The organism is Pantoea sp. Cy-639, assembly GCF_011752525.1.
In the GTDB taxonomy this organism is placed as follows: domain Bacteria; phylum Pseudomonadota; class Gammaproteobacteria; order Pseudomonadales; family Pseudomonadaceae; genus Aquipseudomonas.
Window position 1 is genome coordinate 112,733 of the sequence record NZ_VWXI01000010.1, and the last position, 98,806, is coordinate 211,538.

Here is a 98,806-nt window from a genome sequence, read left to right on the forward strand (position 1 = left end):
TCCCGCGGGTCGAGGGGGCGGCCCTCGTGCTCGACGCTGCGACCGCGCGCCAGCTGGCCCCACAGCGGGCCGGCCGGTACCCCGGCGGCCTGCAGCCGGGCGCTGTCCAGGCGCGGTTCGGCATCGTGCTCGGCGAACACGTAGCCATAGGACGGCACGCGGTGCGACAGCTCGACCGTGGCCACCGAGATATTGCCGCTGGCAAAGCCCTGGAAGGTCTCCAGCGCCTCGAACTGCAGCTCGAACGGCAGGTAGGTCTCGCTCAGCGCCAGGCTCTGGCGTACCCAGTCCTGCAAGGCGGCGGGCATCACCAGCGGCAGCGGCGCCTTGCGCCCGGACATGCCAGCGCTGGCCAGCAGCCCTGGCAGGCCGAAGGTGTGGTCGCCGTGGACATGGGTGATGAAGATCGCGCGCAGCTCGCGCATCGACAGCGCGCTGTGCAGCAACTGATGCTGGGTGCCTTCGCCGCAATCGACCAGGTACCAGCCGTTGCCGGTAGCCTCGATGACCGCCGTCGCACTGACGTTGCGGGCCTTGGTGGGCACACCGGAAGAAGTGCCCAGAAACTGCAGGTCCATTGCCTGACTCCTTGAGGTGAACAGCCCCGCACGCGCAGGGCGCGCGGAGGCTAGCACGCCGTCGGCCACGGGAACAGCCGTCATCGGCCTGTCACTTGCCCGGCGCTATGATCGGCCGCACCACGGCCATGAGGACCCGGCGTTGCACGACCCTGCCAGAGCGGGCTTGCCCGCGGTCAAGGGCGCCGCCCTTGGCGCCCACGCGCGGAGGGCCGCCGATGCCCGTCGCTAACCCCGCCAGCCCCCATGAGGCCGACTTGCACGGCCTGCTCTATGCCTATGTCTTCCGTCCCGGCGAGCCTGGCCGCGAGCTCGACGTCGCCCAGGCGGTGACGCAGTTGCAGGACGGGCAGGGCGAGCAGTTCCTCTGGCTGCACCTGAACCTCGCCCATGCAGCCTGCGAACGCTGGATGAAGACCCACCTCGACCTGCCGGAGACGTTCTTCGAGACCCTGCGCGAAGGCTCGCGCTCGACCCGCATCGAGCACATCGACTCAGCCTTGCTGGCGGTGGTCAACGACGTGCTGTTCAGTTTCGGCATGGTGTCATCGGACGTGTCCACGCTGTGGGCCTGTGCCCGCAGTCGCCTGCTGGTCAGTGCGCGCTTGCAGCCACTGCATTCGGTGGACGAGCTGCGCTCCTCGGTCAAGCGCGGCGAACGCTTCGGCTCCACCGTCGAGCTGCTGGTGCACCTGGTGCGCGACCAGGGCGACCTGCTGACCCAGGTGGTCCGCGAGACCACGCTCAAGGTCGACCGGATCGAGGACCAGTTGCTGTCCCTGCGCCTGAGCGACAACCGCGCCGAACTGAGCAGCCTGCGCCGTGTGCTGGTGCGCCTGCAGCGCCTGCTGGCGCTGGAACCGGGCTCGTTGCTGCGCCTGCTCAACCGGCCGCCGGAATGGCTGCGCGAGCAGGATATCCGCCAGTTGCGCGCGTCCACCGAGGAATTTTCGGTGATCATCAACGACCTCACCAGCCTGGTCGAACGCATCAAGCTGCTGCAGGAAGAGATCGCCGCCAAGCTCACCGAAGAGAACAACCGCACCCTGTTCACCCTGACCGTGGTCACGGTACTGGCGTTGCCGATCAACATCATCGCCGGCTTCTTCGGGATGAACGTCGGCGGCGTGCCGCTGGCGGACGATCCGCATGGTTTCTGGGTGCTGGTGGCGCTGGTGGTGACTTTTACCGTGATTGCCGGGCGCTGGGCATTTCGCAAGCGCGGCGATTACTGACCCCGGGCGCGGCCTTGCAGATCGGCCGCACCCCTCAGGTCTTTTTGCCCGTGTCGAGCTTGCGCCATTGCCCGGCGTTCATCTGGCCGAGGACTTTGGCCTTGCCATTGCCGCCAAGGCTCACCAGCAGCGCGCTGGCGTATCCGGGGGTGCGTTGATCGCCGGCGACCCCGAGGCTGCGTTCAAGCTGGTCGATGCAACCGCTGTGGGTGACCAGCACCAGGTTGTGGCCGGGGCGCTTGCGGGCCAGCGCCGCGTCGGCAAAGTCCGCATTGCAGCGGGCCAGCCAGTCTTCGGTGGCGATTTCCTTGCCGAACAGGTAGTGCGCGGTCTGTCGGGTGCGCACCTCGGGGCTGGCCAGCAGGTCGACATCGGCCAGGCCCAGCCGGCGCAGGCCGTTGCCGACGCTGCCAGCGACCTGGCTGCCGGCGACAGTGATGCCGGCGGGGTCGTTCAGACAGGCGCCCTGGGAACGGTCGCAGCGCTCGGCATGGCGCACCAGCACGATGACCGAACCCTGGTCCCAGTCGGCATAGACACCATGGCTGCGCATCTGCTGCACGCTGCCCAGGTCGGCGATCTGCGTGCTGTTCATCCAGCCGCATACCGCCACCAGCGCCAGCAGGGCGGACACCCCGGTGAGGAGCACGGCCAGCATTGACCAACGCTGGGAGCGCGCGGTGGCGAGAGGGGCAGGGTTATCGATGATGCCTTGCAGCATGCGCGCACTCCGGGGTGATGGAACGAGCGGACCAGGTGCTTGGCGGCGCCACGGTCCGAGAGTGCGTGCACTGTAGGAAGGTGGATGTTGCAGAACGGTGAGCCGGATGTGAAAAAAGTGCGAGGCGGCTCAGGCACTTGCCTGCGGGGGTGCGGACGGGGTGCATGACGGCGCCGGCGTGCACGTTTTTTTCACAAGCGTCGATATAACATAACGAAATATGTCCGTGGATTGCCTGCGCCTTGCGCCGTAGTGCCGTTTCCGTGGCGACTGTTCCCAGCCTGGAGTCTTCATGAGCGTCAACCTGGATACCGCGGACCTGGAGGGCACGCCCCGCTTCCAGCAATCACCTGGCCAGGCCCGCCGCCTGGTCGTGTTCAGCCATGGCGCGCTGCTGCTCGCGGGCCTGCTCTGGCTGCTGGCGATGCTGGTCGGCCTGTTCGCGCCGGCGGCGCATTGGAGCGTGCTGCTGAGCGTCAACGCCGCCACGCTGTTGCTGCTGGGGGCGGTCGGCCAGTCGGCCTGGGTTCCGGCCAGCTGGCGCGCCGAGGCTCTGGGTGTGCGGCCGGCGCAACTGGCGTTCTGGCGCGTGGCCAGCGCAGCCGACGAGCAAGCGCCGCTGAGTGCGCTGGAGCGCGGGGTGGCACGCATCGGCGAGGCATTGCGCCGGCAACTGCAACGGGTCGGCTACCCGGCGTTGCGCCTGTTCGCCCTGGCGGCGCTGGCCTTGGCGCTGTTGTCGGGGGGCTGGCAGCTCGACCTGCCGGCGCCGGTCGCGGTAGGGCAGGCCGGCTGGCTGAGCATGACCTTGCTGGCGGCGTTGGCCTTCGGCCTGCTGGTGGTCGAGCGCCACCTGGCCGCTGTCGGCGCCGTGCACTGGCCGGAGGCTGACGCCCTGGCGGCGGTGCTGCGCCTGGTGCTGGTCGTCCAGGTGCTGACCCTGGTGTGCCTGGTGAGCGCCGATGGCCAGCGTCTGTGGCCGGCACGCCTGGCTGTGCTGATGGCGCTTCTGCCTGGGCTGCTGGCCCTGGAACTGATGCTGCGCGCGGTGCTGGCGACATTCCAGCCACGGCGCCCGCAGGAAGAGCCTGCACTGGTGGCGCGCAGCCTGGTGGCAGGGCTGATGCAATGGCCACCGCGGCCACTGGCGTTCCTGCAGGGCGAGGTGCAGCAGCGCTTCGGCATCGACCTGCGCCAGGTCTGGGCGTTCGGCTTCATGCGCCGGGCGCTGCTGCCCGTCGCCGGGCTGGTGGCCGTGGGCGGCTGGTTGCTCAGCGGCGTGGTCCAGGTACCGCTCGATGGCCGTGGCGTGTACGAACGATTCGGCGCCCCGGTGCAGGTCTATCCCCCCGGGCTGCATGTCGGCCTGCCCTGGCCGCTGGGCCGTGTGGTCGCCGTGGACAACGGCACCTTGCGCACGCTCGCCACCGCCGGCGACGCCAGCCAGGTCGAGCCGCCGGGCGATGCCGAGGGCGCGGCGCCGGCCAGTGCCAACCGCTTGTGGGACGCCACCCATGTGGCCGAGAACGCCCAGGTGATCGCCGGCAGCGAGGGCAACGGGCAGAGCGTGCAGATCGTCAACATGGACGTGCGCTTCATCTATCGCATCGGCCTGGACGACGCTTCGGCGCTGGCGGCCACCTACCACAGCAGCGACATCGCCCAACTGGTGCGCAGTACCGCCAACCGGGTGCTGGTCCACGATTTCGCCAAGCGCTCGCTGGATGAGCTGCTGGGCGCCCAGCGCGAGGCCCTGGGGCGGGATATCGGGCGCGCGGTACAGGCCGACCTCGACCGCCTGGACAGCGGGGTGCAGATCCTCGCCACTGCCGTCGAGGCGATTCATCCACCGGCCGGTGCGGCGAATGCCTACCACGGCGTGCAGGCGGCGCAGATCAGCGCCCAGGCGCTGGTCGCCCGGGACCGTGGCCAGGCGGCGCAGCAAGCCAGCCTGACCCGACAGAATGCCGCCGCACTGAGCGACAAGGCCAGCGCCGCGGCCCATGAGAACACGGCCAGGGCCCAGGCCGCGAAGCTGACGTTCGACGCCGAGCGCAGCGCCTGGCAGCAGGCCGGGCAGGCGTTCATCCTCGAGCAGTACCTGGCCCGCCTGAACCAGGGCCTGGCTGGCGGCAATCTGCTGATCATCGACCACCGCCTGGGCGCGGCCCAGGCGCCGACCCTGGACCTGCGCAGCTTCGCCGCACCGGCCGATCCGGTCTCCACCCGACCCCAACAGGAGCGCAGCCATTGAGCCCTCACGCCCCCCACGCCCACTCCGCGCAGGGTTGCGCAGCCACCTGCGATCACCACCACGGGCATCATCACGACGCGCCGGCCAGCCCACCCGCCAAGGCCTGGCGACGGGTACTGGTGGCGCTGCTGCTGATCATGCTGCTGGCCACCGCGGCCTGTTTCGTGCAGGTCAGGGTCGGCGAGGCCACGGTCATCACCCGTTTCGGCAACCCGATACGGGTGCTGACCGAGCCCGGCCTGGCCTGGCGCTGGCCGCTGCCGTTGGAGAACGCGGTACCGGTCGACCTGCGCCTGCGCACCACCTCGAGCGGCCTGCAGGATGTCGGCACCCGCGATGGCCTGCGGATCATCGTGCAGGCCTACATCGTCTGGCAGGTCGCCCCAGACCCACAGAGCATCCAGCGCTTCATGCGCGCGGTGCAGAACCAGCCCGACGAGGCGGCGCGACAGATCCGCGCCCTGATGGGCTCGGCGCTGGAGACCGGGGCCAGCGGCTTCGAACTGGCCGACCTGGTCAACGTCGACGCTGACCGGGTGCGGATCGACGCCTTCGAGCGGCGCTTGCAGGCACAGATCGAGCAGCCGTTGGCGCAGACCTATGGCATCAAGGTGCTGCAGGTCGGCATCGAGCGCCTGAGCCTGCCCAGGGTGACCCTCGACGCCACGGTCGATCGCATGCGCGCCGAGCGCGAGACCATCGCCACCGAGCGCACCGCCGAGGGCAAGCGCAAGGCCGCCGAGATCCGTTCGGCCGCCGAGCGCGATGCCCGCATCCTCGAAGCGGATGCCAACGTCGAAGCCGCGCGGGTCCAGGCCCAGTCGCAGGTCGAGGCGGCGCAGGTGTACGCCAAGGCCTATGCCAGCGCACCGGAGCTGTACAAGCTGCTGCGTTCGCTGGATACCCTGGGCAGCGTGGTGACACCGGGCACGCGCCTGGTGCTGCGCACCGACGCCGCGCCGTTCCGCGCCCTGGTGGACGGGCCGCAGGCGCCGGCAGGCAACGGGGCAGGGCATGCTCATGACTGAACCGCGACAAGGCGTGGCGGGCCCCTGGCTGCAATCGGCGCGCATCGGCTTCATTGCGCTGTATGGCGTGACCCTGCTGGCGGCCCTGGGCTGGTTGTTCGGCAATGTGCGCGAGATCGGCCCGGAAAACCGTGCCGTGGTGTTGCGCCTGGGCGCCGAGCAGCGCATTCATGACGCCGGGTTGTTGTTGGCCTGGCCACGGCCGTTCGAAGAAGTGCTGACGCTGCCCTCGGCCGACCGGGTCAGCGAGCGCCGGGTCGAACTGTTGCTGCGCTCGGAGCTGGCCCGGCGTTCGGATCGCGATGGCAGCCTGGCCAGCGATGCCACGGCGGGCTCCGGTTATCTGCTGACCGGCGACGCCGGTATCGTCCAGCTGGAGGTCCGGGTGTTCTACAAGGTCGTCGAACCTTACGCCTTCACCCGACAGGGCGAGCACCTGGCCGCGGCGCTGGATCGCCTGGTCGAGCGCAATGCCGTGCAGGTCTGCGCGGCCCGGGACATGGATGCGATCCTGGTCGCCCGCCCCGAGCTGGTCGGCGCCGACGTCCAGCTGGCCGAGCGCCGCGAACGCCTGCGCGGCGACCTGCAACGCGGCATCAACCACAGCCTGGCGGCACTGGAGGCTGCCGGTGGCGGCCTGGGCATCGAAGTGGTGCGGGTCGATGTGCAGTCGTCGCTGCCGCAGGCGGCGGTGAGCGCGTTCAATGCCGTGCTCACCGCCAGCCAGTTGGCCGAGCAGGCGATGGCCGATGCCCGCAATGACGCCGCCCGGCAGTTGCAGCAGGCCACCCAGGACGCCGACCGCACGCTACAGGTGGCTCAGGCCCAGGCGCGCGAGCGGTTGGCCCGGGCCAATGCCGATACCGCGACCATCGCCGGCCTGGCGCGCCAGGACGACCCGGGGTTGATGCTGCGCCTGTACCGCGAACGCATGCCGGCGATCCTGTCCCGCGCTGGCAGCGTCACCACGGTCAATCCCGAAGACAGCGGACACCTGATCCTCGAAGGCCCCCGCCCATGAACCCTGAACCTTGCCTGGCGCACCCTGCGACCAGTTTCCATCGGAGCCGACCGCGATGAGCGCGCACCCTCACTCTCATGGGCACCATCACGCCCATGGGCATCACCATGCCCATATCCCGCTGGGTCCTGGGCTGCTGTCCGCCGACGAGCGTCGGCAGGCCGCGCGGCAGCTGACCCTGGCCATGCTCGCCCTCGGCTTGCTGGGGCTGGGGCTGGCCTGGCGCTGGCTGGCGCCGGCCCAGGACGGCGTGGCGCAGCTCGTGCTGGGCCTGGCTGCATTGCTGGTGGCCGTGCCGGTGCTGCGTTCGGCCTGGCACAGCCTGCTGCGGCCCAGCCTGCATGGCGTCACCGACCAGTTGATCGCCCTGGCCATGCTGGGCGCTTGGGCCACTGGCGATCTGGCCACGGCAGCCTTGCTGCCGATCATCATGATCCTGGGGCATGTGCTCGAAGAGCGCAGCATGATCGGCTCGCAGGAGGCCATCGAGGCGCTTGGCCGGCTGACGCGCAGCCAGGCGCGACGGGTCGACACCGACGGCGAGGTGCGCGAGGTCGACAATGCCAGCCTGCGTGCGGGTGACGTGGTCGAGGTCCGGGCCGGCGACCGGGTGCCGGCCGATGGCCGGATCCTCCACGGCCAGGCCAGCCTCGACACGGCGCCGATCACCGGCGAGGCCTTGCCGCAGGAGGTGACGGTCGGGGCGCAGGTCTACGGTGGGGCGATCAACCTGGACGGGTTGTTGCGGATCGAGGTCAACGCGGTCGGCGACGACTCGACCCTGGGCAAGGTGATCGCCCTGATGCAGCGCGCGGAGCAGGCCAAGCCACCGATCACCCGCCTGCTCGAACGTCATGCCGGCGGCTACCTGGTGCTGGTGCTGCTGATCGCCGCCGCCACCTGGTTCATCACCGGCGATGCCCAGGCCATGCTCGCCGTGCTGGTGGCCGCCTGTCCCTGTGCGTTGGTGCTGTCGGCGCCGGCCACGGCCATCGCCGGAATCGCCGTGGCCGCTCGGCATGGCATCCTGATCCGCGGCTCGGCGTTTCTCGAGGAGCTGGCCGACCTGTCGTCGCTGGTGATCGACAAGACCGGCACCCTGACCCATGGCGCCTTGCAACTGCAACGTATCCTGCCGGCCCAGGCAGGGGCGGACGAGGCGCCGATCGTGCGACTGGCCGCCAGCCTTGGCACGGCCAGCAGCCACCCGGTGAGCCGGGCGTTGGCCAATCGCCTGAGCCACGACCAGCACCTGGTGCTGGACGAAGTGCACGAGCGCCAGGGTTTTGGCGTGGTTGCCGCCACTGCGCAGGGAGAGGCGGCGCTGGGCCGCCCGGAGCTGTTCCTGCGCCTGGGCATCGACCTGCCGCCGGTGCCGGAGCATGACGGCCCGATCGCCGGCCTGGCGCTCAATGGCCGCTTCCTGGCCTGGCTGCTGCTGGCCGACAGCGTGCGCGGCGAGGCGCCGCAGGCCTTGGCGCAACTGCGCGAACTGGGGCTTGGCCGCCAGTTGCTGCTCACCGGCGATCGGCGCAGCGTCGCCGAAGCCGTGGCCCGGCAGACGGGGATCGGCAACGTGGTGGCCCAGGCCCTGCCCGAGGACAAGCTGCGCCAGGTCAACGAGGAGATCCGCGCCGGGTTCCGGCCGATGGTGGTCGGCGATGGCATCAACGATTCGCTGGCGCTCAAGGCCGGGGTGGTCGGCGTGGCCATGGGCACGGGGGGCACCGATATCGCCATGGCTGCCGCGGATATCGTGCTGATCAACAGCGACCTGCGACGCCTGGCCACCTGCGTGCGGCTCAGCCGTCTGTGCCGGCGTACCTTGCAATGGAACGTGCTGATCGGCCTGGGCTGGACGCTCGCGATCATGCTGGCGGCGGCGTTCGGCCTGTTGGGCGCGGCGGGGGCGATGATCGCGGCGTTGCTGCACAACCTCAGCACCTTGCTGGTGCTCGGCAATGCCGGGCGTCTGCTGCGCTATGACGAGCGTGATGCCGCGTAGGGAGAAGGGCGAGGGTGGCGCCACGGGGACTTGCCCCGTGGCGCCGAAGGAAGGCGCTGGCCTGTGGTGTGTTACTTGAAGTCCGCTTGCATCTGGGTGGCGATGCTGACACCGCTGGACGACTTCACGCAGACATCCAGGTAGTCGGTGAAGCGCGGCGGCACAGCGATGCCCTCTTCGAGCAGGCGGCTGTTGTCGAACAGGTAGTTGAGGTCGGCGAAGCCGCTGTACAGGCGCAGTGCACGCAGTACCAGGCGCGGGTTGGCCGGGCCGATGCGGGTCTCGAAGCTGCTGGCCAGCGACTTGAGGTCGTCGACATCGACCTTGCGGTAGCGCTCGCCGACCGGCTCGGCGCCATTGGCCAGGGCATAGGCTTCGTCGATCTCGCCGAAGGTGCAGGCCGAGCTGTGGCCGGCGGAGATATGGTAGAGGTCGTGGCTCAGCTGCGGCTTGAGGGTCAGGCCGATCAGCGCCTCGGCGCAGTAGTCCACCGGGATCACGTCGATCTGCTCGTCGAGGCCGCAGGTGAAGCTTTCCAGGGCGAAGCCCATGCGGAATACCCAGAAGATGCTGCCCGACGCCTGGCAGCCGAGGCTGCGGTGGCCGACCACGATCGATGGCCGCGCCACCACCAGCGGCAGGCTGGGCAGGTCTTCGCGCATGCGCCGTTCGATCTCGGCCTTGGAGGCGGTGTAGTCGACCAGTTGCTGCTCGGCCTCGGGGAACTCCCACGACTCGCTGATCGGCGATTCCTGCTGCGGGCCGCAGCACATCGCGGTGCCGACGTGGAGGAAGCGTTTGAGGCGCTTGGAACGGCTCATCACTTCGGCGAAGGCGAACGTGCCTTCCACGTTCACCGGCCAGATGGTCGGGTTCTTCGAGAACGAGGCCACCGCGGCGCAGTTGATCACCCGGTCGACCTGCATCAGGCGCGGAGTTTCACGGCCCAGCCACGAGGTGTCGAGGAAGTCGCCACAGATGATCTGCGAGCTTTCCAGGGCCTGGCTGTCGGCCTGGCTCACGCCGTGCTGCAGCAGGTTGTCACGCAGGCGCTCGAGGCCTTGCTGGCGGTCCTCGGCACGCACCAGGAAGCACAGGTCGGCGGCATGGCCATCGGCGATGAGCTGGGCGGTTACCGAGCCGCCGAGGAAACCAGTGGCGCCGGTCAGCAGGATGCGTTCGGAGGTGGGATGCTGGGAAAACAGCGCATCGGTGACGTGGGAATTCATATATATCCTCGGCAATGTAAGTTGCCCGCATGACTATGCAAAGTTAATGTAAAAACTTTGTGAAAAGTTGGGCGGTCTGTCGGTTTCAAGGAGCTGAACAAACCTGCTTATTCGCCTTGTCTACCTGACAGCGGGGCGGGGCCCTTGTATTACTGGGTACTGGCGAACGGACAGGCACCGGTTGAACATGATGGCTTCCCGCCGACCGGATGGGCAGCAGGACGTCCGCTCTTTAAGTAGGCGGCGGCGCCATTCTGTCTGGCTTGGCGCGGCTTTTCAATCGCCTGGCCAGACATTGGCCGACGTTTTTCGTGAAACAAATTTAATGACTGTGAATGATCGTGTGATTTTGTATGAAAGATGTAAATTTGTTTAATCACTAAACGTGCCGTTTAATTGGTAGGGAGCTTACGATATTGCTCGGGTGTCGGTGAGCTTGGGGAATTAATCGCTGCATATCAGGTTGTTTGAAGGCTTTGGGAAAAAAGACCCCGCCGATTGAATGTCGGCGGGGTCTTTTCTTGTCCGTGACGGCTGGGCTCAGACCAGTGCAGGATCGGCCTTGTCAGGGTCGATACCCAGACGCTCGAGCGCTTGGGCCAGTTGCGCGGCATCCAGCTGGCCATCGTCGGCCAGCGCCCTGAGCGCCGCCAGCACGATGAACTGGCGGTCCACCTCGAAGTGCCGGCGCAGCGCTTCGCGGGTGTCCGACTGGCCAAAGCCGTCGGTGCCCAGTGCGACGAAGCGGCGCTGGCCAACCCAGGGGCGTATCTGCTCGGCGTGGATCTTCAGGTAGTCGGTCGCCACCACCAGCGGGCCCTCATGCCCTTCGAGCACCTGGGCCAGGTAGGGCACGCGGGCCGGCTCCAGCGGATGCAGCAGGTTCCAGCGTTCGACCTGGCGCGCCTCGCGGCTCGCCTCGGTGAGACTGGTGGCGCTCCACACCTCGCTGCTGACCTGGTAGTCCTGCTCGAGGATCCGTGCGGCAGCGAGCACCTCCGGCAGGATCGCGCCGCTGCCGGCCAGCTGCACATGCCGCCCTGGCCGCCGCGCAGACTCGCCCGGCAGGCGATAGAAGCCCATGAGGATGCCGTGCTCGCTACCTTCGGGCAGGTCGGGGTGCGGGTAGTTCTCATTGAGCAGGGTGATGTAGTAGTAGATGTCTTCCTGCGCCTGGTACATGCGGCGCAGGCCATCCTGCACGATCACCGCCAGTTCGTAGGCGTAAGTCGGGTCGTAGGCGACGCAGCAGGGCACGGTGGCTGCCAGTACGTGGCTGTGACCGTCGTCATGCTGCAACCCCTCGCCCATGAGCGTGGTGCGCCCGGAGGTGGCGCCGAGCAGGAAGCCTCGGGCGCGGGCGTCGCCAGCAGCCCACAGCAGGTCGCCGACCCGCTGGAAACCGAACATCGAGTAGAAGATGTAGAACGCCAGGGTGGTCACGCCATGGTTGGCGTAGGCCGTGCTGGCGGCGATCCACGACGAGGTGGCGCCGGACTCGTTGAGGCCTTCCTGGAGGATCTGACCGTCGACGCTTTCCTTGTAGTAGGACAGTGTGCCGGCGTCCTGTGGCGTGTACAGCTGGCCTACGGCGGAGTAGATGCCGATCTGGCGGAACAGGCCTTCCATGCCGAAGGTGCGCGACTCGTCGGGCACGATCGGTACGACCAGACGTCCCAGTTGCGGGTCCTTGAGCAGGGTGCTGAGCAGGCGCACGAAGGCCATGGTGGTGGAGATGGCGCGTTCGCCGGTAGCGCTGGTCAGGGCGTGGAACGCCGACAGTGGCGGGATCTCCAGCGGTGGCACCTGAGCCTGGCGTGCCGGCACCTGGCCGCCCAGGGCCGCGCGCCGTGTCCGCAGGTAGCGAGCCTCGGCACTGTCCTCGGGCGGACGCAGGTACGCCAGCTCGCCAAGCTGGCGGTCGTCGAGCGCCAGGCCAAAGCGGTCACGGAACGCCCGTACCGCGTCGGCGCCAATCTTTTTCAACTGGTGGTTGATGTTCTGCCCCTCGCCAGCCTCGCCCAGGCCGAAGCCTTTCACGGTCTTGGCCAGGATCACCGTCGGCCGGCCCTCGCAGGCCATTGCCGCGGCATAGGCGTTGTACACCTTGAGTGGGTCGTGGCCACCGCGGCCGAGCTTCCAGATCTGCTCGTCGCTCAGGTCGCTGACCAGTTCGAGCAGCTCCGGGTACTTGCCGAAGAAGTGCTCGCGCACATAGGCACCGTCCTGCGACTTGTAGGTCTGGTACTCGCCATCGACGCACTCCATCATGCGCTGGCGCAGCAGGCCGCTGGCATCCTTGGCCAGCAGGGCGTCCCAGCCACTGCCCCAGACGACCTTGATCACATTCCAGCCCGCCGCGCGGTACAACCCCTCGAACTCCTGGATCACCTTGCCGTTGCCGCGCACCGGACCGTCGAGGCGCTGCAGGTTGCAGTTGACCACGAAGATCAGGTTGTCCAGGCGCTCGCGGCCGGCCAGGGAAATCGCCGCCAGCGATTCGGGCTGGTCCATCTCGCCGTCGCCGAGGAAGGCCCAGACCTTGCGTCCCTGCTGGGGCTTGAGGCCACGCTTGTCGAGGTAGCGCATGAACCGCGCCTGGTAGGCCGCGGTGATCGGCCCCAGCCCCATGGACACGGTGGGGAACTGCCAGAACTCGGGCATCAGCCGTGGGTGCGGGTAGGACGAGATGCCGTCGCGTTCGGTTTCGCGGCGGAAATTGTCGAGCTGTGCCTCGCTCAACCGGCCTTCGACGAAGGCGCGGCCATAGATGCCTGGCGCGGAGTGTCCCTGGATGTACACCAGGTCGCCGCCGAACTGCTCGGTACGGCCCCGGAAGAAATGTTCGAAACCGACGTCATAGAGCACCGCGGCCGAGGCATAGGTGGCGATGTGGCCGCCCACGCCGGAATGTTTGCCGGCACGCAGCACCATGGCCAGGGCGTTCCAGCGGATATAGCCGTTCAGGCGCTGCTCGAGCTCGCGGTCGCCCGGGTAGGGCAGCTCGCGCTCCGGGACGATGGTGTTGAGGTAGGGGGTGGTGACGCGGCCGTGGAAGTCGCCGTGGCGCGAGCCGTCGAACTCGAGCAGTTGGTCGATCAGGAAGTGCGCGCGAGGGCGGCCTTCGATATCCACCACCGAAGCGATCGAGTCGATCCATTCACGGGTTTCCTGTGGGTCTTCATCACGTAGCGAGTGGCGCGAATTCATGCTGGCTCTCCTGGGTGTGATCGGCGCCGGCCGATGGGCCGGAACAGGGAACTGGTTGCAGTTGCAATTGAATCTAGCGCTGGCGACGCTATGATTGCAACTGCAATCAAACCCCGGAGTCTCCATGACCAGCCCCACGCCAGATCTCTGGTACAGCTTCATCCGCGCCCACCGCTGCCTGATCCGTGAAATCGAACGACGCCTGGCCGAGCAGAAACTGCCGCCCTATGCCTGGTACGACGCGTTGTGGGGGATCGAAAGCGGTGAGCAGGGGGCCCGGCGCATGCACGAACTGGCCGATGCGATGGCCATCGAGCGCTATAACCTCACCCGCCTGGTTGACCGGCTGGAGAAGGACGGCCTGGTGACGCGCGAGAAGGCCAGCGAGGACGGTCGCGGGGCGATCGCCAGGATCACCCCGGCCGGACGCGCGCTGCGCAAGACCATGTGGCGGGTCTACGAGCAGTCGGTGGAAGAGCTGTTTCTCTGCGAGTTCGACCCGTCGCAACGGCAAGTCTTCGCCGCCGCGCTGGAAGCGGCGGCGCGCAACGCCCGCCTAACGGGCAAGGGCTGAAGCGTCGCCGCCGTTGCGAGCCTGACAGGCGGACAGGTTGCGAGTGTCCAGCAACTCGCCCCGGGCGCCCTTGAGGAACAGCGTCGCAGTGCCGTTCCAGTCGCCTTCGAACACGCCGTAGACCTGGTTGGCCTCGAAGCGTGCATGGCTCAGCTCCACTTGGCAGCCTGTGCCGCCCGGGGCCTGTGGATCCAGGCGCAGCGATAGGCGATGGGCACCTGGTGAAACGAAGGCTTGTTGCCCGTCCGCCAGCGCCTGGCCATCGACGGCGGTCAGGGTGACGATACGCGCGGCAGGGACCGGGTAGACCCGGATCGTCGCCTGTTCCGGCACGGGCCGGGCAAACAGGGAGCAGGCGCCCAGCAGCAGGCAGCCGGCCAGACCAAGGACATTGCGGATGGCTTTCATCACAGGGCTCCCTCAGCCTCAGAACGTGTGGCGATAGAACAGCGAGTACGACTCGATACCGTTGTTCGGTTGCTGGATACCGGCGTTGGAGTAGTGGATCACGCGCAGGCCGACTCGGTCCTGGTTGGCGAACTTCAGGCCCACGCCCAGGCGATCCTCGAAGTTGAACGACGAGCCCAGGGTTCGGTCGCCGACCCGGCTGCCGGAGAACAGCGACACGCCGATGCCGGCCTCGATGAACGGCACCACGCTGCCGGCGCTGTCGAATTCGTAGACGAACACCGGGGCGAATGACAGCGAGGTGCGCGCGGCGGCGCGCTTGCCTGCCTCCCAGTGGGTCAGGCCGGCGTCCCAGTAGCCGGTCAGGTGGCCGCTGTCGCTCTGCAGCCAGCGCTTGTCCCAGTCGAAGCCCAGGCCGAGGCGGCCGACGAAACCGTTCTGCCCTGTGCCGCCGATGGCAGCGCCGATGTCCATGGCCTGGGCATTGCCGCACAGGGCACCGAAGGCAAGCAGGGTGAGGGTTGGAGCGAGAAGTCTGGGCATGGCGATCACTGCGCGGAAAATGGACGAAGCCGCAGGCGGCGCCACGCGGCGTCAGCCTTCTTGGCTGACCGGCAGGCATGCTAGGGGAACAAGCTGAAGGGGCTGTGCAGGGTTTATCAAGATCCGGTCAAGAAGCATGGCTTTTTGCCTGCGCTGATCGTCCGCCTGGCTGCGCGCCGGCGGCGCCTATCACGCGCAGGCTTTTAACGGCAATGTCACGCGCAGTGCCAGCCCGCCCTCGTCGCGTCGTCGCGCGCCGATACTGCCGCCATGGGCTTCGCAGATCGCCTGGGCGATCGACAGCCCCAGGCCGCCACCGCCGGTGACCCGTGCCCGCGACTGCTCGGCGCGCCAGAAGCGCACGAACATGTTGCCCAGGTCCTTCTGCGCGATGGCCTGGCCACGGTCGCGGAACTCCAGTTGCAACCAGTCGCCTTCGCGCCACGCCGTGACATCCAGGGTCCGGCCCTCGGAGGCGTACTTGATGGCGTTCTCGATCAGGATGTTGATCAACTGGCCCAGCCGGCTGCGGTCGGCCTCGAGTACCAGGGTGTCGGGGAGTAGAGGGGTGACGCGCATCCCGGCGGCTTCGAACTGCGGGGCGAACCAGTCCAGGCGCTCCTCGACCAGGCGCGCCAGGGAAAAACCGGTGACATGCAGCGGCAGTTGCCCGGCATGGGCCAGCGACAGCAGGTGCAGGTCGCCGACCAGGGTGTTGAGGTTGTTCAGTTGTCCCTGTACCAGGCGCAACTGCTCGGGGCTCAGCGGGAACACGTCGTCGAGCATGCCCTGCACCCGGCCAAGCGCGGCATTGAGCGGCGTGCGCAGCTCATGGGCGAGGTTGGAACTGGACTGGGCGACCTCACGCTCGTACAGCGACAGGCGCTCGACCATCTGGTTGAAGTCGCCGCACAGGCGCTGCATTTCCGCCGGCTGCCCGGGGTACTGGAGCACCCGGACCTCGAGGTCGCCATCGGCGACCCGGCGCGCCGCCTGGGCGATCTTGCGAAACTGCCGCGACAATGGCCGCGACAGCAGCAGCCCGACGATGATCACCACCGGGATCACCAGGATGACGAAGCTGTACAGAGCCAGCCAGTCGGTGTTGTCGCCGAAGCCGGGGAGGAAGTCCTCGATGTCGTAGTAGCGTTCGAGCAGTTGCCAGAGCGCGGCCTGGTTGTGCTCGACATCGGCCAGGGCACTGAGGTACTGCGCGCGGTCCTCGGGCGTCATCGACGCCTGCACGCGGTAGTCGGAGATCCAGTAGTACAGGTACATGCAGGCGACGATGCTGAGCACCGCGCCCACCGCCAGCAGGGTCATGCGCAGGCCGACCCAGATCCACAGCGAGCTTCTGCGCATGCTCAGCGAAACCGATAGCCGACCGAGCGTACCGTTACCAGCACGCCGTGGATGCCCACGGCCTCGAGCTTGCGCCGCAGGTTGTGGACGTGGGTATCGATGATCCGCGCCAGTGCGTCGCTGTCAGGCATGCACAGGGTCAGCAGTTCGTCGCGGCTGAACGCCTTCGAGGGCGTGCGCAGCAGGGCGGCGAGTAGGAGGAACTCCGAACGGGTCAGGTCCAGCGGCTGCTCCTGGCCTGCGGCATCGAACACCCCGGCGACGATGCGCTCGTTGTCGACCCACACCCCGGCGCACTCCAGGCGCTGCCGCGGCTGGGCCGGCGCGTCGTAGCGGCGCAGTACCGCATGCACCCGGGCCACTACCTCCCGCGGGTTGCAGGGCTTGACCACATAGTCGTCGGCGCCGTAGCGCAGGGCGCCGATCTTGTCCGGCTCGTCGCCGATGGCGGTGACCATGATCACCGGGATGTTGCCCAGACGGCGGATCTCGGTGAGCAGTTCGGGGCCCGAGAGCTTGGGCAGCATCATGTCCAGCAGCACGATCTGCGGCGACCACTGGCGAAACAGCGCCAGGCCTCGGGCGCCGTCCTCGGCGACGCTGACGTCGAAACCGTCCTTGCGCAGGTAGGCCTCGAGGATGCTGGCGCCGTCGGCGTCGTCTTCGACAATCAGTACGCGTTTGGCGGACATCGGGAACCTCGGTGATGAAGGGGCAGGAGCGATGGCGGCGCAGCTTAGCACGAAGCCTGCGACCGTCCGTGGCGGCACTTGCATGCTCGTCCAGGTGTCCTGCGCCAGCACCTGGTCAAGCGAGGAAGCGGGGTTCGCTCGGGGTGTCGTCGTGGCTGTCCTGGCGCATGTTCAGGTAGACGGCGGCGGCGCACAGGCCGAGCAGGCCGACGCTGGCGATGACGATGTCGCCCAGGAGCATGCCGGCGAGCAGGGTCAGCAGACTGATGCGGTTGAGGGTGGTCATGGCGGTACCCGTTGCATCCATGGAGGCAGGTAACGGGCACCTTAACGTTCGGCACGGCTTTGTGCAGCCCTGCGCCTTGCGGCTGGCAGGAACTGCACGTGCTTTGGCCGATCAGGCCTGTTCGCGGCCGCTCAGAAGTCCACGGTGGCGGAAAGCTGCACGGTGCGCGGGGCGCCAAGGCCGAGGCTGGACAGCAGCGGCATGCCCCAGTAGGCCTTGTTGGTGACGTTGTTGACCGTGCCGCGCAGGGTCACCGGGTGGTCGGCCACCTGCAGCGCGTAGCGCGCGCCGACATCATAGATCGTGTAGCCGGGAATCGACTGGCTGTTGTCGGCGCTGATGTACTGCTTCGACACGGCGGTGGCGTTGGCGGTCAGGGTCAGGCCTTCGAGCATCGGCGTGTCCCACTCCACGCCCAGCTTGCCTTGCAGCTTCGGCTGGCCGGTGGCGATCTTGCCTTCGTTGCTGCTCAGCGCAGCCTTGGTCACCTTGGGGTCGACCCGGGCCACGCCCCCCATCAGGCGCACATCGGTGACCGGGGTGCCGAAGAAGCTCCATTCGACCCCGCGGTTGCGTTGCTCGCCACCGAAGGAATAGATGTTGGTGGCCGGGTCGGTGTAGCTGCCCGGGCGCTCGATCTGGTACAGGCTCACGGTATGGGCGAAGTCGCCCAGGTCGAGCTTGACCCCGACTTCCTTCTGCTTGGACTTGTACGGGGCGAATACTTCCCCGGCGTTGGCCGCGCTGATCGGCGCGCTGCCGCCCTTGCTCAGGCCCTCGATGTAGTTGGCGTACAGCGACACTTGGTCGGTGACCTTGACCAGCACCGCGGCAGCGGGGGTGGTGGCGCTTTCGTCATAGCGCGAGGTGCGCGCGCCGGTGCTGACGCTGAAGCTGTCGGTCAGCACCTGCTGGCGGCGCACGCCCAGGGTCACCTGCAGGCGATCGTCGAGGAACGACAAGGTATCGGCCAGGCCATAGCTGCTCAGGCGGGTCTCGGTGTGGAGGATCGCCGGCCAGCTTTCTGCTGCCTTCGGCCCCCAGACCGGGTGATAGATGTTGGTGATCCAGTCGGCGCCGGGGACGAAGCGGCGGCCGTAGTCCTTTTCCTTGTCGGAGTAGTGGGTGGCGTTGAGCGACCATTGGTGGCCAATGCCGAAGGTGTCCAGCTTGCCGCGCAGGCCGGCCTCGCCCGAGGTTTTCTCCAGGTCGATCTTCAACTGGCCCATGGTGGTCTTGAAGTCGCCTGCACTGTTGAGCACCTGGGACGAGATGGCACCGTTGTAGGCGTAGTCGGTACGGCTGGTGCCGGCAGCGGCATAGGCGGTGATGGCGTCGTTGAGGTCGTACTCGCCGCGCACGATCACGCCCTTGTCGCGAGTCTGCACATAGCCCCAGTCCGGGTTGAGCAGGGTGTCGGACTTCGGTGGCTTGGGTACGGACACGCCGGTGGCGATACCGATGCCGCGGTTCTGCGCCTTGACCCGGTCCTCGCTCTGGTAGAGGTCGGCGGACAGCCGCGTACGCTCGCCGCGCCAGTCCAGGGCCAGGGAGTTGAGCTGTGCCTTCATCCGCTGGTGGTCGGTGGCGGTGTCGCCATCGCGGTAGACACTGTTGAAGCGCACACCGAACTGCTGCTCGTCGCCGAAGCGCCGGCCGACGTCCAGGTGTCCGCCGAGCTGCGCGTTGGACATGTAGGTGGTGGTGAAGCGCGTCAGTGGCTCGGCGCCTGCGCGCTTGGGCACCAGGTTGATGCTGCCTGCCACCGAACCGCCAGGGGGCATACCGTTGAGCAGCGCCGAAGGCCCCTTGAGTACTTCGACACGCTCGTACATCTCTGGCGAGATCCGGTAGTAGGGCGCCATGCCGTACAGGCCGCCGACGCTGACGTCATTGATGTTGGAGGCGAAGCCACGAATCGAGTAGTTCTCGCTGTAGGTCCCGGACAGCCCGTTGCTGAACACCGTGGGGTCGGTGGCGGCGATGATGTCGGTGATGTTCTGGGCCTGGATGTCTTCGATGTACTTGTCGGTGTAGCTGATGGTGCTGAACGGCGTTTCCATGAAGTCCTTGTTGCCCAGCAGGCCGACGCGTCCGCCGCTGGCCACCTGGCCACCGGCATAGACCGGCGGCAGCTCGGCGCGGTCGAGCTTGCCCTCGACCATGGTCTCGTCCAGCTCCAGCTTGCCGGCGACGGCCTCCTGGCGCCCTGGCCCGGCCGTCTCCTGCGCCTGGTCGGCAGGTTCGGCGGCCACGGCCGTACCGCCCAGCCCAAGCAGCAGGGCCATGTGCACGGCGGTGAAGATGCGGTTGAACTCGAAGTGCGACGCCGCCCGTTGTGATGCGGGGCGGACGTGCCGTGGCGTACAGCGTTCCGACATGCTGGATTCCTTTCGATGCGCAGGAAGAGTGAAGGGGTTCACAAAGGTTTCCGTGCCAGCGAAAAAAATCCTCAATAGAAATCATTAGCATTTAAGAGGGGCCGCCGCAGGCCATGCCCGACGACCCCGGCGCTTGCGCCAGGTCAGCCCTGGTAGCCGCGAATCACCTCGTCGGCCATGCGCTCGAGGCAGGTGACGCTGGCGGTGCACAGGTACCAGGTCTGGGCGTCGACGAAGACCACCCGGCCGTTGTTCCAGGCCTTGGTCTTGCGCAGCAGCGGGTTGTCCAGGCTGTCCAGGTTGAGCTGGGCACGCCGCTCCATCACCGCGGTGCGGTCGATGACGAACAGGATGTCCGGGTCGGCCTGCTGGATGAACTCGTTGGAGACCGGCTGGCCGTGCAGGCCGGTGGCCATGTCGGCGCTGGCCGGTTTGACCCCGAGGGTGTCGAAGATGAAACCGTAGCGCGACTGCACGCCATAGGAGGTGAACGAGCCATTGTTGTGCAGCACGATCAGGGCTTTTTCCGGGCGGCCTTCGGTGATCTTGCGGGTCTGGTCGATCTTGGCCTGCATCTGCGCCACCTTCTGTCGCGCCAGGTCCTCCTTGCCGAGGATCTGGCCGAGCTGCAGCAGGTGCCGCTTGGCGGTGTCCAGGTAGTTGCCGTGCTGGTTGTTCAGGTCCAGGTCGTCGTAGAGGGTCGGCGCGATCTGGGTCAGCTCGGGGTAGCTCTGCGCCTGCAGCGGCGAGATCAGGATCAGGTCGGGCTTGAGCGCGTGCAGGCGCTCGAGGTTGGGCTGGATGGTGGTGCCGACGTCGGCGATGTCCGGGTTGTCGCGGTAGCGCGCGAGAAAATCGACCACATAATCCTTGGCCATGCCCACCACCGGGGCGCCAAGCTGGTCGAGGCTGTCCAGCTCGCTCATGTCGAAGGCCACCACGCGCTGCGGCAGCTTGTCGATCTCGGTGGTGCCCAGCGGGTGCTTGAGGGTGATCGGCTGGTAGCTGGCCGTCGCCGCCGCTTGCGGCGCGGCGCTGGTGGCCTTGGGTTGGTCGCAGCCTTGCAGCGCGGCGGCGAGGGCCAGCAAAGCGACGGCCAGGGTGTTGCGGTTGCCCGGGTTCATATCAGTTCCCTTGACGTGGTTGGGTTGAAGTAGTTGCAGACGAAACCCTGCTCGCTGCGCAGGATCTCGAATTCGAGGTCGAACAGCTCGCGCAGGCGCGCGGCGTTGACCACCTCGTCCACCGGCCCGCTGCAGTGCACGGCGCCGCGTTTCATCGCGACGATGTGGTCGGAATAGTTGGCGGCGAAGTTGATGTCGTGGACCACCATGATCACCGTGCGCCCCTGTTCGTCGCACAGCCGGCGCAGGGCGCGCATGATCAGCACGGCGTGCTTCATGTCGAGGTTGTTCAACGGTTCGTCGAGCAGCAGGTAGTCGGTCTGCTGGGCGATGGTCATGGCCAGGAACGCCATCTGCCGCTGGCCACCGCTGAGCTCGTCGATATAGGCCTGGCGCAGCGGTTGCAGCGAGAGGAAGTCGATGGCGTGGTCGATCGCCTGCCGGTCCTCGTGGGTCAGGTTGCCGCGGCTGTAGGGGAAGCGGCCGAACGCCACCAGCTCTTCCAGGGTCAGGCGCAAGTTGAACTCCGGCGCCTGGCGCATGGTCGCCACCCGCTTGGCGTAGTCGCGCACGGCGATGCTGTCCAGGGCTTCGCCGTCGAGGCTCAGCTCGCCGCGACTGGGGTTCTGCAGGCGTGCCATGAGCATCAGCAGGGTGGTCTTGCCGGCGCCGTTGGGGCCGATCAGCGAAGTGATCCGGCCACGAGGGAAGCGCACGCTGACATCGGTCAGTACCGGCTTGTTGCCGTAGGCCTTGTGGACATGGCTGAGGGAGATCATGCGGTGCCTCGTGTGCGAACCATCAGCGTGAGGAAGTACACGCCACAGACCAGGTTGATCAGGATGCTGACGGAGGTGTTGTAGTTGAACAGTTGCTCGACCAGGTACTGGGCGAGGATGAACAGGATGATCGCGACGGCGCAGGCCAGCGGCAGCGTTACCCGGTGCCGCGCGGTGCGTGCCAGGGCGTAGCTGATGTTGGCGACGAACACGCCCATGAACGCGGTGGGGCCGACCAGGCTGGTGGACAGCGCCACCAGCACGGCGATCAGCGCCAGTTGCAGGCGCACGCTGGCCAGGTAGTCGACCCCCAGGGACTGCGCCTGGTCGCGGCCCAGCGCCAGTACGTCGAGGGTCGGCAACAGGCGCTGGACCAGCAGGCACACCGCACCCGCCAGCAGGCCCGAATACAGCACCTGGGTGGGCTGGGCCTTGTTGAACGAGGCGTAGTTGAACCCTTGCAGGATCGAGAACTCGCCGGGGCTGATCTTCAGCTGGATGAACTGGGTGAGGGTGGTCATCACCATGCTCAGCACCAGCCCCAGCAACAGCAGCAGGTAGACGTTGCTGCGCCCGTCGCGCAGCAGCCAGCGGTGCAGCCACCAGGAATAGCCGAGCATCAGCGCGATCGACAGCGCAACATTGGCATGACGCCCCAGCAGCACCAGGCTCTGGGTGCCCAGCAACAGGATCAGCAGCGCCTGGAACAGCAGGTAGACCGCCTCGTAGCCCATGATCGCCGGGGTCAGGATGCGGTTGCCGGCGATGGTCTGGAAAATCACCGAGGCGTAGGCCACGCAGACCCCGGCGATGACCATCGCCGCCAGGCGGTTGAGGCGCTTGGGAATGACATAGCCGAAATCCAGGCCCGAGCCCAGCAGCACGAAGCCCAGGGCCAGCAGCGCGGCCAGCAGCCAGATGGCGTAACGGATAGGGAAGCTGTTCATCGGAATTGCCTGATCAGCAGGATTAGGAACAGCACGCCGCCGACGCTGCCGGCGGTGAGGCCGATGGGCACTTCGAAGGGGTAGATCAGCAGGCGTCCGAGGATGTCGCAGGCCAGCAGCAGCGAGGCGCCGCCCAAGGCCACGATGGGCAGGGTGCGGGCCAGGTTCTCGCCGTAGCGCAGCGCCACTAGGTTGGGGATCACCAGCCCGACGAAGGGAATCGCGCCGACGGTGATCACCGTGGCCGACACGGTCACCGCCACCAGCATCAGGCCCAGCGCGGCGTGGGCGGTGTAGTTGAGCCCCAGGCTGCTGGCCATGCCTTCGCCCATGCCGAGCACGGTGAAGCGCTGGGCAAACAGGTAGGTGAGGGCGACGATCGGCAGGATCAGGTAGATGATCTCGTAGTTGCCCTGGACGATCCGCGAGAAGTCTCCCAGCAGCCAGCCCTGCATGCTTTGCAGGAAGTTGTGGCGGTAGGCGTAGAACTCGGCGAAGGCGCTGAGCACGCTGCCGTACATCAGGCCGATCACCGGCACCAGCACGGTGTTCTTGAAGCGGATGCGGCGGATGATCGCCACGTACAGCAGGCTGGCGACGAAGCAGAAGGCCAGGGCGAACAGCATCTTGCTGGTAGTGCTCGCCGCCGGCAGGGTGGTGAGGGCGATGAGGATCCCCAGCTTGGCCGCGTCGAGCCCGCCGCTGGTGGCCGGCTCGACGAAACGGTTACGCACGATCTGTTGCAGGATCACCCCGCACACCGCCAGGCCGACCCCGGTGAGCACCAGCGCGGCCAGGCGCGGCAGGCGGCTGGCGGTGAGGGTCAGCCAGGCATCGTCGGACAGGGCCAGCAGCGCCGACCAGGAGACCTGGCTGACCCCGACCGTCAGCGACAGGCCGCACAGCAGGACGAACAGCAGGGGCAGGGCGGCGCGCTTCAAACACTGTCCTCGCTGACCGATTGCGCGGCGATCCGCCAGCCTTTGGCGCTGCGCCGCTGGGCCAGGAAGTGGGCGTACAGGCCCGGCTCCGTGCGCAGTTGCGCCGGCGTGCCTTGCTGGCTGACGCGGCCGTTGTCGAGCACCACGACCTGGTCGGCCATGGCCACCGTCGACAACTGGTGGGCGATCACGATCACCGTGCGCTTGCCACGCAGGCGTGCCAGCGCTTCGCTGATCGCGGCCTGGTTCTCGGCGTCGAGCGCGGCGGTGGCCTCGTCGACCAGCAGGATCGGCGCGTCCTTGATCAGCGCCCGGGCGATGGAGATGCGCTGGCGTTCGCCACCGGAGAGACGCGCGCCACCTTCGCCCACGGCGGTGTCGAGGCCATCGGGCAGGCGTTCGAGCATCTCCAGCACGCCGGCCTCGCGGGCCGCCGCCAGTACCTCGGCCTCGCTGGCGTCGGCCTTGCCGATGCGAATGTTGTCGGCGATGCTGCCCTGGAACAGATAGGCATCCTGGAAGATCTGGCTGATCTGCGCGGCCAGTTGGCCGCTGCTGATCCTGCGTACATCCACACCGCCCACCTTCACGCTGCCTGCGTCGACATCGAAGAAGCGCGCGATCAGGCGCATCAGGGTGCTCTTGCCCGAGCCGGAGGCACCGACCAGGGCAGTCATGCTGCCGGGGGCAATGCTCAGGCTGAGCTGGCGCAGCACTTCGGGCTGGTCCTCGGCGTAGCGGAAGCTGACCTCATGCAGCTCCACCGAACCGTCGCCCGGCACTTGCGTGTCCCGCGCCTGTGGCAACGGCTCGACCGCGAACAGCTCACGGACCACCGTCAGCTGGCTGCGCGCGCTACGCAGCACCTCGCTGTAGCTGGCCACCTCCAGCAGCGGGTCGACGAAGCGGCTGAGCAGCAGCAGCGCCAGCACCGCCGGGATCAGCGTGGCCGGAGGCAGAGGTTCGCCGGCCAGGGGGCCGAGCCAGCAGGCGGCAGCCAGCAGCAGCGCGGCAAACACCACCTGCACAGCCCAGGTGTTGACCACCACCGACATCGCCGACACCTGGATCAGGCGCTTGGCGGCCTGTTGTTGTTCGGCGATCGCCTGTTCGAGGAAATGGCTGCCGCCGTCGGCACCGTTGAAGGCGCGCAACACCGATTGCGCCTGGGCGAACTCGACCATGCGCTGGCTGGCCTGGGCGGTGTTGGCGTGGTAGCGCTCATCGGCGCGCTGGCCCAGGCGCGCGGTCAGCGCGAACACTGCCAGCAGCAGCGGCAATGCCAGCAGGGCCAGCAGCCCCAGGCGCAGGTCGAGCAGGAACAGGGTGACCACCACCACCACGGGAGTGACCAGGCCGGTGATCAGCGGGGTGAACACATGGGCCGGCAGTTGCGCCAGGGCCATCATGCCTTGTGCGGTGACATGGCTCAGACGCGCCGTGTTGGGCGCGCTGAACCAGCCCACCGGCAGTTGCGCGACATGGTCGCCGAGGTGATGCCGGCCTTGCTGCAGCACGGCGACGCCGACCCGGATGCCGGCGCGCTCGACCCTGCGGCGCAGTGCCCAGCACAGCAGCACGCCGACCAGCAGCAGGGCCAGCCAGCGGCTGGCGGCGCTGATGTCGTTGCCCAGCAGGCTGGCCAGCACCGGCACTACCGAGACGATGCTCAGCCCGCACAGCAGGCCGTAGACCAGGGTCATGCCGAGGTAGCGATGGAGGATGCCGGCGTCGTCGCCGAGCAGTCGATTGAAGGTGTTCAGCATGGCTCTTGCGCCTCTTGCATGGCCTGTGGGTAGCCACCCAGTGCCCACAGACGGGCGTAGTGGTCGTTGCGGGCGAGCAGTTGGCGATGGCTGCCTTGCTCGCGGATGCGGCCGTTGTCGAGCACGATGATCCGGTCGGCGTGCATCACCGTGTCCAGGCGGTGGGCGATCACCAGCACGGTGCGGCCCTGGGCGAAGCGCGACAGGGCCTGCTGGATCTGCACCTCGTTCTCGGCATCGGCGGCGGCGGTGGCTTCGTCGAGCACCAGCACCGGCGGGTCGAGCAGCACGGCGCGGGCGATGCTCACCCGTTGCAGTTCGCCGCCGGACAGCTGCGCATCTTCGCCGACCACCGAGTCGTAGCCCCGTGGCAGCGCCAGGATGCGCGTGTGGATGTTGGCCAGGCGCGCCGCGTGCTCGATCTCCTGCTGGCTGGCCGAGGGGCGGCCCAGGGCGATGTTGTCGCGCAGGCTGGCCTGGATCAGGCGCACGTCCTGCAGCACGAAGCCGATATGCCGGTACAGGCGGGTGCTGTCGAGCTGGCGCAGGTCGGCGTCGCCGATGCGGATGCGGCCGGCCGTGGGGTCGAAGAAGCGCAGCAGCAGGCGGGCCACGGTCGACTTGCCGGCACCGGAGGCGCCGACGATGGCGGTGACGGTGCCCGGCTCGAGGGTGAAGCTGACATCGTCGAGCACCGGCGCCAGGCCATCGTAGCTGTAGCTCAGGTGTTCGACATGGATCGGCGCATCCGCCGCCAGCCGTGCCGGGGCGCCGGGCTGGGTCTCCAGCACCGGGGTCTGCAGCAGGGCGTGCACCCGCTGCGCCGCGCCGGTGGCGTTCTGCAGGTCATGCATCACATAGCTGAGCAGCAGCAGCGGGGCGCACAGGCCGGGGGCGACCAGGGCGAAGGGCAGCAGTTCGACCGGGGTGATCCAGCCAAGGCTGCAGAACAGCGTGCCGAACCCCAGCACCACGCCCAGCACCGCCACCGGGGTGAGCATGGCATGGGCGTTGGCGATGGCACCGACCAGGGGCCGGGTGAAATCGGTGAAGGCCGCGGCGAAGGCGTCCACCGCGTCGCGGTAGCTGCCATGGGCCTTGCCCTCGATGCCGAAGGCCTTGACCACCGGGATGCCGTTGACGAACTCGACCACCGCGTTGTTGATCCGCGCCATGCCCGCGCCGAACGCCTGCATGTTCGCGCCGCTGGCCTTGGTGGCCCGGACGAAGAACAGCAGGAACAACGGGAACGGCAGCAGCGAGACCAGCGCCATGCGCCAGTCCATGGCGAGCATGTACAGCGTCGAGAGGGTCACCGCGCCGAGGGTGCGTCCCAGGGTGGTGTAGAAGTGCGCCGTGAGGCTGTGCAGGGTGCCGATGTCGTCCTGCATCGCCTGCTTGACCTCGCCCGAGGCACGGCTGGTGAACCAGCCCAGCGGGACCCGGGCCAGGCGCTGGGTGATGGCCTGGCGCAGGTGTCGGGTGATGTGGTTGTCGGCCAGGTGCGCGAGCATCTCGCCGAGCGAGACCAGGGCCATGCCCAGTAGCAGGCACAGCAGGCTGATCCCCGCGACCTGCCAGGCCGTGGCCTCGAGCTGGGCGCTGTCGAGGGCGGCATCCGGCGCCAGCCAGCGCTGCGCGACGTGGGCAATGCCGGCCAGCGGCACCAGGGTCAGCATGCTGCCCAGGGCGGCCAGCGTGCCGGCGACGATCAGCCGCTTGCGGATCGGTTGCAGCACCTGCGATACCGTGCCGCTGGGGAGTGGGGTTGCCTCGCTTGCATCGTTGGCGCTCATCGAATCTCCTGAAATGACCACGGCAGGCCGCCGTGGGCGGGCCTGATGTCCTTGTCGCCTGGCGTTTCGCACAGTGCATACCGTGCATTCCGTACAGCGACGTGAATTCCTCAATCGGCGGCCGCCCTCAGGCGCCGGCCTCGGCCACGATCGGCACGCAGGCGCGGACCCCCGAGGCGATGTATTTCTCGACGGATGACACCGACACCTGCAGTTCGCTGGCGATGTCGCGGTGGGCCATGCCGCCGAGCTTGTACAACAGCAGGGCCTGGCGGGCCTTGGCTGGCTGCTCGAGCAGCACGGCCTCGATCTGGGTCAGGGTTTCCAGGAGCAGGGCGCGGGTTTCTTCCGAAGGGGCCAGCGGCTCGCTCTGCTGCTTGAGGCCCTCGAGGTGGCCGGCTTCGACCCGCCGCCGGCGATAGAGATCGATCACCAGCCCCTTGGCGATCTGCGTGAGGTAGCAGCGGCAGACCGGGGCAGGGGGGATGCTGCCGCGGCGCAGCAGCTTGAGGTAGACATCGTGGGTGAGGTCGGCGGCATCGAAGGTGTTCCCCAGCATGCGTCGCAGCAGGCTGTACAGCCAGCTGTGGTGCTCGGCATACAACTGGGCAAGTTGCTGCTCGAGCGTGAACGGTCCGTTGTCCACGGTACATCTCCCTGACGCTTCCCTTAGTGCAGATTTTTGACTAATGAGAATAGTTATGATTAATATTCAAAGCATACGAGGTTCCTGTAACCCGTGCAACGTGCCCTTCGCGCACACCACCCTGGCACCCAGTTCAGCTGGGGCCACCCCCGGACCGAGGATGGGTCTGTCGGCAAGACGCCGTCCCAACTACCTGTTGTCAATGTTCGCTAAAGGCGGGATTTTCCATGATGGAACGAAATCCAGAGGCTGCCGCGCAGCTCTCTGTCAGTGGTTTTGAAGAGCATGCATGGCTCACGCAGCAGCAATATCCGGAGCAGTCCTTGCGCCACTTCAGCGCCTGGCGCTTCGCCGAAGGCCTGGACCTGGCCAGGCTGGAGCAGGCGCTGCAGGCGGTGATCGAGCAGGTCCCGGACCTCAATGCCCGCTACTGCTTCAACGATGACGGCGAGCTGAACAAGCTGCACGCCACGGACTGGCGAACCTGCGTCGCTGTATCGAGTGTCGACGCCGAGGCCCAGGCCGAAGCGTGCGTGCAGGCGCTGCGCAGCGAGCCTTGGGATGCCGAGCGGCAACCGCCGTTCAATGCGCTGGTGCAGCAGCATGGCCAGGCGACGATCCTGGCCTTCGTGCTGCACCCGGTGCTCGACCAGACCTGCCGCGAGGATGACCTGTACCGCATGGTCATGAATGCCTATGCCGGCCGGCCAGTCGGCGCGCCGCACCTGCCCTGGCGGCAGTGGCAGGCGACGGCGCAGACCGCGTCCGCGCTCTCGCAGGTCCAGGTCGCGGGCGCAGGCGACGATGCCGCGCAGATCATCCTGGGCGAGTTCCGCAGCGCCCTGGCCGAGCCGGGCATGGGCCTGGACGACGATTTCTTCGATTTCGGCGGTCATTCGCTGCTGGCGACCCGCATCATCGGCAAGCTGCTGGGCAGCCATGGCCTCGAAGTGCAGTTCAACGATTTCTTCAGCGCGCCCACGGCCAAGGCCCTGGCCGCGCGCGCCCAGGTGCTGGGCCAGGGCGTCCGGCCGGTGCTGCCCGGGCAGGCGGCGGAGGTGCGCAAGGCGCCGTTCGCCCTGGCCCAGGCCTCGCTGGGCCGCGCCTATGCAGCCTTCGACTTCGGCACCATCTTCAATCTGCCGTTCGCCATGGACTTCCTCGATGAAGTCGACGAGGCGCTGTTCGAGCAGGCGTTCGCCGACCTCGTCGAGCGCCACGCCAGCCTGCGCAGCACCTTCCACTTCAGCGAGGGCGAGGCGTACCAGCAGATCGTGCCGCTGGCCGAGCTGCCGCGCTACCGTTGGTTCTGGTCGAGCCACGACAGCGCGGGCGCTTCGCTGGCCAGCGAGGCCGGCTACCGCTTCGACCTGTCGCGCGAGCTGCCGATGCGCGTGCGCTTCTTCCGCGACCCGCAGCATCAGCGCCAGAGCCTGTCATTGCTGGTGCACCACATGGCCATCGATGAATGGTCGCTGAACGTGATGATGCAAGAGCTGGCCCAGGCCTACCAGGCCCGCGCCAATGGCCGTGCGCCGATCTGGGACGCGCCGGCGCCCTCGTTCCATGAGTACGCGCAGCGCGAGCAGGCCAAAGGTATCGACGCACAACACCTGGCCTACTGGACCGACATGCTGCGCCCGGCGACCCCCGGGCTGGCCCTGCCGGCCGTGGATGGCCAGGCCGGCGTGACCAGCGGCGCGGCCACGACCCGGGCCGAGTGGTTCGAGATCCGTCCGCAGCAGGCGCTGATCGATGGCCTGCATGGCTTCGCCCGGCAGAACAACGCGTCGCTGTTCGGCGTGCTGTACACCGCCATCGCCGTGGCCCTGCACAAGGTGGGCGGCCTGCGCGACCTGGTCATCGGCACGTCGGCGTCGGGGCGCACTGATCCTGCGTACTACGACACGGTGGGCTACTTCACCACCATGGTGGCGCACCGCGTGCAGTTCGATGCGCAGCAGAGCGTTGGTGCGCTGATCGAGCACACCAGTCGCATGATCAACGACTCCATGGCCTTCGCCGATGTACCGATGGAGCAGATCCAGCAGGCGCTGGGCATGACCGCCGCGGACGGCCTGCTGTTCGACGTGTATGTGCAGATCCACGCCAACAACGCGCTCAACGGCGAGTTGCCGGCCCCCGAGGCCGGGTCGATCCGCTACCGCCAGATCGACCCGGAGAAGAACCAGTCGATGTTCGGCATCCAGTTCGAGATCATGGACAACGTGATCGACGGCCAGCGCGCCCTGCGCCTGGTGGTGACCTACCGTTCGGACCGCTACAGCGCCGCGCAGATGGCCCGTGTGCGCACGGCGATCGAGCAGGTGCTGGCGCAGTTCGTCAGCGCCGCTGGCGCTGACGCGCGGCTGGAGCAGGTTGCAATCCTGGCAGGCTGAATGGCCGGCAGAAAAAACCGGGGCCTGGTGCCCCGGTTTTTTTTGTGCCGTGCGCCGGTCAGGCGTCGTGCATGCCGTACTGCTGGAAGGCCGAGCGCTTGGGCAGGCGATAGTGGTCGCGGCCCAGCAACTGGTTGAGGATCGTCGCGTTGCGGATGGCGGCGATACCCAGGTCGGGCGAGCCGACGCCGTGCTGGAAGATCTCGGCGTTCTGCACGAACACGCGTCCGGCGCCGGCATCGCGACGGCGTGCGGTGAAGTCCTCATCGACGATGCAGTCGCCGTGTTCGTCGGTGGCCAGCAGGCTGTCCTTCAGGCGCTCGAACCACTGCGGCCAGGCATGCCCGTAGCCGGTTGCGGCGACGATGGCGTCGGCTTCGAAGGCGCCGACCTGCTCCAGTTCACGGTGGCGGTAGACGACCTTGAGGCGGCCGGCATGGTCCTCGATGCGTTCCACCTCGCAGTTGGACAGCAGGGTCAGCCCGGTCTCGGCGCCGCCGATCGAACGCTCGTAGATCAAGTCGTAGATGTCGCCGATGGTCGAGAAACTGATGCCCTTGTACAGCAGGCCCTGGCCGGCGACGATCTCGCGGCGGCGCTCACGGGGAATGCTGTGGAAGTACGCCATGTAGGACGGGGTGAAGCACTCCTGGCCCAGCTTGGAATACTCCATCGGGTGGAAGCCCGGCGTGCGGGTGATCCAGCGGATCGACGCGCCTGCCGCTACCCGCTCGGGGGTCAGCTCGCTGAACAAGGCCAGCACGCACTCCGCCGCGCTCTGGCCGGAGCCGATGACGGTTACCTGGCGGCAGTCGCGCAATTGCGCCTGGCGTTTGCCGAACTCGGCCGAATGCATGATCGGCGCGCTGCTCTTGACCTGGGCCCAGCGCGGCAGGATCGGCGAGGTGCCGATGCCCACGGCCAGGTGCCGGCTGTGGTACTGGCGCTTGAAGCCGGACAGCGACTGGCTCTCGATCAGGAAGCGATCGGCCTGGGCGTCATAGGCGACATCGCAGACCTCCTCGGCGAAGCGACAGCTCGCCAGTTGCTGCGAGGCCCAGCGGCAGTAGTGGTCGTACTCCCGGCGCGGCACCTGGAAGTTGTCGTAGTAGTAGAACTGGTACAGCCGGTCGTGCTGGTGCAGGTAGTTCAGGTAGCTCAACGGGTGGGTCGGGTCGGCCATGGTCACCAGGTCGGCCAGGAACGGCACCTGCAGCGTGGTGCCCGGCAGCAGCAGGCCTTCATGCCAGCGGAACTCGGGCTTGCGTTCGAGGAAGACACCGCTGCTGCCCGGGTGGCTGGCCAGCAGCGCGGCCAGGCCCAGGTTGAACGGGCCGATGCCGATGCCGGCGATGTCTACGGTGGGTGTGTCCTTCATCCAGTGTGTCTCCATGCATCTTGCTGTCAGGGGGCGCTGTGCCCCCTGGGGTTGTGGCGAAACTCAGGCGTCGAGCAGTCGTTCGACGTCTTCGGGGTTGCGACAGCGCAGCAGTTGTCCGGGGGACAGGGCCACGGCGAAGCGTGCCTGCAGGTGCGCCGCCAGGGTCTTCAGGTGCTGGGGGCGCAGACCCAGGCTGAGGAAGTCGACGGCGTTGCCGGCCGGGCGCGTGGCACCGAGCACCGTCAGGTAGATCTCCAGCACCTTGTCGCGAACAGTGGCCGCGGTGTCCGCCGGAGCCTGGCTGTCGAGCAGCGCCCTGGCCCGCGGGCGGTCGGGCTTGCCGTTCTGTGACAGCGGCAACTCGGCCACGCAGACAAAGCGCGTCGGCACATGGGACTGGGCCAGGTGCTGGCGGGCGTGGTTGCGCAGTTCGGCCACGCCCGGGTCGCCCTGTTCGGGATCGGCGACATACAGCGCTCCCAGGTTGACCTCGCCCAGGCGCGGGTCGCCGAAATCGACCACCAGCACGTGGTGCAGGGCAGGGTGGCTGGCCAGGGCCATTTCGATGTCCGGCAGCGAGACGCGTACCCCGCGCACCTTCACATAGCCGTTGACCCGGCTGTCGAACAGCAGGACGCCATCGGCACGGTAACGCCCGCAGTCGCCGGTGCGGAACGCGCGCACGGCCTGGCCGTGGGCGTCGTCGAGGGTGACGAAGTCGCTCTGCAGCAACTCGCCACCCTGCAGGTAGCCCAGCGCCAGGTTGGCGCCGCTGGTGTGGATGCGCCCGACCACGCCTGCCGGGCAATGCCGGCCCTGGGCATCGAGCACGTGATAGGCCGTACCCGGCAGGGGCCGGCCATAGGGGATCTGCGTGCGGTCATCGGCGCCGATCTCGTGCCAGATGCTCCAGATGGTGGTCTCGGTCGGCCCGCCGAGGGAGATCAGCCGCGCCGCCGGCAACAACTCGCGCAGCTCGGCGATCACCGCCGGCTTGATGTAGTCGCCACCCTGGGCAAGCAGGCGCAGGCTCGCGAGGCTATCGCCCGCGCGGCAGGCCAGGAGCATCTCGAGGATGGCCGGCACCGAGCACCACAGGGTCACCCCGTGGCGGGCAACCAGCTGGTTCCAGGCGCGCGCGTCCTTGTCCTCGCCGGGGCTCGGCAGGACCAGGGTGGCACCGGCGGCCAGGCTGCCAAACACGTCGAATACCGACATGTCGTGGTGCAGCGGGGTCACCGAGAGGAACACGTCCTGCGCGTCCACCGCCCAGTGCGCCAGGGTGCTGCCGATCACGTTGGCGGTGGCGCGGTTGTTGAGCACCACGCACTTGGGCTGGCCGGTGGTGCCGGAGGTATACAGGTAGTAGGCCGGCGCCTCGTTCAGCGACAGGTCCGCCAGCGCCTGGGGGGCCGCCGCGGGTTCGGCCAGCAGTTCGGCGCAGCGCGCGGCCGGGTGGCCGAAGGCCTCGCCATCGGCCAGCACCACCAGGTCGGGGCGGCAGTTGTCCAGCAGGTAGCGGCGTCGCTCCTCGGGCGCGGCAGCGTCGATCGGCACCCAGATCACTCCGGTCAGCGCGCAGGCGAGGGTCATTTGGGTGTGCTCCGGGCTGCGCGGCAGGCACAGGGCGAGCACCTTGCCCTGGTCCAGCCCGCGGGCGCGCAGCGCGGCGATGATGCGGGCGACGCCATCGCCCAGTTCGGCGTAGCTGAGCTGTCGTTCGCCCTGGATCAGCGCCACCTTGTCTGCCTCGGGGCTGAACAGGCGCTGGGCGATGCGCGCCAGGAAGGGCTCCTGGCTTGCGTGTGCGGGCGGGCTGTTGAGGCAGTAGTGGTGGCTATCGACCAGCGCGCGGGTGTCGAGGTCGAACTCGCCGCGCTCGGCAATCTGTTCGATGGCCTGGCCCAAGGCACGCAGGATGTCGCTGACCTGCGCTGCGGCGAGCATGTCCCGGGCGTAGTCGATATCCAGCCGCAGGGCACCGTCGGCGTCGGCCCAGAAACGCACGTCCATGGCCACCTGGGGCGTCTGGGTCAGGCCGTCGTGCAGATGCATGCCGCTACTGGCCGGCACCGATGGCCAGGACAGGCCGTTGGTGATGACCACCGGCAGCACCGGGCCGGGGCCGCAGCGCTCGAACAGCAGGCGGGCCAGGTCGACTCCGGAGAACGCCAGGTGCTGCAAGCCTTCGAGGACATCCACCTGCAAGCGGGCGGCGCGTTCGCCGAAGCTGGCATCGTGCGCCTTCCAGTTGATGGCGATGAAGCTGGAGCGGTTGGCGAACGCGGCATCGGTCTGCGGCGCCACCGGCACTGCGACGCACAGGTCGCCCTCGCTGAGCCAGCGGGACAACACCTCGAGCACCACGGCCATCAGCGCGGAGTTCTTGAACAGGCGCTGGCGGGCGCCGGCCTTGCTCAGGGCGGCGAAGCGCTGCTTGTCGATGCTCAGGCTCTGGCGCGCATAGCGGGCAGCGCCGGCCTGCTCCAGGGGCACCTGCCAGGGCAGGCGTGGCGCGTTGTCCACCGCAGCCAGCTTGGCGCTCCAGTAGGCACTGGCCGCCTGGCGTGCATCGCTGGCCGCGACGGGCGGGGCGCTGGCTTCATGGGCAGGCGTCGCGGGTACATGACCGTCGAACAGCTCCAGCATCAATGTGGCGATCGAGCGACCATCGAGAATCAGCGCATCCATGCGCACAAAGGCCACCTGCTGCTGGCCGGGCAACTGGAACAGGGTGACATTCCACGGCGCGCGATCCAGGGGGAACTGGGCGTGGGCGTAGTCGTCGCGGCGCAGGTCGATGGCGTGCAGCGCCTGGTCGAGTGGCAGGTGGGCGAGGTCGATCTCCTCCAGGTTGACCTGCGGCTCGTCGCTGACGTATTGCACCAGCCGTTGCGTATCGATGCGGGTGCGCAGGCTCGGGTGGCGCTCGACCATCGCCTGCAAGCGCTCGCGCACCTGGGCAGGGTCGATCTGCCCGCGGTATTCGCGAAACTCCTGCATGGCCACGCCGCCCAGCGGTACCTGGGTGCCACGGCCGAGCAGGTAGGCCTGTTGCAAGGCGTTCAGGGGCTGTGCGCAGGCCTTGCGCGGCAGCGTCCGCTCGAGCGTCCGCGGGTCGGCCGCCACGGTGCTGACGAGCGCCACGAAGCGCTCGAACAGGGTGTTGATCCAGGCCTGGGGCAGGGCGTCGAGGCGCACGTCCCAGTTGATCAGGATGCCGCCATCGGCACAGGCGACCTGCGCGTCCAGGGCAACCTGGGGGCCTTGTGAAATCACCCAGTTCAGATCGCCAAAGCTGCGGCGTACCTGTTCGGACAGCAGCTCGCCTTCCGGCAGGTCGAGCGCGCTGGTGAACACCACCGGCGCCAGTTGCGGGGTGCCGTGGTGGCGCGACAGGTCGCGCATCACGTTGACCCCTGAATAGCTGCTGTGTTCCAGCAGATCGATCATTTTCCCCGACAGTTGCCCGCAGAGTGCGGCCGGGGTGGCCGCCGCGTCGAGGTCGACATCGAGGATCAGCACGTTGGCGAACTCGCCGACCACGCGCTCGACGCCGTCCACCAGCGGCGGGCGCCAGAACGCCGGCACGTTGAGACGAAAACGCGTGTCGCCGGTATGGGCGCCGAGCGTTGCGGCGAACAGCCCGAGCATCAGGTTCGACAGCGTCAGCCGGCGCGTGCGCGCCAGTTGCGTCAGGGCCTGGCGCTGGCGTGCGTCGAGGCGGGTGCTCAGGCGCTGGCTGTGGGCGTGCTCGGGCGCAGTCGCCGGCAAGGGCAGGGTCGGGGCCGGGGCGATGTCGCCGAGGCGTTCGCGCCACCAGCGCCGATCGCGCTCGTGCGCCGCCTTGAGCGTGCTGTCGCTGCGCGCCAGGTCCCACCAGTCGAAGAATGCCGGGGTGGCGGGCAGGGGCTGGGCAGGGGAGGCGTAGCAGCATGCCAGGTCCTCCAGCAGCGGGCGGAAGCTCGAAGGATCGATGGCGATCATGTCGGTATCGACGTGCAATCGAACCTGGTCGCCCGCCAGCAGGCTCACGGCGAAGCGTGCCGGGTTGGCGTGGCGCAGGTCCAGTTGCTGGTGGCTCCATTGCTCGCGCTTGCGCAGCAGGTGTTGCTCGGCCTGTGGCGCGCTCAGCGCGCGCAGGTCCTCGACCTCCAGCTGCGGTGCCTGGTCGAGGGGGGCGAGGTATTGCTGGCCTTGTTCGCTGATGCGCAGGCGCAGCATGGGATGCCTCTGGCTGACCTGGGCCAGCGCGGTGCGCAATCTGTCCAGGTCGATCCCGTGGCCGTCGAACTCCGCGTACAGATGAGCTGAAACTTTCCCTAGTGCCGCATGAGCAGTGCGCCCGATCCAACAGGCGGCTTGCATCGAAGTTAACTCTCTCATGACTGACTCATATCACGTGATTGACAAGCCCTTGAAAATGGCGTCCTCTATTATTAGAAACGATAATGATTAAGATTCAAGTAGAATTTTAATCGATCAAGCACGGAGGCTGTACCAAGATGAGAACAAGCGTCCTCATGGCGAGTGACATGGACCAGGCAGTACTGGAGAGTGGGGCGTTCTCGTTCACCTCCGGTGACCGGGAACTGATTGTCAGCGGAGCCATGCAACGCATCGAAACCCCTGCCGCCGGTGGCGAAGACCCCGGCAGTGCCTTGCAGAAGGCTCTGGCGCAAGCGTTCGAGCGTGCCCGCCAGGCCGGGCAGGAAAACCCGGTGATCGTCGGCGCCGTGCCGTTCGACCCGCGCGAGGCATCTTGCCTGTACTTGCCCGAACAGAGCCAGTGGCGCACTCGCGACATGACCCGGGAAGTCGCAGGCGGCAACTTGCCGGAACTTCTCGAACAGCAGGATATTCCCGGCGAACTGGCCTTCAAGCGCTCGGTGGAACAGGCCATCGTCAACTTCCGCCACAGCGATGTTCGCAAGGCGGTGCTATCGACCCAGCGTGAACTGGTATTTGCCGACACGGTCGATGTCGACACTATCGCCCGCAACTTGCGGGCACAGAATCCCAATGGCTACCACTTCCGCGTGCCGATGGCCGATGGCGGTACGCTGCTGGGTGTCAGCCCGGAACTGCTGGTGCGCAAGGAAGGCGCCAGCTTCGTCTCCAACCCCCTGGCCGGCTCGGTCAAGCGCATGGCCGACCCCGAGGCCGACCAGCGCAACGCCGAGTGGCTGGCGGCGTCGGAAAAGGACCACTACGAGCACGCGTTCGTCACCAGCGACATCGCCGCGCGGGTCGGTGAGCAGTGCCTGCAACTGAACGTGCCGGCGCGGCCGTCGCTGATCAGCACCCCGGCGCTGTGGCACCTGTCGACGCGCATCGAGGGCACCCTGATCGACCCGGGCGTCAGCGCCCTGCAACTGGCTTGCCGAATGCACCCGACTCCGGCGGTGTGCGGTTACCCGACCGAACTGGCGCGGCGCCTGATCCGCTTCGTCGAGCACCACGAGCGTGGCCTGTTCACCGGCATGGTGGGCTGGTGCGATGCCGCCGGCAACGGCGAGTGGGTGGTGACCATCCGCTGCGGCACGATCAAGGGCAAGCGCGTGCGGCTGTTCGCCGGCGCCGGCATCGTCGAAGCCTCGCAACCCGAAATCGAGTGGGCGGAAGTCCAGACCAAGCTGCGCACCATGCTGCGTGCCTGCGGTGTTTCCCAATAATCCGATTCCCCGACGTGTGACCCCTATGACTCTCGAATTCACCCGCTGGCCCGAGGACCGGGCGCAAACCTACCGTGACCGTGGCTACTGGATCGACCAGCCGCTGTCGCAGATCCTGCAGGCACGTTGCCAGGCTCAGCCCAACGCCGTGGCGGTCATCTGCGCCGAGCGCCGCTTCAGCTACGCCGACCTCGACCGCTTGTCCTCCAACCTGGCCTCGCGCCTGGCCGAGCGTGGTCTCGGCCAGGGCGATACGGCGCTGGTGCAACTGCCCAACGTCGCCGAGTTCTATATCGTCCTGTTCGCCTTGCTCAAGGCCGGCATCGCGCCGCTCAATGCGCTGTACAGCCACCGCAAGCTGGAACTGACCGCCTATGCCAGCCAGATCGCGCCGAAGCTGCTGGTGGCCTCGCGCGAACATGAAGTGTTCCGCGACGACAGCTTCGTCGAACTGTTCGAGCAAGTCGGCTCGCGTGCGCAGGTCACCCTGCTGCTGGGCGAGGACGCTGCCGAGCACAGCCTGGCACAGTGGCTCGACACGCCCGCGGCGCAGGCGCTGCCCTACGCGCCGACGGCTGCCGACCAGGTCGCGCTGTTCCAGCTCTCTGGCGGCAGTACCGGGACGCCCAAGTTGATCCCGCGCACCCACAACGACTACCACTACAACGCCCGCGTCTGCGCCGAGGTGTGCGAACTGAATGCGCATACCCGCTTCCTGTGCGCGGTGCCGGCGGCGCACAACTTCCTGCTCAGTTCCCCCGGGGCGTTGGGTGTGATGCATGCCGGCGGCTGTGTGGTGATGGCCGCCAACCCGGAGCCGCTGGGCTGCTTCGAGCTGGTCCAGCGCCACGAAGTCAACACCGTCGCCCTGGTGCCCAGCGCGGTGGTGCTGTGGCTGCAGGCCGCGCCGGCGCACCGCGACAAGTTGCAGTCGCTGCAGTACCTGCAGGTCGGCGGCGCGGTGTTCGCCGATTCATTGGCGCGGCAGGTGCCGAGCGTGCTCGGTTGCCGTCTGCAGCAGGTGTTCGGCATGGCCGAGGGACTGATCAACTACACCCGCCTGGACGACAGCGACGAGCAGGTGTTCACCACCCAGGGCCGCCCGGTCAGCCCCGATGACGAGATCAAGATCGTCGACGAGGATGGCGTGCCGGTGCCCGCCGGCACCCCCGGCATGCTCGCCACCCGCGGGCCGTATACCTTCTGTGGCTACTACAAGAGCCCGGAGCAGAATGCCAAGGCCTTCGACCAGGACGGTTTCTACTACTCCGGCGACCTGGTGCAACTGATGCCGAGCGGCGACCTGCGGGTGGTCGGGCGGATCAAGGACCAGATCAATCGCGGCGGCGAGAAGGTCGCCTCCGAAGAGATCGAGAACCTGCTGGTGCTGCACCCGGACGTCACCCATGCCGGCCTGGTGGCAATGCCCGACGAGCAACTGGGCGAGAAGAGCTGCGCCTTCGTGGTCTCGCGCAACTCCGCGCTCAAGGCCCCGGCGCTGCGCCGCCACCTGCTGGAGCTGGGCATCGCCGAGTTCAAGCTGCCGGATCGCATCCGCATGATCGAGCGCATGCCGCTGACCGCGGTGGGCAAGATCGACAAGAAGCAGCTGCGCCACCTGCTGGCGGTGGACAGTACCCGACAATGGCTGCACACCCGCCTGGTGCAACTGCTCGAGGACGGCGAGGAGCTCGACCCGCAGGAGAACCTGATCTTCTACGGACTGGACTCGCTGCAGGTGATGAAGCTGGCCACGGAGCTGAAGGCGCGTGGCATCGAGGTGAGCTTCGAGGAGCTGGCCAGTTCGCCGACCCTGGCGCAATGGTGGGCGCTGGTCGAAGCACGCCAACCGGCCGCCTGATACCCGGCAACGGGCCGCACCGGCACAGGGTGCGGCCTGCAGGTCAGTTTAAAAGGAGTTAGAGATGACTATGTCGACGGCCGACAAGGCCCGGCTGGATGAGTTCTGGCAGCATTGCCTGAAGCATCAGTTCTTCAACATCGGCTATCCCGAGAATGCCGATTTCGATTACGCCCCACTGCACCGTTTCCTGCGTTTTTCCATCAACAACTGTGGCGACTGGGCGGCGCCCAGCAACTACGTGCTCAACTCGTTCGACTTCGAGCGCGAGGTCATGACGTACTTCTCGGACCTGTTCGGCATCCGCCACGAGGACAGCTGGGGCTACGTCACCAACGGCGGCACCGAAGGCAACATGTTCGGCTGCTACCTGGCCCGCGAGCTGTTCCCCGGCGGCACCCTGTACTACTCGAAGGACACCCACTATTCGGTGGCGAAGATCGTCAAGCTGCTGCGCATCCGCTGCCGCGCCGTCGACTCGCTGGCCAACGGCGAGATCGACTATGACGACCTGATGGCGAAGATCGCCGCCGATCAGGAGCGTCACCCGATCATCTTCGCCAACATCGGCACCACCCTGCGCGGCGCGGTCGACGATATCGCCCTGATCCAGCAGCGCCTGGCGCAGGCCGGCATCGCCCGCGAGGACTACTACCTGCATGCCGACGCCGCCTTGAGCGGGATGATCCTGCCTTTCGTCGACCGCCCGCAGCCGTTCAGCTTTGCCGATGGCATCGACTCGATCTGCGTCTCCGGGCACAAGATGATCGGCTCGCCGATCCCCTGCGGCATCGTCGTGGCCAAGCGCGAGGCGGTCGAGCGGATTTCGGTGGAGGTCGACTACATCAGTGCCAGCGACAAGACCATCAGCGGCTCGCGCAATGGCCACACGCCGCTGATGATGTGGGCGGCGCTGCGCAGTCATTCGCCGGCGCAATGGCGGCGGCGGGTGCAGCACTGCCTGGGCATCGCCCAGCATGCCGTCGAGCGGATGCGCGCCGCCGGCATCGACGCCTGGCGCCATGACAACTCGATCACCGTGGTGTTTCCCTGTCCTTCGGCGCGCATCGCCAAGAAGTACTGCCTGGCAACCTCGGGCGACACCGCGCACCTGATCACCACCCCGCATCACCAGGACACCCGCCAGGTCGATGCGCTGATCGACGAGATCATCGCCGAGGCCCAGCCCGCCGCCTGGCGCGCCCTGCGCCAGGACAACCCGGCGCACGACCTGCAGGTGCCGACGCAGGTCCGGGAATTCGCCTCGCGCTTCGACGTCATCTGACCCCTTCATCGCAGAATCGAGACCCTTCACATGTCGCAACCGAAACAACCCGCCGCCTGCACCAGCCTGGAAGACATCCGCGCGGGCATCGACTTCCACGACCGGCAGATCTTCGAGGCGCTGCAAAAGCGCCTGGGCTACGTCAAGGCTGCCGTGCAGTTCAAGGCCAACGAGCAGGCCATCCCGGCGCCGGAGCGCGTTGCCGCGATGCTCGAGCAACGCCTTGCGTGGGCTGCCGGCAGTGAGTTCGACGCGGATTTCATAAAAGCGTTGTACGAACAGATCATCTACTGGAATATCCAGCAGCAGATTCTGCACTGGCGTTCGCTGCACCCTGAAAGCGCCTGAACGGACGGGCAGGGCGCAGCGGCGGCAGACGCAACCCGGAACGGATTCATCCCCTCGCACGCCAGGGAGGCGTCAGTGAAAGCATTCGACTGCAACAGCAGCAATGAACATATCCATGACTTGCTGCGCCACTACGGCCTGCGCAGCAGCCTGCTCAGGCTGAAGGTCATCGCGGTGCTGCAGCAGGCCGCGGCCGAGGGCCAGGCGCTGCGCGCGCGTGATGTGCATAGCCGTCTGCAGACCCTCGAACTGACCGCCATCAGCATTCGCGAAGTGCTCAAGCGCTTGTCGCTGGTCGGCCTGCTCGTCAGCCACGACGACCGCCGCTACAGCCTCGCGGCGGACGCGCTGGACACACTCGCGGCCCGGCCTAGCGCCTGGGCTCCAGTTTGTGCGGCATGAACTGATGGGCTGCGCTGAAGAGGCGGTTGAAGGTCAGCAGTACCGCGCACACGGTGCCCAGCGCCGATGACGCGGCGATCAGGAACATGATCACGATCTGGTAGCGGACCGCTTCGGTGGGGCTCTGCCCGGCGAGGATCTGGCCGGTCATCATCCCCGGCAGGCTGACGATGCCGACCACGGTCATCTGGTTCAGGGTCGGCATCATGCCGGCCCTGACGGCCTGCACCGCCGCGGCCTGGGCCGCCTCCCAGCGGCTGCCGCCCAGCGACAGGATCATCTCCACCACGGCGCGGCCGGCGGCCAGCTCGCGGGTCATGCGTTCGATGCCCAGGGACACGGCGGTCAGGGTGTTGCCCAGGATCATGCCGAGGATCGGGATCGCGTACTGCGGCTCGTACCAGGGCCGGACCTTGAGCACCAGTAGCAGGCCCACGGCGGTGACCAGCCATGAACTCAGCCAGATCGACACCACGCTGTCGCTGAGCAGGCCGCGATAGCGCAGCTTGCCGTGGCTGGCCGCAGCGTTGCCGGCCACCAGGGTCATGGTCAGCATCAACGGCAGCACGATGTACCACTCGGCGACGCGAAACACCCAGCCAAGGATGTAGCCGATGGCCAGCAGCTGCACGATGGTGCGCGAGGCGGCCCAGAACAGTTGGCGCTCAAGGCGCAGCTTGAGCAGCACCGACAGCAGGCCGTTGACCAGGATCAGGCTCGAGGCGATCGCCAGGTCGAGGTAGGACAGGCTCAGGTAGTTCATGGACGCGGCTCGCCGTCCAGGCAGCCCTGGTGCATGCGCAAATGTCGCGCGCCCATGCGCCGGGCCTGGGCCGGATCATGGGAAACCCAGGCGAACGCGCGGCCGTGACCGGGCTCGGCGAACCAGTCCAGCACCAGCTGTTCCACCCGCGCCGCGGAGTTGGGGTCGAGTGCCGAGGTCGGCTCGTCGAGCAGGATGACGTCGGGGGCGAGTTGCAAGGTGCGCAGCAATGCGACGATCTGTGCCTCGCCACCGGAAAGTTCGTCGGCGCTCTTGTCGAGAAAGCCTGGCGGCTTGCCGGCGCGTTCCAGCCAGCGCTGGGCCGTGTCGAGGTCGAAGTGGCGCCCGTGGCGGACCTTCAGGCGAAACGGCAGTTGCAGGTTGTCGCGGACACTGCCCTCGACCAGCGCGGCACGCTGCGCCAGGTAGCAGACACTGGCCCGGTACTGACGTACCGACTGCGTCGTCACCGGCTGCCCGTGCCAGCGCACCTCGCCGCTGCTCGGTGCATCGAGCAGCGCCAGCAGGCGCAGCAGCACGCTCTTGCCTGAACCGGACGGACCGGTGATGGCCACCCGGTCGCCTGGGTACAGGGCGAAGTCGGTGGGCACGAGCAAGGGGGCTTGGCTGGTCGGATCGATACGGCCCAGGTGGCGGGCATCGAGCAGTGCGGTTGGCGGGGCCGACGGGCAGGGGGAGAGAGGCACGGGACATCCTTGGCGAAGGGCGGGCACCGACAGTGTGGCACAGGCCGCTGCTCGGCAGGGTCTGTACGATATCCATCGCTGCGGGAGCGGCGCACCGCCGCTACCACGAAACTTTTGCACATTGGCATGAAATGAGAGGTTCCAAACATTGGTGCTAACTGTTTAGCCCCTTCCCGTCGGGCACTCCCATAGGTTGATTGTCCACTCATCCTATTGGGCAACACCATGCAGGCAGATCAAGCATCCACCGTTCCCGACGCACTCGCGTTGGCGCAAGCCTACCAAGACAGCATCATCGCCAAGCGCCTCCCGGGCTGGTTGACGGCAGCTTCAGCGCAAGAACTGCAACAGCTTCGGATTGCGCTGCGACGCAGCCTGGATACTCGTCGCAAGCTTTCCAGGGTGATGGCGCAGCTTGAGGGTATCGATACGTTCGCAACGCCGATTCTTGCGTCGCAAATGCAGACGAAGTTCGGTCACGAGTACAACGTTCGCCGTTGGGAAATGTTGGTTGGCAAACGGGAGATCGTGATCAACTCGATACCCGTCGGAGCGCACCTGAGCGAAGTGAAGTACGAGCCGATGCCTCTTGTGGAGGTTGCCTTGCGTAATTTCACCGAGGCGCAATGCGCATCGGATAGAACCCAGGAGGGGGCGCAGCCCAGGGGAAACCGCCTGCTGAACCCTCGACAGGGAGACGTAACACCACCTGGCGCAGACCAGTTTGCGCGTTTTTGTCGAGAACTGGATCTGGGCGCACAGTATCAACGTCATCTGGACACGGTGTTGCAGCCTGCAGTCGGGTTCGATCAGCCCTCGGCAGCACCGCGCTTATTGGCCGACACTCAGCGTGATGCGCTGTTGGTTGATGCCTATGAGGCCAAGCTCAAAGGCGTGCTGACGGGGGCTGAGCTGCAGCTGATCGTCGAGCTTTGCAATGACGACGTACTGGGTCGGCTCAACGGTGATCTTGTCGTCGCCAATCGCCTGCAGTTGCTGGGTTATGCAATGCAGCAGATCGTCGTGCTCGCGGTCATGGACGAAGGCTTTATCCGTAACACGGTAAAGCGCGTCCTCGTGCACATTCCGGATGATGAGCAGGGGGCGTGGTGTGCGTTCGATAGCCTGCGGGATTTCGCCAACGCACTGGGCCGACGGCTACGCGAGCCTGCCTACCAGGCATTCTTCAGTCGGTTTGTATGTCGGCGCGATAGCCAGGCTTTCTATGGCGAAATCATTCCGGCCTATGCCGACCTGGCAACGCTTGCCAATTACGATCTCGATGAAACGCTCGAACCGTATGGCATGCCGCTGTTCAATACGTTGGCGACAGCGCGTATTGCCCAGATCAAAGATGATGCATCCCTGATTGCCGTACCGGTGGCGAAGCTGGATCGAGAAGTCGAAGCCGCACATGACCGGCGCCTGGCTGCCGAGGGCTGGACACTCCTGAACCTGGCAGGCCTGTTCGTGCCTGCCATTGGCGCAGGGTTGCTTGCCATCACGGCCTGGAAGCTGCTGGGCGAGGTCTACCATGGCATGGCGGCATGGCGGGAAGGGGACGACAACGAAGCGCTGGGCCACCTGCTCAACGTAGCGGGGGATGTCGCGACGATGACGCTGACATCGGCGGGTCTGCTATTGACCCGGCGTATATGGCAGGGCGCCACGCTAGTGGATGAACTGGTACCCGCTCAACTTGAAGATGGCACGGTCAGACTGTGGAACCAGGACCTGACCCCGTTTCGCGTTGCCGCTCCGGCACCTGGCGCTGTTCGGGACGCCCAGGGTATCCATCGCCTGGGAGAGCGTGCATGGGTGGAAATCGACGGCGGCTATTACGCAGTGGAGCAACGAACGACGACGGGCGACTGGCGGCTCTCGGCTCGAGAGTCTCACGCGCCGTTGCTATGCCACAACGGCGCAGGTGCCTGGCGTCTGTGGAGTGAACAGCCTGCCCAGTGGGATGACCGCCACGTCATGTTTCGCCGTCTTGGCGAGCAAGTTCGGGGACTGGATGATGAGCAGGTAGACCAGGCTTTGGCGGCACATGCGTTGGATGCAGACCATCTGCGAGCACTGCATGTCCATGGTCAGCCACCTGATTCCGCACTATTGGACACGGTGTTACGCATCAAACTGGATCAGCGCATTCGCAATGTCATTGGTGAGCTTCAGTCAGGTGAAACGGTAACGGATCAAGTCGTGCTGGGACATGCCCGCAGTATGCTGGAAAGCATCACGAACAGCGATGCAGGCTTGGCGGAGCACATGTCGAGTCGGCGACGTGAGCTGTTCCAACGGCTGTACGACAGTGCGCAAGAAGCAGACTCACCGAGTGTGGCGCTCTTGCGCAGGGCATTCAGCAGTTTGCACGGACCGGCGGCGAGAGAATTGCTGAACGCTGCCAGTGTCGCCGATCGTCGTTTGCTGGAAGTCGATGGGCGCATTTCATTGCGGCTGTCGGAAGCTGCCCACGACTGTGTTCAGCGGATACGCACAGCAAGAGCCTTCGAGGCCTTTGTGATCGACTCTGCGCAAGATGCGGATACCGCAAGAGCGGCGGTAGCAATGAGCAAGTACCTGCCCAATGCCTCCACCGGCATTCGCTGGCGGCTATTTGAGCCTGGGCGCGAGGCGAACCTCGAGTTGCTGGCGAGTGAACACGGTGCTCGACACTACGGACTGTTGCATCGTGCCGGGCGCTTTCAACTGCTTGATGATCAAGGGAGAGCCACGGGGGCTCCGGGGGAATTGTTCGAAGTCATGGCCTCAGCCTATGACCAGGAACAGCGGCAGGCCCTGGGAGTGGGCGATCCGGTTGCCCATAACCTGCGGGTTCTGCTGGGCCGGCACGTCAAAGCCCGGCGCGCAGAAGTCCAGGCATTGTTTGGGCAGCGCCTGGACAACGAAGTATGGTTCAGGCCGCCCCAGCGTTTACAGGACGGGCGCATCGGTTATCCACTGACTGGGCGGGGAGAAGCAGGTGCATCGAATAGCCGGCGACCGCAAGCGCTGTTTGCCACGGTTCGAGCGTTATATCCCTCGTTCACTGATGAGCAAACCACGACTTGGATCAACGACGTGCAGGCCGCGGGGTTGAATCTGGAGCCGGAATTGTCGAGGTTGGGGCAGGAGCTGGAGGCGCTTGGGACCCGTCTTCATCAGTGGCAAATGCGTTCTCCTGCAGGGGCGCAGCGCATTGCTCGGCGAGAGTTGCGCGATTCGCTGCTCAGTTGCTGGCAGCGCCGTCTCACTTTCCCAGGTTCATCCATCGAGCAAACCCAGAGTTATCGTTGGGCTGTCTTCAACTTGTCACTGCCGGTGCTGCCTGACCTGCCCGAGCAGGTCCGTTTCGCTCATGTCACCGAGCTGGCACTGTTTGAAGTGGGCCTTACAGCATTGCCCGAACAGTTCATACGGGCGTTTCCAAACCTCAGCACATTAGAGCTCCCAGGCAATCAGCTCACCCAACTGCCGTTGCAGCTCATGCAGATAAGAACACTGCGTAACCTGGACCTGTTCGCTAACCAGATCGTGCTGAGTCCGGCTCAAGCAACCATCCTGGCATGTTGTGAGGCTCTGGAGTACGTCAACTTGTCGTTCAATCCACTTGGGCGCGCGTTCTCGTTGAGCGGACTTGGCCGGCTGCGCCGATTGCATATGCGCAGTACGGGGATCCGCGATCTACCTAATGCACTGACGGATAGACCGGACTTGCTTCTGGCCGATTTGCGTGACAATCAGATTGTTGAGTTGCCTGAGCACTTCTACCGAGCGCCCGGGTGGATACGCCGCAGCATTCTACTGAGGGGTAATCCGTTGACCGAGGCGCAGAGCTTGCGCTTGCGTGTCTCCATGGAAACCGTGGGAACACTCCGTGAAGAGGTGGTCGTCGATACCCAGCATTCTCGTCAACGTTGGCTGGATGCCTGTCAGAGCACCCGCAGAGGGGTATTTTCATTGTGCTGGGACAATGTCCAGTCTGCACCTCGGGCAGGTGAGTTTTTCTCCATGCTCACGCTGTTGCTGCGTTCGGCCGATTTTCATCAACGCCCGCAAGCATTGGCGGAGCGCGTCTACGCGATGATCATGGCCATGTCGGAACACACCAGCTTGCGCGAGGAGCTGTTCAATGAAGTGGGCGAAACCAATTGTCAGGACGGTGCGGCGCTTTGTTTCAGCAACCTGGAGCTGCGCATGCTGGTGTGGCAGACGCAACGCAGTGTCGATAACAGAGAGGAAGGCTTGCTGCATCTGGGGCGACAGTTGTGGCGCCTGGACCAGGTAAACCTCATCGCAATCGAGGATGTACAAGCCCGGCGTGCAGGCGGGGCGGATCCTGATGAAATCGAGGTCGGGTTGGCCTATCGAATCTCCTTGCGCGATACGCTCGACTTACCTGTGCAACCAGGTGACATGCTGTTCAGGAGGGCGGCACGGGTGGACGAGGCGCGTGTCGCAGCTGCACTGGCGCGTGTCCAGGAAGCAGAAACGTCAGCTGCAATTGCTGCCTCTCTTGTAGAGCGTTCATTCTGGCAGGACCATTTGCAGCAGACCTATAGAGCACGGTTCGAGACTGTCGATGCGCCTTTTCATGAGCAACTGGCTGCACTGATGGATGAGCACACCGTCATGGACGGTGAGCGGGTGACTGAAATGAATCGCGTGCGAGATGCTCGGCGGGCCGCACAGCATCAATTGATGGAGGAACTGACCATCGCCGCACTGGGGGCCGAGGGTGAACCGCAGGCCAGCAGTGGAGCCGATGAGCCCCTGTCCCCGGGGGCCTCTGCAGCTCAAGATTGATTGCGGTGGCCCAGACTGTGCCGTTCTTGCACAAGCATCTGGGCAAAGCCCGGGCCCGCTGCTCGGGATGTTCAAGGCGCGCGGGCACGCCGTGAACATCCCGGGTCGGTCACCTGCCTTTCCCCCGGTCAGAGCTGCACCCGCCGCAACCAGCCACGCAAGGGCACCTCAGCGCCATGCGGCCCCGGCAGCGTGCGGCCCACCAGGCCCATGCCCTCGCTGACCAGCACAGTGTCCTGTACCCGACACAGGTTGGACGGCGTATCCAGGCCACGGGCAAGCACCGTCACCTGGTCGTTGCCCAGGTCGCACTGCAGCAGTCTCCCGCTGAAACGGGTGAACCCGCCATGCAGGGTCTCACCGCTCCAGCTGGCGGGCAGGGGCTGCTGCAGGCTGTCGCAGAGTTCCAGCACCAGCAGGTTGCCTTCGACGGTCAGCGCCAGGCCGGTGGGCAGTTGCAGGCCGCGTACCAGCACCTCGATATGCCCGCTGGCCGGCCAGACCCGGATCACCTGGCCGGCCCGCGCGGCAAAGTCGATGCCCTTGCGGCCCGGATCGCCGTGCAGTTCACCGGAGAACAGACTGATCAGCACGGCGTCCGTGGCCGGTTCATGGACCAGGGTGACGGGCACCGCTTCCTGGCCTTGCGCCAGTTCCGGCAACTGCACCAGCACGCATTCCGGCTGGCCGGCGCTGAACTCCACCAACTGGTTGGTGTCCGGCTTGACCGCCAGCCAACTGCGCCGGGGCGGGTAGTAGCACAGTGCGTTGAGGTTGCCGTGGCTATGGAAGATCGGCTCGGGCGGGCTGAACTGCAGGTCGAGCAGACACGAGCCGCCGACATAGTCGGTCTGGCTGGCCAGGCAGTGGCCGTCACCGCAGGCGATGTCCGACAACCCCATGACTTCATCGCGCAGCATGCGCGCCTGCATGTTCATGGCGCGGAAACCTTGCGCCACGGTTTCGCGGGGCAGGTAGCCGCCGGGGGTGTCCGGGTCCGGGCGCAGCCGGCTGAGCCGGCCGCTGAACGGTTGCTCGGCCTGGCCCGAGCCTGCTTCGGCCAGCAGCAGGCTGCCGTCGGTTTGCAGGCACAGGCCGCGGGGGTTGAGCAGGTCCTCGGCGATGATCGCGCTGGGGCGCAGGGTCTCGCGGGGCGATGGCGGTATCTCGATCGATGGCATGGGCACTCTCCCAGGGCTGGTCAGGGGCGTGGCTACTGCGGCGGCTGCCAGGGCTCGCCGGTCAGGTAGGCGCGCAGCAGCGCACGCTGGCTGGGCGACATCGAGCGGACCACGGGCATGTACAGCGTGGTGCCCTTGTAGGCGTCCGCGGTGCGGGCAAGGATCGGCGCCTTGGCGGCCATGATCGCGTCGGGCTGGTTCAGTGGAATGAAGCGCGACATGGCGGGGAATGCCAGGTAGTGGAAGCGCAGCACGTTCGGGTACACCTGCTGCCAGGTGATGCGGCTGCCCCTGGGGATGCCGAAGTCGGTCTGGGCATACTTGCGCAGGTTGGTGAAGTAGCCGCCATTGGCCTGGCCGTTGACGGTGTAGGTCAGCGCGACAAAGCCGGCCTGGGCGGTGGTGCCGGATTTCACCCCCACCTTCAGGCTGACGGCGAGCTGGCCGGTGTTCACCGTGATCGAGCTCGGGTAGTCGAGGAAACGCCAGTATTGCGGCGCCAGGTAGGACGGTCCCGAAGGCGCGCCCTTGATGTCGATCTCAGCGGGGTGCTGGACTGCGCCCCCGAGGTAGCGGACCTGGAGCGTGATCGGCAGGCCGTTGGGGTAGTCCTCGAGGTAGACGTTGCGCTGGTCGGCGTACACCCGATAGACCGACTCGGTGACGGCCAGGCCGGTGCCGGCGACTGTGCCGGGGGCGTTGAGACTCAGCGGATTGGTCCGCAGCGCATTGAGCTGGTTGCTGGTCATGGGCAGGTCGACGAGGCCACCGTACACGTAGTAGTTGAGCAGTGGGTTGGCCTTCGGGTCGAGGGTGCCCAGCGGGGTCGAGCCTGCGGCGATACTGACCAGGCCGTAGTTCGCATTGGGCCCGATGGGACTGGTGATGTCGTCGCGGATGGCCCTGAAGGTCTCTTTCGGGATGAGGTTGACCATGTCGATGCTGAAGAAACCATTGCCGGCCAGGTCGGCATAGCCGGTGCTGCCGGTGTCCCGATTGACCAACTGGCGGCCCGCCTGGCAACTGGCCGGCTCGCCGGCGAAGGCCGGGGCCAGGGTGCCGACGACCCGACCAATGCTCGGGTTCGGGGTATAGCGGCCGGCGGCATAGTCGGCGTCCAGTTGCGCGGTGGTCATCGCAGGGCACATCTCGAACATCACGAAGCGCAGCACGATCCCGGTCGCCCCCGGGGCGTTGATGATCGCGCGCAGGCCTGCGCTGTTCTTGTTCCAGCTGACGATGCTGCTCAACGGGAAGGTCAGTTGGAACGTGCCACTCAGGCGAAACGAGCCTGGCGCGTCCATCGAGCTGGGCAGCAGCACGCGCTTCTTCACATCCAGGCTGCTGCACACGGTGTTGCACTTGACCAGCAGTTGTACGTCATCGTTGCCGCCGATCTGCAGGCCGCCGACGAAGATCTGCGTGGTGGTCGTGGAGGTCGGGTCCAGATCCACCATCATCGGTCCGGACACCGGCCCCTGGCCGGTGAGTGGATCGGTCGAGCCGAGCAGGTAGACCGGCCTGCCCACCAGGTCGCCGGTGGTGGCGACGCTGCCTGGGCTGCCTTGGGAACTGATCTTGGCATCCTGCAGGTCGACCACATGCTGGCCATAGTGATTCCAGCCGCCGGCGGTGTAGTAGTCGCCGGTGGGCGCGTTGATCATGCTGTTGAGCTGGTCGTCGCCATAGGGTTGGGCGCCAGGCGCCAGGGTCGAGGTGGTCAGGTCGAACAACGGCCAGTTCGGATTGCCGTTGTAAGGAATGCTCGGTGAGTTGTTGGGCAGGCTGACGTCGGTGCGGATGCCACCCCAGAAGTTCACGCGCGGGCCATTCAGGATGCTCATGGTTCAGTCCTCGTCCAGGTTGGGGTCGCGAGCGGCGACTTGGCGAATTTGAACAGGTAGGAATAGTCGGACTTGTACGGGCTCTTGACCGGCGTGGCCATGGAATGGCAGTTCATGCAGCTGCTGTTGGGCTGGATGTAGCTCTCCAGGGTCACGTTGGCCGAGAGCGCCGGAGTCGGCTGGCCCAGCGGGTTGCCGGGGTTGTCGGGGAAGCGCGGACGCTGGGTGGTGACCAGTTGGTAGTACTTCAGCACGCTGTTCTGCAGGCCCGGATCGCTGCGGTAACGGGCATTGACCTGCTGGGTGTCGGCGGCGATCGGGTAGAGCCGGTCCAGCGGGTTCGGCGTCTGGAACGTGGTGCCGGGCTTGGGCACGCAGACCAGGTGCACGCCTTGGGTCTGCCAGTTGCAGGGCGACTGGTTGAGACTGGCGGCGGGCGCGCTGGGGTTGAAGTACGAGTAGTTCACCCCGGCGACTGGCTGGTCTACCCATTGGCCGTTGCGTTGCGCCTTGGGTGGCACGTTGTCGACCTGCTCGAAGGTCGACCAGATCCACTGCGGGTAGCCACTGGCCTTGGTGATGATGTGCAGGCCGACCAGGCCCAGGTAGGCGTTGCCGACCCCGATGGGCCGGCCCTGGCTGTCGAACCGGGTCACCTGCGCGTTGAGGGTCAGGTAGCGGCTGGCGTTGTCGCGGGGGGTGAGGATGCGCCAGCTCGACTTGATCTCGATGGCACCATAGGGAAAGCGGATGTCACGGGCCTTGCCGACCACATCGGCATTGTAGAACTGGTTGGCGAGGATGTAGTTGTAGGACGTCTGGTTGGCCGAGATGTCGTAGTAGGTCGGGTTGCCGGCCTGATCGATCAGCCAGCCGCCGACAGCCTGGTCGACGGCATTGACCTGGGAGCTGTTCTTCAGCGCGGCGATGTTGATGATGCTCAGGTTGCGGGCGGCCAGCGGGGTGTTCCACGGCCCTGGGTTGGCCGCGCCGGGCAGGAAGATCTCGGCCACCGTCTTGTAGGTCTGCCAGACGGTATAGCCGGCGGCACCGGGCTGCCGGGTACAGTCCGGGTTGCCGCGACGTCCGGCCATGGCGGGCCAGTTCAGGGCCACGAACATCTGCCAGCTGTACTGGTCGAATTGCGCCTGGCTGGCATCGGCGGCTGGTGCGCGGCTGGGCGTCTGGCAGTCGAGGGTGCTGGCCAGGGTGGCCGGCATGGCCTGTTCCCTGGCCAGCAACGGCAGGCTCACCAGGCCCAGCAGCAACATGGACACGCGAAATGGGGTTTTCATGGCGATCCCTCGTCGTGGCTCAGGGTTTAGGCAGGGTCAATTGGTCCCACTGCGCCTTGCGGCCATTGCTCTGCGGGGTGGGCGGGTTGAACAGCTGGCAGGGCGGCGGGTTGGACGGGCACATGGCCGCGACCTGGGCCCAGGTCTGGCGCGGGTCCGGCTGGACCCGGCGAAAGCCCCGGTAGTTCTGGCTGACGATCGGCGCGTTGGCGATGCTGGCATCGCCGGAGAAATAGAACGACTGCGGCGGTCGGAAGGGGGGTTGTCCCGAGGCGGTCTTGTAGAACGCAAAGCCGAACAGGATCGGCCCCTGGGGCGAGGCGAGGTCCAGGGCGTAGGCCTGCACGCTGCCGCCCAGGTGCTGGCTGCGCGCGGGGCTATAGGGCAGGTGCTTGACGAAGTCCTGGCGCGGCGGATGGTTCATGGGCGAGAACATGCAGCACGCCGGCATGTCCTTGGGGCGGTCCTGCGGGTAGGTCAGGAAGTACGCCTTGTTGCCCAGCGACACGAAGGAGCAGGTGTAGTTGTTGTCTTTGATCGGGAAGATCGGCAGGCAGTACTTCTCGTAGTGCTCCATCATCGCGCCGAAGCCGTCGCCGTCCGCCGGGATGTAGGTGCTGTCGTAGTAGCTGGTGCCGCGGGACACCGTGTAGTCCGACGGTGACAGGGTACTGGGTGGATCGCTGTAGGGCGGCGGGTTGCGCTGGTAGTTGCGCATCACCCGGTACATGGTCCACTCGCTGGTCCAGTAGGCGGGGAAGAACGGGTCGGAAGGATCACTGTCGGCGCGCTTGGCGATGCAATTGCCATTGCTCGCGTTGCAGCCCGCGTTGTTGTGCACGCCGCTGGTGAAGTACACCGCTCTGCTGAGAGGTACAGCGCCGCTGTCTGCCTGGGCCAGGGCCCAGGGGCAGAACAGCAGGCCCAGCAGCAACAGGCGGTTCAGAAGACTGAGGTTCATGGGACACTCCTGTGAAATGCCGGGTGACAGGCCCTGTCACCCGGTGTGCTGGGGCAAGTGGCGTGCGCCTCAAGCCTGGTTGTAGTCATCCATGCTCAATTCGCAGGGTGGGTAGTTGCGTTTCACCAGCGCGTTGGCCCAGAGCTCCAGCACCGCGCGACGGCTTTGCGGCATGTCCCGGGTGATCGGCATCGCCAGCGTGCTTTCTTCCTGGTAATCCTTGCTGATCAGCACGATCAACTGGTCGATCGCCCCTTCTACCCGCGAGAGGGAGTTGAGCGGCATGTACTTGTTCATGATCGGGTACAGGTAGAAGTACGGCTGCAGGATGCGCGGGTAGATGAACGACTCCCAGATCTGGGTGCTGGCATCCTGGTCCTGATAGACGCGGTTCCAGGTGTCGACGAAGTCCTTCTGCAACTGCGGCTCCAGCGGCAGGACGCGCAGCGGGGCGAGGAAGTCGACATAGGCCTCGCCCAGCTGGAAGCTGAACGGCACGCTCTCGTCTGGCAGGAAGAAGCGCAAGGTCGGGAAGCCCGGCGCCACACCGCGCACGGTCAGGCGGGCGATGCCGTTGGCGTCGGTGGTGATCCGCGTGGTGCTGTAATGCACCGTGCTGGTCGGTTTCTCCAACGTGCCTTCGCACTGGATCGGCTGTTCGAACGCCAGGCAAGGCCGCAAGGCAACGGCACCCGGGCTCGGCAGGTACTCCTGGTAGCTGACCTCCACGCCGTCGCCGATGGTCTCGACATCGCGTATGGCCGTGAGCTGGCGACCGGTGCCCTCGGTCACCTGGCGGGTGAGTGCGGCGGTACCGACGAACTGCGGCAGGTTGGCGGTATTGTTCTTGCGATTCTCCGGGTAGTCGATGAACAGCGTGAACTCAGGCTGGTTGCTGAACGCCAGGTAGTAATCGGTCGTGCACATCATGTAGGCGTTGCCGTATTCCGCCACGGTCACCACGGTACCGGCCGGCGCGGGCTTGCCGTCGCACTGCACCATGATCTGCAGGGTCTTGCTGGCGCCCACGTCGACGAAACTGCCGCTTTCGACCACTTCGGCGGTCCACATCTGCTGGGTCGAGGCCAGCAGCGGGCTGTCCGCCACCCGTTGCAACTCCAGGGGACCACTGGCCAGCGTCTTCTGTGCCTCGGCGCTCAGGGGCAGGTCGAGAATGCCGGAGCGCAGGCGGAACGCCGACTGCTGATAGTCGCTGTAGCCAAAGCTGACCACCGGGGTGAACTGGTTGCCGTTGCGCACCCCGAGCTGGTAGGTGCCTGCGTCGTACTTCTCTGGCGCCGGGATGGCCGCGGCCTTGTCCACCGGGTAGCTGGGGAAGGTGTTGCCGAGGTCCAGCGACAAGGTGTTGCCGTGGACCTCGGCCGAAAGCACCCCGAGGGTCGCCGAGCTCGGCTGCGCGCCAGGGCGCTGCAGCGGCATTTTGTTCTCGGTCGGGACCAGCCGCCGCCCAGCCGGCGCGGTGGGGTACTCGTCGTCGAACCACAGGCCCAGGGTGCCGGCGGTGCGGCTGTAGGCGGGGTTGAAGACGATCTGGGTGGTGTCCTCCAGGCCCCGCTGGTAGATATCCTGTATCGCGGCCATGGCCAAGGGCGTGGTGGAGCGGGTGTTCATCGGCGGGTAGTCGTTGAAGACACCGTTCTTGTCGTAGCAGGTCATGAAGGTGGAGAAGCGGAACATCAGGCCCTTGGCGTTCTGCTGCAGCATCTGCTGCTGAAGGTTGCGCAAAAGTACCGAGTCGCCCACCGTCCAGGTCAGGTTCTCTCTGGGGAAGCAGGTCTGCCAGGTGGTGGTCACGTAGATCAGGCCGCCCAGGCTGCCGGCCCAGTTGAAGTTGAGGAAGCGGTCGAGCATGCGGAACTCGCGCTGGAGGACCAGCCCGCACTCGTCGTTGCCCAGCACCATCCGGTCGAAGTACAGCGCGGTGAAGGTGTTCTGCCAGGGGCTGACGTCGACGAACCGGGCAGGCGTGGGGTTGGGGCTGGCGAACGGATTGCCGAACAGGTTGAAGGGCTGGCCGATCAGCGCGTCGCTGTCGACATAGCCGCCGCCGGGCAGTTCGCCACCCAGGACCAGGGAGCGGGTCTGCTTGTAGTCGACGGTGCCACAGGCATTGTCGCCGAACAGGTCCCACTCGCCGGGGATCATGATCGGTGGGTTCTGCCCGACGTTGCCCGGTACCTGGGTGACGTAGTCGGGCGCCTCGTGCAGCACCCGCGGGGCGATGGTCCAGGGCATCAGGGTGCTGGCGGCGTTTTCCGGGGTGATGTTGTAGTACTTGAGGAAGCGCCAGTTCATCTCGGCCCTGACCGCGTCGTACAACGGGTACATGTCGTTGTTGTTGCCCGTCGGCGGGTTCCAGTACATATGGCCGTTGAGGTAGATGCGCGGGAAGTTCAATACGCTCATGTCGTGCTCCTTAGCGTTGCCACTGGGCGCGCTTCAGCGACCAGACAAAGTCCAGTTTGTTGTAGCCGGCGAAGGCGGAGTCCGGCACCGGTTCGGTGGGATAGACGATGCCGCCCTGTTCCTTGTGCGCGAAGTTGTAATAACCCTTCTGCTTCGAATAGGCGGCCGTGCCGTGGCAGGCGAAGCAGGACGACTGGTACTGGAAGGCGGATTCGAGCTGGGAATTGGCGAGCAGCTTGGGGTTGGTCTCGAACTGGGTGCCGATCAGCTCGTATTGCGCAAGGTCCGGGTACTGGCCCTGGAAGTCGCGGTTGACCGGTTGCGCCGCGGTGGTCGGCCCGGTGCTGTTGGTCATCGGCTTGGGCGGGATGGCGTTGGTCACCGTGTACTTGGCGTTGTTGCGGTTCTCGAAGGTGGTCCAGACCCAGCCGGGGTTGAGCTTGTTGATCACGTGCAGGCCGCTGAGCGCGGCATAGCCGACCGCGTACGAACCATCCTGTTGCAGGTAGTAGGCCTGGGCGATGTAGTAGCCATCGTCCTGCAGCGTCTTCTGGTAGCCGGCGTCGGCGCCGATCCACAGCCAGGCAGCCTTCAGCTCCCAGGCAGTGGAAGGGAAGTCCAGGTTGCTGGTCAGGGCAGCCTGGCCGTTCATGTTGTACACCTGCTCCTTGACGATGTAGTCGAAGGTGTCCTGGCCCATCAGCAGTTGGAAACGCACCGGCTTGCCACTCTCGGTCGATGGCACCGCGCCACCCATCTCCAGCGCCAGGCCGTCGACCTGCTGGACGGCGTTGAGGTTGTGGAAGGCACGTTCGGGGTTCATGCCCATGGCCGTGCCGGCCTTGAGCACCTCGGCTGGAGTCGGCACGCTCTGGCCGTAGGGCTGCGGCGCGGCGCCATTGCTCAGGTAGACCTGGTCGGAGGGCTTGAAGGTTTCCCAGACCCGATCGAGGTTGTTGGCCGCCGGCTGGTTCAGGCACACGAACCAGTTCCAGCTCAGCGCTTCAGGCCCCTGGGCGAACTGCGCCCGGGTCTGTTCGAGGTTGTCGGCAAACCGCAGGAAATTACTGCAGTCGAAGGTGTTGGTGTCCCCGGCATGGGCCAATCCGGCCAATGTGCTGAGAACGGTCAGGGAGATGGCGCGCCGCATGGAAGCTCCTTGGCATTGGCCAGTTCGGTGTATGAGTGCCCCAGGAAATGCTGCAGGAGCAGTTGTTTCACCGCCGTTGCCGCCAGGCTGCGCGGCAACGGCAGGTCACAATCGGTGATCAGCAGCGGCGCGACCTGCTCGTTGGCAGGTAGGCGGCCATGGCTGCCGCGGACCATTCGGGTATCCAGCGGGATCAGGTCCATGTAGTAGCGAAAACCGAGTTTCTTCTGCAGCAGGCGCCGCGCCACTCTCAGCCGCGGGAAGCGGATGGCGGGGTCGATGAACAGCTCCAGCGGGTCGTAGCCGGGCTTGCGGTGGATGTCCACGGTACGGGCGAAGTCGGGCGCCTTGTCCGCGTCGAGCCAGTAGTGGTAGTCGAACCAGTACCCCGCTGCGGCCACCGCCACCAGTTCGCCGCTGCGCGGGTGGTCCAGCTGCCAGGCCCGTTGCGCGGCCTTGTCCAGTACCTGCTCGATGCCTGGTTGGCGCTGCAGCAGCGCCTTGACCCGGGGAATATCTTCGGCCCGCCTGATATAAACGTGCGCCACCTGGTGATCGACCACGGCGAAGGCCGCGCTGGCCCCACAGTCGAGCAACTCCCAGGTCAGCGACTGGCGCACCTGCAGCCAGCCTTCCGTGCGCAGCAGGCGATTGATCGACAGCGACTGCTCGACGGCCTCGATGCCGTACTCGGACAGCAGCATCACCGCCGCGCCCTGGGCCTGGGCGAAATCCAGCAGGCGGCCGACCTCGGCATCGATGGCCCGCACTTCATCGGCGATCGATGGGTGATCCGGCCCCAGGCGTTGCAGGCTGTAGTCCAGGTGGGGCAGGTAGACCAGTTGCAGGTCGGGCTGGTTGAGCTGGAACTCGCAGATGGCGCAGTCGACGATCCAGCGGCTCGAGGCGATGCCGGACGCCGGCCCCCAGAAGCTCGGGAACGGAAACGTGCCGATTTGCCGCTCGATCTGCTCGTGCAGGCCGGCTGGCGAGGAATACAGGCCGAACAGCTTGCGGCCGTCGGCGGGATAGTGGGGGCGCGGGGTGATGGCGGCATCGACGTCGGCGTACATGTTGTACCACCAGAACAGCTGGCTGCAGCGAAACCCGGGCAGCTCGCGTTTGAGGGTCTGCCAGACCTTCTCCCCCTGGATCAGCCCGTTGGGCTGCAGCCAGAAACGCACCTCGGCGGTGTCACGGAAATACCAGCCATTGCCGACGATCCCGTGCGCCGACGGTGCCTGACCGGTGAGGATCGAGGCTTGTACCGTGGAGGTGACGGCAGGAAACACCGGTTGCAGGCTGGCCATCCGCGCGCTCTGCAGCAGGCGGTTGATGTGCGGTGTCGCGGCGCCCAGCAGCGCGGGGGTCAACCCGACCACGTTGATCAGCAGCAGCGGCCGGCGTGCAGGCTCAGAACGCATGGGGCGCTACCTCCCGGACTGGCGCCTGCAGCAGTCGCCGCGAGCGCAGTTGCTGTTCCACCCACAGCAGCTCGGCGGCGATCCCTTCGAGCTGGGCCTGCTCGTCGGCCGGGCGCACGGCGTCGGGCAGCACGCCCCAGCTGTAGGTTTCCACTTCCAGCACCGGGCGCAGGTCATCGTGTTCGGCGAGATAGTCGAAGGTCCGCGACAACGCGTCCTGGGTGGCGCCGAGTTCGGGCAGCAGCAGGTGCTCGCTGAACAGCGGAACATGGAAGTGAATCCGCAACTCGGCGTAGCGTCCGGACTCCCGGCTGCAGGCCGCGAGCGCGGCGGGCAGGTCCGGCCAGGCCAGCAGGCCCCCCTGGCTGTCGCGGGCCTTCACCTGGTGCAGGTAGGTGGTTTCGCAAAAATCGCCGACCACGGCGAGCACCTGCTGGCGGTGCGCGTCGTCCGTGGCGGGCAAGCGGCAGACCAGGGCGTTGGACAGCTGGATCTTGCCGATGGGGACCCGGGCTTGGCGCAGTTGTTCGAGCGATTGGTAGCAGTCCTCGAACATCACCGCCTGGTGGCAGACATCGAAACACAGCGCCAGGTATTCATGGTGAGGGTCGCTGGACTGCCAGTGACGGAAGAAATCGATGGCCTGGCGGGTGGTTTCCAGCACGCAATCCGGCTCCATCTCCAGGCAGAACACGATTTTCCGGCCGCTCTCCAGGTGCAGCCGGGCCAGCGCGGCGGTGAGCTGACGCAGGTGGTGCTCGGCACGCTGTTGCAGGGCCGGGGTCCAGGTGGCGGCGTAGCCCAGCGGCACGGTGGAGATCACCCCCTGCGGGCAGTCGGGCGGCATGGCCTGGGCCAGGATCCGCGCCAGGTCCAGGCTGTACGCCAGACGCTGCGGCTGGGCCCAGCTGGGCAGGTAGACCTCGGCTTTCACCGCGCCGTCATGGAACTGCCCATACGGGAAGCCGTTGAGCGAGGTCAGGCGCAGGCCACTGCGCCGCAGCAGGTCGACAAACGCGTGGCGCGCGGGCGCCTGGCGCAGCTCGGCGGCGGCGTGGGCGCAGATCCACAGGCCGCTGTCCTGCTCGCTCAGCCCGCGCCGCCCGCGCACGCCCTGGAAGTGGCGCAGGATGGAGGCCTGCAGCCCGGCCAGGTCGCGGGTCGGGTGGACATTGGCGCAATAGCCGAGCTGCGTGGCGGTCCAGCCCATGGCGCAGGTCATTTGATCACCGGGTCCTGGCCACGCAGGGCCGAGTTCTCCTGCCATTGGCGGCGCTGGTCGATCGGCAGCGGGGTGCCGACCAGGGCCTTGTCCAACTGGCCGCTCTGGGCGAAGAAGTCCACCGGGTTATGGAACAGCACCTGTTCCACCTGGGCCTCGCTGAAGCCTGCGCCGAGCATGGCCTGGCCGGTCTTGGGCACCTTGAGCGGGTCGCTGATGCCCCAGTCGGCGGCGCTATTGACCACCATCTTTTCCGTGCCGTACTGCTGGAGCAGGGCGACCATGCGCTGTTCGGACATCTTGGTGTTGGGGTAGATCGAGTGGCCGCGCCAGCAGTCGCTGTCGAGTACCAGCGGCAGGGTCAGCTCGTTGAGGTGGTCGATGATCACCAGGTGCTCGGCGATGCCCACCTCGCGGATCACCGCCAGGGTGCGCTTGGTACCGCCGATCTTGTCGCGGTGTGGGGTGTGCACCAGCACCGGCAGGTTGAACTGCCTGGCCAGGTCCAGCTGGGCGGCGAGGAAGCGATCCTCCTCGGGCGTGATGTCGTCGTAGCCGATTTCGCCGACCGCGACCACGCCGTCCTTCACCAGGTAGCGCGGCAGCACCTGCAGGACCTCGTCGGCCACCGACAGGTCGTTGGCTTCCTTGGGGTTGAGGCCGATGGTGCAGAAGTGATGGATGCCGAACATGCTGGCGCGAAAGCGCTCCCAGCCGAGCAGGGTGTCGAAGTAGTCGATGAAACTGCCGACGCTGGTCCTGGCCTGGCCCTGCCAGAACGCCGGCTCGATGACCCCGGTGATGCCGGCGGCGGCCATGTTCTGGTAGTCGTCGGTGGTGCGGCTGACCATATGGATATGCGGGTCGAAATACTTGGGCATGGTGAATCCTCGTCAGGGAAGAACGTCGTCGCGGTTCAGGTTGCGCAGGGGGCTAGGCAGTCATGCCAGGCGGGAGGCAAACGTTGCTGCTCGGCCAGGCCGAGCAGGCGCTGGCGTTGCGCCGGGCTGAGCAGCTCGAAGGCGATCACCTGGGGCAGGCCGGGGGACACCGGGCGCTGCGCTGCGAGCTGCTCGTCGAGCAGGTCGAGGGCCAGCTGGTTGAGGGTGACGCCGTGACGCTGGGCCAGGCCGTGCAGGCGGCGTACGTCCAGCCCCATGCCCAGGGCCTTGAGCACCAGTTGGTGGAACGCCCGCTCCGGGTAGTGGCGCGACGGGTAGGCGGTGTCCAGGGCCAGCGCGGCGAACACCTGGCTGTTGCTGGTGCGTCCGGCCTGCAGGGCCAAGGCCAGGCACTGCCCGTGGCAGTCAAGCCAGTCGAGGGCCTTGAGCAGGGCGACTTTTTCCTGGTCGTCGCCCCACAGGAACAACTGGCGCAGCAGTGGCAACTGGTCTTGCGCGGCCTGCTGCCCGAGGGCCCGGGCCAGCAGCAGGGCACGGGCCAGTTGCAGTGTGCTCCAGTCACCGTCGTCAGGTATCGCCTGTTCGCGCAACTGGCGCTTGCACTGGCTGCTCAGGCGCGCGCAGGTCAGGGCGTCGGGGGATTGGCCGAGTTGCTCCTGTGCCTGGTGCCACCAACGCAGCTCGTGTTGCCCGAGCTGTTGGGCCAGGGCCTGGTGCCGGGCTTCCAGGCAGTCGCGACGCTGCTCGAGCGCCACCGTGGGCGATGCGGTGTTGTCGATGTTCATGTCGGTTTGATCCAGCGCTGGAAATAGGGAAGCAGGAGGAACACCAGGACACACAGCAGGCTGCCCAGGGGTTGGTTGGCCACGGCCATCACCAGCGCGTCGAACAGCGGCAGGGCCGCGAGTCCGGCACCGATGAAGGCGCGTACCTGGCGTCGATGCGGGTCGGCCAGGTGTCGCCAGTAGTGCCAGCCGAGCCAACCCAGCCACAGCGCCAGTACTGCCCAGAACCACAGGTTGTCGGCGTAGCCCGCCAGGGCCAGGGGGCTGAGCATCAGCAACAGCGGGACGCGGCTCAGCAACTGGTTGAGGTGTTCCTGGCGCGCCAGGTAGGTCAGCCCGCTGATATAGATGCCCAGCAGCAACGCGCACAGCCAGCTCGGCTCGGCGGGCATCGCCAGGCTCGCGGCGGCGGTGAGGTAGAGCGCGGAGCGGCAGGCCCCCATCAGCCAGACGCTATGGACGTACTTCTTGTGCAGCAGGTTGTAGCCAAGGATGCAGGCCACCAGCAGGGTGACGCTGCCCAGCAGCCAGTGCGGCTGCTCGACCAGCCGGGTCAGGCCCAGGGTCGCGGCCGCGGCCAGCAGCCACAGCAGGCCGACGGCCAGGCGCAACTGCTGCCGGCTGACCAGTCCCAGGGTGAGCGGCCGCGGGTTGTCGTGCTGCTGGTCCCAGTCGGCGTCCAGCAGGTCGTTGAGCAACATGCCGGCCAGGTACAACAGCGACAGCAGGGCCAGCAGCAGGACCCACACCAGCGACGAGGGCGGCGCCAGGGCACCGGCGCTGCTGGCGAGCAGGGCGGCGGCCAGGGTGTTGGTCCACACGGTCGGCAGGTTGGACACCCGGCCGACGGTCATCCAGGTCTTCAACTGCGGGGTCGGATTCATTGTGCGCAGCCCTCGCCGAGGGCGACCGCCAGAGCGCCGCGGCTGGACAGCCGCTGCAGCGCCTGCTCCATCACGGCGGCGTCGATTTCATGCAGGTCGACCGACGCGCCGATCCGACAGAGCATGGGGATCGACAGCTGACCGCCGAGGTGCTGGCGGAACTCCTCGAGCCCGAGCAGCACCCGCGAGCGGCCTTGCCCATCCTTGAGGGCCAGTTCCGGCGGGCACAGGTTGAAGCCGAGCCTGAGCAACAGGCCGATGACCCGCTCGCTCTCGGCATCGCCGAGCAGGCCCTGGGCATTGGCATAGAGCGCGTCCAGGGCCATGCCCACCGCCACCGCCTCGCCATGGCGCAGCCGGTGCTGGCTGAGCTTTTCCAGCTTGTGCGCGGCCCAGTGGCCATAGTCCAGCGGGCGGCCGTTGCCACGTTCGAACGGATCGCCGGCGCCGGTGATGTGCCCCAGGTGCAGTTCGGCGCAGCGGTGGATGGCATGGCGGCTGGCCGGATGGTCGAAGCGGGCGAGGGCGTCGGCCTGCTGTTCCATCCACTGGAAGAACGCCTGGTCCTTGATCAGCGCTACCTTGACCGCCTCGGCAAGCCCGGCGATCTGGTCGCGGTGGCCCAGGCTGGTGAGCAGCTGGAAATCGTTGATCACGGCGCTGGCGGGGTAGAACGCCCCCAGCAGGTTCTTCTGCTCGAAGGCGTTGATGCCGTTCTTCACCCCGATGCCGGCGTCGTTCTGGGCCAGCACCGTGGTCGGCACACGGACCAGGCGCATGCCGCGGTGGAAGGTGGCGCAGGCATAGCCCACCGCGTCCAGCACCGCACCGCCGCCCAGGGCCAGCACGTAGCAATGCCGGTCGAGCCCATGGGCCAGCATGTCGGCGTACAGTTGCTGCAGCACTTGCCCATCCTTGCTCAGTTCCCCGGCCGGCACGGCGATCGGTGCGGCTTGCAGGTGCAGCGCGGGAGCATGGGCGGCGAAGTAGTCGACGATTTCCCCAGCCAGTCGTGGCGCACACTGCAGCAGTTGCTCATCGGCGAACACCAGCACGGTCGCCGGGCCTTTGTGGCTGGCGGTGAGTTGTTGGCGCAGGCAGGGGTTGCGCGGGTCGAACAGGTGGTCGGTGAACACCACTGGGTAGTCGTAGCTGACCTCGAAGCGCCCGTGCAGAGTGTCGCGCCGCTCGCGCTTGCGCCAACTGTTGAAGAGGCTGCAGGCGGCAATGAACACCACCGGCAGGACCATGCTGGCAAGGATGGCCACCAGCAGCGCGTTCTGCTCGACGAGGAGACTGCCGATGGCGCTGTAGGCCAATGCCAGGCCCGCGTTGGCCAGGGTGGTGACCAGCAGGAACGGGCGCAATGGATAGCGCTGCATGCCCGCGGCCACCACCGAGGTTTCCGCCAGTACCGGCACCCCGCGCAGGCAGATCAGCGACAGCGTGCCTAACCGATAGGCCAGTTGCCCCGGTTGGCGCTGGTGCAGGCCGAGGCGGCTGGACAGCACGCGCAAATAGCCGGCGCCCAAGGCATAGCCGAACCCGGCACCCAGGCACAGGCCAATGAAGATCACCAGGTAGCCGCCGACGCTGCCAAGGGTGGCGACCGCCAGCAGCGCGACCAGGCTCGACGGCACAGGCAGCACGACATCCAGGGCCAGCAACATGACCAGCAGCAGCGCCAGGTTGAGTTTTTGCGCAGGCGTCGAAGGCAGGTACAGCGCGAACTGGGCGAGGAACGCCTGGATCGGCTGTTCGAACAGCACGAAGCTGGTGATTACCAAGGCCGAGAAGACAACTAATGACAACCAGAAATAGCGGGTTGGCGCACTTTTCGAGCGCGCACGATATCCATGGCTGCGCTTCATCAAGCATCCCTCTTTATTGTTTTATTCCGAGTTCCGTTTCAGCAATAAAAGGCAGCTAACTAACTATTCCCAGTCGATACTTTCCCAAGCACTGCACCTGGCAGGGGGCACGGCTGATGACAAAATCAAAACTAGACCGGCGTATTGTTTTTGCAAGTCCATTTGAACTTGTGATTTATCGGGCTGTCGGCGTGCTGCACATTCAAGTTATACGCTCCCGGCGCTGTTGTTTTTTATTATTTATTTTTAATTATCCCGTTTGTTTTTCGGTTTTTTCACAGCTTGGCACATGGCTGCAAGTCAACAGATAAGCGGGATTTATGTGCATTTGCAGGGTGTTCGAAAGGGCCTGTCTCTACTGCCCGGCAATGAGGATGAACATCGTTCGCGTATATGCGGGCACTTGTTTTTGCGCGCACTGCCAGAAGTGGACGCCTGCGGCAAGTCAAACCGACTTGGTCGATGTGATTTCTTGAAATAAGGCATTTCGCGCCTATAGCGAATTAGCCGAACGAACATGCTCCCGAATATTCGTTGAGTGTCACGCAGCCGCGCTATCGCCCTGAACGATCAAGGCGACAGCCCGAAAACCGTGCTGGCAGGTTTCAACGACAGCGCCTGGCGACGATAACCGCCAAAAGGGGAGCCAGCGCAAACACCACGAACAACCATCGCGCAGCCGCTGCGGTGCCTGGCACGCCACCCGGTTCGATCAGCCCTGCGGCATTCGCGACCATGCCGGCCAGTGCCGCGCCTGTGGCGGTTGCCAGCAGTTGAACCGCGGTGATCGATGCCCCAGCCAGCTCCTGCTCATGGGGCGGCGCTGCCTTGAGCACCCGGGTCAGCAGGTGCGGCCAGGTCAGGCCCACGCCGAGCCCGACAAGGCCCAGCGCCAGGCAGATCGGCGCCAGTTCCGGCACGGAGCCCGCGTCTTGGCTCGGTACCCGCCAGGCCAGGGCGATCATGCCGAGCAGGCCAAGCAACGGGCCAGCCAGGAAGGCCCGGTCGATGGCACGTGCGCTTGCCCCGGCACTGATGATCGACCCCAGGGTCCAGCCGGCGGCCATCAGCGCCGCGAGGTAGCCCGCGACCAAGGCCGACTGCTGGTGCAGCACTTGCAGGAACAGCGGCACGAAGATCTCGCCGCTGGTCACCATCAGCACCAGCAGCGACATCATGGCGTAGAGCCCCGCCAGGCTCGAGCGCCAGTGCAGGGCCATGGTTGGCAGCAGCCTGTTGGGCGAGCTGCGCTCGATGCGCAGGAACAGCGCCGCCAGCGTCATCGCGAGCAGCAGCCACAAGCCGTTCAGCGCCAGTCCCGTCGCGGCGCTGGCGGTGCTGATGGCGAGCAGCGCCAGGGTCAGCAGCAGCAACTGCAGCCAGGGAAGGGCAACCTTGCCGCCACGGGGCTGTTGCGGATCCCGACCAGGCAGCGTCCAGCAGGCAAGCAAGGCGAACAGTGCCGCGACACCGGCCACCGACCAGAACGCCGCGCGCCATACGCCCCACTCGGCGAACATGCCGCCCACGGCGGGGCCGATCAAGGTGGCGACGCCCCACATCCCCGAGACCAGGGCCATGGCGCGTGACCACAGTGCTTCGTCGAAAGCGATGCGGATCATCGCGTAGGCCAGGGCGAACAGCAGCCCGCCGCCCAAGCCCTGGACCAGGCGCCCGAGCAGCATGAACGGCATGTTCGGCGCGACCGCGCAGATCACCGCGCCCAGCGCGAAGACCAGCGACGCCAGGGCGTAGCCCAGCTTCGGCCCGGTCAGCCCGAGCAGGCGGCTGGACAACGCCGAACCGAGAATCGAGGCGACCACGAACAAGGTGGTGTTCCACGCATAGAGGTCGAGCCCGCCAATGGCCGTGACCACGGTAGGCAACAGGGTGGTGGCGATATATACGTTCACGGCATGCAGCGCGACGCCGCCGGCCAGGGCAAGCAGGCGGGCAGCGTTGGCACCGGACAGCAGCGCCCGCCAGCCGGCGGGCGGTACGACGGGGGAAGTGGCGATGAGGTCTGGTCTTTCCATGGAATCTCGACTCTGTGGGGGCAACGGGCCGCGCTGGCGGGCCCTTGCGGGATGACAGGCCGTCCCTTATAAGACCTCATGTATTGATGAGGTCAAGAGGACTGTCCAGGATGAAGATCGACGTCAGTGTTCCGCTTTCGGTGGGGGCTGTGGCCAGCCGCAGCGGCGTCAGCGTTGCCACGGTGCATTTCTACCAGGCCAAGGGGCTGATCCAGGGCACGCGCAACGCGGGCAACCAGCGGCGCTTCAACCGCGATGTGCTGCGCAAGATCGCGATCATCAAGATCGCCCAGCGCGCCGGCATCCCGCTGGCGGCGATCAAGGCGGCGCTGGACGCGTTGCCGGCGGACAGGGCGCTCACCGCGAAGGACTGGGCGCAGTTGTCCACCCAGTGGCGCGACATGCTCAACGCGCGCATCCATGCCTTGAGCCAGTTGCGCGACCAGCTCGATGGCTGCATCGGCTGTGGTTGCCTGTCGATGACCGACTGCCCGCTGAGGAACCCGGGCGATCACCTGGGGCAGGCTGGGGAGGGCGCCGTGCTGCTCGAAGCGCAGGGGGCGGCCGCGGTCGCCGACTAGCGTGTCTGCACAGGGCCGTTGGGGTAAGATCGCCCCCTCGCCACGGCGCCCGAGCGCGCCAGACCAAGGACTGTATGCCCGCCATGTCATTTCTGCGCCGCCTGTGCATCGGCCTCGTGCTCGGGGCGATCAGCGGCTGCCAGCCAGAATCCGCAGCACCGCTCGATCAACAGCTGTACATCTGGCAGCGCCAGTGGCGTCCCGCCCATGAACAGGCCCTGGCCGACAGCCGCGCCGATTTCTCGACCCTGCGGGTGCTGGCCTTGCAGGCCCAGCCCAGGGCCGGCTGGAGCCGGGCGCTGGTCGACTTGCCCCGGCTCAAGGCCGATGCTCGACCGGTGATCGCGGTGGTACGCCTGGATGGTCAACTGCCGGCGCTGGACCAGCAGGCCGCCCAGGGCCAGATCGACCAGTTGCTCAGCGACTGGCAGGCGGCCGGGATAACCCTGGCTGGCCTGGAAATCGATCACGACAGCGGCAGCGCCCGCCTGCCTGGCTATATCGACTTTCTTGAAAAGCTCCGCGCCCAACTGCCGCCTGGCCTGACACTCAGCATCACCGCCTTGCCGGCCTGGCTCGATAGCCCGCGTCTGGCCGCGCTGCTGCGCACGGTGGACAGCAGCGTGCTGCAGGTGCATGCGGTGAGCGACCCGCGCCATGGCCTGTTCGACCCGGTCCAGGCCAGGACCTGGGCCGAACGCTGGAGCCAGGTCAGCGAAAAACCGTTCTACCTTGCCTTGCCCGCCTATGGCGTTGCATTGCTGCCCGATACCGGCGGCACGCTCGTGGTGGAAAGCGAAACGCCGTTGAACCGGGCCGGCGAGCGCCGTGAGCTGCTGGCCGACCCACAGCAGCTCGCGAAACTGGCCATGGAGCTGCGTCAGCAGCCGCCTGCGCACCTGGCCGGGTTGATCTGGTTTCGCCTGCCGCTACCCGACGACCGTCGGGCCTGGAGCCTGGCCACACTCAAGGCCGTCGCGCGTGGCGATGCACTCGCAGGCCAGTGGCGGGTCGAGGTGTCGGGCGCGGCGGGGCTGTTCGATATCAGCCTGGTCAACAGCGGCAATCTCGACCAGCCATTGCCCGCCCGGGTGACGTTGCTGGCCGACCGTTGCGACGCCGCCGATGGCCTCAATGGCTATCGCCTGCAGCCCTCTTCACAACCTCTTGTCTTCAACCGCCAGACCAGCGCGCGCGTCGCCGCTGGCGGCCGGCGCGCCCTGGGCTGGGCACGCTGCCATGGAATCGACCAAGGAGCATGGAATGTCTACCCGTAACTGGCCTCGGCACCTGTTGTGCCTGTCCCTGAGCGTGCCGTTCGGCACGGCGCTGGCCTGTGGCCCCGACTTTCCGATGCGCCTGCTGGCGGATCGGGCGCAGACGCTGGCCGAACTGCCGGAAGGCAACTTCGCTTTCGAGGTGAATCGGCTTGGTCAGGCGGTGGCCGGCCTCAAGCCCACCACCGACAACACCTTGACCCCTTACTGGGACGGCGACGACAACGATCGCCCCTATCGCGAGCAGCGTAGCCAGGTCGAGGCCAGCGAGCTGCCGGAGAACCTGCGCGACAAGGTCGCGCAACTGCGCCGCCTGGACGATCCGCAAGCGGTGCTGGAGCAGGGCGCCGAACTGCCGCAGGAGCTGCGCCTGTACCTGGCCGGTGCGGTGGCGTTCGCCAACGACAACCCGGCCCTGGCGGCGGACTACTTCAGCCAGGTCCTGGCGCTGCCTGCCGAGCAACGCAAGCTGCGCAGCACCTGGGCGGCCTATTCGCGGGGACGGGCGCTGGTGGCGCTGAGTGGCGAGGCCCGGCAAACCTCTGCGCAGGCACTGCAGGCCCAGGCCCGCCAGGCCTTCCAGACCACCCGGACGTTGAGCGCCGACGGTTTCAGCGATCCGCTGGAGCTCGGCGTGGCCAGCCTCGGCGAGGAGGCCCGCCTGGCCAAGCTCGCCGGCGACTGGAACAGCGCCATCGCGTTGTACGCCAGCCAGAGCCGCCTGGGCTCGGGCAGTGGCTACAGCTCGCTGCGGCAACTGGCCGGCGAGCTGGTGGCGATGCCGGACGCACCGTTGCAGGCGCAGCTGCAGCAGCCGATGGTGCGCAAGCTGCTCGGCGCCTACCTGTTGAGCCATATCGGCTGGGACTACGAGCGGCAGCCACCGGCCCGGGAGCACAGTCTGAGCCAGTTGCTGCAGGCCAGTGCCGGCGATGACCTGGACGATGCCGACCGCCTGGCGGCCTTGAGCTACCAGCAGGGTGACTACGCGGCCGCCAAAGGCTACCTGCAGCACGCTGGCGACAGCGGATTGGCCTGGTGGCTGCGCGCCAAGCTGGCCCTGCGCGACGGCGACAAGGCCCAGGCGGCAGCCGCCTATGCCAAGGCCGCCGCTGCGTTTCCCGGTGACGAGTCGTGGGGCTCGCGGCAAACGCCGGACTGGGACTACGAAAGCGTGAAGCCAGGCTGCAGGGTCGAGGGCGAAGGCGCGATCCTGGCGCTGGAGCGTGGCGACTACCTGCAAGCCTTCGACCAGCTGTACCGCAGCCAGGAAATCTACTGGCAGGATACGGCGGACGTGGCCGAGCGGGTGCTGACGGTCGATGAGCTCAAGGGCTACGTCGACGCCCATGTGCCGGCGGCGCCGCCCAGCCAGGCCGAGGAGGGCGGCTACACGCCGCGCCCGGTGGCGACGCAGTTGCGCGAGCTGCTGGGCCGGCGCCTGCTGCGCGAAGGCCGTTACGCCGAGGCGCCAGGCTATTTCGCCACGGCGCAATTGCAGGCCGACGCCAAGGCCTACGGGCAGAACCGTCAGGACGCGGTCTCGCGCTGGACCCCCACAGGCCGGGCCGAGGCACTGTTTGGCGCAGCGACCCTGGCACGGACGGCCGGCATGGAGATCCTGGGCTACGAGATGGCACCGGACTACGCCTGGCTGGGCGGTAGCTTCAGCCTCGGCAACCCGGCGCCGCAGCCTGGGCCATTCCTCGCTGCCGGCGAGGTACAGCGCCAGTTGGCCAGCGAAGCCAAGCCCGATCAGCGCTATCACTACCGGTATGTCGCCGCCGACCTGGCCAACCAGGCCGCCGACCAGTTGCCGCACAGCAGCCAGGCCTTCGCCGCGGTGTTGTGCACGGCCGCTAGCTGGGTCGCCGGCAGCGACCAGGAAATCGCGCTGTACAAGCGCTATGTCCAGCAGGGGCCATTCGTCCCATGGGCCGAAGACTTCGGCAAGCAGTGTGAAGCGCCGCGGTTCGACCAGGCCAACAAGCGTTATCTGAGCGAATGGCTGGAGGCCGCGCGGCGTGCGCTACGGCCTTACAAGCTCGCGGTGCTGGCGGTGGGCGCGGGATTGCTCGCGGGTGGCGCCTGGTGGTGGGCGCGGCGGCGCAAGTCGCAGGCCTGAACAAGGTGCCAGGGCGCGAGTCGCGCCTTGGCGTCATCCATTGTCAAACCGTCAAAATATTCCGAAGCATGACCCGATCACTGTTCATTTCGTTCGATGGGCCCAAGGGCACCGGCAAGACCACGCTTCTGGAATCCGTCACCCAGGTACTGAGGGCGGATAAACGGAAGGTGATCCGCATCTGCGAGAAAAAGAGCGACCCCTGCCGGGGAGAGACCATGGCCCTGGTCAACCGGCTGGCGAGAAATCCCTGCCGGGCGCTGGAGCTGGATGTCTGCCTGCGCCTTGCCAGGAGTCGCGCCTGGATCTCGCGACAGGTGCTGGCCAGGCAGCCAGCGGACAGCATCATCCTGATCGATCGCTGGTACCCCTCCGATGCCGCGTTTCGCCGACTGGTGCCGTTCGCCGAGATTCTGCGCCTGAACCTCGAACAGAACGTGCGCGTGCCAGACCTGCACGTGGGGGTCGTCACCGCCCCGGAGATTTCCTGGGCGAGGGCCGCGGCACGCACACGCGGGTTGAACAGCACGGTGCTGCACCATGTGCAGGAGCATGTCGCCTGTACCGAGGCGTTCGAACGGGCGGCTGCCGACCACGGCTGGGCCCTGTGCCGGAATGAAGGCAGCGTCGAGGCGGCGACGGCGCAGGTGGTGTCGGTGATTCAGGATGTGCTTCGCCAGGCTGCCCGCCCCAGCGGATTTCCCGCCTTCGACCGGTGAGTGCCCTGCGAAACCTGTCACATTCCGCGCATGCCGCAACCGCGCGGGGTGTTCTTGCGCGCGACCTGCCTCCGGCCACGCTTGTGCACGAAAGTCCAGTACCGCAAACTTCAAGGCCTTCTCCTCGACCTTGATGGCATTGCGCTGCACACGCATGCCGCAGAGGGAAGCGTAATGGAATTCTTGTAAATGGCTTGGCGCGACCTGCGAACAAGCCCGAGGGAGTGTCTGCATGCAATGGCTTTTCATGCTGGTGGGGTTGGTGCTGGGGTTGGCGGCCGGCGAGTCGATCACCTCCGGGCTGCTTGGGGCATTGCTCGGCCTGGCCATCGGCCAGGCGCTGCACCTGCGCCAACTGACCGACCAGCAGGCGGCAATGCGCACGCAACTGCAGGGGCTGGCCAAGCGTTTCGAGGATGAGACCGCCGCCTTGCAAGCACGCCTGGCACGGTTGAGCGGCGTGCAGGCAGCACCTGAGGACGCAGGGCAGGTGCCTGTCGACGACGCAACCGTGCAGGCCGAACAGCCTCTGGCAGAGGCCGAGCTGCCCCTGACGGTGCAGGCTGACGAGGCACCCCCTGACTTGCCGGCGTTGTCCGACGCCTGGGTCGAGGCGACACCGCCTGAAGCCGAAGTCCTGCCTGAGCCGCCCCGCGAGCCGCGCCGTCCGCGCGGGCCTTCGCTGCTCGGACGGGGAATCGCCCTGGCCAGGAACTGGTTGCTGGGCGGCAATACCGTGCTCAGGGTCGGCGTGCTCCTGTTGTTCCTGGGCCTGGCGTTCCTGCTGCGCTATGCCACCGAAGGCATGGTAGTGCCGCTGGAGCTGCGTTATGCCGGCGTTGCGGCCAGCGCCATGGTGCTGTTGGGCCTGGGCTGGTGGCTGCGCCGGCGCAATCCGCAGTATGGGTTGATGCTGCAGGGCACCGGCGTTGCCGTGCTGTACCTGACCGTGTTCGCGGCCATGCGCCTGCACCCGTTGCTCGACCCGCGGCTGGCGTTTGCGCTGCTGGTACTGACCACCGCGTTCTCGGCAATCCTGGCCGTGGCGCAGAACGCCCTGGGGCTGGCCGTGGCCGCGGCGCTGGGAGGCTTCGCGGCGCCGATCCTCACCGCCACGGGCAGCGGCAATCACGTGGCGCTGTTCAGCTATTTCATCCTGCTCAACGCCGGCATCTTCGCGATTGCCTGGTTCAAGGCCTGGCGCCTGCTCAACCTGGTCGGTTTCGTCGGCACCTTCGGCATCGGTTTCGCCTGGGGGCTGCATGGGTATACGCCGCAACTGTTGAGCAGCACCGAGCCTTTCCTGGTCGTGCTGTTCCTGATGTACGTGGTCATCGGCCTGCTGTTCACCCGGCGCAAGCTGCGCGAGCAGGCAGGGCTGCCCGAGGCGGGCGAGGTTCTGCGGCACTGGGCGCGCGGGCGCACCGACTATATCGATGCCACCGTGGTGTTCGGCCCGCCCTTGGTGGGGTTCGGCCTGCAGTACGCGATTGTCCAGCACATACCCTTCGCCACGGCGTTCAGCGCATTGGGGCTGGGGCTGTTCTACCTGGTCCTGGCCAAGCTGTTGCGTGGGCGCAACACGCTGCTGATGGAAACCTGTCTTGCCCTGGGCGTGGTGTTCGGCACCCTGGCCGTGCCACTGGGCCTGGATGCGCGCTGGACCTCGGCGACCTGGGCGGTGGAGGGCGCCGGTATCTATTGGCTGGGCTTGCGCCAAAGGCGAACGTTGGCGCGGCTGTTCGCCTTGCTGCTGCAGGTGGGGGCCGGCCTGGCCTTCCTTGGCCAGCTCGGGCTCGGCCAGGACAGCCTGCTCGAAGGCGCGCCGCTGGGCGCCTTGATGCTCGGCGTGGCACTGCTGTTCAGCTACGGGCAACTGCGCATGGCGCCGGCGGCGCACTGTCATGGGTGGGAACGCCGCGGGGCGCCCTGGCTGGCGGTGGCAGGCCTGGCGTTCCTGTTCCTGATCGCGCCGTTGTGCCTGCAGGCGCAGGGAACGGCCATCGCCTGGGCGCTGCTCGGGCTGGTCACGCTGTGCGCAGGATTGCGCCTGCAGGCACGCAGTTTCCTGTTCAGTGCCATTGCCGTGCAGTTGTTGGGCGGCGCGGTGTTCCTCGGCGGGATGCAGTCCGATGGCCTGGAGGCCCGGTCCGGATGGGCGGACCTGGTGGTCTGCGCCTTGATCGGCGTCGCCTTGGTGGCGGGCATGCTGATCGCGATGCGCGACAGATCGATCAGCGAGGACCGGCGCCTGATGCGTGGTTTGTCACTGGCGATGCTGCTGGGCTTGCTGTTCGTCAATTTCGCGGTGTTGTTCGTCCTGCCTTGGCGTATCGCCGCGGCGGTGTGGGCGGGCAGCGGCCTGCTGATCATCTGGTTGAGCCTGCTGTTGCAACTGCGCGCAAGCTTCCTGTTCGGGCTGGCGTTGCAAGTGGCGGGGGGGATCGCCTTTCTGGTCGTCGGTCCGCTGCTGTTTGAGCAGGGCCCGGATGACACGCTGCGGCCCCTGGCCCACGCCGGTTTCTGGACGCCGCTGGCGCTGGCACTGGCCGCGCAGGTCGGGGCCTGGCGCCTGTACCATGTCCAGCGCCATCAGCAGCCAGGCTTGCTGCAGGGCATGACCCTGCAGCGCTTGTCCCAGCTGCTGCTGGCCTGGGGGCTTGGCTGGTGGGCGATGGCCTTGGCCGGCGAAGTGCTGCGTTTTGTCGGGCTCGCGCAGCAGAGCGCGGCCTTGCTGGCCGTCGCGGGCCTCAGCGTGGCGGCCTGGAGCTGGCTGGCCAGGCGCTTGAGCTGGCCGGCCCTGGCGTGGCTATGCACGCTGCTGATGCCTGTGGCGAGCGTGATCCTGCTGTTCACGCTTGCTTCTGCGGCGCACCCGGCCGCCGGTTTTGGCTGGTTGGCCTGGGGGCTGGTCTTCGCCGTGCATTTCTGGTCGCTCAAGCGCCTGGATGGCGTGCTGGCGGCAGGCGTGCGCAGCGCCGCCCATGTATTCGGTTGCTGGCTGGTGCTGGCGGTACTGGCACTGGAGCTGCGCTACGCGATGATGGCGCTGGCCGAGCAGGCCAATGCCTGGCGCTGGCTGGGCTGGGCAGTGCTGCCCAGCCTGTTCCTCATGGCCATGGCCGCGCCCCGGGCGTGGCCTTGGCCGGTGGCCGCCTATCCGCGCGAATACCGGATCCTGGCGGCTGCGCCGGTGGCAGTGGCGATGCTGGGCTGGTTGTGGCTGGCCAATATCGCCAGTGACGGTAGCGCTGATCCGCTGCCGTACCTGCCGCTGCTCAATCCGCTCGAACTGGGCATGCTGCTGGTGCTGCTGGCGGTCCATGCCTGGCTGCGCCACGGCCTGGCGCAACTGGGCCTGGACCGGCATGCCCGCCAACTGTGTCAGGGCGTGGTCGGCGCGAGCCTGTTCGTGGTGCTCACGGCCGCGGTGTTCCGTGCGGTCCATCATTGGGGCTCGGTGCCCTATGAGCTGGATGCGTTGCTGGCGTCGATGCCGGTGCAGGCCGGTCTGTCCATCGTCTGGACGTTGATCGCGCTCCCCCTGATGATCTTCGGCCACCTGCGCGGGCGGCGCGAGTTCTGGTTGCTGGGCGCCGCACTGATCGGCGTGGTGGTGGCCAAGCTGTTCTTCGTCGAGCTGGGCAACCGCGGTGGCCTTGAGCGTATCGTTTCCTTCATTGGCGTTGGCGTGTTGCTCCTGGTGGTCGGCTACTTTGCCCCACTGCCGCCGCGCAAGTCCGAGTCTGCACAGGTGAATGCATGAAGCTGTTCGTACCGATGGCCTGGGTGGCCTTGCTGGCCACGCCGTTGGCCCACGCTGCCCAGGTGCCCCTGCAACTGGAAGGCGAAGGGCCCTGGTACCGCCTGGCGGTGCCCTTGAGCGTGCAGATGGCCGCCGGCCATGCTGACCTGCGTGATCTGCGGGTGCTCGATAAAGAAGGCGATGAGCTGGCCTATGCCTTGACCCAGGGCCGTCTGCAGACCGAGGCGCCGACCCGGGAGGCGGTCGTCAAGTGGTTCCCCTTGCGCGGGACGCTCGACACCGAGGCCGTACCGGCCATACGGGTCCAGCGCAGTGACAACGGCACGCTGGTCGAGGTCGCGGCGCCGGCCGCCGGCCAGGGAGGGCAAGTGCTGCGCGGATGGCTGCTGGACGCCAGCGCCTTCGCCGGGCCCTTGCACAGGCTGCGCCTGGACTGGCGCGCGCAGGAGGATGGTTTCCAGCGTTTCTCCATCGAAGCCAGCGACGATCTGCAGCACTGGCAGCCCTGGGGGGAGGGGCAGGTCGCCCGGCTGGCGTTCGATGGCGAGCAGGTCGAGCAACGCGACGTGAGCTTGCCGGGGGCCAGCGCGCGCTACCTGCGTCTGCTCTGGCAGGCCCCGCAACAGGCCCCGGCACTGCTCGATGCGCGGGTGGCCAGCCTGGGCGGCCAGACTCAGTCGGCGGCACTGGCCTGGTCGGCGCCGCTGCCAGCGACCTCGAGTGCGGCCGGGGAATACACATGGACCTTGCCGCTGGCACTGCCCCTCGAACGCCTTCAGCTCACGTTGCCGCCAGGCAACGTGCTGGCACCGGTCAGCCTGGCTTCGCGCAACGCCAGCAATGCCCAGTGGCAACCGTTGGCCAGTGGTCTGCTGTACCGCCTGCCCCAGGACGGCAAGGAGACCGTGCAGGACGAGATCGCATTGCCAGGCGTACCACTCAGGCAGTTGCGCTTGCGTGTCGACCCACGTGGAAACGGCCTGGGGAGCGACACACCGCGGATCCGCGTGGCGGTTGCTGAAACCGAAGTGGTGTTCCTCGCCCGAGGCTCCGCGCCTTATGCCCTGCGCGTCGGCGACGCCACGGCCCAGTCTGCGGCATTACCGCTGGGGACACTGATACCTGGCTACAGCCCCGCGCGTCTGGCCAGCCTGGGCCGCGCTACCCTCGATAGCGCGGTGCCGGACGCCATGGCGCCTGCCGCTGAAGCCGTTGCGCCAGGCACAGGGTGGCAGCGCATCGGCCTGTGGGCTGTGCTGCTGGCGGGCGTGGCGTTGCTGGGCGGCATGGCCTTCAGCCTGCTGCGCAAGCCGTCGGACAGCGCACGCTAGGCCTTGCACGCGCTTCACTGTTCCAGCGCGCAGTGGGCCGAGCGCCGACGGTACTGGCTTGGCGTCGCGGCCATGATGCGCTTGAACGCGGTGCTGAACGAGCTTTCCGACTCGTAGCCCAGGGAAAAGGCGATGGTCGAGATGTTGTCGGTGCCGTTGCGCAGCCGGTTGGCGGCCATCAGCATGCGCCAGCGCGCCAGGTAATCCATCGCGGTATTGCCGACCAACGCCTTGAACCGTTGCGCGAACACCGTGCGCGACACCCCGGCGATACGTGCCAACCCCTCCAGGGACCACTGCCGCGCAGGTTCGGCGTGCATCGCCGCGATGGCCAGGCTGATCTGCCGGTCGGTCAGGGCGAGAAACCAGCCTTTGGGCAGCTCGTTGGCGCTCTGCAGATAGAGCCGCAGCACCTGGACCAGCATCAGGTGGGCGAGGTGGGTGGCGATCAGTGCGCCGCCGGGCTGAGGGTTGCGCAGTTCGTTCGCCCATTGGTCCAGAGACCAGCGCAGCACCTCGGCCTGGCTGGAGGCCTTGGGAATGTTGATGATCGCGGGCAGGGCCTCGAACAGCACGGCGGCATGCTCGCCGGAGAAGGCGAAGCGCCCGCTGATGAGGAACACCTCGCCGCCGCCGTTGTGCACGGCGACGCCGTCGCGGCTGACGATGTCGAGCAAGTGATCACCAGGCTCGGCAGGCAGGTTGGGGGCGGAGGACAGGGTGAAGCGCCGATCGCTGTTGAGCAGGAAGCAATCGCCCTCGTCGAAGCGGATGGGCTGCTCCAGGTCATCGGTGACACCCCAGCAGGTGCCCCGGATCACGGCCGTGAACTTGATGCCGTCATGGGCGGGGAAGTCGAAGGACCAGTCGCCAGCGGCATCGAAACCGGCATAGAACTGGTTGCGTGGTTGCAGCAGCGACAGTACGTCGGACAAAGGATCCATGGACTGATTCCGTACGCTTGAAAAAGATAAGCGGACTTTACGACATGGGTCGTTCGACTCTCAAGGCGTATCGTGGCAGCCATACCGCTTTGCCATGCAGCGCTTCGGGAGTACCAGCCATGAGCCGATTCACCTTGTTCCGTCCGCGCCTCGGCGACTACGCCGCCTCGCCACGCTGGCAAGGCGGACGCTTTCACAATGACCGCGCCGCCGGCCCTGGCGACTTGCCCGAGTCGACGCTGCGCGCCTGGTGGGATGTGTTCTTCAACAAGCCCGCCGGCACCGCGCCGGCCACGCCGCTGCCCATCCACACACTGACCCGGGCCGAGCTGGATGCAGCGCCAGAGCGCAGTCTCTATCGCCTGGGGCACTCGACCGTGCTGATGAAGCTGCGCGGTCGCTGGTGGCTCACCGACCCGGTGTTTTCCGAACGGGCCTCGCCGGTGTCGTTCGCCGGGCCGAAACGCTTCCATGCGCCCCCGATCACGATCGAGGAACTGCCGCCGATCACTGCGGTGATTCTTTCCCATGATCATTACGACCACCTCGACCATGCCGCCATACGTGCCCTGGCGCCCAAGGTGGAGGTGTTCCTGGCCCCGCTGGGCGTGGGCGATCGCCTGCGCCAATGGGGCGTCGAGCCGCAGCGCATTCGCCAGTTCGACTGGTGGGAGGGCACCGAGATCGCCGGCCTGCGGCTGACCGCAACGCCCGCCCAGCACTTTTCTGGCCGGGGCCTGAGCGACGGCAACCGCACGCTATGGGCGTCCTGGGTGCTCGAGGATGATGGCTTGCGGCTGTTCTTCAGTGGTGACACCGGCTACTTCAGCGGTTTCGCCGAGATCGGCCGGCGTTTCGGGCCCTTCGACGTGACCCTGATGGAAACCGGGGCCTACAACGCGCAATGGCCCTATGTGCACATGCACCCGCAACAGACGGTGCAGGCGCACCGCGACCTGCGCGGCCAATGGTTGCTGCCGATCCACAACGGCACCTTCGACCTGGCCATGCACACCTGGGAGGCCCCCTTCGACCAGGTGCTGCGCTTCGCCGGCGAATACCGCATACCGGTGGCGACACCGAAGATGGGCGAACGGCTGGACCTCGACGCACCGCATCACGGCAGCCCGTGGTGGGCGCCACAACCGGCGTGGCTGGGCGCACCCGCCATCCCTGCCCAGAACCAGGAGAACACCTTATGAACACCCCACACAAAGTCTGGCTGATCACCGGCGCCTCGTCGGGCCTCGGCAAGGCGCTGGCCGAGGCGGTCATCGCACGCGGTGACCACGTGGCCGTCACCGCGCGCCGGCTGGATCGCCTGCAAGCCCTCGCCCAAGGGCGTGCAGCCCAGGTACTGCCGCTGGCCCTGGATATCACCGACGCCACCGCGCGTGAGCGCGCCGTGGCCCAGACCCTGGCGCACTTTGGCCGCATCGACGTGCTGGCCAACGTCGCCGGCCGCGGCGTGGCCGGCGCCTGCGAGGAATTTAGCCTCGAGCAGTTGCGTGAGCAGATGGAGCTGAACTTTTTCGCGGCCGCGGAGATGACCCGCGCCGTACTGGCGCAGATGCGCAAGCAGGGCGCAGGCCACATTCTCACCGTCAGCAGCATTGCCGGCCTGGTGGCCATGAATGCCGCTGGCCCGTATTGCGCGGCCAAGTTCGCCATCGAGGGCTGGACCGAGGCGTTGGCCATCGAGGCCAAGCCGTTGGGCATCCACGTCACCCTGGTCGAGCCGGGGGCATTTCGTACCGAGTTCGCCGGCGATGTGAACATGCGCCCGCTGCAACGCATCGATGCCTATCGGCCGATGATCGAGCCGTTCGAAACCTACCTGGCGAGCTCCGCCGGCCGGCAGATGGGCGATCCGGCCAAGGCGGCCCTGTCTATGCTGGCAGTGGTGGCCAGCGATGCGCCGCCGGTACGCCTGATGCTTGGCCGCGACGCCTACTCGATCTGGGAGGCGACCCTGGCCAAGCGCCAGGCCGACCTGAACAGCTGGCGCGCACAAGGCGAAGACACCGCCTTCGATGGCGCCGAACTGGTGGAGATCCAGTTGTGATGAACACGACCGAGCAAGCGGGCATGGCCCTGCAAGATGATGCACAGACCCCCTTGAGCACAGGTTTCGGGCGCCACAGCAGCGCCGCCGAGGTGCTGGCGGGTATCGACCTGTCCGGCAAGCTGGCCATCGTCACCGGCGGTCACTCCGGCCTGGGCCTGGAAACCACGCGGGCCCTGGCCGGGGCAGGCGCCCAGGTGCTGGTGCTGGCACGCCAGCCAACGGTGGCAGCCCAGGCACTGGCCGGTGTGACGAATGTCGCGGTCGATACCCTCGACCTGGCCGACCTGGGCAGTGTCCGCAGCTGTGCCGAGCGCTTCGTCGCCAGCGGCCGGCAGGCCGACCTGGTGATCTGCAACGCGGCGGTGATGGCCAACCCGCTGACCCGTGTCGGCAACGGTTGGGAGTCGCAGTTCGGCACCAACCACCTGGGACACTACGCCTTGGTCAACTGGCTCTGGCCGGCCATTGCCGCCGGTGCGCGAGTCGTTTCGTTGTCATCGCTGGGCCATCACTATTCACCCATGCGCTGGGACGATGTGCAGTTCACCGGTGCTTACGACAAGTGGCTGGCCTATGGTCAGTCCAAGACCGCCATCGCGCTGTTCACCAGGCATCTCGACAGCCTGGGCCTGGCCAAGGGCGTGCGTGCGTTCTCGGTGCACCCGGGCAAGATCTACACGCCGCTGCAGCGACACATGGCGATGGACGAGATGACCGCACTGGGGTGGCTCGACGCTGCCGGCAAGGTCATCGATCCGACCTTCAAGTCCGTGGCGCAAGGCGCGGCCACCACGGTATGGGCCGCTACCTCGGCGCTGCTCGACGGCAGGGGCGGGCTGTACTGCGAGGATTGCGACGTGGCGCTGCGCGACGATAGCCCGCAACCGACGGAGTCCGGGGTGCGCAGCTATGCCATCGACCCCGTGCAGGCAGCGCGCCTGTGGGCGTTGTCGGCCGAGCTTGTCGGCGTCGATGCTTTTGCCTGAACCCGCGATCAGGCATGAGTGAGCGATCCGTACGATCGAGAAGATTATTTGTACTTTCCGGCATGTGACGTACCGATTTCGCTGGGTAATGTACATCCCCTCCAATCCCCGAATATCCCGGCGACGCATGGGCACTGCCTGATGCGTCGTCGACCCCGTCATCTAGGAGTTCTCATGAAAAAGACCTGGTTCATTACCGGTGCATCGTCCGGCCTCGGCCGCGCTTTGGCCGAGGCCGTGCTGGCCAAGGGCGACAACGCGGTGCTTGGCGCGCGGCGTCTGGAGTCGTTGCAAACGATTGCCGCGCCTCACGGCGAACGTGCCCTGGCGCTGACGCTGGATGTCACCGATGCCGGCTCGCGTGCAGCCGCCTTGACGGCGGCCATGGACACCTTCGGCCGCATCGATGTGCTGGCCAACATCGCGGGTGCCGGTTCCTACGGTGCCCTGGAGGCGTTTTCTTGCGAACAGCTCCGCGCGCAGATGGAGCTGAACTTCTTCGCCGCCGCCGAGCTGTCCCGCGAGGTGTTGCCACAGATGCGCGCGCAGAGGAGCGGGCACATTCTCAACCTGACCAGCATCGCCGGCCTGGTGGCGTTTCCCGGCAGCGGTCTCTACAACGCCTCGAAGTTCGCCCTGGAAGGCTTCAGCGAGGCCCTGCACCACGAGGTCAAGCCGCTGGGCATTCGCGTCACGTTGATCGAGCCTGGCGCATTCCGCACTGACTTCGCGGGCAGTGCGGCGATGAAGGCCGAGCGCGAGATCGCCGAGTATGCCGAGCTGCATGCAGGCATGGCGCAGTACTACGCCAACCAGAATGGTCGGCAGATGGGCGACCCGGTCAAAGGCGTGGCGGTGATCATCGACATGGTCGAGAGCGCGGTTGCTCCCGTGCGGTTGCTGCTGGGCGAGGATGCCTATCAGCTCTGGGAAGGCGCCGTCGCCTCGCGCAACCGTGATATCGCGCCCTGGCGGGCACGGGGCGAGGCCACCGCGTATCCGGATGCCTTGATGAATCCCGTCCAGGCCCTTTGACAGCGACCTTCGCGCCGCGCCCCTGGAAAACAGCAGGGCGTGGCCGGAGGCTGTTCGGCTTGCGAGGTGCGCCCGACGGCGCTCATGACGCCCACTTGCGCTCCAGTTCGAGCTTCGCGAAACGCTCGACCATGAATTCGGTGAACACCTTGACCTTGGCCGGCTGCAGGCGGCGGCTCTGGTAGGCGATATTGATCGTCAGGGGCGGCAGCGCCCACTCGCACAGCACCGGGACCAGCCGGCCCGCGACAATGTCGTCGTGGATGATGTACTGAGGCTGGATCAGGATGCCCAGGCCAGCCAGCGCCGCGGCGCGTATCACTTGCCCTTCGTTGGCGTCGAGTACCGCGGTGATGGGAATCGCACAGGTTTGCTGGTGCCGGTTGAAATGCAGCACGTAGGGATCGTTCGCCAGGTTGTAGACCAGCATCTGATGCCGGGCCAGGTCTGCCGGCTCCTTCGGGCGCCCGTGGCTTGCCAGGTAGGCCGGCGAGGCGGCCAGCACCCGGCGCATCTGCGCCAGGCGGCGCACGGTGATCCCCGAATCCCCTTCGTTTTCCCGCGTGCGTATGGCCACATCGATACCTGCCTCGATAAAGCCGGGATAGCGGTTGGCCGTGGTGATCTGCACGGCAAGCTTGGGATAGCGCTGCCTGAACGCCGGTAATGCGGGGGCGAGGTGGCTCATGGCGAACGACACGGAACTGGTGACGCGAAGCATGCCGCTTGGGTTGGTCGCCGCCGAACTGACGGCGGCGTCGGCTTCGGCCATTTCGCCCAGCATGGCGCTGCAGCACTGGTGGTAGCTGCGTCCGGCGTCGGTCAGCCACATCCGGCGGGTCGTGCGTTCCACCAGCCGGGCTCCCAGGCGTTCCTCCAGGGCACTCAGGTAGCGGCTGGCTGCCGCATTGGACAAGCCCACTTTCTCAGCGGCCCTGGACAGGCTCCCCAACTCCACGACCTGTACGAACAGCTCGATTTGCGTCCAACGATCCATGGCGGTGCATTCTTCCATCTGCTGGAAATAAGAATTCTATTCTAGGCATTTTTCTTCCACTTTCGCTGCGTGACCATGGCCCCACGGCAACTCTCAGGCCTGTGCCAGGAGGCAACATCGTGCGTAGCATCAATGAAGACACCATCACCCAGGCGGTCATTGCGGCGATGGCCGCCTGCGACAATCCGCGGCTGCTGACCCTCATGACCAGCCTGGTGCAGCACCTGCATTCTTTCGCCCGCGAGGTGGCGCTGAGCGAAGTGGAGTGGGAGCAGGCGATTGGCTTTCTGACCGAGGTAGGCCACATCACCGATGACAAGCGCCAGGAGTTCATCCTGCTGTCCGACACCCTGGGGCTGTCCACCCTGGTGACGGCACAGAACAACGCCAAGCCTTGCGCCTGTACCGAGTCCACCGTCTTCGGGCCATTCTTCGTCGAGGGCGCCCCCGAGCTTGCGCTGGGCGCGGACATCGCCAATGGCGCTTGTGGCGAGCCTTGCTTCGTGAGCGGGCAGGTACGCGGGCTCGATGGCCAGCCCGTGGCCAACGCGTTGATAGACGTCTGGCAGTCGGACGAAGAGGGCCACTACGACGTGCAATCACCAGCGCCTGACGGTGAGCATGAGCACCGCGCGAGGGCACGCCTGCGCACGGATGACGAAGGGTACTTTCATTTCCGCTCGATCCTGGCGGTGCCTTATCCCATTCCCCACGATGGGCCGGTCGGGCGCATGCTCGAGGCGCTGGGGCGGCATCCCTGGCGGCCGGCTCACCTGCATTTCATGATCGTCGCGCCTGGCTACGAGCGGCTGATCACCCATGTGTTCCGCAATGGCTGCGCCTACCTGGATTCGGATGCCGTATTCGGCGTGCGCTCGACCTTGGTGGCCGACTGGGTGCGGCATGACCCTGGCCTGGCACCCGATGGCACGCGCTCCCCGGTGCCGTTCTACACCCTGCGGTACGACTTCGTGCTCAACACCGCTGGCGCGGTGGAGATGCACGCGTGATCCGGCACATCGTCATGTGGCGGCTTGCCGGTGAATCCTCGGAGGACCGGCGCCTGGCCCGCGAACACGTCAAGCAGGCCTTCGAGGGACTGCGCGGCCGCATACCGGGGCTGCAGCAGATCGAGGTGGGCATCGACCAGAGTGCCGTGGACTATGCCTGCGACGTGGTACTGGTCGCCGACTTCGAATCCCCGCAGGCCCTGGAGGCCTACGCCACACACCCTGAACATCTGCGGGTGCGCCAGGCGCTGGGCGCGCTGCGCACCGCGCGCCACCAGGTCGATTACCTACGTTCCTGATATCGGAGTCGTCATGTTGCAATCATTTGTCTATCAGTCATTGCCGAGCCGCGTGGTGTTTGGCGCCGGCAGCCTTGGCCAGCTCGAAGCCGAACTGGACGCGCTAGGCGTGCAGCGGGCCTTGCTGCTGTCCACGCCGCAGCAACGGCATGCGGCCGAAGCCATGGCACAGCGCCTTGGGACCCGCTCGGCAGGGGTCTTCGATCGGGCGGTGATGCATGTGCCCATCGAGACCGCCCGCGCGGCGCGGCAGGTGGCACGCGAACGCGGTGCCGACTGCGCCATCGCCATTGGCGGTGGTTCCACCATCGGCCTGGGCAAGGCCATCGCACTGGACAGCGGCCTGCCGATCCTGGCCGTGCCGACCACCTATGCCGGCAGTGAGATGACGCCCATCTACGGCATCACCGAGGACGGCGAGAAGCGTACCGGCAGCGATGCGAAGGTGCTGCCCAGGACCGTGATCTACGACCCGGAACTCACATGCTCACTCCCCGTGGAGCTGTCCGTGACCAGTGGCATCAACGCCATCGCGCATGCCGCCGAGGGGCTCTACGCCGCCTCCGGCAACCCGGTTACCCGGCTGATGGCGCAAGAGGGCATCCGGGCACTGGCGGCCGGGCTGCCAGGCATCCGCGCCAATCCACACGATATCGAGGCCCGCGGCTCAGCCCTTTACGGCGCCTGGCTGTGCGGCACCGTGCTGGCCCACGGTGGCATGGCCTTGCACCACAAGCTGTGCCACACGCTGGGCGGCAGCTTCAACCTCCCGCACGCCCAGACCCACACCGTGGTGCTGCCTTATGTGTTGAGCTTCAACGCGCCCTTCGCCGAGGACGCCATGCGCGACATGGCCCGGGCGCTGGGGACGCCGGACAGCGCGGCGGCGGGGGCCTGGGACCTGGCCCACGGCAACGGTGCGCCGACGTCGTTGCGTGAGCTGGGCATGTCCGAGGCTGAGCTCGAGCGCGCGGCGGATATCGCCACGCAGCGGCCGTACTGGAATCCTCGGCCACTGGATCGGGCTGCCGTGCGCGCGGTCCTGCAAGCCGCCTACGAGGGGGCCAGGCCGAGCTGAAACCCGTCGCACCTCCCGGCGTGACCTGTTGCGCCAGTGCCCAACGACAAGGAGAACAATAATGTCCCGACAACCAGATGCCGCCCAGGCTGACTACGATGTGGCGATCATCGGCTATGGCCCCACCGGCCTGGTGGCGGCTTCGCGGCTAGGCCAGGCCGGCTACAAGGTGGCCGTGGTGGAACGCTGGCCCAGCTTGTATGGGCTGCCGCGCCTGACCCATATCGATGGCGAGGTGGCGCGCATCGTCCAGGCTTGCGGCGATGTGGACCAGGCCATGCGCGATGCGCTGGCGTTGCCTACCTACCACTATGTCAACGCTGCCGGCGAGTTGCTGCTGGAGCTGCACTGGAAGGGCAAGCAGTGCGGCTATGCGGCACACAACTCCATCTACCAGCCCGACATCGAGGATGCCATCCACGGGCGCATTGCCAGCCTGGCCAATGTCCAGCTGTTCCGCGGCTGGGAAGCGGTCGCCCTGGAGCAGGGCGCGGATGGCGTGGCGCTGACGATTCAACCCACCGCATGCGGCCCCCATGCCGGGCAGGTATCCCAGGCACCTGGGCAACTGACGGCGCGCTACCTGCTGGGCGCCGATGGCGCCAACAGCTTTGTGCGAACGGCGCTGGGCATCGAGCGCACCGACCATGGCCACAAGCATCGTTGGCTGAACCTGGATTCGCAGAACCTGTCGGCGGCGGCCGAACGCTTCAAGCAACTGACCATTTTCTGTGACCCGGCGCGCGGCCACATGTACATGCCCATCGGCGAGCATCGCACCCGTTTCGAAGTGCGCCTGCTCGAAGGCGAGCGCATCGAGGATTGGCAAGATCCGGCGCAAGGCTGGCGCTGGCTGCAGGAGAAATACGGTGTTGGCCCGCAGGACTTCAAGTTCCTGCGCAATGTGGTCTACACCTTCCAGACCCGCATGGCCGAGCGTTGGCGCGAAGGGCGCGTGCTGCTGGGCGGGGACGCCGCCCATGCCATGATGCCGTACATGGGGCAGGGCGCCTGCTCCGGCATGCGCGACGGCATCAACCTGGCCTGGAAGCTCGACCTGGTGCTCAGTGGCCGGGCATCCCCCGCGCTGCTGGACAGCTACGAGGCCGAGCGGCGACCACATGCCCGCAGGATCATGGAGATGTCGCTGTTCCTCGGCCAGGTGACCAACGAGGCCGATCCGCAACGGGCCGCGGCGCGCGACGAGGCCTTCGCCAATGGCCGGATGCCGCCGATGCCGGCTTTCCCAAGGCTGGAGAACGGTGTGCTGCACCGCGAGGCCGATGGCGGCCTGCTGCCTTCCACCGGCCTGCCAGGGCCGCAGTCGCGAGTGCGGCGCGGCACTGCCGAGGGGCGCCTGGACGATGTGGTGGGCCATGGCTTCCTGCTGGTGGCGCGACACGACCCGCTGCCGTTCCTTGGCGCCAGGCAACAGGCTTTCCTGGCGCATCTTGGCTGCCACATCGTGGTGCTGGCCAAAGATGAGCAGATACCCGGCGCGGTCGCCGAACTGGATGAGGAAATGTCCAGCTTCATGCGCGAACATGGCATCGAGGCCTATATCGGCCGCCCTGACTTCGCCGTTTTTGGCTCGGTTACACACCTGGAAACGCTGGCGTCCCTGGTCGATGACCTGCGCCTCAAACTGCATTGGATCGAGGAGGGCGGCCGTGATGGCGCTTGCGCGGTCACCACCATGGAGCACAGCGCATGAGCGACACTCTCTGTTCCGCCACGCAGGCCTTCCAGCGTGCCATGCCGATGAGCCGCCTGCTCGATTGCGGCATGGATTTCAGCGATGCCCAGGCACTGTTCCGGCGCACCAGCGCCGGCGAGGCCTGGGACCAGGTCGCCGAGGCACTGGCACAGGCCCAGCTGGAGCGGGCGACCCAGGCTGCCCAGGCAGGCTGCCGGGTCACGGCGGTCGAGGCCCAGGCCTGTGCCTTGGCCAACCTGCTGTTCGCCCAGATGGCCTTCAACTACGACAACTCGCGCAAGCGCACGCTCTATGACCGCCTGGCAACGGCGACCAGCCAGTTGTGCGCGTGGTCCGAAGGTCGCATGGCTCGCGTCGAACTGCCGTTTGCGCACGGCCATCTGGTCGCCTGGCTGGTGCGGCCAGCAGCGCGGCAGGCACGCGGCACGGTGCTGTTGTTCGGTGGGCAGAGTGGCTGGGGCGTGGCTTACCTGCCAATTGCCCGCGCGCTCGCTCGACGCGGCCTGGCCACGCTGCTGGCCGAGGGGCCAGGGCAGGGCGAGACCCGCATGCGCCAGGGCCTGCTCGTCGATGTGGACATGGCGGCCGCCTACAGCCGTTTCATCGACTTCATCGCGAGCGACACCACCCTCGGCGCACCGGGCATCTGGGGCAACAGCGTGGGCGGGTTGTGGGCTGCGCGGACGGCGGCGGCCGATGGCCGCATCCAGGCCTGCTGCGTCAACGGCGGCCTGGCGGCGCCGGTGCTGTTGCCGTTTCGCACGTTCGTCGAACAGGCCGGTGCCATGCTGGGTAGCGACGATGCAGCGGCCATCGCCGAGAACTTCCGGCGCATGAGCTTCGACCCTGAGCGCGATCGCATTGCCTGCCCACTGCTGGTGCTGCATGGCGCAGCCGACCCGCTGGTGAAGCCGCAGGACCTGCAACCCTTCCTGGCCGGCGCCGACAGCCGCGATGCCAGCTTGCGCGTCTGGGCGGATGGCGAGCACACGCTCTATAACCATGCGAGCGAGCGCACCGCCTTCGTGGCCGATTGGTTTGTCCGGCGGCTTGATGCGGGTTCTGCCCCGTCATCGTTGTCACGAGAGCGTGCCGATGGCTGCTAGGCCAGTCAATTCATGATTCGGCGTCAGGACGCTGCGGCCGGTATGATGCGCCCAACGCGACCCTTTCAGAGTGAACCATGAACCGTCAGAAGAAGATCAAGCAACTGCTCAAGGCCCATGCCAAGAAGGCCAATGCCAAGTTGGCGCCGCGCAGCAACAAGCCCAGGTACATCAGCAAGGCCGATCGGGAGAAGCTGGCCGCGCAGGCGGCAGCCGAACCAGGCAGTCCTCTCGACAGGGAGGACGGGCCTTTATCGCCGGCATGAGTCAACCATGGACGGCGCATTAGGATTCGTCTGATGTGTGACCGGCAGGCAAACGCATAGCCTACGCGCTTTCTGCGTCAGCCCCCAGGGAGCACACAGGCAGCATGAACCATGGCAACTTCCTTAGCGCCCGAGCCTTCCAGGGCTTGGGCATCGCCCTCCTGTGCAGCGTTGCAGGGGCGGCCCACGCCAGTTGTACCTCGGCCAGCCTGCGCTACCTCAGCTACAGCGGGCCTGGCAATATCACGATACCGCGCGATGCGCCCGATGATACGGTGCTCTACACCGAGACTCGGACAATCCCCTACACCAGTTTTTCATGTACCACCCTGGATCAGCCTGGACACCCGCGACCTGGGCGCCGACATCGAGATCGACAACGCCACCCAGCAGTTGGTGCCGCGAAGAGGGGCGGTTGTGCTGGCACGCTATACGGGCAAGAGCGGGCGGCGCGTGCAGTTCGAGCTGTTCGACAGCCAGGGCGGACGTATCCCGTTCGGCGCCGCGCTGGAGGACGCCAGCGGCAAGCAGCTGGCGATATCCGACCCGAGCGGCAAGGCGTTGGCGCTGGTCGAGGAGGTGGAGGGGACCTTGACGGTTCGCTGGGATGGCCAGCACTGCCAGGCGAGCTATGCGTTGTCGTCGCGCGATGAAGCCTTGAACTACGAACGACGGCCATTGCGCTGCGGCCAGTAATGGCAAGATCGCGCGATCGCGGTCAGGTCAGTGCCGGCGCGATCATGCGCTGCCGCCATCGGTGCCGCGGGATGGTGCCCTAGGCTCGTGGCGCAGCACCTCGAGCAACCACAGGAACGCGGGCGAGCGATGCTGGCGACTGGGGTAGTAGAGGTAGTAAGGCTCGAAGGTCTTGCACCAGCCGGCCAGGACCTCGACCAGTTCGCCGCGCGCCAGAGGCTTGAGCACATACTCACGCGGCAGGTAGGCCAACCCCAGGCCGGCCAGCGCGGCATCGCGCGCCGAGGCAATGTTGTTGCCGACGAACTGGCCGTCGACCTTGATGCGCTGCTCCTTGCCCGCCTTGGCGAAGACCCATGGGAAGTACTCGCCGTGGGTGGGCAGGCGCAGGTTGACACAGGCATGCTCGGTCAATTCGCGCGGGTGCCTGGGTGCCGGGCGCCGTACCAGGTAGGCGGGGGAGGCGACCACCACCATCGGGTGAGGCGGGCTGATCTGCACGGCGATCATGTCCCGGGCAAGCAGGCCGCCGCGGCGTACGCCGGCATCGTAGCGGCCGCTGACGATATCGCTCAGGCCGTAGTCGATGCTCAGCTCGACGCGAATATCGGGAAACCCGGGCAGGGCCCGACTGATGGCCGGTTGCAGCACGTTGAGCACGGCGTACTCGTCGGCGTTGATGCGTACGGTGCCGGCCGGCTTGTCGCGCAGTTCGGTGATCTCCTGCAGGCCGGCGTCGATCTGCGCCATGGCCGGGCCGACCCGCTGCAGCAGTTTTTCTCCGGCGGGGGTGAGCGACACGCTGCGTGTGGTGCGGGCGAACAGGCGTACCGCCAACCGCGCCTCCAGACCACGGATCACCTGGCTGAGCGCCGACTGGGAAATCCCCAGGCGAGCCGCTGCCCGGGTGAAGTTGCCTTCTTCCGCGACCATCAGGAAGGCGGTGAGGTCCTTGAGATTGTTCCCACTCATTAAGAAGCCCTGCTAATGGCTGAATGCTGATTCTGCTGGATTATAACCAGGTCAAGGCCGCCGTAGACTTTACCGAAACCGCTACTCTTCAGGCAGCATCCGTGAACGAGGACCTATCCATGAAAAGCATTACCTTCAACAACCGTCTCTGGCCGGTCGCCGCGGATATCCGCTTCCCCAAGGATTTCGATGAAGCCCGCCAATACCCGGCCATCATCTGCGCCCACCCGATCAGCAGTTGCAAGGAACAGACGTCCGGCGCGATCTATGCGGCGAAACTTGCCGAGCAGGGCTTCATCACCCTGGCCTTCGACGCCTCCACCCAGGGAGCCAGCGGTGGCGAGCCGCGTTACAGCGAGGACCCGAGCCTGCGGGTCGAGGACTTCCGTTGCGCCGTGGACTATCTCGTGGCGCTGCCCTATGTCGATGAAGCCCGGATCGGCGTGCTGGGTATCTGCGGAGGCGGTGGCTACGCGGTCAACGCGGCCATGACCGAGCGCCGGATAAAGGCCGTGGGCACCGTGGTGGCAGCCAATTACGGACGCATCATGCGCGAAGGCGACATGAGCGCGGACGCGGCGTTGAAAACCCTGGAAGCCATCGGCAAGCAACGCACCGCCGAAGCACGCGGCGCCGAGCCGCTGTTGGTGACCTACATTCCCAACTCCCAGGCCGAGCGCGAGCAGGCGGGTATTCACGATGTCGACCTTGTCGAGGCCATCGACTACTACAAGACGCCACGCGGCCAGCAACCCGGCTCGCCGAACCAGCTGCGCTTTACCAGCGTGGCACCGGCACTGGGCTGGGACGCATTTTTCCTTGCCGAGCGCCTGCTGACGCAGCCATTGCACATCGTCATTGGCGGTGGGACACCGGGTGCGTTCGGCTCGTTCCGCGATGGCTTCGACCTGTTCGATCGAGCGCGTTCCAGCGACAAGACCTTGCAGATCGTCGAAGGAGCGACTCATTACGACCTGTATGACCAGCCTGCGCCGGTCGCCAAGGCCCTGGAGCAGTTGGTGCCGTTCTTTCGCAAACACCTCTGAGGGCAACTGAGTATTGCCCGCGCGTCCATGGGTAATGGCTTCGTGGACGCGTCGAATGCACGGGCCATTGCGCCTGTGCAGGCGACGGAGCGGGCTTGCCCCTCGAAAGGCACTTGCCGGCGGTAGCACGGCGTTGCAGTGTCGACTTCTTCCCGAGTTGATTGTTAAATTCTGAGGCTCTCCGCGCCATGGTAGGCAAATAAGTGAACTCAATGAACAATAATAATTTCTCAAGTCCGAGAGTCTGCACCCCGTCGGTGGGGGATATCCTCAATGCGCCCGGGGTCTGGGTTGAAGCTCCTAACCTTCGTAGAGGTGGGGAGAGCGGTGTCCTGAGAGTCGAGCTGAAGGGCCAGACTTTCTACAAGAAACAGCAAGTTGGGCACGTCTATCGAAGTTTTGCCCACCCGTTTGGTCATCCGACAGTTGCCCGCGAGGCGAAGGCCCTCAGGGCGGCGGCGTTGCTGGGAGTAGCGACACCATCGCTTCTCCATGCCCATGTGCAGAAACGTGATGGAGACTGGCATGCGGTGATGGTGACGGCGGCTCTTGATGGCTACATGTCGCTGGAAGACTTTTATGCCCAGGGGCTAGAAGAATCAGTTGGCCCCAGACGCCACCATGAGATTTTAGAGGCGTACGGCCGAGTGCTCGCCAGGCTGAACCTTGGGCGGTGGCAACATGGTTGCTTGTACCTGAAACATGTCTTTGTAGATTTCAGCGAGCCGAGCGTGAAAGTGGCGTTGCTTGACCTCGAGAAGGCCAGGAAACGGTTCACCGCGAAACAGGCAGCCCGGCATGATTTGAGGCAGGTCAAACGTCGATCGGAGTGGCTTGGTGAAGAATGGGAAGCGTTCTGCAGGGGCTATAGATACACGTTCGGCCAAAATGCTGAGCATCTCCTGTGACGGTTGGATGATCTATCGTCCATGATGACTGCGCCAGTCAATGGCGCAGAGCAGCAACTCCCAGGCTTTTCAAACCAGTCGGCTTTGATGACGAGCGAAGCCTCAAGAGGTTATGGGGGCTTCGGTCATATTGAATTTAACTTATGGGCAATGTTAGATGTTCATGACAAGTCCGGCATAGCGTAATTTCTGGCTGAAAATCCCGGTGATGAGCTAAGCTGTTCATCGATTTCTGTTCACAGAATGCGTTTTCCGTACCCCGGACCAATTTATTTCGCTGTCCGTGGACGCACCATCGACCACAGGGAGATGGCTAACCGAAGATTTTCAAGACTGCGCGCAATTGGTCGGACCTTCATTCAATGATCCGCATCGAAAAAATCGGGCTAGCCATCGAGCCAATGCATAGTCTGTTGCTGCAGAGCTTGCTGGGCAACGGCTCGAGTTCGCATCCCCGATCCCCAACCTCGCCTAATACGAAGCGCATCTGAAGTTGCCCACGCCGCCCAGCAATGGGCCAACGTCGACGGTTGAACAAGTGTCGACGGTTGAACAGGTCAAGCGCACGGATATCAATGGTCGCACCTAGGTGGAGGGACCCACGTCAACAGCGAGGTGATCGGCTATCGCATTCATTACCTGGCGACGCTCGCCGCGCAGGTGTCCATCCTGGCTCGACCTTCCGGACGCCGGTGGTGTGATGTTGCACGATGAGGACGAAAAGCTCGTCGGCACTCTGAAAGGGCTCGTGCCAGAGAGTACGGATACGGAAGGAATGCTGGATGTCGTTCTCACGGTTTCGCTTTCCCTATGGGCTTGCGCAGAGGAACCTTCAGGACTAGAGGGGGGCAGAAGTCGCATCATGGCACGGCAAGGCGGAGGATATTCGCCGCCACCCTCAGGGCCGCACATCACTGTACGGCCTCTCTTAGAGACATCCTATACGTCACGGCCTCTCTTGGAGACATCGATGACGACCACCTCGATCTTGTCGAGGCCGTGGCTCAGCACTATCTGCTTGAGCTGGTCTGAAAGCTCGGCAGCACTGCTGGCCTTCACTCCATTGTACGTCTTGAGCGCTTTCCCGAACCAATACACCAAGTAAATACCATAACCATTGGCTCCTTGAGTGCGTGTATAGAATGCAAGCTGGCTCAGTGGTGCGGTTAACAGTTGTTTGTGGTCATGGCGCTTGATTTCAATCGGCACAACATGACCTTTCTCATCGCGAACAAGTACATCCGCCCTGACTTGCGCGTTCAACTGTACCTCGCTGGTCGCTTTGATATTCCCGAATGCCCTCAGCCAGTCACAGAGCCGAATGACGAGGTGATCCCGGCAATGATTCTCTATTTTAGGTGACCCCGTTCTTTTCTGAGTGTCCGTGCCCTTCGGGTAGTCCCAGTATTGCTGCCATGTAGATTTCTCGCTCGAATCCATCTCCTTATTGTGCTGAAGCAGTAGCTCGACCAGCAGCGCCCGGAGGTCTCTCACACTGATGGGGCCGCAGCCGCCTAGCACATTGTCGAAGGATTGAACGTCAACGTGCTTGTACTGCATCGCTCTCATTCCACGCTGACTGTTCGCGCGTTCGTGTTGAAGCAGAGTCCGCCATGCTCCCAGATGTTCCATTGCACACAGATCATCCAGCGCCTCGATCGCTGCCTCATCCAAGGGGCTACCCAGATCGGCGATGAGCCGGGAGAGTACGAAACTTCCTTCATCCATGGTCTCAGGGTGGTGCTGAGCATGACGGCCCAGCCCCTCGATTAGGCATTTGACCAACGGCACTTCCACCTTCGGGGCAGCACTGAAAAAGTCACGGAAAAAATCTGCCCGTGTCACGCACTCATAGAGGGCGTTCCGGTCTGCCGTTTCCATGCTGAAGGCAATAGGGGTGTGGAATCTCCCCGGCGCGGCCAGCATACCGAAGCATGCCCAGAGAAATGTGGTAGTGGCGCCTAAGTTTGGGGATGAAAGGTGCGTTTCAGTGATCTCGACACACTCGCGACGAGACAGATGCCTGGCCATGGCACGCAGCAGCGGCACCAGGGCATAGGGAGGTAGGTCTGGACATGAGAGAGCGTGACGACGAATCGTTTCTGTCATCGCAGGAGATGGACGATCCTGCTTGGCAATGCAGTCAAAGACTAAGTTGACGACACTATCAGAGCAGTTCATAAGCTGATCCAACAGAGCTACACCTGCATCGGCAGCGATCAACAATTGATCGAGGCAAAGCAGGATGACGCGCTCGCGCCGCTCCTCCTCCATGACAGCCGCCGAACCCTCGATCGCACTGGCGTAGGTAGACAGCGACAGCACGGGCATATCGGCAAATCCGGTTTGCTCGGCATGCAGCAGCGCAGCCGCCGTGTACATTAATGAGCCAAGCGGAAGTTGCGGGGTGCGACAGACCAGTTCTAGCAGCATAACGTTAAGTTTACTGTCGCTTTCCGACGCTCTCATGCAATAGCGGATTGCATATGCGCAGGCTATTTGTATCTCCTCCATCCGTTTCTTCATGTCCTCCGGTATCGGAACGCCAATGGACCAGGGTGGAAGCGTAAACGCGTCATCCTCCAAGTCATCGTCAGCGCGGGCAGTCGCCAAAATTTCAAATATACCTTCTACTTCCGCTTTTCGGGGCGTGAGCAACGTTTCTACATGTCGGACCAACTGCTTGTCATTTGAGCCGATCACCAGTTGCATGCAAAGTATCGCCGCGTTCTTAAACCCGCCTTGCGCGTCACCCCCTTTGTTTTCTAGCACCCAGTTCAATCTCTGTGGTGTGGCCGTGACATTGAGCAATCGCAGGCGCTCTGAAATATCGTAATTGTCTTTAAAGCCGAGTACGCATTGCTCGAAAAGCTTATCTTCATGGTCCTTGGCCTTCATGAGCCAGTGTTTCAACGCGCGGGTAAAGACCTGTTCGTTTCGGGCGTCACGGGAGACATCGATCAGCGTGACTATCTGCATAACGAAATCAACAGTCGCCGCCGGATCTTTCAGCAAAAGCGTTCCTACCGACTCGATAAACAGGCGGTCCACGGGCGCGGGCGAGCAATAGCGATCGTTAAATACCCGCCCCCCTAGCCCCTGCTGGACCAGCACAGAGGCTAACGAATCGAGTACGAGCTGCACGATAGCGCCTTGCTCAACGAAGACATGCAGGATGGCAAGTATTGAATCGACATCGGCAGTCGTTACCTGTTTGCTACCGAGAGCGGCCAATAACTGAACCCTGACCGCCTGGCAACCGAGATGAGGACTGAGCTCAAGCGCGTTAAAGAACCCTCGATACTCCTCGCATGTCGCGCGCGCGCAATGCCCCCAGGCATCGACTGCGAGGCATCGAAGACGTGGGTCATATCGCCAGTCCAGCACAATCCGCTTGCACTCGGCGGACAACGAAGGAAGTGGTTCGCTTCGGGGAATGGCCAATAACAAGACATAAATTGTGTGCGCAGAGGAGGATGGGGCCTTTAACTTTTGTAGTATGTAAGGCTCGATATCCGGCCCTACCAGTCCTGAAACCGACACATCAGGAAGCCTCGCGAAAAGCGGGTCTTGTTCGCCCAGTGCCTGAATCAATAGCTCCCGGGCATGGTTGTCGAATACGGCCGCATCGCCGTATAGCAGTACAGCCTCAGGATCTGCGCGAACCAGCTCTAGCGCTTGGGCATGCAGGCCTATTTCGGCCAGATGGACGGCAAACCAAGCATAAAGGCCACGTAAGTCATTAGGGCTTTTGCCATCGTCACCTGTTATCAGGCCGGTAGCGCGACTCAGCGGGCAGCGATAATGATCGCCGCTGCCTTTGACTGCCAGGGCGAGGGCATGCCCCCCCAAATACTCCGCGACGACCCGATGGGCAGGTGTGAAATGCTTGCCGTCACCCTGAAACAATGCAGTACCCAACACGCCGTCTAGTTCGTCCTTGGACAACCCGCACTGGCTGAGAGTGATGGATCGTGCTGCATGCTCCTCGGAGTTCGACGACTCGAAGCGGCTGACCGTGCCGTGGCCTGTCACTAACATCAGCAGCAGCAATCTTGATGCCTTCGACAAGCATTCATCTACAGAAAAGCGCCTGGTTTCCTGGTGGAAGTAGTTATGTTCGCTGCCAAGTTGTTTGACGGCTGAGTGAAACAAATCACGTTTCGACCTTGGCCATGCACCGGTCGCGGTGACGATTCTATGCAACAGGTAAAGGCTGAGTGGGCTCTTGGTTAGCGTAGAGACGCCTGCCTGACCGGCATGACGTAAAAACTCAGGCGGCTCCAGGCAACGATAGTGCTCGAGTAGCGCTATTTGCTCGAACACATCGAGCGGCAGCAGCTTTACGACAACAATCTGATCTTTAGCTGGTGTGCGAAGCGCCTTGGTGACGAACGCCGGGCGCCATGACTCCGTGCGGCAGGATATGCGCCAGCGACTAATCGTTTTCAAAGTTCTGGAAAGTTCGAGTAGGTTCTGCTCATAGACCATGTACTCATCCAAAGCATCCAGAAACACCTCGTCGGCGGATGGGGGAGAGGCCGTGAAGTCGAGTACCTCGACAACCGATGACTTGGCATCGATTGCCAGTTTTTTTAGGGCATGAGTCTTGCCGATCCCGGGCTCACCGAGGATGACGACGCGAGGGAAAGTGGCCAGGTCGCTCAGCCGAAGGTTGCGTTGAATATGCGCTGGCCCATCTACTACGAAGACGGCGCGATTGATGTCAGCATGATTGGCAGATTCCACGTTCTGAGTCCTTTCCTTAGAGGGTGGGCTATTCAGAGCGTATGTGGTGAAGACGTCAACTGGTTTATGGCATACCGTGACTGGGCACAGGACCAACGCAATAGGCTATAAGTGGGCTGTTCATAAGCTGGCCAGAACCTTGCTTTACGATGGACGCTTAGTGTGCTGCAACGCCTTCCAGTCAACAAGCAGCGCAGTCTCGCTAGGGTGCCGGTGCTGACAAATAGGCCACTAAGGACGGGCTGGATCCGGATCAGCTCACGCAAGGTGAGTTGGGCGGGCGCTTACAGTACGCTCGCTGTCCGAGACATTGAGGAGCACGAGCCTTTCGGATGTCGGTTCGGTGCATTCAGGCCGCGGGCGCTCGAGTGCGGGAGGATTTCCTCTCGTATTCCCGGCTGAGCTGTTTGAACTGTCATCAGCCGGTTCCATTCTGCCGCATTAGAGGGATCGTGTGCATTTCCAAGACTCTGATACTTTACGTCGCTTGGTCTGTGCGGATGTACAGTATTTCCCTATGAAATATAAAATTTGACGCCAGTAAGTTGACCGTCGATTTTTTGGCTAATTCAAAGTTAAGAATTAAATGTAAACCTACTAGCTGTGTGTCTTTTATCTTGCTAGCTTCGCCACGATCTACCATCAGGGAGTGTGGAAGTAAGTGGACGTTCAAACCGATATTCGTACGTGGTTGCTCAAGCAAAACGATTGGCTGCAAGAAGCGGCTGACAGGATTCTAAAAAAAGGAGGGGTGGATGCAGCGGATATCGCTGAAATCTGCGAAATACTTAAAACACCTGCCGGCCAGAAGGCAACAGGGCACCGTACCTTCGATGAGTTGACCCACAAGCATAATGCTGATGACGAGTTGAGACTTGTTCGCATCTCTGATATCGCCGGCATTGAGAATCTTGAGCCACGACAGCCACTGGAATTCGCGGCTGCCAACCTCACTGTGATCTACGGTCACAACGGGTCAGGTAAGTCCAGTTACACACGAATTCTCAAGAAGATGGCTGGGAAACCACGAGCGGTCGAACTGAAGACCAATGTGTTCAAAGACGTGCCCGCGCAAAGCAAGTGCAGCATCGTCGCATTGCACAATGGCGTTGAGCATTCGAACGAATGGCAGGTGGGAAATGATGCCATTGACCTGTTGAGAGGTGTAGACATCTTCGATAGCGAAGAGGCTGCCCATTACCTGACGGCAGAGAGCACCGCGACCTACATTCCTCCGATCGTGGGGCTTTTCGAAAAACTCGCGACCGTTGTCGAGCAGGTCAGAGAAGCCCTCGATGATGAGCAGAAGAAGCTTATCAGTGCATTACCGGCTCTCCCAGGAGCTTATGAGGGAACACCCACCAAAGCGATTTACGGAAAGCTAGGCACGCTTGCGCCGGCAGCGCTGACGGCAGCATTGGCTTGGGGAGAGCAGGATGAGCTTCAACTGGGCGCGTTAAATGACCGGTTGAAGGCCGATGACCCCAAAGCACTGGCTGCGCAGAAGCGACGCAGGAAAATGGAGCTTCAGAAGATCATCACTGATCTGGAGGGCGGTATCAAAGCCTTCTGTGAAGCGAACCTCCAGTCCATCCGAAACTTGCGGAAGGACGCCAGCGAGAAGCGCCAAATCGCTGTTGAAGGCGCAAAAGTACAGTCAGCAGTACTGGACGGTGTTGGTACCCCAACGTGGCGTGCCATGTGGAATGCCGCCAAACTCTATTCGGCGTTGCCTTATCCTGACCGCGAGTTTCCGGTGACTGACGAGGCCCGATGCTTGCTCTGTCACCAGGAGCTTTCAGCGGAGGCCAAGCATCGCCTCGAAGATTTCGAGACCTTTGTCCATAGCCAGCTGGAGGCAGATGCCACGACTGCCGAGCAGCTGTATACCCAGTCTTTGGAGCAGTTGACAGCCATTCCGGTAGAGGCAAACCTGCAGACCCAATGCGAGGCGGCAGAGCTTCCCGAAGAGTGGCGCACGTACCTCAAGGATTTCTGGGCATTCGCGGCGGCTGCTAGAACTGCACTTGTCGAGCATGAGTTGAAAGTGGTGGCGATTGCTGTGCAGGCCCAAAATGAGTCAATCGAGCGGCTGAACGCAAGCAAGGATCAGCTAGAGCTGGATGCAGAGCAATTTGACGAGGACGCGCTAGGCTTTGATCGCGTACAAGCGGGGAGAGATAAGCTTGCGTTCGAGGCCAGAAAATGGGTCTCTCAGCAGGCTGCAGCAGTTCGCGTAGAGATTGAGCGTCTGAAGCAAGTAAAAGCCTATGACGGTTGGAAAGGCCTGGCTGGCTCGCGTGGTATCTCCCTTAAGGCTGCTGAGGTTGCGCAGGCTGTAGTTACAGAGGCATACGTCGAGCGCTTCAATAATGAGCTGCGAGCCTTAGGGGCTACGCGTATTCAGGTAGAGCTGGTCAAGACCCGTACGCGTAATGGCAAGGTGTTGCATCAGCTGCAGCTCAAAGGTGTCAAAAACGCTCGTAGCATGCCAGAGGGGGTATTGAGTGAAGGGGAGCGCCGGATTATTTCCCTGGCGGCGTTTCTTGCGGACGTCTGCGACAAACCGGGCGTCGCTCCCTTTGTCTTCGACGATCCTATCTCCTCGCTCGACCAGGATTTCGAATGGTCTGTCGCGTGCCGGCTGGTTGAACTCGCCAAGACGCGTCAAGTCATTGTGCTGACTCACCGACTTTCGCTGTACGGTATCCTGGAAGATGTGGCGCGCAAGGTTGGCGAAAAATGGAGGAAGGAGCATTACCGCCCGATGTGCATCGAATCCTACAATGGTGCTGCTGGCCATCCTGCTGATCAAGCGACTTGGAACGCTAACACCAAGTCGGCAAACAATATCTTGATAGCGCGACTGGATGTCGCAAGAAAAGCAGGCGAGGCGGGTGGAGCCGTTAGCTATAGAGATTTGGCTCAGGGTATCTGCAGTGATTTCAGGAAGCTTGTTGAGCGTTCGGTCGAGGAAGACTTGCTGAATCAGGTGGTGCTCAGACATCGACGCAGCGTAACTACCGATGGTCGACTGAGGGCTGTTCAGATTCTCCCTGAGGACTGTGAGCTCATTGATATGTTGATGACCAAGTACAGTTGCTACGAACACAGCCAGTCCGCGGAAAATCCAGCGTTTCTTCCTGAGGCGCCAGAGCTACTGCAAGATTTGGAAGCGCTCAAGGCGTGGCGTGAGGGACTAATCAAGCGGCGGGCACAGGCCGCCTGACTTTTCGTTGTTCTCAAAGCACAGCAGGTGCCCGATGCGTTCTGCTCCTGCTGTTCTAGATGAGACGCTCGGTATCGCTGAAAGCCTGTATGGATAGCTTAGCGTTCGATGACTGCGAGCGGTTGTTCATCGATACGTGAGCCTAGTTTGACCAAGACGACGGCGGCAGGCTGGAGCGGCTCAGCTCAGCCCGGTGGGATTGGAGCCCGCTGCCCTCGATACCGTTTGCGCAGTTTCTCCGCGATCAGCTTTTCCGCTCCGAGCAGTGCGCGCTCGGGGCTGTGGTGAGATTGATCAGCGTCTGGCCCTTGGCGCCGATGAGGCTAAAGGCTTGGGCAGGCATCCCGATATCAGTGATCGGTTGTAAACGCGGCTTCTGAAAGTGCATAAGCTAAACGCGCGATGCAGGCTCTAGGACGGTAGCATTGGCCTCACGTGTGTAGTGGTCAACAATTCCCGGACACAGAATTGAGTTTTTCCTCAGTAACCGCCGGCGGCACGAAACCGTTGTACTGATGCGGCCGTGTCCAGTTGTACCGCTGCATGAGATATCGCCCGATGTCCTGCTCGGCCAACGCCGTCGTCATGTAGCCCACCGTCGGCACCGCCGGCGGCACGAAACCGTTGTACTGATGCGGCCGTGTCCAGTTGTACCGCTGCATGAGATATCGCCCGATGTCCTGCTCGGCCAACGCCGTCGTCATGTAGCCCACCGTCGGCACCCATTCGGTTTTCAGGCTACGAAACAACCGCTCCATCGGCG

Annotated in this window: 71 protein-coding genes and 1 pseudogene (1 of these 72 only partly in view); 33 read left to right on the forward strand and 39 right to left on the reverse strand. The window is 65.5% G+C overall.

The window, feature by feature from the left end; all coding sequences use genetic code 11:
- Positions 1–578: the 5' portion of a ribonuclease Z gene (locus F3J43_RS14255; RefSeq protein WP_166887352.1), read on the reverse strand. It extends 385 nt beyond the left edge of the window; only the first 578 of its 963 coding nucleotides appear in the window; it begins with the start codon at positions 576–578; its stop codon lies off the left edge, out of view.
- 218 nt (positions 579–796) lie between these two features.
- Here F3J43_RS14255 and F3J43_RS14260 point away from each other — a divergent pair, with 218 nt between their 5' ends.
- Positions 797–1,813, forward strand: a complete 1,017-nt coding sequence (locus F3J43_RS14260) for a transporter (protein ID WP_166887355.1) — start codon at positions 797–799, stop codon at positions 1,811–1,813.
- 34 nt (positions 1,814–1,847) lie between these two features.
- On the opposite strand, the gene pmrG is transcribed toward F3J43_RS14260, so the two are convergent.
- A complete protein-coding gene (gene pmrG / locus F3J43_RS14265) occupies positions 1,848–2,534 on the reverse strand; it encodes a lipopolysaccharide core heptose(II)-phosphate phosphatase PmrG (RefSeq protein WP_205297862.1) in 687 nt (228 codons plus the stop codon).
- Positions 2,535–2,826: 292 nt separating this feature from the next.
- Here pmrG and hflK (F3J43_RS14270) point away from each other — a divergent pair, with 292 nt between their 5' ends.
- From hflK (F3J43_RS14270) to F3J43_RS14285, 4 genes are read left to right on the forward strand one after another with little or no spacing between them, the layout of a single operon-like run.
- Positions 2,827–4,788 carry a protease modulator HflK gene (hflK, locus tag F3J43_RS14270; RefSeq protein WP_166887358.1) on the forward strand — a complete coding sequence of 654 codons (1,962 nt, stop codon included), beginning with the start codon at positions 2,827–2,829 and terminating at the stop codon, positions 4,786–4,788.
- On the forward strand, positions 4,785–5,816 hold the full coding sequence (gene hflC, locus F3J43_RS14275) for a protease modulator HflC (protein ID WP_286184589.1): 1,032 nt from the start codon (positions 4,785–4,787) through the stop codon (positions 5,814–5,816). The genes hflK (F3J43_RS14270) and hflC overlap by 4 nt, the downstream gene beginning before the upstream one ends.
- Entirely contained in the window at positions 5,809–6,837 is a 1,029-nt protein-coding gene (gene hflK, locus F3J43_RS14280) for a protease modulator HflK (RefSeq protein ID WP_166887361.1), read from the forward strand. The genes hflC and hflK (F3J43_RS14280) overlap by 8 nt, the downstream gene beginning before the upstream one ends.
- A gap of 55 nt (positions 6,838–6,892) precedes the next feature.
- Positions 6,893–8,842, forward strand: coding sequence for a heavy metal translocating P-type ATPase (locus F3J43_RS14285; protein WP_166887364.1), 1,950 nt, complete (start codon positions 6,893–6,895; stop codon positions 8,840–8,842).
- 71 nt (positions 8,843–8,913) lie between these two features.
- Here the strand turns inward: F3J43_RS14285 and cprA are convergent, their stop codons facing one another.
- Together cprA and aceE are read right to left on the reverse strand one after the other, a co-directional pair.
- Complete coding sequence (gene cprA, locus F3J43_RS14290; protein ID WP_166887367.1) at positions 8,914–10,071, reverse strand: cationic peptide resistance protein CprA; 1,158 nt, start codon at positions 10,069–10,071, stop codon at positions 8,914–8,916.
- Between the two features lie 540 nt (positions 10,072–10,611).
- Positions 10,612–13,281: a pyruvate dehydrogenase (acetyl-transferring), homodimeric type gene (gene aceE / locus F3J43_RS14295; RefSeq protein ID WP_166887370.1), complete on the reverse strand. Its 2,670-nt coding sequence runs from the start codon at positions 13,279–13,281 to the stop codon at positions 10,612–10,614.
- A gap of 124 nt (positions 13,282–13,405) precedes the next feature.
- Here aceE and F3J43_RS14300 point away from each other — a divergent pair, with 124 nt between their 5' ends.
- Positions 13,406–13,855 carry a MarR family winged helix-turn-helix transcriptional regulator gene (locus tag F3J43_RS14300; RefSeq protein ID WP_166887373.1) on the forward strand — a complete coding sequence of 150 codons (450 nt, stop codon included), beginning with the start codon at positions 13,406–13,408 and terminating at the stop codon, positions 13,853–13,855.
- Here F3J43_RS14300 and F3J43_RS14305 read toward each other — a convergent pair.
- The 13 genes from F3J43_RS14305 to F3J43_RS14365 all read right to left on the reverse strand — a co-directional run bounded on the left by F3J43_RS14305 (position 13,838) and on the right by F3J43_RS14365 (position 27,526).
- Positions 13,838–14,263, reverse strand: a complete 426-nt coding sequence (locus F3J43_RS14305; RefSeq protein ID WP_166887376.1) for a hypothetical protein — start codon at positions 14,261–14,263, stop codon at positions 13,838–13,840. The genes F3J43_RS14300 and F3J43_RS14305 overlap by 18 nt on opposite strands.
- 18 nt (positions 14,264–14,281) lie before the next feature.
- Complete coding sequence (locus F3J43_RS14310) at positions 14,282–14,806, reverse strand: acyloxyacyl hydrolase (RefSeq protein ID WP_166887378.1); 525 nt, start codon at positions 14,804–14,806, stop codon at positions 14,282–14,284.
- 189 nt (positions 14,807–14,995) lie between these two features.
- On the reverse strand, positions 14,996–16,168 hold the full coding sequence (locus F3J43_RS14315) for a sensor histidine kinase (protein ID WP_166887381.1): 1,173 nt from the start codon (positions 16,166–16,168) through the stop codon (positions 14,996–14,998).
- 2 nt (positions 16,169–16,170) lie between these two features.
- Positions 16,171–16,860, reverse strand: coding sequence for a response regulator transcription factor (locus tag F3J43_RS14320; protein WP_166887384.1), 690 nt, complete (start codon positions 16,858–16,860; stop codon positions 16,171–16,173).
- Between the two features lie 115 nt (positions 16,861–16,975).
- The gene (locus tag F3J43_RS14325) at positions 16,976–17,146 is read right to left on the reverse strand and encodes a hypothetical protein (RefSeq protein ID WP_166887387.1); all 171 of its coding nucleotides are present in this window, start codon (positions 17,144–17,146) and stop codon (positions 16,976–16,978) included.
- Between the two features lie 131 nt (positions 17,147–17,277).
- Positions 17,278–19,527, reverse strand: coding sequence for a TonB-dependent receptor (locus F3J43_RS14330; RefSeq protein ID WP_166887390.1), 2,250 nt, complete (start codon positions 19,525–19,527; stop codon positions 17,278–17,280).
- Positions 19,528–19,670: 143 nt separating this feature from the next.
- Positions 19,671–20,651 (reverse strand): siderophore ABC transporter substrate-binding protein, encoded by a 981-nt coding sequence (locus F3J43_RS14335; RefSeq protein WP_166887392.1) that lies wholly within the window; start codon positions 20,649–20,651, stop codon positions 19,671–19,673.
- On the reverse strand, positions 20,648–21,430 hold the full coding sequence (locus F3J43_RS14340; protein WP_166887395.1) for an iron ABC transporter ATP-binding protein: 783 nt from the start codon (positions 21,428–21,430) through the stop codon (positions 20,648–20,650). The genes F3J43_RS14335 and F3J43_RS14340 overlap by 4 nt, the downstream gene beginning before the upstream one ends.
- Positions 21,427–22,377, reverse strand: coding sequence for an iron chelate uptake ABC transporter family permease subunit (locus F3J43_RS14345; protein WP_166887398.1), 951 nt, complete (start codon positions 22,375–22,377; stop codon positions 21,427–21,429). Before F3J43_RS14345 ends, F3J43_RS14340 begins: the two co-directional genes overlap by 4 nt.
- On the reverse strand, positions 22,374–23,318 hold the full coding sequence (locus F3J43_RS14350) for an ABC transporter permease (RefSeq protein ID WP_166887401.1): 945 nt from the start codon (positions 23,316–23,318) through the stop codon (positions 22,374–22,376). Before F3J43_RS14350 ends, F3J43_RS14345 begins: the two co-directional genes overlap by 4 nt.
- Entirely contained in the window at positions 23,315–25,084 is a 1,770-nt protein-coding gene (locus F3J43_RS14355; RefSeq protein WP_166887404.1) for an ABC transporter ATP-binding protein, read from the reverse strand. The genes F3J43_RS14350 and F3J43_RS14355 overlap by 4 nt, the downstream gene beginning before the upstream one ends.
- Positions 25,078–26,880 carry an ABC transporter ATP-binding protein gene (locus F3J43_RS14360; RefSeq protein ID WP_166887407.1) on the reverse strand — a complete coding sequence of 601 codons (1,803 nt, stop codon included), beginning with the start codon at positions 26,878–26,880 and terminating at the stop codon, positions 25,078–25,080. The genes F3J43_RS14355 and F3J43_RS14360 overlap by 7 nt, the downstream gene beginning before the upstream one ends.
- A 127-nt stretch (positions 26,881–27,007) precedes the next feature.
- A complete protein-coding gene (locus tag F3J43_RS14365; protein WP_166887410.1) occupies positions 27,008–27,526 on the reverse strand; it encodes a sigma-70 family RNA polymerase sigma factor in 519 nt (172 codons plus the stop codon).
- Positions 27,527–27,756: 230 nt separating this feature from the next.
- On the opposite strand from F3J43_RS14365, the gene F3J43_RS14370 reads away from it, so the two are divergent.
- Positions 27,757–29,925, forward strand: a complete 2,169-nt coding sequence (locus F3J43_RS14370) for a condensation domain-containing protein (protein ID WP_205297863.1) — start codon at positions 27,757–27,759, stop codon at positions 29,923–29,925.
- A 58-nt stretch (positions 29,926–29,983) separates the two neighbouring features.
- On the opposite strand, the gene basC is transcribed toward F3J43_RS14370, so the two are convergent.
- Both basC and F3J43_RS14380 read right to left on the reverse strand, forming a co-directional pair.
- A complete protein-coding gene (basC, locus tag F3J43_RS14375) occupies positions 29,984–31,303 on the reverse strand; it encodes a putative histamine N-monooxygenase (RefSeq protein WP_166887416.1) in 1,320 nt (439 codons plus the stop codon).
- A gap of 63 nt (positions 31,304–31,366) precedes the next feature.
- Positions 31,367–35,692, reverse strand: a complete 4,326-nt coding sequence (locus F3J43_RS14380; RefSeq protein WP_166887419.1) for an amino acid adenylation domain-containing protein — start codon at positions 35,690–35,692, stop codon at positions 31,367–31,369.
- 149 nt (positions 35,693–35,841) lie between these two features.
- Here F3J43_RS14380 and F3J43_RS14385 point away from each other — a divergent pair, with 149 nt between their 5' ends.
- The 5 genes from F3J43_RS14385 (at position 35,842) to F3J43_RS14405 (ending at position 40,877) form a co-directional block, all read left to right on the forward strand.
- Entirely contained in the window at positions 35,842–36,981 is a 1,140-nt protein-coding gene (locus F3J43_RS14385) for an isochorismate synthase (protein WP_205297865.1), read from the forward strand.
- A 25-nt stretch (positions 36,982–37,006) separates the two neighbouring features.
- On the forward strand, positions 37,007–38,842 hold the full coding sequence (locus F3J43_RS14390; protein ID WP_166887427.1) for a (2,3-dihydroxybenzoyl)adenylate synthase: 1,836 nt from the start codon (positions 37,007–37,009) through the stop codon (positions 38,840–38,842).
- Positions 38,843–38,906: 64 nt separating this feature from the next.
- Positions 38,907–40,127 carry a histidine decarboxylase gene (locus F3J43_RS14395; RefSeq protein ID WP_166887430.1) on the forward strand — a complete coding sequence of 407 codons (1,221 nt, stop codon included), beginning with the start codon at positions 38,907–38,909 and terminating at the stop codon, positions 40,125–40,127.
- A 30-nt stretch (positions 40,128–40,157) separates the two neighbouring features.
- Positions 40,158–40,475 carry an isochorismate lyase gene (locus F3J43_RS14400; RefSeq protein WP_166887433.1) on the forward strand — a complete coding sequence of 106 codons (318 nt, stop codon included), beginning with the start codon at positions 40,158–40,160 and terminating at the stop codon, positions 40,473–40,475.
- A gap of 75 nt (positions 40,476–40,550) precedes the next feature.
- Positions 40,551–40,877, forward strand: coding sequence for a fe2+ zn2+ uptake regulation protein (locus tag F3J43_RS14405; protein ID WP_166887436.1), 327 nt, complete (start codon positions 40,551–40,553; stop codon positions 40,875–40,877).
- On the opposite strand, the gene F3J43_RS14410 is transcribed toward F3J43_RS14405, so the two are convergent.
- On the reverse strand, positions 40,846–41,640 hold the full coding sequence (locus tag F3J43_RS14410) for an ABC transporter permease (protein ID WP_166887438.1): 795 nt from the start codon (positions 41,638–41,640) through the stop codon (positions 40,846–40,848). The two genes, F3J43_RS14405 and F3J43_RS14410, sit on opposite strands and share 32 nt — an antisense overlap.
- A complete protein-coding gene (locus F3J43_RS14415) occupies positions 41,637–42,347 on the reverse strand; it encodes an ABC transporter ATP-binding protein (protein WP_205297866.1) in 711 nt (236 codons plus the stop codon). The genes F3J43_RS14410 and F3J43_RS14415 overlap by 4 nt, the downstream gene beginning before the upstream one ends.
- A 225-nt stretch (positions 42,348–42,572) precedes the next feature.
- Between F3J43_RS14415 and F3J43_RS14420 the strand changes: the two genes are divergently transcribed.
- Positions 42,573–47,156, forward strand: a complete 4,584-nt coding sequence (locus F3J43_RS14420) for an NEL-type E3 ubiquitin ligase domain-containing protein (RefSeq protein ID WP_166887441.1) — start codon at positions 42,573–42,575, stop codon at positions 47,154–47,156.
- Positions 47,157–47,284: 128 nt separating this feature from the next.
- Here the strand turns inward: F3J43_RS14420 and F3J43_RS14425 are convergent, their stop codons facing one another.
- The 13 genes from F3J43_RS14425 to F3J43_RS14485 form a co-directional block, all read right to left on the reverse strand.
- On the reverse strand, positions 47,285–48,337 hold the full coding sequence (locus tag F3J43_RS14425; protein WP_166887444.1) for a hypothetical protein: 1,053 nt from the start codon (positions 48,335–48,337) through the stop codon (positions 47,285–47,287).
- A 32-nt stretch (positions 48,338–48,369) separates the two neighbouring features.
- Positions 48,370–50,181 carry a hypothetical protein gene (locus F3J43_RS14430; RefSeq protein ID WP_166887447.1) on the reverse strand — a complete coding sequence of 604 codons (1,812 nt, stop codon included), beginning with the start codon at positions 50,179–50,181 and terminating at the stop codon, positions 48,370–48,372.
- Complete coding sequence (locus tag F3J43_RS14435) at positions 50,178–51,476, reverse strand: hypothetical protein (protein WP_166887451.1); 1,299 nt, start codon at positions 51,474–51,476, stop codon at positions 50,178–50,180. The genes F3J43_RS14430 and F3J43_RS14435 overlap by 4 nt, the downstream gene beginning before the upstream one ends.
- Positions 51,477–51,495: 19 nt before the next feature.
- Positions 51,496–52,437: a hypothetical protein gene (locus F3J43_RS14440; RefSeq protein ID WP_166887454.1), complete on the reverse strand. Its 942-nt coding sequence runs from the start codon at positions 52,435–52,437 to the stop codon at positions 51,496–51,498.
- A 69-nt stretch (positions 52,438–52,506) separates the two neighbouring features.
- Positions 52,507–54,864, reverse strand: a complete 2,358-nt coding sequence (locus F3J43_RS14445) for a hypothetical protein (protein ID WP_166887457.1) — start codon at positions 54,862–54,864, stop codon at positions 52,507–52,509.
- A 10-nt stretch (positions 54,865–54,874) separates the two neighbouring features.
- Positions 54,875–56,014 carry a hypothetical protein gene (locus tag F3J43_RS14450; RefSeq protein WP_166887460.1) on the reverse strand — a complete coding sequence of 380 codons (1,140 nt, stop codon included), beginning with the start codon at positions 56,012–56,014 and terminating at the stop codon, positions 54,875–54,877.
- Complete coding sequence (locus F3J43_RS14455; RefSeq protein ID WP_166887464.1) at positions 55,993–57,438, reverse strand: alkaline phosphatase family protein; 1,446 nt, start codon at positions 57,436–57,438, stop codon at positions 55,993–55,995. Before F3J43_RS14455 ends, F3J43_RS14450 begins: the two co-directional genes overlap by 22 nt.
- Entirely contained in the window at positions 57,428–58,660 is a 1,233-nt protein-coding gene (eboE, locus tag F3J43_RS14460) for a metabolite traffic protein EboE (protein ID WP_166887468.1), read from the reverse strand. The genes F3J43_RS14455 and eboE overlap by 11 nt, the downstream gene beginning before the upstream one ends.
- Complete coding sequence (locus F3J43_RS14465) at positions 58,657–59,541, reverse strand: TatD family hydrolase (protein WP_166887471.1); 885 nt, start codon at positions 59,539–59,541, stop codon at positions 58,657–58,659. The genes eboE and F3J43_RS14465 overlap by 4 nt, the downstream gene beginning before the upstream one ends.
- Before the next feature lie 35 nt (positions 59,542–59,576).
- Complete coding sequence (locus tag F3J43_RS14470; RefSeq protein ID WP_166887474.1) at positions 59,577–60,347, reverse strand: EboA domain-containing protein; 771 nt, start codon at positions 60,345–60,347, stop codon at positions 59,577–59,579.
- A complete protein-coding gene (locus F3J43_RS14475; protein WP_166887477.1) occupies positions 60,344–61,231 on the reverse strand; it encodes a UbiA family prenyltransferase in 888 nt (295 codons plus the stop codon). The genes F3J43_RS14470 and F3J43_RS14475 overlap by 4 nt, the downstream gene beginning before the upstream one ends.
- Positions 61,228–63,102 (reverse strand): 3-dehydroquinate synthase, encoded by a 1,875-nt coding sequence (locus F3J43_RS14480; protein ID WP_166887481.1) that lies wholly within the window; start codon positions 63,100–63,102, stop codon positions 61,228–61,230. Before F3J43_RS14480 ends, F3J43_RS14475 begins: the two co-directional genes overlap by 4 nt.
- A gap of 605 nt (positions 63,103–63,707) precedes the next feature.
- Positions 63,708–65,138 carry an MFS transporter gene (locus F3J43_RS14485; RefSeq protein WP_166887484.1) on the reverse strand — a complete coding sequence of 477 codons (1,431 nt, stop codon included), beginning with the start codon at positions 65,136–65,138 and terminating at the stop codon, positions 63,708–63,710.
- A gap of 110 nt (positions 65,139–65,248) precedes the next feature.
- On the opposite strand from F3J43_RS14485, the gene soxR reads away from it, so the two are divergent.
- The 6 genes from soxR to F3J43_RS14515 all read left to right on the forward strand — a co-directional run bounded on the left by soxR (position 65,249) and on the right by F3J43_RS14515 (position 74,937).
- Complete coding sequence (soxR, locus tag F3J43_RS14490) at positions 65,249–65,719, forward strand: redox-sensitive transcriptional activator SoxR (protein ID WP_166887486.1); 471 nt, start codon at positions 65,249–65,251, stop codon at positions 65,717–65,719.
- An 83-nt stretch (positions 65,720–65,802) separates the two neighbouring features.
- Positions 65,803–66,996, forward strand: coding sequence for a DUF3142 domain-containing protein (locus F3J43_RS14495; RefSeq protein WP_166887488.1), 1,194 nt, complete (start codon positions 65,803–65,805; stop codon positions 66,994–66,996).
- Positions 66,983–69,121 (forward strand): hypothetical protein, encoded by a 2,139-nt coding sequence (locus tag F3J43_RS14500; protein ID WP_166887490.1) that lies wholly within the window; start codon positions 66,983–66,985, stop codon positions 69,119–69,121. Before F3J43_RS14495 ends, F3J43_RS14500 begins: the two co-directional genes overlap by 14 nt.
- Positions 69,122–69,189: 68 nt before the next feature.
- A complete protein-coding gene (locus tag F3J43_RS14505) occupies positions 69,190–69,840 on the forward strand; it encodes a dTMP kinase (RefSeq protein WP_166887492.1) in 651 nt (216 codons plus the stop codon).
- A 232-nt stretch (positions 69,841–70,072) separates the two neighbouring features.
- A complete protein-coding gene (locus tag F3J43_RS14510) occupies positions 70,073–73,606 on the forward strand; it encodes a DUF2339 domain-containing protein (RefSeq protein WP_166887494.1) in 3,534 nt (1,177 codons plus the stop codon).
- Positions 73,603–74,937 carry a DUF3999 domain-containing protein gene (locus F3J43_RS14515; protein WP_166887496.1) on the forward strand — a complete coding sequence of 445 codons (1,335 nt, stop codon included), beginning with the start codon at positions 73,603–73,605 and terminating at the stop codon, positions 74,935–74,937. The genes F3J43_RS14510 and F3J43_RS14515 overlap by 4 nt, the downstream gene beginning before the upstream one ends.
- Before the next feature lie 14 nt (positions 74,938–74,951).
- Here F3J43_RS14515 and F3J43_RS14520 read toward each other — a convergent pair whose 3' ends face one another.
- On the reverse strand, positions 74,952–75,881 hold the full coding sequence (locus tag F3J43_RS14520) for an AraC family transcriptional regulator (protein ID WP_166887499.1): 930 nt from the start codon (positions 75,879–75,881) through the stop codon (positions 74,952–74,954).
- A 119-nt stretch (positions 75,882–76,000) separates the two neighbouring features.
- Between F3J43_RS14520 and F3J43_RS14525 the strand changes: the two genes are divergently transcribed.
- The 4 genes from F3J43_RS14525 (at position 76,001) to F3J43_RS14540 (ending at position 79,970) form a co-directional block, all read left to right on the forward strand.
- The gene (locus F3J43_RS14525; protein WP_166887502.1) at positions 76,001–77,083 is read left to right on the forward strand and encodes an MBL fold metallo-hydrolase; all 1,083 of its coding nucleotides are present in this window, start codon (positions 76,001–76,003) and stop codon (positions 77,081–77,083) included.
- On the forward strand, positions 77,080–77,946 hold the full coding sequence (locus tag F3J43_RS14530) for an oxidoreductase (protein WP_166887505.1): 867 nt from the start codon (positions 77,080–77,082) through the stop codon (positions 77,944–77,946). Before F3J43_RS14525 ends, F3J43_RS14530 begins: the two co-directional genes overlap by 4 nt.
- Positions 77,946–78,935 (forward strand): SDR family NAD(P)-dependent oxidoreductase, encoded by a 990-nt coding sequence (locus F3J43_RS14535; protein WP_286184596.1) that lies wholly within the window; start codon positions 77,946–77,948, stop codon positions 78,933–78,935. Before F3J43_RS14530 ends, F3J43_RS14535 begins: the two co-directional genes overlap by 1 nt.
- Before the next feature lie 174 nt (positions 78,936–79,109).
- Entirely contained in the window at positions 79,110–79,970 is an 861-nt protein-coding gene (locus F3J43_RS14540) for an oxidoreductase (RefSeq protein WP_166887508.1), read from the forward strand.
- Between the two features lie 82 nt (positions 79,971–80,052).
- On the opposite strand, the gene F3J43_RS14545 is transcribed toward F3J43_RS14540, so the two are convergent.
- Positions 80,053–80,967, reverse strand: coding sequence for a LysR family transcriptional regulator (locus F3J43_RS14545; RefSeq protein ID WP_166887511.1), 915 nt, complete (start codon positions 80,965–80,967; stop codon positions 80,053–80,055).
- A gap of 119 nt (positions 80,968–81,086) precedes the next feature.
- On the opposite strand from F3J43_RS14545, the gene F3J43_RS14550 reads away from it, so the two are divergent.
- The 7 genes from F3J43_RS14550 (at position 81,087) to F3J43_RS14580 (ending at position 87,139) form a co-directional block, all read left to right on the forward strand.
- Positions 81,087–81,977, forward strand: a complete 891-nt coding sequence (locus F3J43_RS14550) for an intradiol ring-cleavage dioxygenase (protein ID WP_166887513.1) — start codon at positions 81,087–81,089, stop codon at positions 81,975–81,977.
- On the forward strand, positions 81,974–82,276 hold the full coding sequence (locus F3J43_RS14555) for a Dabb family protein (protein WP_205297867.1): 303 nt from the start codon (positions 81,974–81,976) through the stop codon (positions 82,274–82,276). Before F3J43_RS14550 ends, F3J43_RS14555 begins: the two co-directional genes overlap by 4 nt.
- A 13-nt stretch (positions 82,277–82,289) precedes the next feature.
- Entirely contained in the window at positions 82,290–83,354 is a 1,065-nt protein-coding gene (locus tag F3J43_RS14560) for a maleylacetate reductase (protein WP_205297868.1), read from the forward strand.
- Positions 83,355–83,415: 61 nt separating this feature from the next.
- Positions 83,416–85,068 (forward strand): bifunctional 3-(3-hydroxy-phenyl)propionate/3-hydroxycinnamic acid hydroxylase MhpA, encoded by a 1,653-nt coding sequence (gene mhpA, locus F3J43_RS14565; protein WP_166887516.1) that lies wholly within the window; start codon positions 83,416–83,418, stop codon positions 85,066–85,068.
- A complete protein-coding gene (locus F3J43_RS14570; RefSeq protein WP_166887519.1) occupies positions 85,065–86,177 on the forward strand; it encodes an alpha/beta hydrolase family protein in 1,113 nt (370 codons plus the stop codon). The genes mhpA and F3J43_RS14570 overlap by 4 nt, the downstream gene beginning before the upstream one ends.
- A gap of 77 nt (positions 86,178–86,254) precedes the next feature.
- Positions 86,255–86,443 (forward strand): DUF2986 domain-containing protein, encoded by a 189-nt coding sequence (locus F3J43_RS14575; RefSeq protein ID WP_166887521.1) that lies wholly within the window; start codon positions 86,255–86,257, stop codon positions 86,441–86,443.
- A gap of 258 nt (positions 86,444–86,701) precedes the next feature.
- Entirely contained in the window at positions 86,702–87,139 is a 438-nt protein-coding gene (locus tag F3J43_RS14580) for a FimD/PapC C-terminal domain-containing protein (RefSeq protein WP_205297869.1), read from the forward strand.
- A gap of 42 nt (positions 87,140–87,181) precedes the next feature.
- Here the strand turns inward: F3J43_RS14580 and F3J43_RS14585 are convergent, their stop codons facing one another.
- On the reverse strand, positions 87,182–88,111 hold the full coding sequence (locus F3J43_RS14585) for a LysR family transcriptional regulator (protein ID WP_166887528.1): 930 nt from the start codon (positions 88,109–88,111) through the stop codon (positions 87,182–87,184).
- A gap of 119 nt (positions 88,112–88,230) precedes the next feature.
- On the opposite strand from F3J43_RS14585, the gene F3J43_RS14590 reads away from it, so the two are divergent.
- On the forward strand, positions 88,231–89,157 hold the full coding sequence (locus tag F3J43_RS14590; RefSeq protein WP_286184603.1) for an alpha/beta hydrolase: 927 nt from the start codon (positions 88,231–88,233) through the stop codon (positions 89,155–89,157).
- Between the two features lie 212 nt (positions 89,158–89,369).
- A complete protein-coding gene (locus tag F3J43_RS14595; protein WP_166887534.1) occupies positions 89,370–90,065 on the forward strand; it encodes a lipopolysaccharide kinase InaA family protein in 696 nt (231 codons plus the stop codon).
- Between the two features lie 939 nt (positions 90,066–91,004).
- Here the strand turns inward: F3J43_RS14595 and F3J43_RS14600 are convergent.
- Positions 91,005–94,814 (reverse strand): NACHT domain-containing protein, encoded by a 3,810-nt coding sequence (locus F3J43_RS14600; protein ID WP_166887537.1) that lies wholly within the window; start codon positions 94,812–94,814, stop codon positions 91,005–91,007.
- Positions 94,815–95,475: 661 nt separating this feature from the next.
- Here F3J43_RS14600 and F3J43_RS14605 point away from each other — a divergent pair.
- Positions 95,476–98,043: an AAA family ATPase gene (locus tag F3J43_RS14605; RefSeq protein WP_166887541.1), complete on the forward strand. Its 2,568-nt coding sequence runs from the start codon at positions 95,476–95,478 to the stop codon at positions 98,041–98,043.
- 605 nt (positions 98,044–98,648) lie between these two features.
- Here the strand turns inward: F3J43_RS14605 and F3J43_RS24110 are convergent.
- A pseudogene (locus F3J43_RS24110) lies at positions 98,649–98,806 on the reverse strand (IS3 family transposase); the annotation flags it as partial.

Coding starts and splice junctions, on each gene's coding strand:
- F3J43_RS14340 (WP_166887395.1), bottom strand. CDS start 21,430: ATGATCTCCCTCAGCCATGTCCACAAGGCCTACGGCAACAAGCCGGTA.
- F3J43_RS14595 (WP_166887534.1), top strand. CDS start 89,370: ATGAACAATAATAATTTCTCAAGTCCGAGAGTCTGCACCCCGTCGGTG.
- F3J43_RS14400 (WP_166887433.1), top strand. CDS start 40,158: ATGTCGCAACCGAAACAACCCGCCGCCTGCACCAGCCTGGAAGACATC.
- F3J43_RS14430 (WP_166887447.1), bottom strand. CDS start 50,181: ATGAGCATCCTGAATGGCCCGCGCGTGAACTTCTGGGGTGGCATCCGC.
- F3J43_RS14310 (WP_166887378.1), bottom strand. CDS start 14,806: ATGCCCAGACTTCTCGCTCCAACCCTCACCCTGCTTGCCTTCGGTGCC.
- F3J43_RS14570 (WP_166887519.1), top strand. CDS start 85,065: ATGAGCGACACTCTCTGTTCCGCCACGCAGGCCTTCCAGCGTGCCATG.
- F3J43_RS14455 (WP_166887464.1), bottom strand. CDS start 57,438: ATGCGTTCTGAGCCTGCACGCCGGCCGCTGCTGCTGATCAACGTGGTC.
- F3J43_RS14420 (WP_166887441.1), top strand. CDS start 42,573: ATGCAGGCAGATCAAGCATCCACCGTTCCCGACGCACTCGCGTTGGCG.
- F3J43_RS14385 (WP_205297865.1), top strand. CDS start 35,842: ATGGACCAGGCAGTACTGGAGAGTGGGGCGTTCTCGTTCACCTCCGGT.
- F3J43_RS14510 (WP_166887494.1), top strand. CDS start 70,073: ATGCAATGGCTTTTCATGCTGGTGGGGTTGGTGCTGGGGTTGGCGGCC.
- F3J43_RS14520 (WP_166887499.1), bottom strand. CDS start 75,881: ATGGATCCTTTGTCCGACGTACTGTCGCTGCTGCAACCACGCAACCAG.
- F3J43_RS14585 (WP_166887528.1), bottom strand. CDS start 88,111: ATGAGTGGGAACAATCTCAAGGACCTCACCGCCTTCCTGATGGTCGCG.
- F3J43_RS14480 (WP_166887481.1), bottom strand. CDS start 63,102: ATGAAGCGCAGCCATGGATATCGTGCGCGCTCGAAAAGTGCGCCAACC.
- F3J43_RS14475 (WP_166887477.1), bottom strand. CDS start 61,231: ATGAATCCGACCCCGCAGTTGAAGACCTGGATGACCGTCGGCCGGGTG.
- hflK (WP_166887361.1), top strand. CDS start 5,809: ATGACTGAACCGCGACAAGGCGTGGCGGGCCCCTGGCTGCAATCGGCG.
- F3J43_RS14305 (WP_166887376.1), bottom strand. CDS start 14,263: ATGAAAGCCATCCGCAATGTCCTTGGTCTGGCCGGCTGCCTGCTGCTG.
- F3J43_RS14515 (WP_166887496.1), top strand. CDS start 73,603: ATGAAGCTGTTCGTACCGATGGCCTGGGTGGCCTTGCTGGCCACGCCG.
- aceE (WP_166887370.1), bottom strand. CDS start 13,281: ATGAATTCGCGCCACTCGCTACGTGATGAAGACCCACAGGAAACCCGT.
- F3J43_RS14465 (WP_166887471.1), bottom strand. CDS start 59,541: ATGCCCAAGTATTTCGACCCGCATATCCATATGGTCAGCCGCACCACC.
- F3J43_RS14325 (WP_166887387.1), bottom strand. CDS start 17,146: ATGACCACCCTCAACCGCATCAGTCTGCTGACCCTGCTCGCCGGCATG.
- mhpA (WP_166887516.1), top strand. CDS start 83,416: ATGTCCCGACAACCAGATGCCGCCCAGGCTGACTACGATGTGGCGATC.
- F3J43_RS14535 (WP_286184596.1), top strand. CDS start 77,946: ATGAACACGACCGAGCAAGCGGGCATGGCCCTGCAAGATGATGCACAG.
- F3J43_RS14285 (WP_166887364.1), top strand. CDS start 6,893: ATGAGCGCGCACCCTCACTCTCATGGGCACCATCACGCCCATGGGCAT.
- F3J43_RS14590 (WP_286184603.1), top strand. CDS start 88,231: ATGAAAAGCATTACCTTCAACAACCGTCTCTGGCCGGTCGCCGCGGAT.
- F3J43_RS14450 (WP_166887460.1), bottom strand. CDS start 56,014: ATGCGGCGCGCCATCTCCCTGACCGTTCTCAGCACATTGGCCGGATTG.
- F3J43_RS14360 (WP_166887407.1), bottom strand. CDS start 26,880: ATGAGCGCCAACGATGCAAGCGAGGCAACCCCACTCCCCAGCGGCACG.
- hflK (WP_166887358.1), top strand. CDS start 2,827: ATGAGCGTCAACCTGGATACCGCGGACCTGGAGGGCACGCCCCGCTTC.
- F3J43_RS14300 (WP_166887373.1), top strand. CDS start 13,406: ATGACCAGCCCCACGCCAGATCTCTGGTACAGCTTCATCCGCGCCCAC.
- F3J43_RS14335 (WP_166887392.1), bottom strand. CDS start 20,651: ATGAACCCGGGCAACCGCAACACCCTGGCCGTCGCTTTGCTGGCCCTC.
- F3J43_RS14530 (WP_166887505.1), top strand. CDS start 77,080: ATGAACACCCCACACAAAGTCTGGCTGATCACCGGCGCCTCGTCGGGC.
- F3J43_RS14380 (WP_166887419.1), bottom strand. CDS start 35,692: ATGAGAGAGTTAACTTCGATGCAAGCCGCCTGTTGGATCGGGCGCACT.
- F3J43_RS14580 (WP_205297869.1), top strand. CDS start 86,702: ATGCGCCCGATGATACGGTGCTCTACACCGAGACTCGGACAATCCCCT.
- F3J43_RS14495 (WP_166887488.1), top strand. CDS start 65,803: ATGTCATTTCTGCGCCGCCTGTGCATCGGCCTCGTGCTCGGGGCGATC.
- F3J43_RS14315 (WP_166887381.1), bottom strand. CDS start 16,168: ATGCGCAGAAGCTCGCTGTGGATCTGGGTCGGCCTGCGCATGACCCTG.
- F3J43_RS14445 (WP_166887457.1), bottom strand. CDS start 54,864: ATGAGCGTATTGAACTTCCCGCGCATCTACCTCAACGGCCATATGTAC.
- soxR (WP_166887486.1), top strand. CDS start 65,249: ATGAAGATCGACGTCAGTGTTCCGCTTTCGGTGGGGGCTGTGGCCAGC.
- F3J43_RS14440 (WP_166887454.1), bottom strand. CDS start 52,437: ATGAACCTCAGTCTTCTGAACCGCCTGTTGCTGCTGGGCCTGCTGTTC.
- F3J43_RS14575 (WP_166887521.1), top strand. CDS start 86,255: ATGAACCGTCAGAAGAAGATCAAGCAACTGCTCAAGGCCCATGCCAAG.
- F3J43_RS14470 (WP_166887474.1), bottom strand. CDS start 60,347: ATGAACATCGACAACACCGCATCGCCCACGGTGGCGCTCGAGCAGCGT.
- basC (WP_166887416.1), bottom strand. CDS start 31,303: ATGAAGGACACACCCACCGTAGACATCGCCGGCATCGGCATCGGCCCG.
- F3J43_RS14500 (WP_166887490.1), top strand. CDS start 66,983: ATGTCTACCCGTAACTGGCCTCGGCACCTGTTGTGCCTGTCCCTGAGC.
- eboE (WP_166887468.1), bottom strand. CDS start 58,660: ATGACCTGCGCCATGGGCTGGACCGCCACGCAGCTCGGCTATTGCGCC.
- F3J43_RS14260 (WP_166887355.1), top strand. CDS start 797: ATGCCCGTCGCTAACCCCGCCAGCCCCCATGAGGCCGACTTGCACGGC.
- F3J43_RS14425 (WP_166887444.1), bottom strand. CDS start 48,337: ATGCCATCGATCGAGATACCGCCATCGCCCCGCGAGACCCTGCGCCCC.
- F3J43_RS14370 (WP_205297863.1), top strand. CDS start 27,757: ATGGAACGAAATCCAGAGGCTGCCGCGCAGCTCTCTGTCAGTGGTTTT.
- F3J43_RS14390 (WP_166887427.1), top strand. CDS start 37,007: ATGACTCTCGAATTCACCCGCTGGCCCGAGGACCGGGCGCAAACCTAC.
- F3J43_RS14355 (WP_166887404.1), bottom strand. CDS start 25,084: ATGCTGAACACCTTCAATCGACTGCTCGGCGACGACGCCGGCATCCTC.
- F3J43_RS14560 (WP_205297868.1), top strand. CDS start 82,290: ATGTTGCAATCATTTGTCTATCAGTCATTGCCGAGCCGCGTGGTGTTT.
- F3J43_RS14505 (WP_166887492.1), top strand. CDS start 69,190: ATGACCCGATCACTGTTCATTTCGTTCGATGGGCCCAAGGGCACCGGC.
- F3J43_RS14435 (WP_166887451.1), bottom strand. CDS start 51,476: ATGAAAACCCCATTTCGCGTGTCCATGTTGCTGCTGGGCCTGGTGAGC.
- pmrG (WP_205297862.1), bottom strand. CDS start 2,534: ATGCTGCAAGGCATCATCGATAACCCTGCCCCTCTCGCCACCGCGCGC.
- F3J43_RS14345 (WP_166887398.1), bottom strand. CDS start 22,377: ATGAACAGCTTCCCTATCCGTTACGCCATCTGGCTGCTGGCCGCGCTG.
- F3J43_RS14525 (WP_166887502.1), top strand. CDS start 76,001: ATGAGCCGATTCACCTTGTTCCGTCCGCGCCTCGGCGACTACGCCGCC.
- F3J43_RS14330 (WP_166887390.1), bottom strand. CDS start 19,527: ATGTCGGAACGCTGTACGCCACGGCACGTCCGCCCCGCATCACAACGG.
- F3J43_RS14485 (WP_166887484.1), bottom strand. CDS start 65,138: ATGGAAAGACCAGACCTCATCGCCACTTCCCCCGTCGTACCGCCCGCC.
- cprA (WP_166887367.1), bottom strand. CDS start 10,071: ATGAATTCCCACGTCACCGATGCGCTGTTTTCCCAGCATCCCACCTCC.
- F3J43_RS14410 (WP_166887438.1), bottom strand. CDS start 41,640: ATGAACTACCTGAGCCTGTCCTACCTCGACCTGGCGATCGCCTCGAGC.
- F3J43_RS14320 (WP_166887384.1), bottom strand. CDS start 16,860: ATGTCCGCCAAACGCGTACTGATTGTCGAAGACGACGCCGACGGCGCC.
- F3J43_RS14545 (WP_166887511.1), bottom strand. CDS start 80,967: ATGGATCGTTGGACGCAAATCGAGCTGTTCGTACAGGTCGTGGAGTTG.
- F3J43_RS14395 (WP_166887430.1), top strand. CDS start 38,907: ATGACTATGTCGACGGCCGACAAGGCCCGGCTGGATGAGTTCTGGCAG.
- F3J43_RS14540 (WP_166887508.1), top strand. CDS start 79,110: ATGAAAAAGACCTGGTTCATTACCGGTGCATCGTCCGGCCTCGGCCGC.